General features: G+C 72.7%; 98 protein-coding genes and 3 tRNA genes (1 of these 101 cut by a window edge). 59 read left to right on the forward strand and 42 right to left on the reverse strand.

The window, feature by feature from the left end; genetic code table 11:
- The 4 genes in view from JT723_RS01905 to JT723_RS01920 are tightly spaced (each overlapping or abutting the next) and all read left to right on the forward strand, a layout consistent with a single transcriptional unit that may run on beyond the window.
- A protein-coding gene (locus tag JT723_RS01905) for a DUF6079 family protein (RefSeq protein WP_205042538.1) crosses the window boundary here: on the forward strand, positions 1 to 1855 show its 3' portion. 2066 nt of this gene lie to the left of the window's left edge; only the last 1855 of its 3921 coding nucleotides appear in the window; its start codon lies beyond the left edge, outside the window; it ends in the stop codon at positions 1853 to 1855.
- Positions 1855 to 4587 (forward strand): BREX-2 system phosphatase PglZ, encoded by a 2733-nt coding sequence (pglZ, locus tag JT723_RS01910; protein WP_205042539.1) that lies wholly within the window; start codon positions 1855 to 1857, stop codon positions 4585 to 4587. Before JT723_RS01905 ends, pglZ begins: the two co-directional genes overlap by 1 nt.
- On the forward strand, positions 4584 to 5915 hold the full coding sequence (gene brxD, locus JT723_RS01915; RefSeq protein WP_205042540.1) for a BREX system ATP-binding protein BrxD: 1332 nt from the start codon (positions 4584 to 4586) through the stop codon (positions 5913 to 5915). The genes pglZ and brxD overlap by 4 nt, the downstream gene beginning before the upstream one ends.
- Positions 5912 to 8044 (forward strand): DEAD/DEAH box helicase, encoded by a 2133-nt coding sequence (locus JT723_RS01920; RefSeq protein ID WP_205042541.1) that lies wholly within the window; start codon positions 5912 to 5914, stop codon positions 8042 to 8044. Before brxD ends, JT723_RS01920 begins: the two co-directional genes overlap by 4 nt.
- A 15-nt stretch (positions 8045 to 8059) precedes the next feature.
- On the opposite strand, the gene JT723_RS01925 is transcribed toward JT723_RS01920, so the two are convergent.
- Together JT723_RS01925 and JT723_RS01930 are read right to left on the reverse strand one after the other, a co-directional pair.
- On the reverse strand, positions 8060 to 8335 hold the full coding sequence (locus JT723_RS01925) for a protealysin inhibitor emfourin (RefSeq protein WP_372441191.1): 276 nt from the start codon (positions 8333 to 8335) through the stop codon (positions 8060 to 8062).
- Positions 8332 to 9444, reverse strand: coding sequence for a M4 family metallopeptidase (locus tag JT723_RS01930; protein ID WP_205042542.1), 1113 nt, complete (start codon positions 9442 to 9444; stop codon positions 8332 to 8334). Before JT723_RS01930 ends, JT723_RS01925 begins: the two co-directional genes overlap by 4 nt.
- A 306-nt stretch (positions 9445 to 9750) precedes the next feature.
- Here JT723_RS01930 and leuA point away from each other — a divergent pair, with 306 nt between their 5' ends.
- From leuA to JT723_RS01965, 7 genes are all read left to right on the forward strand, one after another.
- A complete protein-coding gene (gene leuA / locus JT723_RS01935) occupies positions 9751 to 11514 on the forward strand; it encodes a 2-isopropylmalate synthase (protein ID WP_205042543.1) in 1764 nt (587 codons plus the stop codon).
- Positions 11515 to 11703: 189 nt separating this feature from the next.
- Entirely contained in the window at positions 11704 to 12411 is a 708-nt protein-coding gene (locus JT723_RS01940) for a TerB family tellurite resistance protein (RefSeq protein ID WP_205042544.1), read from the forward strand.
- Positions 12412 to 12689: 278 nt separating this feature from the next.
- A complete protein-coding gene (locus JT723_RS01945; protein WP_205042545.1) occupies positions 12690 to 14828 on the forward strand; it encodes an MMPL family transporter in 2139 nt (712 codons plus the stop codon).
- A 335-nt stretch (positions 14829 to 15163) separates the two neighbouring features.
- Entirely contained in the window at positions 15164 to 16480 is a 1317-nt protein-coding gene (locus tag JT723_RS01950) for a sensor histidine kinase (RefSeq protein ID WP_372441192.1), read from the forward strand.
- Positions 16477 to 17172 (forward strand): response regulator, encoded by a 696-nt coding sequence (locus JT723_RS01955; protein WP_205042547.1) that lies wholly within the window; start codon positions 16477 to 16479, stop codon positions 17170 to 17172. Before JT723_RS01950 ends, JT723_RS01955 begins: the two co-directional genes overlap by 4 nt.
- Before the next feature lie 36 nt (positions 17173 to 17208).
- Complete coding sequence (gene recO / locus JT723_RS01960) at positions 17209 to 17955, forward strand: DNA repair protein RecO (protein WP_033175212.1); 747 nt, start codon at positions 17209 to 17211, stop codon at positions 17953 to 17955.
- Between the two features lie 13 nt (positions 17956 to 17968).
- A complete protein-coding gene (locus tag JT723_RS01965) occupies positions 17969 to 18793 on the forward strand; it encodes an isoprenyl transferase (protein ID WP_205042548.1) in 825 nt (274 codons plus the stop codon).
- Here JT723_RS01965 and JT723_RS01970 read toward each other — a convergent pair.
- The 4 genes from JT723_RS01970 to JT723_RS01985 are packed head-to-tail and all read right to left on the reverse strand — an operon-like array spanning position 18790 to position 21818.
- Positions 18790 to 19224, reverse strand: a complete 435-nt coding sequence (locus JT723_RS01970; protein ID WP_372441193.1) for a Fur family transcriptional regulator — start codon at positions 19222 to 19224, stop codon at positions 18790 to 18792. The two genes, JT723_RS01965 and JT723_RS01970, sit on opposite strands and share 4 nt — an antisense overlap.
- A 10-nt stretch (positions 19225 to 19234) precedes the next feature.
- Positions 19235 to 20095, reverse strand: coding sequence for a metal ABC transporter permease (locus JT723_RS01975; RefSeq protein WP_205042550.1), 861 nt, complete (start codon positions 20093 to 20095; stop codon positions 19235 to 19237).
- A complete protein-coding gene (locus JT723_RS01980) occupies positions 20083 to 20838 on the reverse strand; it encodes a metal ABC transporter ATP-binding protein (RefSeq protein WP_205042551.1) in 756 nt (251 codons plus the stop codon). Before JT723_RS01980 ends, JT723_RS01975 begins: the two co-directional genes overlap by 13 nt.
- Positions 20835 to 21818: a metal ABC transporter substrate-binding protein gene (locus tag JT723_RS01985; RefSeq protein WP_205042552.1), complete on the reverse strand. Its 984-nt coding sequence runs from the start codon at positions 21816 to 21818 to the stop codon at positions 20835 to 20837. The genes JT723_RS01980 and JT723_RS01985 overlap by 4 nt, the downstream gene beginning before the upstream one ends.
- A 174-nt stretch (positions 21819 to 21992) precedes the next feature.
- Here JT723_RS01985 and JT723_RS01990 point away from each other — a divergent pair, with 174 nt between their 5' ends.
- The gene (locus tag JT723_RS01990; RefSeq protein ID WP_205042553.1) at positions 21993 to 23375 is read left to right on the forward strand and encodes a glycine--tRNA ligase; all 1383 of its coding nucleotides are present in this window, start codon (positions 21993 to 21995) and stop codon (positions 23373 to 23375) included.
- On the opposite strand, the gene JT723_RS01995 is transcribed toward JT723_RS01990, so the two are convergent.
- Positions 23345 to 23692, reverse strand: coding sequence for a hypothetical protein (locus tag JT723_RS01995; RefSeq protein WP_205042554.1), 348 nt, complete (start codon positions 23690 to 23692; stop codon positions 23345 to 23347). The two genes, JT723_RS01990 and JT723_RS01995, sit on opposite strands and share 31 nt — an antisense overlap.
- A 540-nt stretch (positions 23693 to 24232) precedes the next feature.
- A complete protein-coding gene (locus JT723_RS02000; RefSeq protein ID WP_205042808.1) occupies positions 24233 to 25720 on the reverse strand; it encodes an MFS transporter in 1488 nt (495 codons plus the stop codon).
- Positions 25721 to 25833: 113 nt separating this feature from the next.
- Here JT723_RS02000 and JT723_RS02005 point away from each other — a divergent pair, with 113 nt between their 5' ends.
- Together JT723_RS02005 and JT723_RS02010 are read left to right on the forward strand one after the other, a co-directional pair.
- Positions 25834 to 26760 carry a helix-turn-helix transcriptional regulator gene (locus JT723_RS02005; RefSeq protein ID WP_205042555.1) on the forward strand — a complete coding sequence of 309 codons (927 nt, stop codon included), beginning with the start codon at positions 25834 to 25836 and terminating at the stop codon, positions 26758 to 26760.
- 30 nt (positions 26761 to 26790) lie between these two features.
- The gene (locus tag JT723_RS02010) at positions 26791 to 27393 is read left to right on the forward strand and encodes a TetR/AcrR family transcriptional regulator (RefSeq protein ID WP_205042556.1); all 603 of its coding nucleotides are present in this window, start codon (positions 26791 to 26793) and stop codon (positions 27391 to 27393) included.
- A 33-nt stretch (positions 27394 to 27426) separates the two neighbouring features.
- Here the strand turns inward: JT723_RS02010 and JT723_RS36030 are convergent, their stop codons facing one another.
- Positions 27427 to 27969 carry a MarR family winged helix-turn-helix transcriptional regulator gene (locus JT723_RS36030; protein ID WP_251512811.1) on the reverse strand — a complete coding sequence of 181 codons (543 nt, stop codon included), beginning with the start codon at positions 27967 to 27969 and terminating at the stop codon, positions 27427 to 27429.
- Positions 27966 to 29384, reverse strand: a complete 1419-nt coding sequence (locus JT723_RS02020) for an MFS transporter (RefSeq protein ID WP_205042557.1) — start codon at positions 29382 to 29384, stop codon at positions 27966 to 27968. The genes JT723_RS36030 and JT723_RS02020 overlap by 4 nt, the downstream gene beginning before the upstream one ends.
- 94 nt (positions 29385 to 29478) lie before the next feature.
- Here JT723_RS02020 and dusB point away from each other — a divergent pair, with 94 nt between their 5' ends.
- Both dusB and ppdK read left to right on the forward strand, forming a co-directional pair.
- Positions 29479 to 30642 carry a tRNA dihydrouridine synthase DusB gene (gene dusB / locus JT723_RS02025; RefSeq protein WP_205042558.1) on the forward strand — a complete coding sequence of 388 codons (1164 nt, stop codon included), beginning with the start codon at positions 29479 to 29481 and terminating at the stop codon, positions 30640 to 30642.
- Between the two features lie 427 nt (positions 30643 to 31069).
- Positions 31070 to 33784, forward strand: coding sequence for a pyruvate, phosphate dikinase (gene ppdK, locus JT723_RS02030; protein ID WP_205042559.1), 2715 nt, complete (start codon positions 31070 to 31072; stop codon positions 33782 to 33784).
- 136 nt (positions 33785 to 33920) lie between these two features.
- On the opposite strand, the gene JT723_RS02035 is transcribed toward ppdK, so the two are convergent.
- Positions 33921 to 35114, reverse strand: coding sequence for a hypothetical protein (locus JT723_RS02035; RefSeq protein ID WP_205042560.1), 1194 nt, complete (start codon positions 35112 to 35114; stop codon positions 33921 to 33923).
- Between the two features lie 336 nt (positions 35115 to 35450).
- On the opposite strand from JT723_RS02035, the gene JT723_RS02040 reads away from it, so the two are divergent.
- Positions 35451 to 36557: a LacI family DNA-binding transcriptional regulator gene (locus tag JT723_RS02040; protein WP_205042561.1), complete on the forward strand. Its 1107-nt coding sequence runs from the start codon at positions 35451 to 35453 to the stop codon at positions 36555 to 36557.
- A gap of 91 nt (positions 36558 to 36648) precedes the next feature.
- Positions 36649 to 37746: a glycoside hydrolase family 10 protein gene (locus JT723_RS02045; protein WP_251512813.1), complete on the forward strand. Its 1098-nt coding sequence runs from the start codon at positions 36649 to 36651 to the stop codon at positions 37744 to 37746.
- Here JT723_RS02045 and nirD read toward each other — a convergent pair.
- Positions 37704 to 38084, reverse strand: a complete 381-nt coding sequence (gene nirD, locus JT723_RS02050) for a nitrite reductase small subunit NirD (protein ID WP_205042810.1) — start codon at positions 38082 to 38084, stop codon at positions 37704 to 37706. The genes JT723_RS02045 and nirD overlap by 43 nt on opposite strands.
- Positions 38085 to 38089: 5 nt before the next feature.
- Positions 38090 to 40684, reverse strand: a complete 2595-nt coding sequence (gene nirB / locus JT723_RS02055) for a nitrite reductase large subunit NirB (RefSeq protein WP_205042562.1) — start codon at positions 40682 to 40684, stop codon at positions 38090 to 38092.
- A 208-nt stretch (positions 40685 to 40892) separates the two neighbouring features.
- On the opposite strand from nirB, the gene JT723_RS02060 reads away from it, so the two are divergent.
- Entirely contained in the window at positions 40893 to 41516 is a 624-nt protein-coding gene (locus JT723_RS02060) for a cysteine hydrolase family protein (RefSeq protein WP_205042563.1), read from the forward strand.
- Positions 41513 to 42454 carry a GlxA family transcriptional regulator gene (locus tag JT723_RS02065; RefSeq protein ID WP_205042564.1) on the forward strand — a complete coding sequence of 314 codons (942 nt, stop codon included), beginning with the start codon at positions 41513 to 41515 and terminating at the stop codon, positions 42452 to 42454. Before JT723_RS02060 ends, JT723_RS02065 begins: the two co-directional genes overlap by 4 nt.
- Here JT723_RS02065 and JT723_RS02070 read toward each other — a convergent pair.
- The 3 genes from JT723_RS02070 to JT723_RS02080 form a co-directional block, all read right to left on the reverse strand.
- A complete protein-coding gene (locus tag JT723_RS02070) occupies positions 42402 to 42887 on the reverse strand; it encodes an OsmC family protein (protein ID WP_205042565.1) in 486 nt (161 codons plus the stop codon). The genes JT723_RS02065 and JT723_RS02070 overlap by 53 nt on opposite strands.
- Positions 42888 to 42901: 14 nt before the next feature.
- Positions 42902 to 43525: a GntR family transcriptional regulator gene (locus JT723_RS02075; RefSeq protein WP_205042566.1), complete on the reverse strand. Its 624-nt coding sequence runs from the start codon at positions 43523 to 43525 to the stop codon at positions 42902 to 42904.
- Between the two features lie 113 nt (positions 43526 to 43638).
- On the reverse strand, positions 43639 to 44313 hold the full coding sequence (locus JT723_RS02080) for a SanA/YdcF family protein (protein ID WP_205042567.1): 675 nt from the start codon (positions 44311 to 44313) through the stop codon (positions 43639 to 43641).
- Between the two features lie 175 nt (positions 44314 to 44488).
- On the opposite strand from JT723_RS02080, the gene JT723_RS34780 reads away from it, so the two are divergent.
- The 8 genes from JT723_RS34780 to JT723_RS02120 all read left to right on the forward strand — a co-directional run bounded on the left by JT723_RS34780 (position 44489) and on the right by JT723_RS02120 (position 53316).
- Positions 44489 to 45148: a gamma-glutamylcyclotransferase family protein gene (locus tag JT723_RS34780; RefSeq protein ID WP_307794134.1), complete on the forward strand. Its 660-nt coding sequence runs from the start codon at positions 44489 to 44491 to the stop codon at positions 45146 to 45148.
- A gap of 66 nt (positions 45149 to 45214) precedes the next feature.
- Positions 45215 to 45964, forward strand: a complete 750-nt coding sequence (locus tag JT723_RS02090; protein ID WP_307794135.1) for a sirohydrochlorin chelatase — start codon at positions 45215 to 45217, stop codon at positions 45962 to 45964.
- Between the two features lie 30 nt (positions 45965 to 45994).
- Complete coding sequence (locus JT723_RS02095) at positions 45995 to 47290, forward strand: deoxyguanosinetriphosphate triphosphohydrolase (protein ID WP_205042570.1); 1296 nt, start codon at positions 45995 to 45997, stop codon at positions 47288 to 47290.
- Positions 47291 to 47690: 400 nt separating this feature from the next.
- Positions 47691 to 48953, forward strand: a complete 1263-nt coding sequence (locus JT723_RS02100) for an NAD(P)/FAD-dependent oxidoreductase (RefSeq protein ID WP_205042571.1) — start codon at positions 47691 to 47693, stop codon at positions 48951 to 48953.
- 18 nt (positions 48954 to 48971) lie between these two features.
- Positions 48972 to 49427, forward strand: a complete 456-nt coding sequence (locus JT723_RS02105) for a GNAT family N-acetyltransferase (protein ID WP_205042572.1) — start codon at positions 48972 to 48974, stop codon at positions 49425 to 49427.
- Positions 49428 to 49486: 59 nt separating this feature from the next.
- The gene (dnaG, locus tag JT723_RS02110; protein ID WP_205042573.1) at positions 49487 to 51409 is read left to right on the forward strand and encodes a DNA primase; all 1923 of its coding nucleotides are present in this window, start codon (positions 49487 to 49489) and stop codon (positions 51407 to 51409) included.
- A gap of 18 nt (positions 51410 to 51427) precedes the next feature.
- Positions 51428 to 52024, forward strand: coding sequence for a hypothetical protein (locus tag JT723_RS02115; protein WP_240164890.1), 597 nt, complete (start codon positions 51428 to 51430; stop codon positions 52022 to 52024).
- Between the two features lie 107 nt (positions 52025 to 52131).
- The gene (locus tag JT723_RS02120) at positions 52132 to 53316 is read left to right on the forward strand and encodes an RNA polymerase sigma factor (RefSeq protein ID WP_205042812.1); all 1185 of its coding nucleotides are present in this window, start codon (positions 52132 to 52134) and stop codon (positions 53314 to 53316) included.
- A 42-nt stretch (positions 53317 to 53358) separates the two neighbouring features.
- On the opposite strand, the gene JT723_RS02125 is transcribed toward JT723_RS02120, so the two are convergent.
- Positions 53359 to 54294, reverse strand: a complete 936-nt coding sequence (locus JT723_RS02125; protein ID WP_205042574.1) for a Rossmann-fold NAD(P)-binding domain-containing protein — start codon at positions 54292 to 54294, stop codon at positions 53359 to 53361.
- A gap of 216 nt (positions 54295 to 54510) precedes the next feature.
- Between JT723_RS02125 and JT723_RS02130 the strand changes: the two genes are divergently transcribed.
- The 3 genes from JT723_RS02130 to JT723_RS02140 are packed head-to-tail and all read left to right on the forward strand — an operon-like array spanning position 54511 to position 56280.
- Positions 54511 to 54951: a winged helix-turn-helix transcriptional regulator gene (locus JT723_RS02130; protein ID WP_205042575.1), complete on the forward strand. Its 441-nt coding sequence runs from the start codon at positions 54511 to 54513 to the stop codon at positions 54949 to 54951.
- Positions 54952 to 54998: 47 nt separating this feature from the next.
- Positions 54999 to 55349 carry a hypothetical protein gene (locus tag JT723_RS02135; RefSeq protein WP_205042576.1) on the forward strand — a complete coding sequence of 117 codons (351 nt, stop codon included), beginning with the start codon at positions 54999 to 55001 and terminating at the stop codon, positions 55347 to 55349.
- Between the two features lie 43 nt (positions 55350 to 55392).
- Positions 55393 to 56280: a TIGR03619 family F420-dependent LLM class oxidoreductase gene (locus tag JT723_RS02140; RefSeq protein WP_240164891.1), complete on the forward strand. Its 888-nt coding sequence runs from the start codon at positions 55393 to 55395 to the stop codon at positions 56278 to 56280.
- A gap of 316 nt (positions 56281 to 56596) precedes the next feature.
- On the opposite strand, the gene JT723_RS02145 is transcribed toward JT723_RS02140, so the two are convergent.
- The 7 genes from JT723_RS02145 to JT723_RS02175 form a co-directional block, all read right to left on the reverse strand.
- The gene (locus JT723_RS02145) at positions 56597 to 57994 is read right to left on the reverse strand and encodes an MFS transporter (RefSeq protein ID WP_205042577.1); all 1398 of its coding nucleotides are present in this window, start codon (positions 57992 to 57994) and stop codon (positions 56597 to 56599) included.
- Positions 57991 to 58443, reverse strand: a complete 453-nt coding sequence (locus JT723_RS02150; protein WP_205042578.1) for a MarR family winged helix-turn-helix transcriptional regulator — start codon at positions 58441 to 58443, stop codon at positions 57991 to 57993. Before JT723_RS02150 ends, JT723_RS02145 begins: the two co-directional genes overlap by 4 nt.
- A gap of 72 nt (positions 58444 to 58515) precedes the next feature.
- Positions 58516 to 59439, reverse strand: coding sequence for a DUF3048 domain-containing protein (locus JT723_RS02155; protein WP_240164892.1), 924 nt, complete (start codon positions 59437 to 59439; stop codon positions 58516 to 58518).
- A 94-nt stretch (positions 59440 to 59533) separates the two neighbouring features.
- Positions 59534 to 61450, reverse strand: coding sequence for an ABC transporter ATP-binding protein (locus JT723_RS02160; RefSeq protein WP_205042815.1), 1917 nt, complete (start codon positions 61448 to 61450; stop codon positions 59534 to 59536).
- Between the two features lie 122 nt (positions 61451 to 61572).
- Positions 61573 to 63309, reverse strand: a complete 1737-nt coding sequence (locus JT723_RS02165; protein ID WP_205042579.1) for an ABC transporter ATP-binding protein — start codon at positions 63307 to 63309, stop codon at positions 61573 to 61575.
- A 102-nt stretch (positions 63310 to 63411) separates the two neighbouring features.
- Positions 63412 to 64926, reverse strand: a complete 1515-nt coding sequence (locus tag JT723_RS02170) for an FGGY family carbohydrate kinase (protein WP_205042580.1) — start codon at positions 64924 to 64926, stop codon at positions 63412 to 63414.
- A 57-nt stretch (positions 64927 to 64983) separates the two neighbouring features.
- Positions 64984 to 65280, reverse strand: a complete 297-nt coding sequence (locus JT723_RS02175; protein WP_205042581.1) for a YtxH domain-containing protein — start codon at positions 65278 to 65280, stop codon at positions 64984 to 64986.
- Positions 65281 to 65468: 188 nt separating this feature from the next.
- Between JT723_RS02175 and JT723_RS02180 the strand changes: the two genes are divergently transcribed.
- The 3 genes from JT723_RS02180 (at position 65469) to JT723_RS02190 (ending at position 65851) form a co-directional block, all read left to right on the forward strand.
- Positions 65469 to 65541, forward strand: a tRNA-Asn gene (locus tag JT723_RS02180).
- A 4-nt stretch (positions 65542 to 65545) separates the two neighbouring features.
- Positions 65546 to 65618: transfer RNA gene (locus JT723_RS02185), tRNA-Asn, on the forward strand.
- A 156-nt stretch (positions 65619 to 65774) separates the two neighbouring features.
- Positions 65775 to 65851, forward strand: a tRNA-Ile gene (locus JT723_RS02190).
- Between the two features lie 83 nt (positions 65852 to 65934).
- On the opposite strand, the gene JT723_RS02195 is transcribed toward JT723_RS02190, so the two are convergent.
- Positions 65935 to 67500 carry an outer membrane protein assembly factor BamB family protein gene (locus JT723_RS02195; protein ID WP_205042582.1) on the reverse strand — a complete coding sequence of 522 codons (1566 nt, stop codon included), beginning with the start codon at positions 67498 to 67500 and terminating at the stop codon, positions 65935 to 65937.
- A 198-nt stretch (positions 67501 to 67698) separates the two neighbouring features.
- On the reverse strand, positions 67699 to 68136 hold the full coding sequence (locus tag JT723_RS02200; RefSeq protein WP_205042583.1) for a DUF6069 family protein: 438 nt from the start codon (positions 68134 to 68136) through the stop codon (positions 67699 to 67701).
- A 198-nt stretch (positions 68137 to 68334) separates the two neighbouring features.
- Here JT723_RS02200 and JT723_RS02205 point away from each other — a divergent pair, with 198 nt between their 5' ends.
- Both JT723_RS02205 and JT723_RS02210 read left to right on the forward strand, forming a co-directional pair.
- A complete protein-coding gene (locus tag JT723_RS02205; protein ID WP_205042584.1) occupies positions 68335 to 68619 on the forward strand; it encodes a hypothetical protein in 285 nt (94 codons plus the stop codon).
- Positions 68607 to 68954 (forward strand): hypothetical protein, encoded by a 348-nt coding sequence (locus JT723_RS02210; protein ID WP_205042585.1) that lies wholly within the window; start codon positions 68607 to 68609, stop codon positions 68952 to 68954. Before JT723_RS02205 ends, JT723_RS02210 begins: the two co-directional genes overlap by 13 nt.
- A gap of 28 nt (positions 68955 to 68982) precedes the next feature.
- Here the strand turns inward: JT723_RS02210 and JT723_RS02215 are convergent, their stop codons facing one another.
- Positions 68983 to 69948 carry a hypothetical protein gene (locus JT723_RS02215; protein ID WP_205042586.1) on the reverse strand — a complete coding sequence of 322 codons (966 nt, stop codon included), beginning with the start codon at positions 69946 to 69948 and terminating at the stop codon, positions 68983 to 68985.
- 299 nt (positions 69949 to 70247) lie between these two features.
- Here JT723_RS02215 and JT723_RS02220 point away from each other — a divergent pair, with 299 nt between their 5' ends.
- The 4 genes from JT723_RS02220 to JT723_RS02235 all read left to right on the forward strand — a co-directional run bounded on the left by JT723_RS02220 (position 70248) and on the right by JT723_RS02235 (position 73524).
- On the forward strand, positions 70248 to 70415 hold the full coding sequence (locus JT723_RS02220) for a hypothetical protein (protein WP_205042587.1): 168 nt from the start codon (positions 70248 to 70250) through the stop codon (positions 70413 to 70415).
- Positions 70416 to 70550: 135 nt separating this feature from the next.
- Positions 70551 to 70718: an alpha/beta hydrolase family protein gene (locus tag JT723_RS02225; protein ID WP_205042588.1), complete on the forward strand. Its 168-nt coding sequence runs from the start codon at positions 70551 to 70553 to the stop codon at positions 70716 to 70718.
- A 272-nt stretch (positions 70719 to 70990) separates the two neighbouring features.
- On the forward strand, positions 70991 to 72265 hold the full coding sequence (locus JT723_RS02230) for an ROK family transcriptional regulator (RefSeq protein ID WP_205042589.1): 1275 nt from the start codon (positions 70991 to 70993) through the stop codon (positions 72263 to 72265).
- Entirely contained in the window at positions 72262 to 73524 is a 1263-nt protein-coding gene (locus JT723_RS02235) for a Gfo/Idh/MocA family protein (protein WP_205042590.1), read from the forward strand. Before JT723_RS02230 ends, JT723_RS02235 begins: the two co-directional genes overlap by 4 nt.
- Positions 73525 to 73566: 42 nt before the next feature.
- On the opposite strand, the gene JT723_RS02240 is transcribed toward JT723_RS02235, so the two are convergent.
- Positions 73567 to 73854 carry a trypco2 family protein gene (locus tag JT723_RS02240; protein ID WP_205042591.1) on the reverse strand — a complete coding sequence of 96 codons (288 nt, stop codon included), beginning with the start codon at positions 73852 to 73854 and terminating at the stop codon, positions 73567 to 73569.
- Positions 73855 to 73948: 94 nt separating this feature from the next.
- On the opposite strand from JT723_RS02240, the gene JT723_RS35685 reads away from it, so the two are divergent.
- Genes JT723_RS35685 through JT723_RS02260 form a run of 4 tightly spaced genes read left to right on the forward strand, consistent with a single transcriptional unit; the run spans position 73949 to position 81957 of the window.
- On the forward strand, positions 73949 to 75757 hold the full coding sequence (locus JT723_RS35685; RefSeq protein ID WP_205042592.1) for a S1 family peptidase: 1809 nt from the start codon (positions 73949 to 73951) through the stop codon (positions 75755 to 75757).
- A gap of 26 nt (positions 75758 to 75783) precedes the next feature.
- A complete protein-coding gene (locus JT723_RS02250) occupies positions 75784 to 78198 on the forward strand; it encodes a serine/threonine-protein kinase (RefSeq protein WP_251512815.1) in 2415 nt (804 codons plus the stop codon).
- Between the two features lie 22 nt (positions 78199 to 78220).
- A complete protein-coding gene (locus JT723_RS02255; RefSeq protein ID WP_205042594.1) occupies positions 78221 to 79708 on the forward strand; it encodes a zinc ribbon domain-containing protein in 1488 nt (495 codons plus the stop codon).
- A complete protein-coding gene (locus tag JT723_RS02260; protein WP_240164893.1) occupies positions 79705 to 81957 on the forward strand; it encodes an ABC transporter substrate-binding protein in 2253 nt (750 codons plus the stop codon). The genes JT723_RS02255 and JT723_RS02260 overlap by 4 nt, the downstream gene beginning before the upstream one ends.
- A gap of 27 nt (positions 81958 to 81984) precedes the next feature.
- On the opposite strand, the gene JT723_RS02265 is transcribed toward JT723_RS02260, so the two are convergent.
- From JT723_RS02265 to JT723_RS02275, 3 genes are all read right to left on the reverse strand, one after another.
- Entirely contained in the window at positions 81985 to 82413 is a 429-nt protein-coding gene (locus JT723_RS02265) for an organic hydroperoxide resistance protein (protein ID WP_205042595.1), read from the reverse strand.
- 138 nt (positions 82414 to 82551) lie between these two features.
- Positions 82552 to 83589, reverse strand: coding sequence for an NADP-dependent oxidoreductase (locus tag JT723_RS02270; protein ID WP_205042596.1), 1038 nt, complete (start codon positions 83587 to 83589; stop codon positions 82552 to 82554).
- 75 nt (positions 83590 to 83664) lie between these two features.
- A complete protein-coding gene (locus tag JT723_RS02275; protein WP_205042597.1) occupies positions 83665 to 84294 on the reverse strand; it encodes an SCO2400 family protein in 630 nt (209 codons plus the stop codon).
- 262 nt (positions 84295 to 84556) lie between these two features.
- On the opposite strand from JT723_RS02275, the gene efeU reads away from it, so the two are divergent.
- The 5 genes from efeU to JT723_RS02300 all read left to right on the forward strand — a co-directional run bounded on the left by efeU (position 84557) and on the right by JT723_RS02300 (position 91928).
- The gene (gene efeU / locus JT723_RS02280) at positions 84557 to 85390 is read left to right on the forward strand and encodes an iron uptake transporter permease EfeU (protein WP_205042598.1); all 834 of its coding nucleotides are present in this window, start codon (positions 84557 to 84559) and stop codon (positions 85388 to 85390) included.
- Positions 85391 to 85446: 56 nt separating this feature from the next.
- On the forward strand, positions 85447 to 86628 hold the full coding sequence (efeO, locus tag JT723_RS02285) for an iron uptake system protein EfeO (protein WP_205042599.1): 1182 nt from the start codon (positions 85447 to 85449) through the stop codon (positions 86626 to 86628).
- Between the two features lie 3 nt (positions 86629 to 86631).
- A complete protein-coding gene (gene efeB / locus JT723_RS02290) occupies positions 86632 to 87975 on the forward strand; it encodes an iron uptake transporter deferrochelatase/peroxidase subunit (RefSeq protein WP_307863840.1) in 1344 nt (447 codons plus the stop codon).
- Between the two features lie 129 nt (positions 87976 to 88104).
- Positions 88105 to 89058: a zinc-binding dehydrogenase gene (locus JT723_RS02295; protein ID WP_205042600.1), complete on the forward strand. Its 954-nt coding sequence runs from the start codon at positions 88105 to 88107 to the stop codon at positions 89056 to 89058.
- Between the two features lie 431 nt (positions 89059 to 89489).
- Positions 89490 to 91928 carry a beta-glucosidase gene (locus tag JT723_RS02300; protein WP_251512817.1) on the forward strand — a complete coding sequence of 813 codons (2439 nt, stop codon included), beginning with the start codon at positions 89490 to 89492 and terminating at the stop codon, positions 91926 to 91928.
- A gap of 209 nt (positions 91929 to 92137) precedes the next feature.
- Here JT723_RS02300 and JT723_RS02305 read toward each other — a convergent pair whose 3' ends face one another.
- Both JT723_RS02305 and JT723_RS02310 read right to left on the reverse strand, forming a co-directional pair.
- On the reverse strand, positions 92138 to 93613 hold the full coding sequence (locus tag JT723_RS02305) for an MFS transporter (protein WP_205042601.1): 1476 nt from the start codon (positions 93611 to 93613) through the stop codon (positions 92138 to 92140).
- Between the two features lie 63 nt (positions 93614 to 93676).
- Positions 93677 to 94609 (reverse strand): SGNH/GDSL hydrolase family protein, encoded by a 933-nt coding sequence (locus JT723_RS02310; RefSeq protein WP_205042602.1) that lies wholly within the window; start codon positions 94607 to 94609, stop codon positions 93677 to 93679.
- Between the two features lie 263 nt (positions 94610 to 94872).
- Here JT723_RS02310 and JT723_RS02315 point away from each other — a divergent pair, with 263 nt between their 5' ends.
- Both JT723_RS02315 and JT723_RS02320 read left to right on the forward strand, forming a co-directional pair.
- The gene (locus JT723_RS02315) at positions 94873 to 95367 is read left to right on the forward strand and encodes a DUF3145 domain-containing protein (RefSeq protein WP_205042603.1); all 495 of its coding nucleotides are present in this window, start codon (positions 94873 to 94875) and stop codon (positions 95365 to 95367) included.
- Between the two features lie 53 nt (positions 95368 to 95420).
- Entirely contained in the window at positions 95421 to 96296 is an 876-nt protein-coding gene (locus JT723_RS02320; protein WP_205042604.1) for an NAD(P)-dependent oxidoreductase, read from the forward strand.
- 257 nt (positions 96297 to 96553) lie between these two features.
- On the opposite strand, the gene fabF is transcribed toward JT723_RS02320, so the two are convergent.
- The 5 genes from fabF to JT723_RS02345 form a co-directional block, all read right to left on the reverse strand.
- Positions 96554 to 97822 (reverse strand): beta-ketoacyl-ACP synthase II, encoded by a 1269-nt coding sequence (fabF, locus tag JT723_RS02325; protein ID WP_205042605.1) that lies wholly within the window; start codon positions 97820 to 97822, stop codon positions 96554 to 96556.
- 115 nt (positions 97823 to 97937) lie between these two features.
- The gene (locus JT723_RS02330; protein ID WP_205042606.1) at positions 97938 to 98186 is read right to left on the reverse strand and encodes an acyl carrier protein; all 249 of its coding nucleotides are present in this window, start codon (positions 98184 to 98186) and stop codon (positions 97938 to 97940) included.
- Between the two features lie 71 nt (positions 98187 to 98257).
- A complete protein-coding gene (locus JT723_RS02335) occupies positions 98258 to 99268 on the reverse strand; it encodes a ketoacyl-ACP synthase III (protein ID WP_205042607.1) in 1011 nt (336 codons plus the stop codon).
- Positions 99265 to 100233: an ACP S-malonyltransferase gene (locus JT723_RS02340; protein ID WP_205042608.1), complete on the reverse strand. Its 969-nt coding sequence runs from the start codon at positions 100231 to 100233 to the stop codon at positions 99265 to 99267. Before JT723_RS02340 ends, JT723_RS02335 begins: the two co-directional genes overlap by 4 nt.
- Positions 100234 to 100322: 89 nt before the next feature.
- Positions 100323 to 101528, reverse strand: a complete 1206-nt coding sequence (locus JT723_RS02345) for a PucR family transcriptional regulator (RefSeq protein ID WP_205042609.1) — start codon at positions 101526 to 101528, stop codon at positions 100323 to 100325.
- Positions 101529 to 101583: 55 nt separating this feature from the next.
- Here JT723_RS02345 and JT723_RS02350 point away from each other — a divergent pair, with 55 nt between their 5' ends.
- Complete coding sequence (locus JT723_RS02350; RefSeq protein ID WP_205042610.1) at positions 101584 to 102306, forward strand: pirin family protein; 723 nt, start codon at positions 101584 to 101586, stop codon at positions 102304 to 102306.
- Positions 102307 to 102557: 251 nt separating this feature from the next.
- Here the strand turns inward: JT723_RS02350 and JT723_RS02355 are convergent, their stop codons facing one another.
- Complete coding sequence (locus JT723_RS02355; RefSeq protein ID WP_205042611.1) at positions 102558 to 103373, reverse strand: serine hydrolase domain-containing protein; 816 nt, start codon at positions 103371 to 103373, stop codon at positions 102558 to 102560.
- 76 nt (positions 103374 to 103449) lie between these two features.
- Between JT723_RS02355 and JT723_RS02360 the strand changes: the two genes are divergently transcribed.
- Positions 103450 to 103905, forward strand: coding sequence for a MerR family transcriptional regulator (locus JT723_RS02360; RefSeq protein WP_372441211.1), 456 nt, complete (start codon positions 103450 to 103452; stop codon positions 103903 to 103905).
- The gene (locus JT723_RS02365) at positions 103905 to 104921 is read left to right on the forward strand and encodes an aldo/keto reductase (RefSeq protein ID WP_205042613.1); all 1017 of its coding nucleotides are present in this window, start codon (positions 103905 to 103907) and stop codon (positions 104919 to 104921) included. The genes JT723_RS02360 and JT723_RS02365 overlap by 1 nt, the downstream gene beginning before the upstream one ends.
- Before the next feature lie 195 nt (positions 104922 to 105116).
- Here the strand turns inward: JT723_RS02365 and JT723_RS02370 are convergent, their stop codons facing one another.
- From JT723_RS02370 to aceE, 3 genes are all read right to left on the reverse strand, one after another.
- Positions 105117 to 105833: a DUF4429 domain-containing protein gene (locus JT723_RS02370; RefSeq protein ID WP_205042614.1), complete on the reverse strand. Its 717-nt coding sequence runs from the start codon at positions 105831 to 105833 to the stop codon at positions 105117 to 105119.
- A gap of 123 nt (positions 105834 to 105956) precedes the next feature.
- Positions 105957 to 107159, reverse strand: a complete 1203-nt coding sequence (locus JT723_RS02375) for an alpha/beta hydrolase (protein WP_372441196.1) — start codon at positions 107157 to 107159, stop codon at positions 105957 to 105959.
- A 212-nt stretch (positions 107160 to 107371) separates the two neighbouring features.
- Positions 107372 to 110119, reverse strand: coding sequence for a pyruvate dehydrogenase (acetyl-transferring), homodimeric type (aceE, locus tag JT723_RS02380; RefSeq protein ID WP_205042616.1), 2748 nt, complete (start codon positions 110117 to 110119; stop codon positions 107372 to 107374).
- Between the two features lie 418 nt (positions 110120 to 110537).
- Between aceE and JT723_RS02385 the strand changes: the two genes are divergently transcribed.
- The 5 genes from JT723_RS02385 (at position 110538) to JT723_RS02405 (ending at position 114209) form a co-directional block, all read left to right on the forward strand.
- Positions 110538 to 110978, forward strand: a complete 441-nt coding sequence (locus JT723_RS02385; RefSeq protein WP_033175114.1) for a DUF3052 domain-containing protein — start codon at positions 110538 to 110540, stop codon at positions 110976 to 110978.
- 274 nt (positions 110979 to 111252) lie between these two features.
- A complete protein-coding gene (locus JT723_RS02390; protein ID WP_372441197.1) occupies positions 111253 to 111729 on the forward strand; it encodes a peroxiredoxin in 477 nt (158 codons plus the stop codon).
- 71 nt (positions 111730 to 111800) lie between these two features.
- The gene (locus JT723_RS02395; protein WP_033175112.1) at positions 111801 to 112376 is read left to right on the forward strand and encodes a TerD family protein; all 576 of its coding nucleotides are present in this window, start codon (positions 111801 to 111803) and stop codon (positions 112374 to 112376) included.
- Between the two features lie 30 nt (positions 112377 to 112406).
- Positions 112407 to 112982: a TerD family protein gene (locus JT723_RS02400; RefSeq protein ID WP_205042618.1), complete on the forward strand. Its 576-nt coding sequence runs from the start codon at positions 112407 to 112409 to the stop codon at positions 112980 to 112982.
- Between the two features lie 60 nt (positions 112983 to 113042).
- Positions 113043 to 114209, forward strand: coding sequence for a DUF475 domain-containing protein (locus tag JT723_RS02405; protein WP_205042619.1), 1167 nt, complete (start codon positions 113043 to 113045; stop codon positions 114207 to 114209).
- The last annotated feature ends 59 nt before the right edge of the window (positions 114210 to 114268 follow it).

Genomic DNA, 114268 nt, shown 5'->3' on the forward strand with positions numbered 1-114268 from the left:
CGTCATCGACTACCCCTTCGCCGAGCAGGGCTACCCCAGCGACGACGTCCACCGCGTCGACACCATGAAGCAGGACGGCAGGGTGGCCCCCACCCTCGTCTGGCTGCCGCATTTCTTGTCCGAGCAGAAGCGGCACCAGCTCGTCCGCCTGCTGAAGATCGACTACCTGCTGGAGCGTGACCGGCTCACCGAGCTGACACCGACGAAGTCCGCCGACGAGCGGGTGCAGATCCGGCACCAGCTCAAGGCACAGAGCGAGAACCTCACGTCCTCCCTGACCGCCGTCCTCCAGCAGATGTACGGCCTGGGCAAGCCGGATCCGGGAAGCCTCGGCGCCGAGGTGCCGGACAACGAGCACCTGCTGTCCCTGGAGCCCGCCTTCGCGCGTCCCAAGCCCCAGGCAGGCCTGAGCTTCGAGCAGAACCTGTACGAGCTGGCCGACGGCATGTTCTCCGCGCTGTACCCCAAGCACCCCGACTTCGACCCGGCCCGCAGCCGCAAGGCGGTCACCCGTGCCGAGCTGCGGACGGCCATGCACTGGATCACCGAGGCGATGAAGGACGGCTCCCGCCGGGTCGTCGTCGACCGGCACCACCTGCCCGTGGTGAAGAAGATCGTGCACCCCCTCGGTCTCGGCGAGGTGCACGACGGGCCGCTGAACCTGCTCAACGACTGGCGGCTGCGGATCAACCAGAAGGCGTCCGAGGCCAAAGCGGGTCCGGAGATCGCCGTGGAGGACATCAGGCGCTGGATCGTGGAAATGGGCTGGACCGGCCTGGACCGCACGGTCGCCAACCTGATCATCGCAACGTACGCGCTGCTCGACGACCGCACGTGGATCCACGAGACAGCTCCGGTCCCGGCACCCGAACTGGAACGTATCGGTCCCGGTTATGGGCTGCGGGCCGTGCAACTGCCCTCGGAGGAGGACTTCGGCGCGGCGCGGACCAGGGCCGCGACGATCTTCGGGGTCAGCACGCAGCCGGTGCGTTTCGCCCGCAACGTGGCGGCGATGGAGACCGGCGTACGAGAAGTGGTCGAGCGGTACCAGCAGGCGGTGGAGGGGGTGCGCCGATCGCTGGACAAACACGCCGATGACCTCGGCATCACCGGCCCTGAGGCCGACCGGATGCGGTCCATGCGTGCCGCCGCCGACCTGATGGCCCGGCTGTCCAGGGCGAGGAATGCCGTCGCCCTTGTCGGGGAACTCGCCTCTGCTTCCTACGACGTGACCGACCAGGAACTTGCCGCCGCAGTCAAGCACTCGCCGGAGGTGCTGGACGCGCTCGACGGCGTGAACTGGTCACTGCTGCAGAGCGTGCGCAGCTTCATGGACCGCCAGGACGGTGTGGGTGATCGGGCCGAACGCCTCGTCGCCTCGGTACGTGACGCTGCCAACTCGCACGAGCAGGCCACCTCACTGGTGCCGGCGCTGAGCCGGCTGGCCGACCAGTCCGTATCGCTGGTCACCGACGCCGCCCGACTGGCAGCCGTCGCGCAGCCCGTCGTGTCGCCTCCGGCTCCGCCCGCGGCACCCGCGGCGGATGACGTCAGCCTGACCGTGCACGGCACGCCGGCGGTGTCGTCAGGCGCACCGCACGAGGCCGGCGCCGAGGACGTACCGGCCGCAACGCCGACTGCACGAACCGCCGGGCGGCCCAGCGCGCCCCATGTCCTCGACCCCAGGGGCCCCGGTCTGCTGGAGACGGTCCTCGCTGCGGCCGTCGGCGACGTGCAGGAGGATATCCGCAGCTACGTCGCCGAACACCCGGGCGTCGCGATCGAGATCGTCTGGCGGCCGTTGGACGGTGGCGGCGAGCCGTTCGCGGCAGACGACGGCGCGGACCGCCGCTGATGTCCACCACCGCACCGCCGGTCAACCGGCTCACCATCGAGGCGCTGCTGGAAACCTATGCGGCGAAGTTGCCCGAGCATCGGTTGATGCTGGTGCACGGCCGCTACCACGACAGGGCTGCGTCCTCGTTCACTGTCAGGATCGGTGGCGAGGCGCGACGCGTGCACGTCAGCAACCAGTCGTCCGTCCTCGGCATCGTCGACGCCTGGCAGCAGCACCGGGCCGACGCCTCCCGCAGCGGCGAGCTCCTGGTCGTGACGAGCGACATCGACGACACGCATCTCGGCTGGGACGTCAGAGGGCAGGCGGTCAAGCACCGCGTGCTCACCGTCCAGAAGCCGGAAATCGTCAAACAACGCTTCGGGGCGAGGGAACTGGACCCCCGGATGTACCGGGAGACATGGCTCCTCGAAGCGCTCCTGGACGCGGAGCCCACGGACGGCTGGCCGCGTTCGGGTTCCGTCCTGACCTACGACGCCGCCGTACGCGCGCTGGTCGTGGCGCGGCTCGGTCTGGGCGTCCCGGGTGAGGCCACCGCCGGTGCCGCCATCGATACCGACGCCTTGCTGACCTGGTCCCGTACCCCCGCGGGACCCGCCCGGTTCCTGGAGGTGCAGGCGGAGGAACGGGCCGAACTGACCAGGTGGCTCGTCGAGACGGCAGGTCCGGCCGTATCCGTCCTGATGTCCCTGGTGGAGACCGGGCGGGGTGACGACGCCATGGCCCGCGGGCTCCTGGGCGCGGCCATGGCCGATCCGGCCACCGGCCCGGACACCGTTCTCGCGGTCGGCGGTCTGCTCGGGCAGGTCCGCAGAGCGGACGTGCTGGCTTTCAGCGACGCCGTCGCGGGCACCCTCACCCGCTGGATCGGTGAGGCCTCGCACAACGACGCGGCCCGCCGGCGGGTTCTCCAGACGGTCGAGAGGGCCGACCTCCTGGCGAAGGAGGCCGGGCTCACCGAAGCGCTCGCCACGAACCGGTTCCTGCTGTCCAGCTTCGAGGCGCAACTGCGGGCTGTCGCAAACGGCCTGGACCGATCGCCCGCGCGGGCGGAGACGGCGTTCGGCGAGCTGGAAGGCCACGCGCTCGCGGTGCTGTTCCGTCACCGGATCGACATTGCGGCGATGGCTGTCAGGATCTGCCGTTGGATCGCCGAACCGCAGCCGTCCGTCGCGTCGGTCGCCCAAGCCGTGCACACCCACCTCGCGGACTGGGGCTGGGTGGACCGGGCGCTGCACGCGCTGTGGTCCGGCGACCCCGCCGGTGATCCCGCTGTGGCGGCGGCGTACCGGAGCCTTTACGACACTGCCAGAGCGCGCAGAGATCTCTTGGACGAGCAGTTCGCGACCCGGCTGGCAGGCTGGACTCGTACCGCGGACGATGCCAACCCGGGCAACTGCCTGCTGGCGGAGCGCGTCCTGGCGGAAATCGCCGAGCCGCTGTGCCAGAAGAAGGCGGCTCCGCTTGTTCTGCTGCTCGACGGCATGAGCAGCGCAGTGGCCGTACAACTCGGCGAAGAGGCGGAACGCGAGGGTTGGATCGAAGCCGCACCCGTTCCCCTGTCGGGTACACCTGGCAGGTGCGCGGCAGTCTCCCTGCTGCCGTCGGTCACGCGCATCAGCAGGGCCTCCCTTCTGTCCGGCGGAGCGGTCATGGGGGGCCAGTCCGTGGAGACCGCCGGATTCAACGCATTCTGGAAGAGACGACGCCGCAATGGTCTGCTCTTCCACAAGTCGTCGATACAGGGGCCTTCAGGGCACCGGCTGAGTGAGGAACTGTCTGCGGCCCTCGCCTCGGACGCCGTCGTCGGCGCCGTGCTCAACACGATCGACGACGCCCTTGACCACGGACAGCAGGGGGAGCGCACGGTATGGCGCATCGCCGACATCAGCTTCCTGCGCGAGTTGCTCACCTCGGCCAAGGCCTACGGCCGTCCCGTGCTGCTCGTGGCCGACCACGGGCACATCCTGGAGCACGGGACGGCCATGACACGCCCCGGCGGCGGAGCGGAATCCTCCCGGTGGCGCACCGGGACCGCCGGTGCAGGGGAGATCGAGCTGAGCGGACCGCGGGTGCTCGAAGGCGACGGGACCATCGTCGCCCCGTGGCGCGAGGACATCCGCTACACCCCGCGAAAGGCCGGATACCACGGTGGGGCGTCGCTCGCCGAGGTCACCGTGCCGCTGCTCGTTCTCCTGCCTGAGCAGAGCCGGCTCCCCGAGGACTGGCAGGTGCTCCCGAGAGAAGCCGTGACACCGCCCTGGTGGTCCGCATCGGCGGGCACGGTGGACGAGCGTCGGGAGCCGGTGGAGCGGAGCACGCCGACGCGCCAAGCCCGTAAGCGGACCACACCAGGTGGCACGGCGGAGCTCTTCGCGGAGGAGGACGTCGCTGTCGCCGCAGCGCCTTCTCTCGGCTCGCTCGTCGTGGCCGGCAGCGTCTACCGGGCGCAACAGGAGTACGTGCGCCATCCCCCCGAGGATTCGATGGTCGCTGCCGTCATCGACGCGCTGGCCGAGGCCGGCGAGCACATGTCACCTGCCGCGCTGGCTGCCGCGATCTCCGCCACCAGTCGCGTGACTCGTAACATCGAGGGCTTCATCGCCACGCTGCAGCGACTGCTGAACGTCGAGGGCTACCCCGTGCTCGCGCTCATCGACTCCGGGCACACGGTGAAACTCGACGTGAAACTCCTGCGCACCCAGTTCCAGCCGGAAGGACCCCGGAAGTGACGGCCACTCCGCCCCAGGTGAGCCCCGCCAGGCGGCGCGAAGTCGTGGACGCGCTGCGGCGCGGCACCGTCCCGCAAGCAGGGCTCGACCTCTTCGCGGTCGGCCTGACACGATTCGAGACGGCACTCCACGACGACATCGCCACTGTTGCGGGCGGTGGTGCGGCCTTCCACGCCGTACGCGGCGAATACGGCTCGGGCAAGACGTTCTTCGCGCGATGGCTTGCCGAGCGCGCCAAACGCGCCGGGTTGGCGACCGCAGAGGTGCAGATCTCTGAGACCGAGACCCCGCTGCACAAGCTGGAGACCGTCTACCGGCGGCTGACCGAACGGCTCACCACCGCCACCCACCAGCCGAGCGCCCTACGAGCGGTCGTCGACTCGTGGTTCTACGCGCTGGAGGAGGAGGTTCTCGCTGCCGGGACGGTGAGCGAGGACGACGAGGAAGTCCTCACAAAGGCCGTCGACGAGTTGATGGAACGGCGCCTCGCCGAGGTGTCACGGACGACACCGGCCTTCTCAGCGGCGCTGCGCGGCTACCGGCGTGCCGTCATGTCCCGTGACGGCGCCACCGCGGAGGCCCTGATCGCGTGGCTCGGTGGACAGAAGTCGGTGGCGACCGCGGCCAGGCGCACGGCAGGGGTGCGAGGCGACCTCGACCATTTCGCCGCTCTCGGTTTCCTCCAGGGACTGCTGACCGTGCTGCGGGACTGCGGCCACCCGGGCCTGCTTCTGGTACTGGACGAGATCGAGACCTTGCAGCGCGTCCGCGGGGACGTCAGGGAGAAAGCACTCAACGCCCTGCGTCAACTCCTGGACGAGATCGACGCAGGCCGCTTCCCGGGACTCTTCCTCGTCATCACCGGCACGCCGGCCTTCTACGACGGCCAGCAGGGCGCTCAGCGGCTGCCTCCGCTCGCCCAGCGGCTCGCCACCGACTTCACCACCGACGCCCGCTTCGACTCGCCACGAGCCGTCCAGTTGCGCCTTCCGGGGTTCGACCTGGCTCAGCTCGGGGAACTCGGAAGGAACGTACGGGACCTGTACGCGGGCGCTGCACACCATCCCTCGCGGATCGCCGAGCGGGTGGACGACGACTACCTGTCGGAGCTGGCCACCGCCGTCACCGGCGGCCTCGGGGGCAAGGTCGGTGTGGCCCCCCGCCTGTTCCTCCGCAAACTCGTCGCCGACGTTCTCGACCGCGTCGACGAGCACGAGGAGTTCGAGCCGCGACGGCACTACGCGCTGACCGTGTCCCGTGCGGAACTCAACGATGTGGAGCGCAATGCCGCAGCGGGGGCTGATGACATCGAGTTGGACCTGCCATGAGTGGGGCCGAGGACCTCGATGCTGTCGTCCTCCATCACGTCGTCAACACCCTGGGGTGGCCGGGGCTGCGCCCTTTGCAGGAGGCGGCCGTCCAACCGCTGCTCGCCGGGGACGACGCCCTCCTGCTGGCTCCCACGGCCGGCGGCAAGACGGAAGCGGCGGTCTTCCCGCTCCTGACCCGTATGACGGAGCACGGGTGGACCGGCACCGCGGTGCTCTACGTATGTCCCTTGAAAGCACTGCTCAACAACCTGCTGCCACGGCTTGAGACCTACACCGCGTGGGTTGGCCGCAGCGCGGCGCTGTGGCACGGGGACGTCGGGGCGACCGGCCGGAAGAAGATCCTCACCGGCCGTCCCGACGTCCTGCTGACCACGCCTGAATCGCTGGAGGCGATGCTGGTCAGTGCGAATGTGGATCATCGTGCGTTCTTCGCCGGGCTGCGCACGATCGTCGTGGACGAGGTGCACGCCTTCGCAGGCGATGACAGGGGATGGCACCTGCTGGCCGTCCTGGAGCGTCTGCAGCGCCTTGTGGGCCGTCCACTGCAACGGGTCGGGCTCTCCGCGACGGTCGGCAATCCGGAGGCGCTCCTGGAATGGCTCCAGGGCTCCGGTGTGGGAAGCCGCCCCGGGCGGGTCGTGGCGCCGCACCTGTTCGACGGCCAGGCTCCCACTGCAGCGCACGGACCGCCGCCCGGCGACATCCAGCTTGACTACGTCGGCTCCGTCGGCAATGCGGCAACCGTGATCGCGGCTCTGCACCGAGGCGAGAAGCGCTTGGTGTTCTGCGAATCCCGCAGGCTCGTGGAGGAGCTCGGCGAGAAGCTGCGGACCAAAGGCGTGACCACGTTCTTGTCGCACGCCTCGCTGTCCGTCGACGAAAGGCGCAGGGCCGAGGAAGCTTTTGCCGATGCCCGGGACTGCGTCATCGTCTCCACCAGCACTCTGGAACTCGGCATTGATGTCGGCGACCTCGACCGTGTCATCCAGATCGACGCCCCCGCCACGGTCGCCTCCTTCCTGCAACGCCTGGGTCGCACCGGCCGGCGCGCGGACACGGTGCGCAACTGCCTCTTCCTCGCACTGGACGAGGCCGGCCTGCTGGCTGCCGCGGCGATGCTCCATCAGTGGTCACAGGGCTGGGTGGAGCCCGTTGTGCCGCCCCCCGAGCCACGGCACATCGTGGCCCAGCAGATCCTGGCGCTGTGCTTGCAGGAGCACCAGGTCGGCGACCGGCTGTGGAAGGAGTGGTGGGCAGGCTTCGGCCACTTCGGGCAGTCTGCGGAACCGATCGTGCGACACCTGCTGGACGAGGGGTACCTCGACCGGGACGGGGACATGCTCTTCATCGGTCCTGAGGCCGAACGCCGCTTTGGCCACCGGCACTTCATGAACCTCACCGCGGTCTTCACAGCCGCACCGGAATTCACCGTCCTCAACGGTCTCGCCGAGATCGGAAAGACCGATCCGACGCTGCTGACCGAGGAGGTGTCGGGCCCGCGCCGGCTGCTGCTGGCCGGCCGCAGCTGGCAGGTGACCTACGTCGACTGGAAGCGGCGCCGCTGCTTCGTCGAACCGGTCGACGGCGGTGGCAGGGCGAAGTGGGGCGGTGTGGGACTGTCCTTCACCTCCTACGCCCTTACACGCGCGGCCCGAGAGGTGGTACTCGGCGCTGATCCGCAGGTGCGGTTCACCGGACGGGCGACGAGTTGCCTGGCCGAGGCTCGGGAACGCTTCGCGCAGTACGTACACCCGGACCGCACGCTCATCGTGCGGCATTCGGACGGGGATGTGCGCTGGTGGACGTGGGCGGGGCATCGGGCCAACGCCACCCTGACGGCGACCCTCGCAAGCCTGGCCGACCCGGCGCAGCGCCCCAACGCCTGCTGGGTGCGCCTGAGCCCTGACCTCACGCCGCAGATGTGGAAGCAGGCCACAGCGGACGCCGGGCAGCGGCTGTGCCTTCCCGCTGTCCACGAACAGGCTCTCAAGGGCCTGAAGTTCAGCACAGCCCTGCCGCAGCGCCTCGCGGAGGCAACCCTCGCCGCCCGCCTGGCCGACCTGGACGGCGCTGCTGCCCTGCTGGGCGGCCAGGTCCGATTCGTCGGACAGTCCACCGCCGAATGAGCGCGGGTGCCCCGGCTATGCGCCCTCCGCTAGGACGCGGGCGATCAGGTCGCGTTGCGGCGGGGTCAGGTCGCCGTCGGCGCAGTGGACCGTGGCCGTGCCGGTGGTGATCGTGTACGAGTAGCCGTCGGGGTACGGGGGGCGGTTGGCGCCTGAGGGGGCGAGCGCGGCTTCCGCCAGGGCGTGGAGGTGGCCCGCGTCGGGGTGGTCGGCGGTGTCCAGGACGGCGTGGCGGGTCAGGCCTGCGAGACCGCCTGAGCGGGTCACCTCGATACGCATCGGGCTGCTCACACCTCCTGCGGCTGCTGGCCCGGCTGCTGGCGGGGGAGTCCCGCCGACGCCGGGGTGACGCCGACCTCGGTCCAGGCGGCGCGCACCGCCTGGCTCTGCACACCTTCACCGTAGCGGGCGACGGCCGCGGCGACCGTGGCCGCGGCGAAGTCGGCGAACTGCGCGTGCGCCGACAGGGTGCCCCCGGTGAGGGTGTCGTACCAGACCTGCCCGGCCTGCTCCCAGGCGTGGCCGCCGATGGCCGCGGCGGCCAGGTAGAAGGCCCGGTTGGGGATGCCCGAGTTGAGGTGGACGCCGCCGTTGTCCTGCGAGGTGGTCACGTAGCCGGACATCGAGGCCGGCTGCGGGTCCTTGCCGAGCTGCGGGTCGTCGTAGGCGGTGCCGGGCTCCTTCATCGAGCGCAGCGCCTTGCCGTTGACGCCGGGGGCGAGCAGTCCCGCCCCGATCAGCCAGTCGGCCTGGTCCGCGGTCTGGCCGAGCGCGTACTGCTTGATCAGGCTGCCGAAGACGTCGGAGACGGACTCGTTGATCGCGCCGGACTGGCCCTGGTAGTCGAGGTTGGCGGTGTACTGGGTGACGCCGTGCGTCAACTCGTGGCCGATGACGTCCAGCGGGAGGGTGAAGTCCAGGAAGATCCGGCCGTCGCCGTCCCCGAAGACCATCTGCTCGCCGTTCCAGAAGGCGTTGTTGTAGTCCCTGAGGTAGTGCACCGACGCCTTCAGCGGCAGGCCTTCGCCGTCGATGGAGTGCCGCCCGTAGGCGTTCAGATACGTCTCGAAGGTCGCCCCGAGCGCGTCGTAGGCGCGGTTGGCGCTGTCGTCCGCGGACGGCTGCGCGCCCTCGGCGCGGACCTCGCGGCCGGGCAGCGCGTCCTGGTGCCCGGCGTCGTAGATCGTGCGCGCCGGGTGGTCGGAGGGGGTGCCGGCGGGCGCGCGGCCGACCGGGCCGAGGACGGTGTTCAGCTGCCGCCGGGTGCGCTCGCGCGCGTCGTGCTCCAGGGTGCGGCGGGCGGTGGCCGACAGGGCCGCGTCGTCGGTCCTGGCCAGCCGGTCCAGGACGTGCGGCGGCACGATCGTGCAGAAGACGGGGGTCGTGGCAGAGGAGTCCATGCAACGCAATGTCGCACCGGGAGCACGCTGTGTCACCGTTCCGGCCCCGTAATTGACGAGAAGGAGCGAAGGATCAGGACTTCGGTGGACGTAACCGGCCATCTTGCATGCTGAGAGGAACTACGCACCGGGTACGTGATTCCGCCGGGACTCGGCTATGGTCGTTGCCATCATGCGTTTCGGGCTGCTTCTCCTTAGCTGCCGCGGCGAGGGCCTGTAGTCGTAGGCCGACCCCCTCCCCGCGGAGATCGGCGTTTCCCAGCCGTCGGCCGTTCCCCGAGCGGATCCCGAGGAGCAAGAGCCCCCATGACCAGCCCCAACAGTGTCGGCCGTGCCACGCCCATCACCGCCGCGACCGTCACCCAGCGCGCCACCGCGATGCCGATCCACAAGTACGGCCGGTACGAGCAGGTGGACATCGCCGACCGCACATGGCCCGACGCGCGCATCACCAAGGCGCCGCGCTGGCTGTCCACCGACCTGCGGGACGGCAACCAGGCGCTGATCGACCCCATGTCGCCGGCCCGCAAGCGGGAGATGTTCGACCTGCTGGTGCGGATGGGCTACAAGGAGATCGAGGTCGGCTTCCCGGCCTCGGGCCAGACCGACTTCGACTTCGTACGCTCCATCATCGAGCAGGACGCGATCCCGCAGGACGTGACGATCTCCGTCCTGACGCAGGCCCGCGAGGAGCTGATCGAGCGCACCGTCGAGGCGCTGCGCGGCGCCCCCCGCGCGACCGTGCACCTGTACAACGCCACCGCCCCGGTCTTCCGCCGGGTGGTCTTCCGCGGCACCCGCGACGAAGTCCGGCAGATCGCGGTGGACGGCACCCGGCTGGTGATGGAGTACGCCGACAAGCTGCTGGGCGAGGACACCGTCTTCGGCTACCAGTACAGCCCGGAGATCTTCACCGACACCGAGCTGGACTTCGCGCTGGAGGTCTGCGAGGGCGTGATGGACATGTGGCAGCCGGAGGAGGGCCGGGAGATCATCCTGAACCTGCCGGCGACCGTCGAGCGCTCCACCCCCTCCACGCACGCCGACCGCTTCGAGTGGATGTCGCGCAACCTGTCCCGCCGCGAGTACGTGTGCCTGTCGGTCCACCCGCACAACGACCGCGGTACCGCGGTCGCGGCGGCCGAACTGGCGCTGATGGCCGGCGCCGACCGCATCGAGGGCTGCCTGTTCGGGCAGGGCGAGCGCACCGGCAACGTCGACCTGGTCACGCTGGGCATGAACCTGTTCAGCCAGGGCGTCGACCCGCAGATCGACTTCTCGCACATCGACGAGATCCGCCGCACCGCCGAGTACTGCAACCAGATGGAGATCCACCCGCGCCACCCCTACGCGGGCGACCTGGTCTACACCTCCTTCTCCGGCTCCCACCAGGACGCCATCAAGAAGGGCTTCGAGGCGATGGAGGCCACCGCCGCCGCTGCCGGGAAGACCGTGGACGAGATCGAGTGGGCGGTGCCGTACCTGCCCATCGACCCCAAGGACGTGGGCCGCTCCTACGAGGCCGTGATCCGGGTCAACTCGCAGTCCGGCAAGGGCGGTGTCGCCTACGTGCTCAAGAACGGGCACAAGCTGGACCTGCCGCGCCGGATGCAGATCGAGTTCTCGAAGATCATCCAGACCAAGACCGACGCCGAGGGCGGCGAGGTCACCCCGGCGCAGATCTGGTCGGTCTTCCAGGACGAGTACCTGCCCGTGGCCGACAACCCGTGGGGCCGCATCGCACTGCGGTCCGCGCAGGCGTCGACCTCCAGCGACGGCACGGACGCCCTGACGGTGGAGGCCGTCGTGGACGGTGTGCCGACCGTGCTGAGCGGCAGCGGCAACGGTCCGATCTCCGCCTTCTTCGACGCGCTGGCGAAGATCGGCGTGGACGCCAGGCTGCTGGACTACACCGAGCACACCATGAGCGAGGGCGCGTCCGCGCAGGCCGCCTCGTACATCGAGTGCGCCATCGGCGGCCGGGTCCTGTGGGGCATCGGCATCGACCCCAACACCACCCGGGCCGCCCTGCAGGCGGTCGTCTCCGCGGTCAACCGCGCGGAGCGCTGACGGGACATACCCGTACGAATCACCCCACGTGTACGGGGGCGGCGGTGAATTGCCCCCGTACGCGGTACTGACGGTGCCTCGCTGATGTGGCTAACATCACGGCGTACGGCATCGTTGCCGGGGCGTCTTCGCGCGCGTACCGGCCGGCACGGTACGTACCGGGAGAAGACGGCCGGAGGGTGCAGCGTGATGAAGCTGGGGCTGTGTATCTGGGGTGTGCGGACGTCCTGGCACACCGAGGACGACGGTGAGTTCTTCTGCCCCGACTGCGGCGGCGACCGCAGCTACCACCGCAGAACAGGCACCCGCAGGCTGACCGTGCTCAACGTCCCGCTGCTCAGGCGCGGCACCGCGGGCTCGGTCGTCGAGTGCGCCGCCTGCCACCGCCAGTACGACTCGCAGGTCCTGCTCAGCCCCACCACCACCCGCTTCTCCGCGATGCTGCGGGACGCCGTCCACACCATCGCGCTCGCCGTGCTCACCGCCGGCGGCTCCACGGGCCGCCCCGCCCGCGAGGCGGCCGTCGGCGCGGTGCGCTCGGCCGGCTTCAGCGACTGCACCGAGGACCAGCTGCTCGGCCTGCTCGCCGCGATCGTCGCCGACGAGGGCCGCTACACCGCCTCCCAGGAACTGGGCCACCACTCCTTCGCGGACTGCGTGGACGGCTGCGGCAGCTGGCTGTCGATCGAGCTGCACGAGGCGCTGGAACCGCTCGCCGACCACCTCGCCCAGCAGGGCCGCGAGCGGGTGCTGCTGCAGGGCGCGCACATCGCGCTCGCCGACGGCCCCTACCTGCCCGCGGAGCGCGAGGTGCTCGAAGCGGTGGGGCGCTGCCTGTCGCTGCACACCGACGACATCGACCGGCTGCTGGCCGCCGCGGCGGCCACCGCGAGCTGAGCGGGCGGCCGCCGGCGCCTGCTGTCCGCCGCTCGTCTGCTTGCTGCCTGTGCGGCTCGGGCCGCTCGGGCCGCTCGACCCGGTCCTGTGGTCCTGGCCGCGTGTGCCGTTCGCGCTCGTGCCGCGGGCACTCCTGGGGGCTACTCCGGCGGGAGTAGCGGGGGGTTGCGGCTGTCCTGCGGAGTAGCGGGCCTTTCCGCCGTGAGCCCGACGACCTGGGCTTCCCGCGCAGGGACGCTGGTGGAGTGACATCAGCGAACCCCCGAGGGGAGCACCCGATGAGGGCCACCGGCACCACACCAGGCGCCACCGCAGGTACGACCACCGCGAGCACGGACGCGAGCGCGAGCACGCCCGCGGGCACGGGTACGGGTACGGGCAGCGCACGGCGCAGGCTGCCCTGGGCGGTCATCGGCCTGTGGATAGTGGTGCTCGCCGTGTCCGGGGTCTTCGCCGGCAAGCTGAACGGCGTCAAGCACGACGACGGCATCGACTACCTGCCGGCCAGCGCCCAGTCCACCCAGGTCGCCAGGATCCAGAAGGAGATGTCCGGCGGCAGCGCGACCGACCTGGTCCTGGTCTACGACCGGGTCGGCGGTCTGACCGCGGCCGACCGTGCCGCAGCCGACCGGCAGACCGCGGCGCTGGAGAAGGCCTACCCGACGGTGGGCACGAAGGCCGCCCCGGCCGCCTCCAAGGACGGCAGGACCCTCATCGTGCCGGTCTCCGTCGCGGAGAGCGCAGGAAAGCCCGAGGACGTCGTCAAGGCGGTACGCGACCGGCTCGCCGCCGACCGGCCCGCCGGGCTGACGATCGACGTCGGCGGCCCCGGAGCCGCCCAGGGCGACGCCAAGGAGGTCTTCGCCAGCATTGACGGCACCCTGCTGATCTCCACCGCCGGCATCGTCGCGCTGCTGCTGATCCTGACCTACCGCAGCCCCTTCCTGTGGCTGGTGCCGCTGGCCGTCGTCGGCGTCGCGGCCGGCACCGCGATGGCCCTGGTCTACGGCATGGTGCAGGTCTTCGGGCTGACCGTGTCCGACATGAGTTCGTCGGTGATGACGGTGCTGATCTTCGGTGCTGGCACCGACTACGCGCTGCTGCTGATCGCCCGCTACCGCGACGAACTGCGCCGGATCCCCGAGCCCTACGACGCGATGCGGGCCGCCCTGCGCGGTGTCGGCCCCGCCGTGCTCACCTCGGCCGCCACCGTCGTCGCCGGGCTGCTCTGCCTGCTGGCCGCCGACCTCAACAGCAGCCGGGGCCTCGGACCGGTCGGCGCCGTCGGCATCGTCTGCTCGCTGGCCGCCATGACGACACTGCTGCCCGCGGTGCTCGTGCTGCTCGGCCGCCGGGTCTTCTGGCCGCTGATCCCCGCGTACGGCACCCAGTCGCGGGCCGGGCGCGGCGTCTACCGCAGGATCGGCACCTTCGTGGTGGGCAGGCCCGTCGCGGTGCTCGCCGCTTCCACGGTCGCCGTCGGGGCGCTCGCCCTGGGCATCGGCAACCTCCCCGGCGCCCTGCACCAGGACGACACCTTCACCTCCGCGCCCGAGTCCGTCGCGGCCGACCACATCCTGCACCGGGCCTTCCCCGAGCGCAGCACCCAGGCGATCACCGTCGTCGTGCCCACCGAGCGGGCCGCTGCGGCGAAGGCCGCGGTCAGCGGCACCCCAGGGGTGGCCTCCGCCGCCACCGGGCGGTCGGGCGGCGGCTGGACCGAGATCTCCGCCTACCCGGCCGCGGCGCCCGACACCGCGGGGGAGAAGGACACGATCGCCCGGCTGCGGGCGGCAACCGCCGCCGACCACGGCCTCGTCGGCGGAACCAGCGCCCAGCGCATCGACACGGCGAGCACGTCGTCCCGCGACGCCCGGCTGGTGATCCCGCTGGTCCTGGCCGCGGTCTTCCTGCTGCTCGCCGCGCTGCTGCGCAGCCTGGTCGCGCCGCTGCTGCTGACCGTCGCCATGGTCGGCGTGTGGGCCGCCGCTCTGGGCATAGGGGGCCTCATCTTCGGCCCGGTCCTCGGCTTCCACGGCATGGACCCCGGGCTGCCGCTGCTCAGCTTCGTCTTCCTTGTCGCGCTGGGCGTCGACTACGGCATCTTCCTGATGCACCGCATGCGGGAGGAGGCCCGCGGGGGCGCGGGCCCGCGCCGGTCGACGGTGGTCGCGCTGGAGTCCACCGGCGGTGTCATCGCCTCGGCCGGCATCGTCCTGGCGGCGACCTTCACGGTCCTGGCGTCGCTCCCGCTGGTGATGATGGTCGAGATGGGGCTGGTCATCGCCCTCGGCGTCCTCCTCGACACGTTCGTCGTCCGGACCTTCCTGGTCCCGGCCGCCGCCACCCTCCTGGGCGCCCGCACCTGGTCCCCGGCGAGCTTCACCCCCCGGGTCCCCCCGATACCCGCCCCCTAGCGGCGGGGCTCCCTACGCCGGACGGCGCCCCCTTCCAGCGCGGGGGTGAGGGGGCGCCCTTGCGCAGGGCGGCGCCCCTCCCGAGCCGCGGGGGCTGATGGGGTCGCCCTTGCGCCGGGCGGTGAGCGTTTTTCAGGGGCGCGGGGAACGGCGCGCTCAGCCCCCACCGGGCGCGCGGGTCGCCACCGACCCGAAGGGGCTGTTCCTGTCGGAGCCGGACCACCGGCCGGTGGTGGGCTGGGCGCGCAGTTCCCCGCGCCCCTGGTGGCTCGGCCCCGCCGAAGAGGCACGGTATAAGCCACCGCGGCCAGCGGATGTTCACGGAGGATGGAGTCGTGCGCAGACACCCACCCGGCCGCGCAGCGGCGAAGGTCGAGACCACGAAGGTCACGCCGAAGGACGTGGCGTTCGCGGGAGCGGTCTTCGTGGTGCAGGCCACGCTCGCCCTGACACTGCCGGAAGCGGCGCGCAGCCACCGCCCCGACGCCGTCGGATGGATCTGGTTGGCGGCGAGCGCCGCCGTCCTGACGTGGCGCCGCCGCGCCCCGATGTGGTGCCTGCTGGGCATGGTCGCGGTGGTGGCCCCCTACCACTACCTGGAGAACATCCAGGAAGCCCCGCTGCTGTCCAGCATGGTCGCCCTGTACTCGCTCGCGGTCGCGGGACCGCCGACCAGGACCTTCCTGGTGGTCCCGACAGTCGTGGGCACGATGGCCGCGGTGATGGCGGCGATCGGCAAGCCCACCGGCGCCCCGATGCTGCAGGGCGCCGGCTGGATAGTGGCGGTCGCCGTGGCCGGCGAGGTCGTGCGGATGCACCGCAACTACATCGCCGCGATCATGGAGCGCGCGGACCGGGCCGAGCGGACCCGGGAGGAGGAGGCGGCGCGCCGGGTCGCGGAGGAGCGACTGCGGATCGCCCGCGACCTGCACGACCTGCTGGCGCACAGCATCACGCTCATCGGGGTGCAGACCTCGGTGGCCGCACACATCCTGCTCGCCGACCCGGACCGGTTGGACAGAACCGCGGTGGCCGGCGCGCTGGACAACATCGCGGAGACCTGCCGGGAGGCGCGTTCCGAGCTGCGCACCACCCTGCGGGTGCTGCGGGCCGACAGCGACGGGCCGCTGCCCGACCTGGCGGGCATCCCGTCGCTGGTGAAGGCGGCGGAGGCGGCCGGGGCCAGGGTGCTGCTGTATCTGGACCCGGGCGAGGAGCCGGTGCCGCCCGCGGTGGGCGCGGCGGCGTACCGCATCATCCAGGAGTCGCTGACGAACACGGTGCGCCATGCGGGCGCCCCGGACCCGCGGGTGCGGGTGGCGGTGACGCATCTGGGATCCGCCTTGCAGGTGTGCGTCGAGGACGAGGGACCCGCGCCGGCCGGGCCGCCCGCGGCGGACCGGCCGGAGGGTTTCGGGATCGTGGGGATGCGGGAGCGGGCCAGGAGCGTCGGCGGCACGCTCACCGCGGGGCCGCGCGACGACGGCACCGCGGGCTTCGCGGTCACCGCGGAGCTGCCCTTCGCCGCCGAGCCGGCCCCCCGGACAGAGCCGGCCGAGCGGAAAGAGCCGGGCGCCGAGGCGCCCACCACCGTGCACCTGCCGGCGCCCGCCCCCGTGCGCGGCGCGAAACCCCAGGGAGACCCGACATGACGACGCCCGAGCCGATCCGGGTGCTGCTCGCCGACGACCAGACGCTGGTGCGTGCCGCCTTCGCGATGCTGGTGGAGTCCGCCCGCGACATGGAGGTGGTCGGGCAGGCGGGCAACGGCGTGGAGGCGGTGGAGCGGGCCCGGGGCACCCGGGCCGACGTCATAGTGATGGACATCCGCATGCCGGAGATGGACGGCATCGAGGCGACCCGGCGGATCGCCGCGGACGACGACCTGGCCGGGGTGCGCATCCTGGTGCTGACCACCTATGACGACGACGAGCACGTGGTGGCGGCACTGCGCGCGGGCGCGTCCGGCTTCATGGTCAAGGACACCAGGCCGGCCGAGCTGCTGGACGCGATCCGCACGGTCGCGGCCGGCGACTCGCTGCTGTCGCCGGGGCCGACCGCCCGGCTGATCGCCCGGGTGCTGCGGCTGCCCGACCGCCCGCCGGTCGGCCCGGCACCGGCGGCGGGCCGCCTGGCGGGGCTGTCGGACCGCGAGCGCGAGGTCCTGACGCTGGTCGCGCGCGGCCTGAACAACGCCGAGGCGGGCGAGGCGCTGGGCCTGAGCCCGCTCACGGCCAAGACCCATGTGAGCCGGATCATGGGCAAGCTCGGCGCCCGCGACCGCGCCCAACTGGTCATCGCCGCCTACGAGTCGGGCCTGGTGGCACCCGGTACCGAGCACTGAGTCCACGGCGGCGCCGGCGTAGGCGAGAATGGCCGCATGAGTCTGTTCCGCGACGACGGCATCGTGCTGCGCACCCAGAAGCTGGGTGAGGCGGACCGGATCATCACCCTGCTGACCCGGCGGCACGGCAGGGTGCGGGCGGTGGCCAGGGGGGTGCGGCGGACGAAGTCGAAGTTCGGCGCGCGCCTTGAGCCGTTCAGCCATGTCGACGTGCAGTTCTTCGTCCGCGGCGGCGAACTGGTCGGCCGCGGGCTGCCGCTGTGCACCCAGAGCGAGACGATCGCGCCCTACGGCGGTGCCATCGTCGCCGACTACGAGTGCTACACCGCCGGCACCGCGATGCTGGAGACCGCCGAGCGCTTCACCGACCACGAGGGCGAACCCGCGGTGCAGCAGTATCTGCTGCTGGTCGGCGCGCTGCGCACGCTCGCCGCCGGCGACCACGACCCCCGGCTGGTGCTGGACGCCTTCCTGCTGCGCTCACTGGCCGTCAACGGCTACGCGCCCAGCTTCGACGACTGCGCGAAGTGCGGGATGACCGGGCCGAACCGGTTCTTCTCGGTCGGAGCGGGAGGAGTGGTATGCGGCGAGTGCCGCGTGCCGGGAAGCGTCGTACCCTCACGTGAGGCACTGGAACTGCTCGGGGCGCTGCTCGGCGGCGACTGGGAGACCGCCGACGCCTGCGAGCCGCGGCACTGCCGGGAGGGCAGCGGGCTGGTCGCGGCCTATCTCCAGTGGCACCTGGAGCGCGGCCTGCGCTCCCTGCGGTTCGTCGAGAAGTAGGAGAAGTACGACCATGGCACGTCGCGGGATTCTGGGCCGGAACCGGACCTCGTACCGCACGCCCGACCCGCACCCCTCCGGCGCCAGGCCGCCCAAGCTCCCCGCGGAGCTGGTGCCCAAGCACGTCGCGGTGATCATGGACGGCAACGGCCGCTGGGCCAAGGAGCGCGGGCTGCCGCGGACCGAGGGCCACAAGGTGGGCGAGGGCGTCGTCCTGGACGTCCTCAAGGGCTGCCTGGAGATCGGCGTCAAGAACCTGTCGCTCTACGCCTTCTCGACCGAGAACTGGAAGCGCTCGCCCGAGGAGGTGCGCTTCCTGATGAACTTCAACCGGGACGTCATCCGCCGCCGCCGGGACGAGATGGACGAGCTGGGCATCCGCATCCGGTGGGTCGGGCGGATGCCGAAGATGTGGAAGTCGGTGGTGCAGGAGCTCCAGGTGGCCCAGGAGCAGACCGTCGACAACGACGCCATGACCTTGTACTTCTGCGTGAACTACGGCGGCCGGGCGGAGATCGCGGACGCCGCGCAGGCGCTGGCGCGGGACGTGGCCGAAGGGCGCCTGGACCCGTCGAAGGTCAACGAGAAGACCTTCGCGAAGTACCTCTACTACCCGGACATGCCGGACGTCGACCTCTTCCTGCGGCCGAGCGGCGAGCAGCGCACGTCCAACTACCTGCTGTGGCAGAGCAGTTATGCGGAGCTGGTCTTCCAGGACGTGCTGTGGCCGGACTTCGACCGCCGCGACCTGTGGCGGGCCTGCCACGAGTTCGCCCGCCGCGACCGCCGCTTCGGCGGCGCCCTCCCCAACGAGGACGCGGCCGGCCGGCCGGGCTAGGCCTGCGCGGCGGCGCAGTCGGCGCAGGTGCCGAAGATCTCCATGGTGTGGGCCACGTCCACGAAGCCGTTGTCGGAGGCCACCGCCTCTGCCCAGCGCTCGACGGCGGGGCCCTCGACCTCGACGGCCTTGCCGCAGGCGCGGCAGACCAGGTGGTGGTGGTGGCCGCCGCCGGAGCAGCGGCGGTAGACCGACTCGCCCTCACCGGTGCGCAGCACGTCGATCTCTCCGGCGTCGGCGAGCGACTGGAGGGTGCGGTAGACGGTGGTCAGGCCGACCGAGTCGCCCCGGTGCTTGAGGATGTCGTGCAGGTCCTGGGCGCTGCGGAATTCGTCGACCTCGTCGAGCGCCGCGGCCACCGCGGCCCGCTGGCGGGTGGCCCGGCCCGCGACCGGGGGTCCGGACGGCACGGAGTGCTTGATCGTGGTCACCGGTGCCTCCTCATGACGGCCTGCGCGCCCTGACGCCCCCATTGTGCCAGCCCGGGCGGGGCAGCCGGCGCCGCAGCGGCCCGGCGGCCGCGGTGAAGAGCAGGAAGACGGCCATGGAGGCCAGCACGATGCTGGAGCCGGGCGGCACGTCGACGTAGTAGGAGAAGACGGTGCCGGACAGCGCGACGGTCACGCCGATGGCCACCGCGACCGCCAGCGTCCAGGCGAAGCCGCGGGTGACCTGCTGGGCGGCGGCGACCGGGATCACCATGAGGGCGCTGACCAGCAGCAGCCCGACGGCCCGCATGGCGACCGTCACGGTGACCGCCGCGGTCACCGCGAGCAGCAGGTTGAGCGCCCGCACCGGCAGCCCGCCGACGCGCGCGAACTCCTCGTCCTGGCAGACGGCGAAGAGGTGCCGCCGCAGGCCGAGCACCACCAGCAGCACGAAGGCGGCCAGCGCGATCATCGGCGGGATGTCCTGCGGCGAGACCGTGCTGATCGAGCCGAACAGATACGTCGTGAGGTTGGCGTTGGAGCCGTTCGGCGCCAGGTAGATGATCATCACGCCGCCGGACATGCCGCCGTAGAAGAGCATGGCCAGCGCGATGTCGCCGCGGGCCTTGCCGTAGGAGCGGATGAGTTCCATGCCGACGGCGCCGGCCACCGACACGGCCACCGCGGTCCAGACCGGGCTGACCTGGAGCAGGAAGCCCAGGGCCACGCCGGTGAGCGCGACGTGCCCGATGCCGTCGCCCATGATCGCCTGCCGCCGCTGGACCAGGAAGGTGCCGACCGCGGGCGCGGTGACGCCGACCAGCAGCGCGGCGAGCAGGGCGCGCTGCATGAAGGCGTAGTTCAGGAGGTCCATCGGTCGAGGTGTCCCTTCACCGTGGCGGCAGCCTCGTCGGCGTGCGGGTGGACGTGGTCGGGGGCCAGCGGGGGCGGCGGGCCGTCGTGGGCGACACGGCCGTCGCGCAGCAGGACCGCCCGGTCGATGAGCGGCGCCAGCGGGCCGAGTTCGTGCAGCACCAGCAGCACGGTCGTGCCGGCCGCGACCTGGGCGCGTACGGTGTCGGCGAGGACCTGCTGGGCTGCCAGGTCGACGCCCGCCATCGGCTCGTCCATGATCAGCAGGTCGGGCTCCGTGGCCAGGGCGCGGGCGATCAGCACCCGCTGGTGCTGGCCGCCGGACAGCGCGTCCACCGCGTCCGCGGCCCGGTCCGCCATCCCGACCAGCTCGATCGCCCGGGCCACCGCCGCCTTGTCGGCCCGGCGCGGCGGGCGCAGCCCGGTCCTGGCCAGCCGCCCGGCGGCGACGACCTCGCGTACGGTCGCGGGCACCCCGCCGGCCGCGGTGGTGCGCTGCGGTACGTAGCCGATCCTGGCCCACTGCCGGAAGCGCTCGCCGGGCGTGCCGAACAGCTCCCAGCTGCCGGAGCTGAGCCGCACCCGGCCGACGGCCGCGCGTACGGCCGTGGACTTGCCCGAGCCGTTCGCGCCCAGCAGTGCCACCACCTCGCCACGGGCGACGGCCAGGTCGATGCCGTGCAGCACCTGGCGGGCGCCCAGCGAGGCCGACGCGCCGCGCAGCGCCACCACCGTGTCGGTCATCGGCGCGGCACCCCCAGCGCGGTCTGCAGGGCGGCCAGATTGCTGCGCTGCACCGCGAAGTAGTCGGTGCCCCTCGACTTCGGGGTGATGCCCTCGATCGGGTCGAGCACGTCGGTGCGCAGGTGCAGGTCGCCGGCGACTGTCCTGGCCGTCTTGTCGCTGACCAGCGTCTCGAAGAAGACCGTGCTGACGTGCTCGCGCCCGGCGAGGTCGAGCAGCGCCTTCATACGGGTGGCGCTGGGCTCGCTCTCCGGGTCGAGGCCGTTGATGGCCTCCTCCACCAGGCCGTAGCGCTCGGCGAGGTAGCCGAAGGCCGCGTGGGTGGTGATGAAGGTGTCGGTGGTGCGGTTCTTCAGCCCGTCGCGGAATTCGGTGTCCAGTGCGCCGAGCTGGGCGACCAGCGCGTCGGTGTTCTTGGCGTAGGCGGCCGAGTGCGCGGGGTCGGCCTGGGCGAGCGCAGCGCCGACGCCCTTGGCGACCTGGGCGTAGCGGACCGGGTCGAGCCAGATGTGCGGGTCGGACCCGGCGTCCTCCTCGCTCTCGGCGCCGCTGCCGTTGTCGCCCGTGGTGTGGTGGCGGCCGTCCACCTCGGTGCCGTGGTCCTCAAGGGAGGTCAGGGCGGCGGCGTCGACCTTGTGCGCGACACCGGACTGCCCGATGGCGTCGTCCACGGCCGGCTGCAGGCCGTGCAGCGAGATGACGACGTCGGCCTTGCTCAGCGCGGCGATCTGCTGCGGCGCCAGCTCCAGGTCGTGCGGTTCGACGCCGGGCTTGGTGAGGTCGGTGACCTGGACGTACGGGCCGCCGATCCGGTCGGCGAGGAATTCCAGCGGGTAGAAGGACGCGGTGACCCGCAGCTTCCCGCCGCCCTTGGCGTCGTCCCCGGCGCCGGAGGAGCCAGAGCAGGCGGTGAGGGCCGGGAGGGCCAGGGCGGCGAGCGCGAGTGCGGCGGCCGGTATCACGCGGCGACTGTTGTTCATGACAGTCATTTTCAACAAAGATGGAAACGATTGTCAATTGCGTCGTGGGGAGGGGGTTCGCGGCGGGCTCGGAGCGGGCTCGTCCTTGCAGGCGGCCGAACGGATTTGATATGCGCCCCGTCCGCGCCGGTAATCTGGGGCAACTGACCCCTTCGTCGTACTGAAGAGAGCACCGTGGCCGCCGACAAGATCGACACCATCGTCAGCCTGAGCAAGCGCCGTGGCTTCGTTTTCCCGAGCAGTGAGATCTACGGCGGCTCGAAGGCCGCCTGGGACTACGGGCCGCTGGGCGTCGAGCTGAAGGAGAACATCAAGCGCCAGTGGTGGCGTGCGATGGTCACCTCCCGGGAGGACGTGGTGGGCCTCGACTCGTCGGTGATCCTCGCCCCCGAGGTGTGGGTCGCCTCGGGCCACGTCGCCACGTTCTCCGACCCGCTCACCGAGTGCACCTCCTGCCACAAGCGCTTCCGCGCCGACCACCTGGAGGAGGCGTACGAGGCCAAGCACGGCAAGCTGCCCGCCAACGGGCTCGCCGACATCAACTGCCCGCACTGCGGCACCAAGGGCGCCTTCACCGAGCCCAAGCAGTTCTCCGGCATGCTGCAGACCCACCTCGGCCCGACCCAGGACGCCGGCTCCGTGGCCTACCTGCGGCCCGAGACCGCGCAGGGCATCTTCGTGAACTTCGCCCAGGTGCAGACCACCTCGCGCAAGAAGCCGCCGTTCGGCATCGCCCAGATGGGCAAGTCCTTCCGCAACGAGATCACGCCCGGCAACTTCATCTTCCGCACCCGCGAGTTCGAGCAGATGGAGATGGAGTTCTTCGTCAAGCCCGGCGAGGACGAGAAGTGGCACGAGTACTGGATGCAGGAGCGCTGGAACTGGTACACGGGCCTGGGCATGCGTGAGGAGAACATGCGCTGGTACGAGCACGCCAAGGAGAAGCTGTCGCACTACTCCAAGCGCACCGCCGACATCGAGTACCGCTTCAACTTCGGCGGCCAGGAGTTCAGTGAGCTGGAGGGCGTCGCCAACCGCACGGACTTCGACCTCGGCGCCCACTCCAAGGCCTCCGGCCAGGACCTGTCCTACTTCGACCAGGAGGCGGGCGAGCGCTGGTTCCCGTACGTCATCGAACCCGCGGCAGGCGTCAACCGCGCGATGCTGGCCTTCATGCTCGACGCGTACAACGAGGACGAGGCGCCCAACGCCAAGGGCGTCATGGAGAAGCGGACCGTCATGCGGCTCGACCCGCGGCTCGCCCCCGTCAAGGTCGCCGTGCTGCCGCTGTCCCGCAACCCCGAGCTGTCCCCCAAGGCCAAGGGCCTGGCCACGGCGCTGCGCGCGCACTGGAACATCGAGTTCGACGACGCCGGCGCCATCGGCCGCCGCTACCGCCGCCAGGACGAGATCGGCACGCCGTTCTGCGTCACCGTCGACTTCGACACGCTCACCGACAACGCGGTGACCGTGCGCGAGCGCGACACCATGGTCCAGGAGCGGGTGTCCCTCGACCAGGTCGAGGGCTACCTCGGCAGCCGGCTGCTCGGCTGCTGAACCTCCGCTGTCACGGCCGCCTTCACGGCCGGGGCGGCCGTCAGCGCCAGTACGGCGCAGGCGGCCGCCAGCGGCAGCTCGGCGATCAGGGCCATGACCACGGCGGCCAGCCGGGCGGTGCCCTCCGACGTCGCCAGGTCCAGTGCGGCGTCCAGCAGCAGGGCGGCCGCCGTGGCCGCGGCCACGACGGGCAGCGCCGGGTGGGCGCGCAGCGCCAGCACGGCGGTGGTGATCAGGCCCACCGCCTCGAACGAGTCCAGGGCCAGCCAGCCGGGGGCTGCGGTGCTGGCCAGGATCGTGAGCCACGGTATGAGCAACGCGCCGCACGTGAGGAGCACGTACGGCAGGCGGGGCCTGCCTGTCCCTTGCGCCTCCGGCGCGAACGTCGATGCCTGCACCATGCTTTCCTCAACGCCGTAGGTCCAGCGGCTCTTCCGCTGGACCTGACGTTCTGCCCCCCTGCGGTGGGTTTTCGCCTTTCCCCCCGGCAGGGGCTTGTCGCGCAGTTCCGCCCCCAGAGCTTCGCCTGGGGGTACCCCCAGCGCCTCCTGGGCGGGTGCCACTTGCTGTGAGCTTGCACCTTTCGGCGCGTGGGTGATCGGGCGCGCAGTTCGCCGCGCCCCTCAGGTCCTGCCCCTTGCGGTAGGTGGTCGGCTCTCCCGCCGTCGTGGCTGGTCGCGCAGTTCCCCGCGCCCCTGGGGGGTGCCCCCTTCTCGCAGGGTGGGTGTGGCTTTGCCTGCGAGGGGGAGCTTTTTTTGGGGGGTGCGGGGAACTCGCGCGCAACCACGCACGCACCGGAAGGAAGCAACGCCACGGCAAGTGGCAGTCACCTGGGCGCGCCCCCCGGAGGGGGCGGGTCAGACGACTGCGCGGGGGAGGCGGAAGCTCAAGGCGGTGGTCAGGGCCACCGCGGCGAGTTGGGCGGCCAGTGCCCAGACGAGGGCGTCGCGGACGCCGATGGACGTGCTCAGCGTCAAGAAGAGCGTGCCGAGGGTCGCGACGCCCAGCGCGAGGCTGGACTGCTGGGTGGTCGCCATCGCCCCGCTCCCCACCCCCGCCTGCGCCGCAGGCACCTCGCTGAGGACGATGCGGAAGACCACCGGCAGGACGAAGCCCTGGCCGAAGCCGAGGACGGCCATGCTCGGCGCGAGGGTGAGGATGCCGACGTGGGGCCAGCCCCAGAAGAAGGTGGCGGCCAGGGCGGCCAGGCCGACCGCCTGGACGAGGGAGCCGGCGGTGACGACGCGCCGCCCGTGGCGGGCGACCATGCGCGGGCCGAGCAGCGAGGCCGCGAAGAAGGCGGCGCACAGCGGCGCGAGGGCGGCGCCCGCGGCGAGCGCGCCGAGGTGGAGGCCGTCCTGCATGGCGACGGCGAGGACGAACATGAAGCCGCCGAAGCCCAGGCAGAAGGGCACGATGAGCAGCAGCCCGCTGCGTACGCTGTGGATGCGGACCAGGGACGGCGGCAGCAGCGGGTTGCCGCCGGTGCGTTCACCGTGCCGCTCGACGGCGACGAAGGCGGCCGCGGCGAAGGGTGACAGGGCCAGCAGCACCCACGACCACAGCGGCCAGCCGGCCGCCCGGCCCTCGGTGAGGGGCAGCAGCAAGGTGATGAGGGTGAGCGCCAGCAGCACCGTGCCCGCCCGGTCGATCCTGGCGGGGTTGGCCGAGCGCGTCTCCGGCACCGACTTCAGGGCCAGCGCCAGCGCGACCGCGGCGACCGGCACGTTGACCAGGAAGATGGCCCGCCAGCCGCTGCCGGCGAGGTCGGCGGAGACCAGGACGCCGCCGAGGACCTGGCCGACGACGCTGGCGACGCCGGCCGTGGCGCCGTAGTAGCTGAGCGCCTTGCCGCGGCTGCTGCCGGAGGTCGCGGCCTGGATGGTGGCCAGGGCCTGCGGCAGCAGCAGGGCGGAGGCGGCGCCCTGGGCGACGCGGGCGGCCACCAGGGTCCAGGCGGTGGGGGCGAGGCCGCAGGCGAGCGAGGTGGCCGCGAAGAGCCCGAGGCCCCACAGGAAGAGGTTGCGGCGGCCGAAGAGGTCGCCGAGCCGGCCGCCGAGCACGAGGAGTACGGCGTAGGCGACGCCGTAGCCGGCGACCACCATCTCCAGGACCGCGGGACCCGCGTCGAGGTCGCGGTCGATGGTGGGCAGGGCCACGTTGACGATGAAGAAGTCCACCATCGGCAGGGCCGCGCCGAGCAGGACGGTCAGCAGGCCGAGCGCGCTGAGGGCCGGGGCGGCGGGGGAGGGGGACGGGGACTTCGGGGGAGCGGAGGGCGAGGGTGCCGCGATGCGGGTCACGCGGGGCAGCACCTGAGCCCGGGAAGGGAGCGTCTGGTCCATTCGGTCGTTCACATGGTCCACACTGGACCTGTGCTCAGGGGGGTACCAGAGAGCGTTTATCCAGGTATACCGAGCACCTGGCAACCGGCTGACGGGTTTGGCACCCTGGGAATATGAACGCACCCGGCGACGTCACCCAGCAGGCCCCCGGCAGCGACGGGTCGCGCACCCAGCCGCCCGGTTCCGACTCGGCCGCGAGCCGCCGGCAGGAGCTGGCGTCGTTCCTGCGCAGCCGCCGCGAGCGCATCGCGCCCGAGCAGGTCGGGCTGCCGCCGGGCCGCAGGCGCCGCACCCCCGGGCTGCGCCGCGAGGAGGTCGCGCAGCTCGCCGCGGTGGGTGTGACCTGGTACACCTGGCTCGAACAGGCGCGGGACATCCAGGTGTCCAGCCAGGTCGCCGACGCCATCGCGCGCGCCCTGATGCTGGACCAGAACGAGCGCAGGCACCTGTTCACCCTGGCCGGCACCGCCGACCCGCATCCGCACCTGGACTGCCCGGGCGTCTCGCCCGCGGTCCGGGCGATGATCGACCAGCTGGAGCCGCTGCCTGCCGCGGTCTTCAACAGCCGCTTCGACATCGTCGCCCACAACCGCACCTACGGGCGGCTGGTGTGCGACCTCGACGAGCTGCCGGCCGAGGACCGCAACGTGATGTGGCTGGCCTTCACCGACCCGCGGTGGCGCGAGCGGATGCTGGACCGGGAGGAGAACACCCGGGTGATGGCGGCGAAGTTCCGCGCCTCGATGGCCAACCACCTGGCGGAACCCGCCTGGAAGGAGCTGCTGCGGCGGCTCCAGCAGAATTCGCCGGAGTTCCGCGAGGCCTGGGAGCGGCACGAGGTGCTGCAGCCCGGCAGCCATGTGAAGCGCTACCTGAACCCGGAAGTGGGCCTGCTGGCCTTCGACTTCACGCATCTGTGGCTCGGCCCGCAGGACGGTCCGCGGCTGACGGTGTACTCGCCGGTGGACCAGCTGACCAGGGAGCGGCTGGAGCAGCTGCACCGCGTCGTGATCGCGCAGCGGCGCCCGGTGGCAGTGTGACGCGGGCCGCCACCGCATAAAATCGACGCCATGACTTCGACCCGCGCCCGGGGCTCAGGCCTGCGAGAGATGACCCGCAGAACGGTACGTGCGCAGATCGCGGAGCGGGCGATCCAGATGTTCATCGCCCAGGGCTTCGAGGAGACCACGGTCGAGCAGATCGCCAGCGAGGTCGGCATGTCGGCGCGCAGCGTCTTCCGCTACTTCGACACCAAGGAGGACATGGTCGTCGGCAGCATGCAGGAGGCCGGTGCCCGGCTGGCGGCGGCACTGGACGACCGGCCCGTGGGCGAGGACGCCTGGCAGGCGCTGCGCGGTGCGCTCTCGGTGCTGCTCGCCGGGATCTCGGAGGACCGGGAGGGCATGCTGGCCAGGGCGCGGATGTTCGCGAGCACACCGTCGCTGCGGGCGGCCAGGCAGCAGAAGCACGCCCAGTGGCGGGAGCTGCTGCTGCCGGGGATGCTGGCCAGGATCCACGACGGCCCCGAGGAGACCCGCAGGCTGCGCGCGTCGGCCATCGTCACCGTGCAGCTCGGCTGCCTGGACGTGTCGATCACCCACTGGCTGGACGCGGGCGGCAAGGACAGCCTGGACGACGTGCTGGACGTCGCGATCGCCGCGGTGCGCGGCTGAGCCGGCCGGGTCGACCGGGCCGGCCCACCCGCGTCAGTCCTGCGGGTCAGCCGCCAGCGCCGAGGTGATCCGGTCCAGGTCCGCGAGGTCGGCTGGGGACAGGGCGAGCAGGGCGGGCGGCGGGTTGCCGAGGATCGCGTTGGCCCGAGCGGCTGCCGCGAGGCCCGCCTCGGTGGCCGACACGATCTTGCAGCGCCGGTCGGTGGGGTGCTGCCTGCGCTCCACCAGGCCGCGCTTTTCCAGGTCGTCCACCACGAGGGTGAGATACGGGCGGTCGGAGGCCAGCTGCGCCGCCAGCTCGCTCATCTGGGAGGGCCGGGCGGCGATCCTGCGCAGCGCCTTGGCCCGGAAGAAGCTCATGCCGAGGGCCTCGGCGACCTCCTTGCGGCGCTCGTTGCGCTCCAGCACCAGCGCGCGCAGGTTGCGCCACACGCGCTCGGCGGCTTCCTCGCCGCCGGACTCCTGCTCACCGTGCTCGTCTACGTACGCCTGCTCGTCGACGTACGCCTGCTCGTCGCCGTACGACTGCCGCCGTGCCGTCCGCCGCTGTGCCGTCTCCTGCCGTGCCGTGGTCACACCTTCACCGCCATCCGGTTGTCCTCCGCCTCGGGCGTGATCAACAGTTCCGCGGTACGCGCCGCCGTGGCCTTGGCCCACCGGCCGGTGGTGAGCGTACCCAGCACGAGCACCGCCGCACCACAGCCCGCGATGATCCACCAGGCGCCGTCGTGCAGCCCCGCGGCCAGTGCCGCGCCCAGCACCGCGACGCCCAGCGACTGGCCGACCTGGCGGCTGGTCGAGGCCACCGCCGCCGCGACCCCGGCCTGCGCGCGCGGCATGCCGGACACCGCGGTGTTGGTGATGGGGGCGTTGACCAGGCCGAAGCCGATACCGAAGAGCACGTACGACGTGAAGAGCAGCGCGTCGGACGACTGGGCGTCGAGCGCCGCGAAGAGCACACCGCTCGCGGTCATCGTGACGCCCGCGAGCACCAGCGGCAGCCGCGGTCCCCGCGCTCCGACCAGGCGCCCCGACAGCGGCGCGAAGACCAGCGCCATCGCGGCCATCGGCAGCATGTACAGGCCCGCGTCCAGGGCGGACAGGCCGCGTTCGTTCTGCAGGTAGAGCGTGTTGAGGAAGAGGAAGCCGCCGAGCGCTGCGAAGCCGCACACCGCGATCACGGTGGCGCCGCTGAAGGGCACGCTGCGGAAGAACCGGGTGTCGATCAGCGGGTCGGTGCGCCGCTTCTCGTACGCGGCCAGGCCCGCCGCGGCCAGCGCCGCCACGGTGAAGCAGCCGACGATCTCCGGCGAGGTCCAGCCCGCACCCGAGCCTTCGATGATGCCGTAGGTCAGGGTGCCCAGCAGCGCGATGACCAGCAGCTGGCCGACCGGGTCCACCCGCCGGGCGCGCGGGGCACGCGACTCGGGGACGAAGCGCGCGGTGAGCACCAGCGCGGCGAGGCCGATTGGCAGGTTGATCCAGAAGATCGACCGCCAGCCGACCGACTGCACGAGCGCACCGCCGACGATCGGCCCGGCCGCCATGCTGATGCCGACGACGCCGCCCCACACGCCGATCGCCCGGGCGCGCTCGCGCGGCTCCGAGAAGGTGTTGGTGATGATCGACATCGCCACCGGGTTGAGCATCGAGCCGCCGACCGCCTGCACCATGCGGAAGGCGATCAGCCAGCCGAGCCCCGGGGCGAGGCTGCACAGCAGGGACCCGGCGGTGAAGAGCGCCAGGCCGGTCTGGAAGACCCGCTTGCGGCCGATGCGGTCGGCCGTCGACCCGGACAGCAGCAGGAGGGAGGCGATGACCAGCAGATACGCGTCGATCGTCCACTGCAGCCCGGACACCGAGGCGTGGAAGTCCTTCTGCAGCGAGGGCAGTGCGACGTTCAGGATCGTGTTGTCCAGGCTCACGATCAGCAGGCTCATGCAGCAGATGGCCAGGATGAGGGTGCGGCGCCGTGCGGTCGTCTCGTGCATGGATGGTGCGTCCAATGATTGTGTGAGTAGAACCATTGTTACGGTACAACGATTACTGGCATACGGCACCCGCGGGTACGGGACAATGGACGGCATGACCGCTGACACCACCCTGGCCCCGCCCGTGCCCGGGCTCCTGCGGATCGGCCCGCACACCGTGCAGCCGCCGGTCGTGCTCGCGCCCATGGCCGGGATCACCAACGCGCCCTTCCGTACGCTGTGCCGGGAGTTCAGCGGCGGCAAGGGGCTGTTCGTCAGCGAGATGATCACCACCCGCGCACTGGTCGAGCGCAACGACAAGACCATGCAGCTCATCCACTTCGACGCGAGCGAGACCCCGCGCTCCATCCAGCTCTACGGCGTCGACCCGGTGACCGTCGGCAAGGCCGTGCGGATGATCGTGGACGAGGACCTCGCCGACCACATCGACCTCAACTTCGGCTGCCCCGTCCCGAAGGTGACCCGCAAGGGCGGCGGCTCCGCGCTGCCGTACAAGCGCAACCTGCTGCGGTCGATCCTGCGCGAGGCGGTCGGCAACGCGGGCGACCTGCCGGTCACCATCAAGATGCGCAAGGGCATCGACGACGACCACCTGACGTATCTCGACGCCGGGCGGATCGCCGTCGAGGAGGGCGTCACCGCCGTCGCCCTGCACGGCCGCACCGCCGCCCAGCACTACGGCGGCACCGCCGACTGGGACGCCATCGCCCGGCTCAAGGAGCACGTCCAGGAGATCCCGGTGCTCGGCAACGGCGACATCTGGTGCGCGGACGACGCGCTGCGGATGATGCGGGCCACCGGGTGCGACGGCGTGGTCGTCGGGCGCGGCTGCCTGGGCCGCCCCTGGCTCTTCGGCGACCTGGTCGCCGCCTTCGAGTCCCCGGGACTCGCCCCCGCCGCCCCGGACTTCGGCCGGGTCGCCGCCGTCATGCGCCGGCACGCGGAACTCCTCGGCCGCTGGCTCGGCGACGAGACCCGCGGGGTGGTCGACTTCCGCAAGCACGTGCCCTGGTACACCAAGGGCTTCGCGGTCGGGTCCGACGCCCGCCGCGCCCTGGCCTCGGCCTCGTCGCTCGCGGAACTCGACGACCACCTCGGCGGTCTCGACCAGACGCAGCCCTGGCCCGCGCACGCCGACGGCCCGCGCGGCCGTACGGCCCCCGGCAAGCGCGTCGTCCTGCCCGACGGCTGGCTGAACGATCCCTACGACTGCGCCGCCCCGTCGGCGGACGCCGAGTCCGACACCTCGGGCGGCTGATCCGCCGGACACCTCGCGCGCTGCTCCGTCCGGCTCCGTCCGGTGCGGGCGTAGCCCGGGTACGTCCGGGAGGTGAGACGAGGGACGTGATTCGTACCACGCTTGATGGGGCTTGCGCTCAAATGAGCGCGCATTCGAGCAGCTCACCTCTCGAATGCATGGCACTCAGTGCCATCCGCGTGCGTCCAGGGTCCAACGCCATCCGTCACTCAGCGTGGAGGAGTCGGCCGCGGCGGCTCGCGGAGCGGCACCGTCCGTTCGGTTCGTGAACGCACCATGACGGCACGGCGGCACGCCGAATACATTCGATCCATCGGCAGACGAGCGGTTACGCCCGTGTGTCGTGGTGATGGACGCACTGCGGAGCCTTGGAGATGGGTACGCTCCCCGCCGTCAGGGCAACCCGGTCGCGAGGAGTCGAGGCCCAGTGTCGGCACGGCAGCAGCAGCGCAAATTCGTCTACGACTTCACTGAGGGCAACAAGGACCTCAAGGATCTGCTCGGCGGGAAGGGTGCGAACCTCGCCGAGATGACCAACCTCGGGCTTCCGGTCCCTCCCGGATTCACCATCACCACCGAGGCCTGCAAGGAGTACCTGGAGTCCGGCGCGGAACCCGCCGCGCTGCGCGACGAGGTGAGTGCGCACCTCGACGCGCTGGAGCAGCAGATGGGCAAGCGGCTCGGGCAGGCCGACGACCCGCTGCTGGTGTCGGTGCGGTCGGGCGCGAAGTTCTCGATGCCCGGGATGATGGACACCGTCCTGAACATCGGCCTGTCCGACGCCTCGGTCAACGGGCTCGCGGCCCAGGCCGACAACGAGCGTTTCGCGTGGGACTCCTACCGCCGCCTGGTCCAGATGTTCGGCAAGACCGTGATGGGCGTGGACGGCGACCTCTTCGAGGAGGCGCTGGAGGCGGCCAAGCGGGCCAAGGGCGCCGACAGCGACCTCGGCCTCGACGCGGCCGACCTGCGGCAGCTGGTCGAGGACTTCAAGCAGATCGTCGTCAAGGAGACCGGCAGGGACTTCCCGCAGGAGCCGCGCGAGCAGATGGACCTCGCGGTGCGCGCGGTCTTCGACTCGTGGAACACCGAACGCGCCAAGCTCTACCGCCGCCAGGAGCGCATCCCCGGCGACCTGGGCACCGCCGTCAACGTGTGCTCCATGGTCTTCGGCAACCTCGGCCCCGACTCCGGCACCGGAGTGGCCTTCACCCGCGACCCGGCCAGCGGCGCCCAGGGCACGTACGGCGACTACCTGCAGGACGCGCAGGGCGAGGACGTCGTCGCGGGCATCCGCAACACCGTGCCGCTCGCCGACCTCGAAGGCATCGACAAGACCTCCTATGACCAGCTGATGGCGATCATGCAGACGCTGGAGACGCACTACCGGGACCTGTGCGACATCGAGTTCACCATCGAGCGCGGGCACCTGTGGATGCTGCAGACCCGGGTCGGCAAGCGCACCGCGGCCGCGGCCTTCCGCATCGCCACGCAGCTGGTCGACCAGGGCCTGATCACCGAGGCCGAGGCACTGCAGCGGGTCAACGGGGCGCAGCTGAGCCAGCTGATGTTCCCGCGGTTCGACGACACCGTCGCCGAGGGCGGCGAGGTCCGGCGGATCGGCTGGGGCATCGCCGCCTCGCCCGGGGCCGCGGTCGGCAAGGCGGTCTTCGACTCCTACACCGCGGTGAAGTGGTCCCGTTCGGGCGAGCAGGTGATCCTGATCCGCCGGGAGACCAACCCCGACGACCTCAACGGCATGATCGCCGCCGAGGGCATCCTCACCTCCCGCGGCGGCAAGACCTCGCACGCGGCCGTCGTGGCCCGCGGCATGGGCAAGACCTGCGTGTGCGGGGCCGAGGAGCTGGAGGTCGACACCAAGCGGCGGCGGCTGACCGCACCCGGTGGCGTGGTGATAGAGGAGGGCGACCTCATCTCGATCGACGGCTCCACCGGCAAGGTCTACCTGGGCGAGGTGCCCGTCGTGCCGTCGCCGGTCGTCGAGTACTTCGAGGGCCGCATGCACGCCGGCGCCGACGAGGCCGACGGCCTGGTGCAGGCCGTGCACCGGGTGATGGCGTACGCCGACCGGGTCCGCAGGCTGCGGGTGCGCGCCAACGCCGACAACGCGGAGGACGCCTCCCGCGCCCGCCGCTTCGGCGCGCAGGGCATCGGCCTGTGCCGTACCGAGCACATGTTCCTCGGCGAGCGCCGCGAGATGGTCGAGCGGCTCGTGCTGGCCGACACCGACGCCGAGCGCGAGGAGGCGCTGGGCGCGCTGCTGCCGCTGCAGAAGGCCGACTTCATCGAGCTGTTCGAGGCGATGGACGGCCTGCCGGTGACCGTACGGCTGCTCGACCCGCCGCTGCACGAGTTCCTGCCCGACATCACCGAGCTGTCGGTGCGCGTCGCTCTCGCCGAGTCCCGCAATGACGCCAACGAGAACGACCTGAGGCTGCTCCAGGCGGTCCACAAGCTGCACGAGCAGAACCCGATGCTGGGCCTGCGCGGGGTGCGCCTGGGCCTGGTCATCCCCGGCCTGTTCGCGATGCAGGTGCGGGCCATCGCCGAGGCCGCCGCCCACCGCAAGGCCGCCAAGTGCGACCCCAGGGCCGAGATCATGATCCCGCTGGTCGGCACCGTCCAGGAGCTGGAGATCGTCCGCGAGGAGGCCGACCGGGTCATCGCCGAGGTCGAGGCCGCCACCGGCACCCGGCTGCGGCTGGCCATCGGCACGATGATCGAACTGCCGCGGGCCGCCCTGACCGCGGGCCAGATCGCCGAGGCCGCCGAGTTCTTCTCCTTCGGCACCAACGACCTCACCCAGACCGTCTGGGGCTTCTCCCGCGACGACGTCGAGGCGTCGTTCTTCACCGCCTACCTGGAGAAGGGCATCTTCGGGGTGTCGCCCTTCGAGACCATCGACAAGGACGGCGTCGGCTCCCTGGTACGCAGCGCCGCAGCCGCGGGCCGCGCCACCCGGCCCGACCTCAAGCTCGGCATCTGCGGCGAGCACGGCGGCGACCCGGAGTCCGTGCACTTCTTCCACGACGTGGGCCTGGACTACGTGTCCTGCTCGCCCTTCCGCATCCCCGTCGCCCGCCTGGAGGCCGGCCGCGCCGCGGCCCGCACCTCCCCCTGACCACCCGACCGGGCCGGCCCGGTCCACTGCCGGCGGCCCCTTGCCCTGGGGGCCAACCCTCACCGGCCGGCGGACCGGAACGGCCCTTCCCCGCCGGGGGCGGCGCTTCGTGCGGAAGCGCCGCCCCCGGCCCATGTCAGTGGCTGCGGCGGCGCATCCGGGCGGACAGGAAGGTGGCGGCGCCGCCCAGGACGAGGGCGCCGCCCGCGAGGCCGGCGGTGGACGCGGTGCGCCCCGAGCCGGTCTCGGCGAGCTGGGCGGCCGGCGCGGGGGCCGCACCGGTGGAGGTCGGGGTCGGGTCGGCGGTGGGGGTGGCGGTGGCCGACGGGGACGGGGTGGGGGTCGGGTCGAAGGCGTGGGTGACGTTCAGCCACGTCGAGTTGTCGCACGACACGCTGCCGTCGAAGGCCGGCGTGCCGGGCCGCTCGTTGACGATGACGCAGCCTTCGAGGCGTGCGCGGGCCACGGGGGCGTCGGCGCGCCAGGCGACCCGGACCGGGATGGTCGTCGAGCTGTTCGCGGCGAGGTCCGCGTTCGGGCCGGAGAGGTAGAAGCCCTGGGCGAAGTAGTCCGCGTCCGGGTTGACCACCGCCGGGACGGTGGTCCACTTCCCGTTCTTGAGCACCTGCACCGACGTGTACTTGTCGGTGAAGAGCACGTAGGAGAGGTTGGTGTACTTCGACGGGGTGGAGTTGGTGAGCTTGGCACCGAACTCGATCGGGGCGCCGCCCGGGGAGGCGGCCATCGGCACCTTGACGAAGGAGTGCGCGAGCGGCGTGACCTTGATCGTGTCGACGTGGTCGGCGTCGGCCATCAGTTCCCCGACCGGGACCAGGGACGAGGTCAGTGTGACGTGGTCGGTGCCCCCGTTGGTGTCGCCGTGGTGCGGGGTGCCCATCGGCAGGCCGATCCGCAGGTGGACGGTCTGCGTGGTGCCGGGCGCCACCGAGAAGGTCTCGGTCGTCTTCCCCCCGAAGACGCCGGTCTTGTTGCTGTAGGTCAGGTCGATCGGCTTCCACCGGCCGTCGGCGGCCTGGTAGTCCATGGTCAGGCTGTCGTCGAACAGAGCCGTGCCGGCGTTCGCCGACAGCCACAGATTCTCCGGCACGAAGCTCGTGCCGGTGTTGCCGAACGTCTCGGTGAACTCGACGGGACCCCCGGAGGCGCCGATCTCGGTCGGTGCGTCCACCGAGACGGTCATCCCCCGCGTCGGGTCGACGGCGGCGGCCGACGGCGCGAGGGCCAGAGCCGCGCCCGACAGGGCGAGGGCGGCGGCCACCGTGGCGACGGCGGATGCGCGCAGGGCGCGGCGGTTCATGGTGCGGTTCAACGGATCCCCCCAAAGGATGCGTGATGCGGCCGGGCCGATCGGACCGGCCGGCGAAACGACAGCGGGCCTGGTCTGCGGCAGTCGCGGTCCGTGTCGCAGAAGGAGACAGGGGAGGCCGTGGACTGGTTGTCCTGGAATTTGTCCTGGATACGTAACAGCGTTCGGGGGGCCACCCGTTGGGGTGCAGGCGACCCGCGGGCGACCCACGGGGGAGTGGCGGACGACCCGGCTTTCCGAATTTTTCGATGCCGTATCCGAATCTTTTTGCGCTCCGTGCGGAGAATCGTCATCACCGGGCGCGGACGGACGTTACCCTGCCGGGCTACGATCGCTGCCATGAGTGCCACGATTCCCCAGCCTTCGCACGATGACCAGTCGGGAACCACCGGCGAGGGCACGGCGACGCTCGCCGAGATCGCCCGGGCCGCCGGGGTCTCGGCTCCGACTGTTTCGAAAGTGCTCAACGGCCGCGGCGACGTGGCCCCCGCCACCCGCAGCCGGGTCGAGGACCTGCTGCGCAGGCACGGCTACCAGCGCCGCCGCGGCAGCATGCAGCCCGCCCCGCTGCTCGACCTGGTCTTCCACGAGCTGGAGAGCTCCTGGGCGATGGAGGTGATCAGGGGCGTCGAGCGGGTGGCCGGGCAGGAGGGCCTGAGCGTGGTGCTGTCGGAGTCCGCGGGCCGGCTCAGCCCGGGCCAGACCTGGGTGGACGGGGTGCTCGCCCGCCGCCCGACCGGCGTGATCCTGGTGCTGTCCGGGCTCGACCCGGCGCAGCGCGCGCAGCTGATCAGCCGCGACATACCGTTCGTGGTGCTCGACCCCGCGGGCGACCCCGGCGAGGACGTGCCCGCGATCGGCGCCACCAACTGGCAGGGCGGCCTTGCCGCCACCCGCCACCTGCTGGACCTCGGGCACACCAGGATCGGCGTGCTCGGCGGCCCCGCGAGGATGATGTGCAGCCGGGCCAGGATCGACGGCTACCGTGCCGCCCTGGAGACCGCGGGGGTGCGCTTCGACCCCGACCTGGTGGTCTCGGGCAACTTCCACCACGAGGCCGGCTACACGGCAGGACTGGAACTGCTGCGCAGGCCCGACCGCCCCACCGCCGTCTTCACCGGCAACGACCTGCAGGCGCTCGGACTGTACGAGGCGGCCCGCGAGCTGGGCATGTCGATCCCGCGCGACCTGAGCGTGGTCGGCTTCGACGACCTGCCGCTCGCCACCTGGATCAGCCCGCCGCTGACCACCGTGCGGCAGCCGCTGACGGAGATGGCCGAGGCGGCCGCCCGGCTGGTGCTCGACCTCAGCCGCGGCCGTGAGCCCAGCACCCTGCGGGTGGACCTGGCGACCAGGCTGGTGGAACGCAGCAGCACCGCGGCGCCCGCGGGCGTACAAGGCGCACAGGACGTGGCGGAAGAGACGGCGGACGCCGCCGACGTATGACCGTGTGACGCGCGTCGCGGCTGATCGGGCCGGGGGAAGGGCGCACAGCCGCAGCGGAAGCCGCAGCCGTAGCTGAGAAGGGGGCGGGACCGTGCTGTCGAGGCGGGCACTGGCAGTCGTCGCGGGAGGGTCGGCCGCGGCACTCCTCGCGGTGGCCGCGGTCCTGGTGGCGGGCAGGTCGTCGGGCGGCGGCCCGCAGGGCGCCGGGCAGGACGGCGCCGGGCAGCCGTCCGCCACCGCCCCGCTGCGGGACCTGGCGGCCGCCCGCGGTATCCGGATCGGCACCGCCCTGGCGGCGGACCACCTCACCGGCACACCGGCGGCGGTCGCGGCCCGCGAGTTCGACGCGGTCACCCCGGAGAACGAGATGAAGTGGGAGCGCGTCGAGCCCGAGCGCGGCCACTACGACTGGGCGGCGGCCGACGCCGTCGTCGCCTTCGCGCAGGCGCACGGCATGCAGGTGCGCGGCCACAACCTGGTGTGGCACAGCCAGCTCCCGCAGTGGCTGACCACCGGCGACTTCACCGCGGGCGAGCTGCGCGCGCTCATGCTCCGGCACGTCACCGACGAGGTCACCCACTTCAGGGGCCGGGTCGCCGCCTGGGACGTCGTCAACGAGCCCTTCGCCGACGACGGCACCCACCGCGCCGGGCTCTGGTACCGCCAGCTCGGCGTGTCCTACATCGCCGACGCCTTCACCGCCGCGCACGCCGCCGACCCGGCGGCCAAGCTCTGGCTCAACGACTACACCATCGAAGGCCCGGGGCCGAAGAGCGAGGCGATGTACGCGCTCGCCAAGGCGCTCAAGCAGCAGGGCGTGCCGATCGACGGGGTCGGCTTCCAGGCGCACTTCGCGCTCGGCCGCGTTCCCGCCGGCTTCCGGGCGACCATGCAGCGCTTCGCCGACCTCGGCCTGGACGTGGCCGTCACCGAACTCGACGTGCGGATGCCGACACCGCCGGACGGCGACTCGCTGCGGCAGCAGGCCGCCGACTACGACGCGGTGCTGCGGGCGTGCCTGGGCGTCACCCGCTGCCGCGGCCTCACCGTCTGGGGGTTCAGCGACGCGACGTCCTGGGTGCCGGGCGCCTTCCCGGGCCAGGGCGCCGCCACCCCCTACGACGCGCACTACCGGCCCAAGCCCGCCTACCGGGCGATGGCGGCGGCGCTGGCGACCCGTACCGGGTAGCTGTCCACGGCCACCGTGTCGTCGTCCAGGCAGCGCCCGTCCGCCAGGTCGAAGCGCTGCTTGAGCAGCGGCGAGGCGACGTAGGTGCGGTCCTGGTGGGTGCCGACCAGGCCGTGGCTGAGCACACCCGCGCCGGTGAAGGGGTCCACGTTGCCGATGGCGTAGAGCCGCCCCGAGCGGTCGCGGAAGAGCGCGGCCTGCCGCCCGTCGGGCAGCAGCGCGGCGACCCCGCGGCCGGGCAGCAGCTCGTCGGCCGCGCACACCGCGAGCCAGCCGTCGGCGGTGCGCAGTTCGACCGTGCCGCTCAGGGCGGCGGCCGGGGGCGTGAGGTCGGTCATGGCGGTCATGCGGTCACCGTTTCTGTCAGGGCCAGCAGGATCGGCTCGGGCTTGATCTGGCCGCGTTCCGGAACGAAGCGGACGGTCGGGTCGGGGGTGTCGGGGGCGTTGACGAAGGACACGAAGCGGCTCAGCCGCTCCGGGTCGTTGATGGTGTCCGCCCACTCGTCGCGGTAGCCGGCGACGTGCGCGGCCATCAGGGCCTCCAGCTCGTCGCAGATGCCCAGCGAGTCGTGGACGACGACGTCGCGCACGTGGTCCAGGCCGCCCGCGATGCGCTGCAGCCACACGCTGGTGCGCTCCAGCGGCTCCGCGGTGCGGATGTAGAACATCAGGAAGCGGTCGATGAGCCGCACCAGTTCGGCGTCCGAGAGGTCCTGCGCGAGCAGGTCGGCGTGCCGCGGGGTGGCGCCGCCGTTGCCGCCGACGTACAGGTTCCAGCCGTTGGCGGTGGCGATGACGCCGAAGTCCTTGCTCTGCGCCTCCGCGCACTCGCGGGCGCAGCCGGAGACCGCCGACTTGAGCTTGTGCGGGGAGCGCAGGCCCCGGTAGCGCAGCTCCAGGTCGATCGCCATCCTGACGCTGTCCTGGACGCCGTAGCGGCACCAGGTCTGCCCCACACAGGACTTCACCGTCCGCAGCGCCTTGCCGTAGGCGTGGCCGGACTCGAAGCCGGCGTCCACCAGGCGGGTCCAGATCAGCGGCAGCTGCTCCACCCGGGCGCCGAACAGGTCGATACGCTGGCCGCCGGTGATCTTCGTGTAGAGGCCGAAGTCGCGGGCCACCTCGCCGATCACGATGAGCCGTTCCGGGGTGATCTCACCGCCGGGGATGCGCGGCACGATCGAGTAGGAGCCGTTCTTCTGCATGTTGGCGAGGAAGTGGTCGTTGGTGTCCTGCAACGCGGCCTGCTCGCCGTCCAGGACGTGCACGCTCGCGCCGACGGTGGGGGCGAGCGAGGCCAGGATCGAGGCGACGGCCGGCTTGCAGATCTCGCAGCCGTCGGTGCCGCGCGCCTCCTCCCGGCCGTGGCCGTCGAGCAGTTCGCGGTAGGAGGACAGCCGCAGTGCGAGCACGATCTCGTACAGCTCGGCCCTGGTCTGCGCGAAGTGCGGGCACATGCCCTTGTCGACCTCGACCCCGCTGGCCTCCAGCTCCGCCGTCACCAGCTGCCCCAGCACCTTCACGCAACTGCCGCAGCTGGAACCGGCCTTGGTGCACTTCTTCACGTCCTGCACGCTGGTGCAGGCGTGGTCGGTGACGGCCCCGCGGATCGCGCCCTTGGTGACGTTGTTGCAGCTGCAGATCACCGCCTCGTCGGGCAGCGCGGTCGGGCCGAGGGTGACCGGGGCGCCCGCGCCGGCCGGCAGCACCAGGTGCTCGGGCGCGACCGGCGGCACCGACCCGGTCAACGGCCGCAGCACACCGTACGATTCGACGTCGCCGACCAGGATGCCGCCCAGCAGCGTCCCGTCGGAGCCGACGACCAGCTTGCGGTAGATGCCCGAACGCGCATCGGAGTAGCGGACGTCGAGGCAGCCGTCGGTGGTGCCGTGCGCGTCGCCGAAGCTCGCCACGTCCACGCCCAGCAGCTTGAGCTTGGTCGACAGGTCGGCGCCGGTGAAGGATCCGGCGTCGCCTGCGATCGTCCTCGCCGCCGTCTCGGCCATCTCGTTGCCGGGCGCCACCAGGCCGTAGACCCGGCCGTCGGCGGCCAGCGCGCACTCGCCGATCGCGAAGACCGCCGGGTCCTGCGTACGGCACTGCTCGTCCACCACGATGCCGCCGCGCTCGCCGACCGGCAGCCCGCAGGCCCGCGCCAGGTCGTCCCGGGGGCGCACACCGGCGGAGAAGACCACCATGCCGGTGGGCAGTTCAGAACCGTCGGACAGGGCCATCCCGCTGACCCGGCCGTCGGCGCCGACGGTGATCTCCTGCGTGCCGACACCGGTGTGGACGCTCACCCCGAGCCCCTCGACGCTGCGCCGCAGCGCCTGGCCGCCGTCCTCGTCGACCTGCACCGGCATCAGCCGCGGTGCGAACTCCACCACGTGGGTGTCGAGTCCGAGGCCGCGCAGGGCGCCCGCCGCCTCGAGTCCCAGCAGCCCGCCGCCGACCACCGCACCGCTGCCGACGCCCTGCGCGTACGCCTCGATCGCCAGCAGGTCCTCGATGGTGCGGTAGACGAAGCAGCCCTCGGCGTCCCTGCCGGGCACCGGCGGGACGAACGGGTACGAGCCGGTGGCCAGCACCAGCGTGTCGTAGCCGACGGTCAGACCGGAACGGGCCGTCACCGTACGGGAGTCGCGGTCCACCGCGACCGCCGGGTCGCCCACGTGCAGCTCGATGCCGTGCCGGGCCATGAAGCCGTCCTCGACCATCGACAGGTCCTCGGGACTGGCGCCCTCCGAGAAGTACGACGTCAGGTGCACCCGGTCGTACGCCGGTCGGGGCTCCTCGCACAGCACGACGACCCGCGACCGCTCGGTCACCCCGCGGTCGGCGAGGGCTTCGAGGAAGCGCTGTCCGACCATCCCGTGGCCGACAAGCACGATCGTGTTGTCCCTGGTGTTGCGGCTCGCAGCCGTGGTGACAGCCATGCTCAGAAACCTCCGTCGTCGGCCATGCCCCGAGCCTGGGCCGCAGCTGTTTCCCACCCGCATCCCTGCCATTAACCGAAAGGAACGGTGCGCTCATCCGAGGGCACGCCACACTGTGAGCCGGCCCCCGCCGCGCTGACCGGATCGGTCCGCACCCGGTCGCGATCGTGTCTGGCGGCGCAGGTCTGCACCGCGCAGGATGGCGCCCATGACAGCCACCCCGTCCGCCGCGTCCACCGCGTCCACCGCGTCCACCGCGCTCATCGTCATCGACGTCCAGGAGTCCTTCCGGCAGCGGGAGAGCTGGCAGGCCGCCTCCGACCCCGACGTGGCCGCCAAGGTCGCCCAGCTGGTCGAACACGCCCGCCGGTGCGGGTGGTCGGTGGTGTGGGTGCTGCACGCCGAACCCGGCACCGGCACCGTCTTCGACCCGGCGCTCGGCCATGTGCGGCTCATCGAGGGGCTCGACCCCGCGGCCGGCGAACCCGTGCTCGCCAAGACCGCGCACAACGCCTTCACCACCACCAACCTGCAGCAGATCCTCACCGAACGCGGCATCCGCGCCCTGGTCACCTGCGGCATCCGCACCGAGCAGTGCGTCGAGACCACCACCCGGCTCGGCTCCGACCTCGGCTACGACGTCACCTTCGTCACCGACGCCACCGCCACCGAGCCCATCGCGCACCGCGACGCGCCGACCGGCCGCCCGCTCGCCGAGGTGCTCGCCGACCCGCGTACGCTGCTGCCCGCCGAGATCGTCGCCAGGACCGAGTACGCGCTGGCGGGCCGTTTCGCCACCGTCACCACCGTCGAGGAGCTGACCGGATCGTGACCCGGGTGGTCTTCCTGCTCGTGCCGCAGCTGCACCTGCTCGACCTCGCAGGTCCCGCGCAGGTGTTCTCCACCGCGGCCGACCAGGGCCTCGGCCACACCCTGCACTACGCGGCCGAGCAGCCGGACGTCCCCACCGCGCAGGGCATCGCGTTGCGCGCCGACCCGGTGCTGCCCTCGCTCGGCGCGGACGACCTCGTCCTCGTCCCCGGCTGGCGCTCGCACAGCCTGCGCGACAACGGGCAGCTGGCCCCCGCGACGCTGGACTGGCTGCGCGCCCACCACACGGCGGGCGGCACCGTCGCCAGCGTCTGCGCGGGGGCCGACGCGCTGGGCCGCGCCGGGCTGCTCGACGGCCGCCGCTGCACCACCCACCACGACGTCCAGGACGAACTGGCCCGCCGCTACCCGCGGGCCACCGTCGTCCCCGACGTCCTCTACGTCGTCGACGGCCGCGTCGTCACCTCGGCCGGCATCGCCAGCGGCATCGACCTGGCCCTGCACCTGGTCGCCGTACGGCACGGCCCCGGCGCCGCCGCGCGCGTCGCCCGCGAGATGGTCGTCTACGCCCGGCGCAACGGCGACGAGCAGCAGGCCAGCGCCATGCTCAGGCACCGCTCCCACGTCAGCGACGCCGTCCACCGCGCCCAGGACCTCATCGACGCCCGCTACGACGCCCGCCTCGCCCTCACCGACCTGGCCGCCGCCACGGGCCTGAGCGAACGCACCCTCACCCGCCGCTTCACCGCGGCCACCGGGCTCACCCCGCTGCGCTACCAGCACGAACTGCGCATCGAACGCGCCGAGCACCTCATCGCCCACGGCACCACCGTCGAGTCGGCGGCGCGGGCCGTGGGCTTCCAGGACGCGAGGATGCTGCGCAGGCTCAGAGCGCGTACGGGTGCGTCACCGTCGGATCGTGCCGCACAGGGAAGTTGACCGAGCCGGCGATGAAGCACAGGCGGTGTGCGTCCGCGTGCAGGGCGACCGCCTTCTCCGCCATCGCCGCGTCGGCGACCTCCACCACCGGGTGCAGCACCGCCTCCGTGAAGTGACCGCCGCCGTCCGGCGTCTGCACCATCGTGCCGGTCGCCTGGTCCGTGTAGCCGGTCACCGTCACACCGCCGACCGCGCACACGTGCAGATACGACAGCATGTGGCACTGCGACAGCGAGGCCAGCAGCAGCAGTTCCGGATTCCACCGGGACGCGTCCCCGCGGAAGGCCGGGTCGGACGACCCGAGCAGCACCGGTACGCCCGGCGCGGACACCTCGTGCGCGCGCTCGTAGGCGCGGTAACCGCTCGTGCCCGAGCCCAGGTTGCCGGTCCACACCAGGTCGGTGCGGTAGGTGTGGGTGTTCGCTGACGCCATCGGGGCGGGTCCTTTCAGCCGCAGGTGTCGAGTACGTGCTGCCGCGCGACCGCGGCGGCGTCCGCCGCCCGGCCCCCGGTGATCGCGGCCAGCAGCTCACGGTGCTGGCCGTTCACCTGGGCGGGGCGGTGGGGCGGGTCGAGCGAGGCGCGCGTGGACACCACGATCTGGTCCCACAGCCGGTCCAGGACCGCCTGCGCCGGTGCGTTCGCGGCCAGGGCCGCGATGCGGGTGTGGAAGCGGCGGTTGAACACCACCGCCTCGGTCAGACGGCCCTCGGCGGTGGCCTCCTCCGCCAGGGCCGCGTCCTCCGCCAGCGAGGTCAGCTCGGCCGGTGCGATCAGGCCCGCGGCCTGGCGTTCCGCGGCGAGCTCCGCGGTGAGCGCCTCGAGCGCCGCCCGGACCCGGTAGGTGTCCCGCAGCGCCGCCGCGTCCAGCGCGGTCACCACGACCCCGCGTCCCCCCGCACTCCTGACCAGCCCGTCGGCCACGAGCCCGCGCAGCGCCTCCCTGACCGGCGTCCGGCTCATCGCCAGCACCCCGGCGACCTCCACCTCCGTCAACCGCTCCCCGGGCGCGTAAGCACCCCCCACGATCATCTCCCGCAACCTCGCCTGCGCGACTTCCATCTGCTGCATGACCCCAGCGTATGCATTGCATGCAACGCATGCAATCCTCTCGCCCCGGGCGGGGAACCCGCGCCCGGCCCGCCGCCGGAGGAAGAGGCAGCGCCACCGCACGTGGCACCTGCCTACGGCTGGGGCGAGGCCAGGGCGTGGGAGATGCCGGGCTCGGGGGGGCCGAGGAAGCGGGGGGAGGGGTGGACGGCTGCGTCCACGAAGGCCTTGCCCGCGGCGAGCACCTCGCGGGCGCCGCCCGCGAACCACGTCACGTCGTGCGGCTCGTCGACGCCGACGCCGTAGACGTCCAGGCCCGCCGCCTCGCAGAGGGCCACCGCCCGCCGGATGTGGAAGCCCTGGCTGACCAGGACGGCCTTGCGCACCCCGAACACGCGCTTCGCGCGACTGCAGGAGTCCCACGTGTCGAACCCGGCGTCGTCCACCACGACCTGCCCGGAGGGCACCCCGTGGGCGACGAGGTACGTCCGCATCGCCCCGGGCTCGTCGTACGACGTACGGCTGTTGTCGCCGGTGACCAGCAGCACCCGCACCTTCCCCGCCCGGTACAGCTCCGCCGCCGCGTCGAGCCGGTGCGCGAGGTAGGGCGTCGGGCGGCCGTCGGTGAGGCCGGCGCCGAAGACGACGGCGACCGGCTCGGCCGGGACGTCCGCCAGGTCGCGCACCCGCCCTCCGCCGGCGAGCTGCACCCACACCGCCGGCAGCAGCCCGATCGTGCAGAGCGCCGCCACGGTCTGCACGGTGCGCCGCCACCCGGTGCGCGTCCGCGGCAGCCGGAGTCCCCGCATGCCGTACCCCCCTTGTCACCGTGTCCGACGCGCGGCAGGCGCCCCCGGTTGCAGCACCGCCCCCGCCCATCAGGGGGAAGCGGCGCCCGGCCGCCGCCCAACGGCGGGCTCCCACAGGATCGTCGCCGCCTACAACGGTGACGACGACTGCGGCGCCTCCAACGACCGGACCACCGTGACGGTCTCCGAGGCGCCGCCGCCCCCGACGCAGCCGAGCGGCCTGTGCCTGCTCGCGTGCAGCGGACTGTTCGGCTTCCAGACCGGCGACATCCACAACGAGGTGAACATCCGCCAGGGCCACTGCCCGCGCGGCCCCGGTGCCGCGGTGCCGGGGCGTACGCCATCCTCTGGGGGACGCGGCAGGCGCCGCAGAACCCGGAGGCCACCCGTGACCGACCGCCGACTGCCCTTCTTCGTCTACGGCACGCTGCTGCCCGGCGAGCGCAACCACCCGCTGCTCGCCGGGCGCACGCGTGCGTGGACCCCCGCGGTGCTGACAGGCGCGCTGCTCTACCGCGGCCCCGGGTACCCCTTCGCCGTGGCGGACCCGGCGGGGACCGGACAGGTGCACGGCGAGGTCGTGGAGATATGGGCTGCGCAATACGACGCCGTACGCGCCGACCTCGACCGCCTGGAGACCTATACGCCGGGTGACCCCGCCAACCGCTACGAAAGGGTGGCCATGGCGGTGCGCACCGAGCGCGGACAGGCCGAGGCGTGGGTCTACCTCGCAGGCCCCGTCACCACCCGGGAGCTGCTGCCCGCCGCCGAGCGCATCCCCGGCGGGGACTGGCGCCGCCGCGACGGCCTCACCGGCGGCGGAACCGGTGTGTGATGCCGGGGTAAAGATCCGTGACCCTTATGCAACGGCGTCGCAATGCCGCGCCCGCACCATCGACGTATGACCTCCTTCCGCCCCGCCCTGGTGGCCGTCGCCCACGGCAGCCGCGACCCCCGTGCGCTGCCCGCCGTACGGGCGCTGCTCGAACGGGTGAGGGCGGCGCGGCCCGAAGTCGACGTACGGCTCGGCCATGTCGAGCTGAACGCGCCGCTGCTCCCCGACGCCCTTGCCGAGCTGCGCGGCGAAGCCGTCCTCGTACCGCTGCTCCTGAGCCGCGGCCACCACGTCAAACACGACCTGCCCGCCGCGCTGTCCGCGGCGCCCTGGCTGCACGGCACGGTCGCCGCACCCCTCGGCCCGCACCCGCTGCTCGCCGAGGTCCTGCACGACCGGCTGCTCGCCGCTGGATGGCCGCGGATTGCGCGGGGGCACGCCGTCGTCCTGGCCGCCGCCGGGTCGCGCGACCCGGACTCCGCCGCCGACACCCGGCACATGGCAGAGCTGCTCGCAGCCCGCCTCGGGGTGCCCGTCGTAGGAGCCTACGCCTCCGCCGCCGCGCCCACGGTCGGTGCCGCCGTCACCGCCCTCGCCGCCCGCGGCATCGACCGGCGGCGTATCGCGGTGGCGTCGTACTTCACCGCGCCCGGCCGCTTCGCCACCCAGACGTCCGCCGCCGCACCCGGTGCCGCGGCGGCGCCGCTCGGGGCGCACGAGGCCATGGCCCGGCTCGTCCTGCACCGCTACGACGAGGCCGTACGCCGGCTGCGTACGCCCGGGCGGCCGCACCAGGAACTGGCCCGGGCGAGCTGAAAGCGCGCACCGCCCGCTACCGTCAGGCCCATGGACAGCGATGACCTGCGCCTGGGTCCGTACGAGCGCTACGGCCCCTACGGGAGCGCCGACACGGACCGCTACGTTCCGGAGCCGGACAAGCGCCCGGGGCGCACCGCCTTCCAGCGCGACCGGGCCAGGGTGCTGCACTCCGCCGCCCTGCGCCGCCTCGCGGGCAAGACGCAGGTCGTCGACCCGGGCGTCAGCGACGCCGCCGTGCCCGACACCAGCCCCCGCACCCGGCTCACCCACTCCCTGGAGTGCGCGCAGGTCGGCAGGGAACTCGGCGCCGCACTCGGCTGCGACCCCGACCTCGTCGAGACCGCGTGCCTGGCCCACGACCTCGGGCACCCGCCCTTCGGGCACAACGGCGAAATGGTGCTCGCCGAGATCGCCGCGGACTGCGGCGGCTTCGAAGGCAACGCGCAGAGCCTGCGGCTGCTCACCAGGATCGAACCCAAGCGCTTCGCGTCCCCCGACGTGAGCGTCGGGCTCAACCTCACCCGGGCGGCGCTCGACGCCGCCACCAAATACCCCTGGCCGCGGGGCGGCAACCCCGACGCGCCCGGCAGCCCCAAATTCGGCGTCTACGAGGACGACCTGCCCGTCTTCCACTGGGTCAGGGAAGGCGCCCCCGACGGCAGGCAGTGCTTCGAGGCGCAGGTCATGGACTGGTCCGACGACGTCGCCTACTCCGTCCACGACGTCGAGGACGGCCTCCAAGCCGGGTACATCGACCCGCGTGCACTGACCTCGGGCCCCGAGCGGGCCGAGATCTTCGGCTGCGCCGCCGCCCGCTACGCCCCGCCCGACACCCCGCCCGAGGAACTGGCCGCCGCCCTCGACCGGCTCCTCGCCCAGCCCTGGTGGCCCGACCGCTACGACGGCACCGCACTCGACCAGGCCAGGCTCAAGGACGCCGCGTCCCAGCTCATCGGGCGCTTCTGCCTCGCCGCCGAGGGCGCCACGCGCGAGCGCTACGGCACGGCCCGGCTCACGCGGTACGGGGCTGCTCTCGTCGTGCCGCGCGAGCAGCGGCTCGAATGCGCCGTGCTCAAGGCTGTCGCCGACTGCTACGTCATGCAGCGCGCCGCCCAGGCGCGGCGGCGCGCGGAACAGCGCGTCGTCATCGCCGAACTGGCGTCCGCGCTGCTGGCGCGGGCGCCGGTCGGGCTCGACCCGCAGTTCGCGGCGATCCTCGCTGCCGCGACGGACGAATCTGCGCGGCGGCGCGCCGTCGTTGACCAGATCGCGTCCCTCACGGACGCCACCGCGACGGCGTTGCACGCACGCCTTACGCGGTGACCCGCGGTGGGGTGGGTGCCACTTGCTGTGGCGTTGCTCCTTTCCCCCGGCGGGGGCTGGCCGCGCAGTTCCCCGCGCCCCTGGGTGATTGCCACCTGCGGTGGGCTGCTTGTCCGCGGCGCCGTCGTGGCTTGTCGCGCAGTTCCCCGCGCCCCTTTGGGGTTGCCCTCTTCGCGCAGGGCGGGCGGTTTTCACGGGGGCGACCTCTGCGGAGGAGGGTGGGCGTTTTTCAGGGGGCGCGGGGAACTGTGCGACAAGCCACCCGGCGGGGGAAGGTCCCGGGGGGACGGAGGGGGGCAGGACGGGGGGTACCCCCGAAGACATGGCGTGGCGCTCTTCCCGAGGGGCGCGCCGTGAGGGACGCTCACGGGTAAGGAAAGACCGGCAGGGGAGGCGCACAGTGGTGGACGCACACCAGACCTTCGTGATCGTCGGAGCGGGACTCGCCGGGGCGAAGGCCGCCGAGACCCTACGCTCCGAGGGATTCACCGGCCGGGTGATACTGATCGGGGACGAGCGCGACCACCCGTATGAGAGGCCACCCCTGTCCAAGGGGTATCTGACGGGCAGCGCGGAGCGCGACTCCGCCTTCGTGCAGCAGCCCGGCTGGTATGCGGAGCACGACGTCGAGCTGCACCTGGGCCAGCCCGTGGTGCACCTGGACAAGGCGACCCGCACGATCACCCTCGGCGACGGCTCGACGCTGATCTACGACAAGCTGCTGCTGGCGACGGGTTCCGAGCCGCGGCGGCTGGACATCCCGGGTACGGACCTCGCCGGGGTGCACCACCTGCGGCGGCTGGCGCACTCGGACCGGCTCAAGCACGTGCTGACGAGCCTGGGCCGGGAGAACGGCCACCTGGTGATCGCGGGCGCGGGCTGGATCGGTCTTGAGGTGGCGGCGGCGGCCCGCGGCTACGGCGCCGAGGTGACGGTCGTGGAGTCCGACCCGACGGCGCTGTACCGGGTTCTCGGCCCGGAGCTGGGCGCGGTGTTCACCGACCTGCACGTCGAGCACGGGGTGCGTTTCCACTTCGGCGCGCGGCTCACCGAGATCACCGGGCAGGACGGGATGGTCCTGGCCGCGGTCACCGACGACGGCCAGGAGCATCCGGCGCACGACGTGCTCGCGGCGATCGGCGCGGCGCCCCGCACCGCGCTCGCGGAGGTCGCGGGCCTGGCGCTGGCGTCCCGTGAGGAGGGCGGCGGCATCGCGGTGGACGCGTCCTTGCGCACCTCGGACCCCGACATCTTCGCGGCGGGCGACGTCGCCAACGCCGAGCACCCGCTGTTCGGGGGCCGGCTGCGGGTCGAGCACTGGGCGAACGCGCTGAACGGCGGCCCGGCCGCCGCGAAGGCGATGCTGGGCCGCGAGGTGACCTACGACCGCGTGCCGTACTTCTTCACCGACCAGTACGACCTGGGCATGGAGTACTCGGGGCACGTGGCCCCCGGCGGCTACGACCAGGTGGTGTGCCGCGGGGACGTGGGCAAGCGGGAGTTCATCGCCTTCTGGCTGCGCGAGGGCCGGGTGCTGGCGGGGATGAACGTCAACGTCTGGGACGTGACCGAGCAGATCCAGCAGCTGGTCCGCTCGGGCCGGGCGGTGGACCCCGAGGCGCTGTCGGACCCGGCGGTCCCGCTAACCTCGTTCCTGGACTGACCAGGAGGGACACCCGCCATGCCCGTTTCGCGCACCGCCGTCGTAGCCGTCGAGGAGATCTTCGCCCTGCGGTGGGCGGTGCTGCGGACCGGGCTGCCGCGGGAGACCGCGGTGTATCCGGAGGACGCGCGGCCCGACACCTTCCACATAGCCGCCTACGACGAGGCGGGCGCCGTGCAGGGCTGCGCCACCTTCTTCCCCGACGCCCTTGCGGGGGAGGCGGCGACCGCGTACCGCTTCCGCGGCATGGGCAGCGCGCCCGAGGCGCGCGGCAAGGGCTTCGGGGCCGCCGCGCTGACCGCGGGCCTGCGCGAGTGCGCGGCCCGCGGCGCCTCCGTCGTGTGGTGCAACGGCCGCGTCTCGGCCACCGGCTTCTACGAGCACCTGGGCTTCACCGCCGTCGGTGAGGAGTTCGTGGTGGAGCCGAGCGGCCTGCACTACGTCTTCGTGACGAAGGACCTGGACCGCCCCTGAGCGGACCGCCCCCGGGCGGACCGGCGAAAGCTGTCCGAGCCGAGCCGTAGACTTCACGCGTGGCGGGCAGGATCAGGGACGACGACGTGAAGGCGGTCAGGGACGCCGTCCCGATCGACGCCGTCGTCTCGGAGTACCTCCAGCTGAAGAACGCCGGCGGCGGCAATCTCAAGGGCCTGTGCCCCTTCCACGACGAGAAGTCGCCCTCCTTCCAGGTCAGCCCGTCCAAGGGCCTCTTCCACTGCTTCGGCTGCGGCGAGGGCGGCGACACCCTGGCCTTCGTGATGAAGGTCGACCACCTGTCCTTCACCGAGGCCGTCGAGCGGCTGGCCGGGCAGGCCGGCATCACCCTGCGGTACGAGGAGGGCGGGCATGTGCCCGGCCGCCAGCAGGGCGAGCGCATCCGGCTGGTGGAGGCGCACAAGGCGGCCGCGGCCTTCTACGTCGAGCAACTGGGCGGTGCCGAGGCGGAGATCGGCCGGAAGTTCCTGGCCGCCCGCGGCTTCGACCAGGCGGCGGCCGAGCACTTCGGGGTGGGGTACGCGCCCGCCGGGTGGGACCACCTGGTGCGGTTCCTGCGCGGCAAGGGCTTCTCCGACAAGGAGCTGATCACCGCGGGCCTGGCCCTGGAGAGCCGCCGCGGCGGGGCGATCGACCGCTTCCGCGGCCGGCTGATCTGGCCGATCAGGGACATCACGGGCGAGGTCATCGGCTTCGGCGCGCGCAAGCTGCGCGAGGACGACCAGGGGCCGAAGTACCTGAACACCTCGGAGACCCCGCTCTACCGCAAGTCCCAGGTGCTCTACGGCATCGACCTGGCCAAGAAGGAGATCGCCAGGACCGGGCGTGCGGTCGTCGTCGAGGGCTACACCGACGTGATGGCCTGCCATCTGGCCGGTGTCACCACCGCGATCGCCACCTGCGGCACGTCCTTCGGCGGCGACCACATCAAGATCCTGCGCCGGCTGCTGATGGACAACGCCACCTCGGAGGTCGTCTTCACCTTCGACGGTGACGAGGCGGGGCAGAAGGCGGCGCTGCGGGCGTTCGAGGACGACCAGAAGTTCGCCGCGGAGACCTCGATCGCGGTCACTCCCGGCGGCATGGACCCCTGCGAACTGCGGCTCGCCGAGGGCGACGCGGCGGTGCAGCGGCTGATCGACGGGCGGACCCCGCTGTTCGCCTTCGCGCTGCGCTCGATCGTCTCGCGCTACAACCTGGACACCGACGAGGGCCGGGTCGCGGCGGTGGACGCGGCCGTCCCGGTGGTCGCGGCGATCAAGAACCAGGCGCTGCGCGACCGTTACGCGATCCGGCTGGTCGGCATGGCGGGCATCGGCACGCAGGCCGAGGAGGTCTCGATGATCCGCCGGGTGCGCGCGATGGCCCGCGCCCGTGCGGCGGGCGGCGGCACGTCCGCGGCCCGCCCCGAGTACGCCCGCCGCCCCGAGCGGGGACCGGCCGGCCCGCAGGTGCCGCAGAACGTGCCGCGCGGGCCGCGGCTGGACCTGCGCAGCCCCGCCCACCGGGTGGAGCGCGAGCTGCTGAAACTGGCCCTGCAGTATCCGGCGCTGGTCTCCCCGGCCTTCGACGCCTACGGCGAGGACGAGTTCACCGGGCCGCCCTACGCCCAGGTCCGCCGGGTGATCGCCGAGGTCGGCGGGGTGGAGCAGGCCGACGCGGAGTTCCTGGTCCGGGTGCGCGAGGCCGCGCCCGACGACACCGTGCGGATGATGGTGACGGAGCTGGCGGTCGAGCCGGTGATGCACAAGTCGCCGGAGTTCTACGCGGGCGAGGTCCTGGTCAGGGTCCGCCTGCTTGCCGTCGACCGCAGGGTCGCCCAGGTGCACGCCACGCAGGCCCGGCTGACCGCCCAGGGCGTCCCGCCCGACGCCCCCGAGGTCACCGCGGCGCTGGGCGAGCTGTGGGCGCTCCAGCAGTACGGCCAGCGGCTGCGCGAGCAGGGTGCCGCGGCGCTGTAGCGCCCCGGCCGGTTGTCAGTGGGTCGCCGCATACTGACGTCCATACGGATCTCGGAGCACACCCTCAAGGACGCGTGGCAGCAGCTGGCCGAGGCCTGCGGCCTGCCCGACGCCACCGTGCTGCCGCCCACGGGGAGTTCGCCCGAGCAGTACGGCCGGCACGTCGGCGACCCCGGGGGCCTCTTCCTCGTCGTGGACGACGGCACCGTACGCGGCCACCGCAGCCCCTACCAGGAGGTCTTCGCCACCCGGGATCTCGACCTGGCGCTGTACTTCGCCGCCCAGGAGGCGGTCGGCGGCCTCGCGGGGGACGCAGCACCGCGGCAGGGACGAGCCTGGCGGACCTGCGCGAGACCGGCTGCGACTCCTGGGAGAGCTGCTGTTTCGGGCAGTCAGGCGACTGGGTACGCCCGCGGCCGCGCCCCCTACTACCGGGGCGGGCGGCTGGACTTCCTCAACCGGGCGATACGCAGGGCGGAACTGGACCATCCGGAAGTCGCCGACGAGTTCGAGCTGTACTTCCACGCGCTGGAGACCGGGCTCGGCCTCCGGCTGCCCCAGCAGGCCTTTCTGGACGGAACGGTCCGGGCCGCGCCCTGGCAGGCTCAGGTGTGAGCGTGTCGGAGCGAACGCGAAGCGTGACGGAAAACGAAAAAGCGGGCGCACGACCCTCGTGGCATCGGCCTTGCGTGGGCCACACTGGGTGACGGCCCAGAGCCCGCATCGGCTCCCTCCCGAGCCTTCTCCGAGCCCTCTCAGAGCCCAATGTCGCGCTCACCGCGGAGGTCGCTTCCGTGCAGACGCAAACGAAAACAGCTCACGTCCGGGTGCCGGAGCAGCGCGCGGAGCCCGAACCACCGCTCGACGAGGCGCCGCCCTTCGACCCGGCCGACGACGCCGTACCCGATCCGGTACCCGATGTCGTACCCGATCCCGTCACCGATCCTGCCGGCGCGGAAACGGCGGTCCCGCAGCGCCGGCGCGCCGACCCGGCAGGCCCGTCCGCCGACCTCTTCCGGCAGTATCTGCGCGAGATCGGCCGTATCCCGCTGCTCACCGCGGAGCAGGAGGTGGAGCTGGCCCGCAAGGTCGAGGCGGGGCTCTTCGCCGAGGAGAAGCTGACCGCCTTCCCCGACCTGGCCTCGCAGCTCGCGGTGGACCTCGACTGCATCGTGGTGCAGGGCCGGATGGCCAAGCGCCGGCTCATCGAGGCGAACCTGCGGCTGGTCGTGTCCGTGGCGAAACGTTACGTCGGACGCGGTCTGACCATGCTCGACCTGGTCCAGGAGGGCAACCTCGGACTGATCCGGGCGGTCGAGAAGTTCGACTACGCCCGCGGCTACAAGTTCTCGACGTATGCCACCTGGTGGATCCGCCAGGCCATGTCGCGCGCGCTCGCGGACCAGGCCCGTACGATCCGGGTCCCCGTGCACGTCGTGGAGCTGATCAACCGGGTCATCCGCGTCCAGCGCCGGCTGCTGCAGGAGCGCGGCTACGAGCCCGGCGCCGAGGAGGTCGCCGCCCAGCTCGACATCACCCCGGAGCGGGTCTGCGAGGTCCTGCGCCTGGCCCAGGAGCCGGTGTCGCTGCACGCGCCGGTCGGCGAGGAGGACGACGTCGCACTCGGCGACCTCATCGAGGACGGCGACGCCGCCTCCCCGGTCGAGTCGGCGGCCTTCATGCTGCTGCGCGAGCACCTCGAAGCGGTCCTGTCGACCCTCGGCGAACGCGAACGCAAGGTCGTCCAGCTGCGCTACGGCCTCGCCGACGGCCGCCCCCGCACCCTGGAGGAGATCGGCAGCCTCTTCGGCGTGACCCGCGAGCGCATCCGCCAGATCGAGTCCAAGACCCTCAACAAGCTCCGCGACCACGCCTTCGCCGACCAGCTCCGCGGCTACCTCGAATAGCCCGCCCCGCCCCGCCCCGCGCCCCGCCCCGAGCCCGGCCCCCTACTCCCGCGCGGCCCCGCCCTGCCCGCGGCCGGCCGAGACGGACTGCCCCTGGTAACCGCCCGCCGCCACGGCCTCGCTGACGGCCTCCAGGACCGGGCGCGGCGATACGCCGAGGAGCCCGGCCAGGTCCGACGTCCGCGCTTCTGCGCGCCCGGCGATGATGGCGGAGAACGTCGAGAGGGTGTGCATGACCTGGTACGGCTCAAGGCCGCTGCCCTCAAGTCCGGCCCGGGTCTCGGCCAGCGACGCCGGCCGGTAGGCGACCGGCCGCCCGAGCGCCCCGGTCAGCGCGGCGGCGATGTCCGCGCCGCCGAGCGCGCGGTCGCCCTCCAGCTCGTAGACCCGGCCCGCGTGCCGGCTCTCCCGCCCGGCCGCCAGGTCGAGCTGGGACTCGGCGGCGACCCTGACGGCCGCGTCGGCCAGGTCCTCCTTGGCCACCACCGAGACCCGGCCCTGGCCGAGGGGCGCCGCGAACACCCCGGTGGCCGCCGCCTGCCCGGCGGCGGCGACCGCCAGCCCGACGGGGACCTCGGTGTACAGGCCGTTGCGCAGGATCGTGGTGGTGAACGGCCCGGCGGCCAGCCGCTCCTCGGTCCAGCGGTGCGGCAGGGCGATGGTCATCGACTCCCCGGAGGACGCCAGGCTCGTGTAGACGACGTGGCGCACGCCCGCGGTCGCGGCGGCGTCGGCGACCGCGCCGTGCCGGGCGTAGACCACGTCGTCCTCCGCGTACCCGGCGGAGACGACGACGAGCACGTCCACGCCCGCGAACCCCGTGCGCAGCGACGCCGGGTCGTCGAAGTCGACGCGGCGGCCGGCCCGCCCTCCGTCGCCGCCGCGGGTGCCGCCCACGACGGGGACGCCGTCCCTGCCGGCCAGCCCGCTGAGGATCAGGCCGCCGAGGCTGCCGGAGACACCGGTCACCAGAATCATCGGAAAACTCCCTGTGCACGTCGTTGCGTGGTGCCGCGTGGGGCGGCGGTCGGTCGCAACCGAGCATCCGTCGGCGTCCGCCGCCGCGGAAGGAGGCACTTTCCCGTCAGCCGCTCACACCGGGGTAAGCGCGCAGGCCGGAGCGCGGGGCGGAAGCACCGCGGGCCGCGCGGTGTTGGTGACGGGCGAGGACCCGCGGCGCACGAGAGGCTTCCGATGACCACGACCGAATTCCGTACGCTTCCGCACGGCACGGCGCAGGGCCCGCACGCCCCGTGCGACGACGACTGCGGCATCCGCGACGTGCTGGACCGGCTCGGCGACCGGTGGTCGGTCCTGCTGGTGGTCGAACTGACCAAGGGGACCCGGCGCTTCCGCGAACTGCAGCGCGCCGTGCCCGGCATCTCCCAGCGGATGCTGAGCGTGACGGCGAAGCGGCTGGTCCGCGACGGCCTCGTCGAGCGGACCGTCCACCCGACGACCCCGCCGCAGACCGACTACCGCCTGACGGAGACCGGCCGCAGCTTCTCCGCGGCCGTCACGGCCCTCGCGGACTGGTCCCGCACCCACAAGGAGGCCGTCGCCGCCGCCCGCGACCGCTGGGACGCCGAGCACCGCCCGCCCGCGGCAACCCCGCCCGCGCCGCCCGCGTCCTGAAAGGCAGGCGCCCTCACACCCGGGGGCCGACGGAAGGGACCGCCGCCATGCGCAGCGTCCGCGTCCGAAGCTTCGACGGCACCACCCTCGTCCCGGCCGAGCAGATCACCGCACTCGACGTCGTGGGCGCCACCCTGGTGGCCCAGGCCCCCTCCCTGGGCGGCCCGTTCGTCCTGGCCGAGGGCAGCCCCCACGAACTGGCCGCCGCGGCCCACTCCTTGATGCCGGGCGTCGACGCCCTCGGCCCCGGCACCCACACCGTCCGCGCCACCCGCACCTCCACCGGCATCGGCTGGGAAGCGACCACCACCGACGACGAATCCGGCACCGAGACCGGCGGCGCCGGCTGGGCGGCCTCCTCCGCGGCCCCGGTGGACAAGAAGTCCTGGCACGCCTGACCGTCCTGCCGCCGCCGCAGGACCGCCACCGAAAGGTCACCCCATGCCCCTGCTGCGCCTCGGCGTCTCCCTCCAGCCGCGCTGGCCGCTCGACGACGGAGGCAGCGTGCTCCGTGCCGCGCGCCGAGCCGAGGACCTGGGCTTCGACCATGTCGCGGTCGGCAACCGGGTCCTGGACAGCGGGTTCGGCCTCGACACCGACCCGCTCGTGCTGCTGTCGGCCGTCGCGGGCGCCACGACGCGCCTGCGGTTGCTGACGTCCGTGCTCGTCGCGCCGTTCTACCCGGCGGTGGTGCTCGCCAACCAGGCGGCCACCCTGGACGTCGTGTCCGGTGGCCGGCTGATCCTGGGCGTCGGCACCGGCTGGAACCCGGACGAGTTCGATGCTGTCGGTGTACCCGCCCGCGAGCGGGGCGCACGCACCGACGACCACCTCGCGGCGGCCAGGGCGCTGTGGACCCGGCGCCCCGCGGACTTCGACGGCCCGTTCACGTCACTGCGGGCCGCGCAGCTGGGAGTTCCTCCGGTCACCCCCGGCGGCCCGCCGGTGTGGGTCGGCGGGCACAGCGATGCCGCTCTGCGCCGCGTGCTGCGGTTCGGCGACGGCTGGTACGGCAGCGGCGCCGATCCCGCGGAGGTCGGCGACGTGCGACGCCGGCTGCACGAACTCGCAACCGACGCGGAGCAGGCCGACCGCCTCGTCCTCGCCTCTGCTGCGTTCCTCACCCCGCCCGGCGTCCCCGCGGCCGTACCGCCACCGGGACGGCCGCTCGGCGGCGCCACGCCCACCGCGGCGAGCGTCACCGACGACCTCGGGCAGCTCGCCGATGCGGGCCTCACGGCCTGCACCCTGTGGCTGCCCGTCGCGGCCGAGCATGTCGCGGACGCGATGGAATGGATCGCAGCCGAGGTCGCGCCACAGCTCGCCTGAAGGGTGTACTCCGTTCGCGGAACAGCTGCCGCAGTGACGTCAGTGGGCTGCCCGAGCCGCGGTCCGCGGACTCGCGCGGTCCCTGCGTACGGACCCGGACACCACGTCCGTACGCAGGGACCGCTGACCGCGGCACGGCCTAGGCCGTGTTGTGGAAGTCCCGCCTGCCCCGCGACGCCTGGCACGCACGCTCGCTGCGTTGTCGGAGTCGTCCGAGTAGGCCCACTACGAGGACGACCCTCCGCCTTGCGATCGCACGCACCAGACGCCGCGGGGCCCGCCCTGTGGGCGGACGGCGCTACTTCCAAACCACGGCCTAGCGGTCGGTGCGGGTGGGGATGGCCGGGTCGAGGAGGGTCAGGAGGAGGACCACCGCGCCGATCGCGGTGATCACGTAGGACACCGCGTGGAAGCCGGCGTCGGTGGCCGCGGTGCCGAAGGCGATGGCGATCAGACTGGAGGAGAAGATCGCGCCGAAGTAGGCGAAGGTGCGGTAGAGGCCGGAGGCGACGGCGATCTCGGCGGCGGGGGAGTGGACGTAGAGGGTGGCCTGGTTGGCGTAGCCGCTGAAGCCGTTGGCGAAGCCGAAGAGCACCGACATGCCGAGCAGCACGGCCACCGGCGAGGTGTGGGTGATCAGCAGCATCACCGCGCCGGTGAGGACCAGTGAGGCCCCGGTCAGGATCAGCGGCCAGCGCACCCACCCGCGGCCGGACACCAGGCGGGCGACCACGATGCTCACGCCGGACAGCGGCAGCAGGATCAGGCCGACCTGGGAGGCGGAGTAGTGCGCGCTCTCCTCCATCCACTGGCTGGTGCCGTACAGCGCGGTGTACGTGCCGAGCGAGACCAGCGCCTGGCGGACGTACGTGCGCAGCAGCCGCTGGTTGCGGCCGAGCATCCGCACGTCGACCAGCGGACTCGGTGCCCGCCGCTCCCACACCACCAGGGCCGCGCCCAGCGCGACCGTCAGCGGTACGAGCCACCATGTGGGCGAGGTCAGGTCGGACAGGAAGAGCAGCAGGCTGACGATCGTGCCGGCGAACAGCGCGATGCCGGGCACGTCCAGGGTCGGCAGGAGCGAGCGGGCGCCCTGCGCGGCCGGCCGGTCCGGCGCCACGCCGACGAGGGTGAAGACCAGGGTGACCAGCGCGAGCGGCACGTTGACCAGGAAGATCGCGCGCCAGCCCCACGCCCCGGCGAGCAGCCCGCCGAGCGGCAGGCCGACGACGATCGTGACCTGCGAGGCGATGGAGAAGTTGCCCAGCACCCTGCTGGGCACCCCCGTGCCGATCTCGTCCGCCCGCTTCCTGACCAGCGCCATCGCCGTCGGGTAGGCGGCCGAGGTGCCGATCCCGATCAGCGCCCGCGACACCAGCAGGAAGCCGAACGCCGGTGCCGCGGCCCCGATCACGCCCGCGGCCAGCAGGATGACCACACCGGTGACGAAGATCCGCCGGGCGCCGAGGACCGTCGCGAGCTTGCCCATCGTGGGCTGCGCCACCGCACTGCACAGGTACAGCACGGAGATCAGCGAGGCGGTGGTCCCCGGCCCCTTGTGGAAGTCCAGGCCGATCCCGACCAGCCCGGTCGCGATCATCGAGCTGTTGATGGGGTTGAGCGTCGAGCCGAGCAGCAGCGGGCTCACGAACCGCGGCCCGAAGGGCCTGCCCGGCGCGGTGCGGGGCGACTGCTCCGTGGTGGACGCGGTCACGGCGACTGGGCCAGGCGGCGCAGCAGGCCCGGGGTCGAGGCCAGCTGCGCGACCTCCGCGGGTGAGAGCGTCGTGTCCAGTGCCCGCGTCAGCCAGTCCTCCTTGGCCAGCCGCCCGGTCCTGAACTCCTCGCGCGCCGCCTCGGTGATGCTCAGCAGCGTCTTGCGCCCGTCCCGGGGGTCGGGCGCCCCGCTGACCAGCCCGGCAGCCTCCAGCGCCTGGACGATCTTCGCCATCGACTGCGGCCGTACGCCCTCGGCGCGGGCCAGCGCGGTGGCCGTCGCGGCACCGTCGCGCTCCAGCCGCAGCAGCACCGATGACTGGGACCGTGTGAGGTCCATCCCGTCCGCCTGCTCCCGCAGCCGCCGCACGAGCTGGGCGAGCGCCACCCGCAGCTCACCGGCGAGTGCCGCCGTGTCGGGCTGCGGGGGTGCCTGCTGTTCGCTCATGCGTCCACGGTAACGCTTAGCCAGCCAACTGTACAGCTGGCTGTCTATTACTCGACGTGCTGCGCACGCCGCTCAGGGCTCCAGCACGATCCAGGTGCGCCCCGGGTGCAGCGGCAGCGTATGACCGCCGACGGTGTACGCCGTCCCGTCGGACGCGGCCGGCCGGTCCCATGCGGCCGCGTACGAGCGGCCGTTGCGCAGGACCTGCGCGGAGCCGTGGCCGACGGTCTGGGAGAAGGGCACGAAGCCGGTACGGCTGTGGTAGTCGGACTCCTTGACCGCCACGTGCTGCACGATGACGTTGTCCGCCGTCCACGGCGACTGCTTGCCGTCCATGGACACCCGGTAGCGCGAGCCGTTCCAGGTGAAGGAGAAGCGCGCCGCGGGCATCTTCGCCGACGCGGTCGTGGCCGGGGTGCCGCCCGCGGGGACGGCGGCGTCGAAGCGCAGGCCGATGTCCTTGGCGGCGCCGCCCTTGGCCGCGGCGGCGGCCGGCCGCAGGTACTCGTTGTGCGGGGCCGGCCGGTCGTGGCTGCGGTAGAAGTCCTTCGTGCCGGTCACCGCGGTGAGGTCCGTACTGCTCCTGAGCACCGGCAGCAGCTCGCTCTGCGCGCCGGAGAAGGCCAGCGCCGGCCTGTCGTACTCGGCGAGCAGCTGCAGGTCCGTCTCGCGGGCGCTGCGCACCGGCCCGACCACCGGCGGCAGGTGCTCGCCGTCGAAGACCGCCATCAGCCGCGACAGCCCGCCCTCGACCTCGATGGCGTAGACGATCGCCGCGTCGTCCAGGCCGGTCTGCGGGCGTGCGGCGGGCACGTTGTCGATCTTCACGGCCAGAATCCGCCCGTCGCCCCCCGCCTGCCCGGTCAGGTACGAGACCGCGGCGCCCCTGGTCGGCTGCGGCGCCGCGTCCTTGCCCGTGCACCCGGCCGCCACCAGCGCGAGCGCCATCGCGCCCGCTGCCGCGGCCCAGGCCCCCCGGGCTCGCACTCTGCGCATCGCCGCTCCCGCCGTCCGGCCGACCGACCTCCCCCCATGGTGCGCCCGCCCGGGGCGTACGTCATGCGGGAGGACGCGGCCGGCCGCACCGCGGTCAGTCGACCTCCGCCACCGCCTGCGCGAACTGGGCCGCGTACAGCCGGGCGTAGGCGCCCTCCGCGGCGAGCAGTTCGTCGTGCGTGCCCTGTTCGACGATGGAGCCGGACTCCATCACCAGGATCACGTCGGCGTCGCGGATCGTGGACAGCCGGTGGGCGATCACGAAACTCGTCCTGCCGTGGCTGAGCTTGGCCATCGCCCGCTGGATGAGGACCTCGGTGCGGGTGTCGACCGAGCTGGTCGCCTCGTCCAGGACCAGGATCACCGGGTCGGACAGGAAGGCGCGGGCGATCGTGATGAGCTGCTTCTCGCCCGCGCTGACGCCCGTGCCCTCGTCGTCGATGACCGTGTCGTAACCGTCGGGGAGGGTGCGGATGAAGCGGTCGGCGTGCGCCGCCCTGGCCGCCGCCTCGATGTCCGCGCGGGTGGCGTCCTCGGTGCCGTAGCCGATGTTCTCCGCGATCGTGCCGCCGAAGAGCCAGGTGTCCTGGAGCACCATGCCGATCGAGGAGCGCAGCTCCTCGCGCGACATCGCCGACACGTCCGTGCCGTCCAGGGTGATCCGGCCGCCGGAGACCTCGTAGAAGCGCATCAGCAGGTTGACCAGGGTGGTCTTGCCCGCACCCGTCGGGCCGACGATCGCGACCGTGTGCCCGGGCTGCACCGCCAGCGACAGGCTCTCGATGAGCGGCTTGTCCGGCTCGTAGCGGAAGGACACGTCCTCCAGTGCGACCCGCCCGGTCAGCTCGGCGGGGCGTGCCGGGACCTCCGGGTCCTGCGACTGCTCCTCGGCGTCGAGGAGTTCGAAGACCCGCTCGGCGGAGGCCACACCGGACTGGATCAGGTTCGCCATGCTGGCGACCTGCGTCAGCGGCTGGCTGAACTGCCGCGAGTACTGCACGAAGGCCTGCACGTCACCGATGGACAGCGCACCCGAGGCGACCCGCAGCCCGCCGACGACGGCGACCAGCACGTAGTTCAGGTTGCCGATGAACATCATCATCGGCTGGATCGTGCCGGAGATGAACTGCGCCTTGAAACCTGTGTCGTAGAGCGCCTCGTTCTCCTGCCGGAAGGTCTCCGCGGACTCCTCGGCGCGGCCGAAGACCTTCACCAGGGAGTGCCCGGTGTACATCTCCTCGATGTGCGCGTTGAGCGTGCCGGTCGTCTTCCACTGCTGCACGAACTGCGGCTGCGCCCGCTTGCCGACCCGGGTCGCCACCAGCAGCGTCACCGGCACCGTCACCAGCGCCACCAGGGCCAGCAGCCAGGAGATCCAGAACATCATCGCCAGCACACCGACGATCGTCAGCAGCGAGTTGACCAGCTGGCCCATCGTCTGCTGCATCGTCTGGCCGATGTTGTCGATGTCGTTGGTGGCGCGGCTGAGCACCTCGCCGCGCGGCTGCTGGTCGAAGTACGACAGCGGCAGCCGGGACAGCTTCGCCTCGATGTCGCGACGCAGCCGGTACACCGTCCGGTTGATCACGGTGGTCGCGACCCGCATCTGCACGACGCTGAAGAGCGACGCCGCAAGGTAGACGGCCAGCGCGATCAGCAGCACCCCGCCGATCGCACCGAAGTCCATGCCCTTGCCCGGGGTGAAGTCGATGCCCGAGAGCATGTCGGCGACCCCGCCCTTGCCGTGCTCGCGCAGCGAGTCCAGCGCCTGGTCCTTGGTGGTGCCCGACAGCTGGCGGCCGATGACGCCCGCGAAGATCAGGTCGGTCGCGTGGCCGAGGATGCGCGGCCCGGTGACGGTGAGCGCGACGCTGACGGTGCCGAAGGCGAAGACCACGTAGAGCAGCGCCCGGTCCGGGCGCATCAGGCCGAGCAGGCGCTTGAGGGAGCCCTTGAAGTCCATCGAGCGCTCGATCGGGCCGCCGCTCATGAAGCGGCCGGGGCCTGCCATCGGGGCCGGGCCGCGGCGGGCGGCGGCCATCGGCTTGCCGCCGGGGCCGGCGCCTGCTCCTGCGCCCGCCCCTGCCGGGCCGCCCTTGCCCAAGGGGTCGGCACCCTTGTCGTCCTGGCCGCTCATGCCGCCGCCTCCTGCTCGGTCAGCTGGGACAACACGATCTCCCGGTAGGTCTCGTTCTCCGCCATCAGCTCGGCGTGCGTGCCGGTCCCGACGACGCGGCCCTCGTCCAGCACGACGATCCGGTCGGCGTCGCGGATCGTGGACACCCGCTGGGCCACGATCACCACCGTCGCCAGCGCGGTCTCCGCCGCCAGCGCCCGCCGCAGCGCGGCGTCGGTGGCGTAGTCCAGCGCGGAGAAGGAGTCGTCGAAGAGGTAGATCTCCGGGCGCCGCACCAGCGCCCGCGCGATCGCCAGCCGCTGCCGCTGCCCGCCGGAGACGTTGCTGCCGCCCTGCGCGATCGGCGCGTCGAGGCCGCCGTCCAGCTTCGCGACGAAGTCCTTGGCCTGCGCCACCTCCAGCGCGTGCCACAGCTCCTCGTCGGTCGCGTCGGGCTTGCCGTAGCGGAGGTTCGAGGCGACCGTCCCGGAGAAGAGGTACGGCTTCTGCGGCACGAGACCCACGGTCCTGGCCAGCAGCGCCGGGTCCAGCTCCGCCACGTCCTCGCCGTCCACCAGCACCCGGCCGCCGGTCGCGTCGTACAGCCGCGGGATCAGGCCCAGCAGCGTGGACTTGCCGCTGCCGGTCGAGCCGATCACCGCGGTGGTCTCGCCGGGCCTGGCGATCAGGTCCACGCCCCGCAGCACCGCGGCCTCGGCGCCGGGGTAGGCGAAGTCGACGTTGAAGAGCTCCAGTTCGCCGTGCCGGCGCAGCACCGTGATCGGGGCCTTCGGCGGTACGACGCTGGAGTCGGTGCCGAGCACCTCCTCGATGCGCTCGGCGCACACCTCGGCGCGCGGCACCATCATGAACATGAAGGTGGCCATCATGACCGACATCAGGATCTGCATCAGATAGCTGAGGAAGGCCGTCAGGGCGCCGATCTGCATGCCGCCGCTGTCGATGCGGTGCGCGCCGAACCACAGCACCGCCACGCTGGAGACGTTCACGATCGCCATCACGGTCGGGAACATCAGCGCCAGCAGCCGGCCGCTGGCCAGCGACACCTCGGTGACCTCGTCGTTGGCCCTGCCGAAGCGCTGCTTCTCGTAGTCGTCCTTGACGAAGGCCCTGATCACCCGGATGCCGGTGATCTGCTCGCGCAGCACCCGGTTCACGGTGTCGACGCGCTTCTGCATGGTGCGGAAGATCGGCCGCAGCTTGCGGATGATCAGGCTGACCGCGACCGCGAGCACCGGCACCACGCCCAGCAGCAGTGACGACAGCGGCACGTCCTGGCCGAGCGCCATGACGATGCCGCCGACGCACATGATCGGCGCCGAGACCATCATCGTGAAGGTCATCAGCACCAGCATCTGCACCTGCTGGACGTCGTTGGTGGTGCGGGTGATCAGCGACGGGGCGCCGAACTGCCCGACCTCGCGGGCCGAGAAGCTCTGCACCCGGTCGAAGACGGACTTCCTGATGTCCCGGCCGACCGCCATCGCGGTCCTGGCGCCGTAGTAGACCGCGCCGACCGCGCACACCACCTGCACCACGGTGACGCCGATCATGGTGGCGCCCATGCCCAGGATGTAACCGGAGTCACCCTTGACCACGCCGTTGTCGATGATGTCCGCGTTCAGTGTGGGCAGGAACAGTGCGGCGATCGTCTGGACGAGCTGCAGCGCGACGAGCACGCCGATGGGGCGTTTGTAGGGTCCCAGGTGGGAACGCAGGAGTCGGATCAGCACGCTAGATACCTCGGGATCGGTCGGCTCGGCTGCGCGGCCTGGTCCGGCTCGGCCCCGACCGGCGCGCCACACTATCCTCAGGCATCCCCGGGCCGCACATGATTAAAGCGAGGCAAAAGCTCCCGGGTGGGTGTGTTCGCGCACAGCGATGTACTGCTGGCGCACGGCCGAGCCGACCGCCGCGCCACCGCCCCCGCTGCTCCTGCCCTCGGGGCTGCCGTGCCCCCCGTGGCCGGCGCCCTCCGCGGGCTCGCCGTCCGCCGGGTCGAGCAGCACCGCACCCGGCATCGGCCAGTGCGGCGGCTCGCTCTGCGACTGCGAGCCCAGCACCGCGCCCAGCGACCAGGCCGCCTGCCGGGCCGCGCCGATCGCCGCGTACTCCGCCGCGGGCGGCACCACCACCAGGGTGCCGAACAGCGCAGGCGCCAGCGCCTGCACCGCGGGCAGCTCGGCCGCCGCGCCCAGCAGGAAGACCCGGCGCACCTCCACGCCCTTGTTGCGCAGCACGTCCAGCGCGTCCGCGAGCCCGCACAGCATGCCCTCGAAGGCCGCCCGCGCCAGGTGCTCGCGCTTCATCGACTCGCGCCGCAGCCCAGCCAGGGTGCCCGCGGTGTGCGGCAGGTCGGGGGTCCGCTCGCCCTCCAGGTACGGCAGCAGCACCAGGCCGTACGCCCCCGGCGTCGACTGCAGCGCCAGCTCCGAGAGCCCCGCCAGGTCCGTGCCCAGCAACTCGGCGGTGCCGCGCAGGGTGCGTACCGCGTTGCGCACCTGGACCACCGGGAGGTGGCGCCCCGTCGCGTCGGCAAACGCGGTGACCGTGCCCGTCGGGTCCTTCAGCGCCTCGTGGTGCACCGCGAAGACCGTGCCGGCCGCGCCCAGCGACACCACCGCGTCGCCCGGCCCGAGCCCCAGGCCCAGGGCCGCGGCCATGTTGTCGCCGGTGCCGGCCGAGATCAGCAGGCCCTCGGGCGTCTGGCCCGCGGGCTCGGCGGGCGCCAGCACCTCCGGCAGCCCCACCTGGTGGCCCAGCGCCAGCTCGACCAGGTCCCTGCGGTACTCGCCGGACGCCGCCGACCAGTAGCCGGTGCCCGACGCGTCGCCGCGGTCGGTGGTGCGGCGGGCGGGCTGGCCCAGCAGCTGCCACACCAGCCAGTCGTGCGGCAGCATCACCTCGGCGATGCGCTTGGCCGCGGCCGGCTCGTGCTGGGCCAGCCAGCGCAGCTTCGCCACCGGGTACGCCGCCTGCGGTTGGGCGCCCACCGCGTCCGCCCAGCCCGCGGTCCCGCCCAGCTCCTGCGCCAGGTCCGCGGCCTGCACCTGCGCCCGCTTGTCGCCGCGCAGCAGCGCGGGGCGTACGGTCACGCCGCCCGCGTCCAGCGCGAGCAGGCCGTGCTGCTGCCCGGAGATCCCGATCGCCTGCACACCTTCGAGCACCCCGCCCTTGGCGGCCTCGCCCAGCGACAGCAGCCACGCCTGGGGGTCGATCTCGGTCGGCTTCTCGCCGTCCGGCACCTCGTGGGGTGCATACCCCTGCCGCAGGACCTCACCGGTGTCGGTGTCGCACACGACGACGGTGGTACCTGCGGTGGAGCTGTCTATACCGGCCACTTTGCCCATAGGGCCGATGATGCCGTACCCGGCGCCCGCCGTCAGGTATTGCTCAGGTGTTCGAGGTCAGGTGTTCGACGTGCCCCAGTCGTCGTCCGGGCCGCTGCCGTTGCGCAGCGAGCGCACCTTGTGGGCCAGCGCGTCCGGCAGCCGCGGCCCGACCTTCGCCGAGACGGTGTCGGCGGCCTTCACCGCGGCGGTCCTGCTCTGCTGCGCCGCGCTCTCGGCGGCATTGCGCACCGCCGGGTTCTTCGCGAAGCGCTGTGCGGCCGCCGCCAGCTGGTCGTACCGCTCCCGGCCCGCCCGCGCCCCGATCACGAAGCCGAACGCGGCTCCCATGATGAACGTCAGCTTGTAGCGCATGGCTCCACCCTTCCTCACCGGTCTCGTCGCACCGCGCGTGTGCTCCGCGCCTACCCTGCGCATCCGGACGACAACCCCGGCGCTATCGGTTGGCGGAGCACCCCCCCACTTGCGCTAATGTATGTGTCGCACCGAGAGCGCGCCTTCCGGGAACACCCCGGCGGGTGCATTCGGTGCACGCAGTGCGATCCCCTGTAGCTCAATTGGCAGAGCAGCCGGCTGTTAACCGGCAGGTTACTGGTTCGAGTCCAGTCGGGGGAGCTGGTCCCCTGTAGCTCAATTGGCAGAGCAGCCGGCTGTTAACCGGCAGGTTACTGGTTCGAGTCCAGTCGGGGGAGCGCCGGATCAGGACCCCTTCGGGGTCCTTTTTCATGCCCGGGGGAACCATCCCCCCGCCCCCGCGAGTCCACCTGATGACGCGTCTGTGACCCACGAGGGCGACAGATCGTATGAGCAGCTATGCTGCGGCAGACGGCGCGCACGCCACGCCGTACGGGGCGGTAGCTCAGCCGGTTAGAGCAGCGGACTCATAATCCGCCGGTCCTGGGTTCGAGTCCCAGCCGCCCCACCACGCCCCGCCGGGCACGCCCGCTGACCTGCGTGCGGTGCGTGGGGGCGGCGAGCGGGCGGCAGGGCGACCGGAGCTGACGACGCTCAGCCGAGTGCGACCAGGTACGCCTGGTGGCCCGTTGTCGCGTAGACCGACCTCGCCACTATGTAGAGGGAGCCGTTGTGCCATAGCGGGTAGCTGCGCATCACCAGCTGCCCGAGGCGGCTGTAGCTGTCGACCGGGAGAGTGGCGTACCGCCGGATGGCGCCGGTGGCGGGGTCGACGGCGACGAGCCAGCCGCGGGCGAGCGGGTCGGGGGGTTCGTAGGCGAGCAGCTTTCCGTCCTGGAAGCCGATCGCGGTGATGCTGTGCAGGGCGTCGGACTTGGCGACCCAGCGCTGCCTGCCGTCGGCCAGGCCGAAGGCGACGATGCCGCCGATCGACCGGTCCTGGCCGGCGGTGTCCCTGCCCAGCGACAGGTACACGGCGTCGCCGCTGACCAGCACGTTGTGCACAGCCTGCAGCTCGTTGCCGTCGCTGTCGATGTGGTATTTGCCGCTGCCCAGCGATATGCGCCACCGCTGGTGCCCGGCGTCGTCGAGGGCGATCACGTCCCGGTAGGGCACGCCCTGGGTGCCGATCATGACGATGACGGGGTCGGTGGAGACGACCGCGCTCATCACGGTGCCCCCGGGCGCCGACCATTTCCAGGTTGCGGCGCCGTGACGGGCGGGGTCGAGGAGCTCCACCTCGTACGCTCGGGCGTTGCAGTTGACCACCGACACGAGTCGGGCGCCGCCGGCGTACCCGTCGGTGTTGCACGAGGCGTCGTATCCGGAGTGCCACAGAGGCCGGTGGTCGCTGAGCCGGTAGCCCGCAGACCCGGTGAGCCAGTCCACTGCCAGGGTGTCGCCGCTGATCGCCATCTCGCTGAAGGCGAAGTCGAGCTGCCCTCCGGTGCCGCCGGGCAGGGCCACGGTCCAGCGCACCTTCCCGGCGGCGAGGTCTATGGCCATCACCTTCTCGCAGCTCGTGCCGTACTGGACTGCCGTCAGGCCGGCGTACGAGTCCCTCGCCGCGCTGCAGTCGCGGCGGCCTGGGGCCGGGATCGACCAGGCGCGAGCCCCGGTGTCGATGTCGTACGCCACGACCTTGCCGATCTCGTTCTTGACGGCGTACCGGCCGACGAACCACAGCCCCAGCGTGTCGTACTGCCCGTCCTCGGCCGCCACCGGGTCGGCGGTCTTGTTCCACAGATACGCGAGATCCGGACGGTACGGGCGCCCCGCCGTCAGCAGCCCCGCGCCCGTCCCCCCGGCGGCCGCGGGACCGGACCGGTGACCGGGCGCTCCCTTCGCCAGGGCGTACACGCCGACGCCTACCAGGAGCAGGGCCACGGCCGCCGCCACCGCGAGCACGGCCCGTCCGCCTGTCCGCCGTCCTGCGGCGGCCTGCCGGCCCCGGCGCTTGCCCGGCCGTCCCACGGGCGACGACGGCTCGGCAGTCGCCGGCGTGAACGAGCCCTGCGCGTACGGACCGGCCGGCGGCGGCACCGGCTGGGCGTAGGGATTCTGCTCGCGAGGCACCGGCCGGGCGTGGAAGGGCGGCACGGTTCCGTCCGCTTCCCGGGGGTCCTGGTACGGCCCCGGCGGCGGGAAGGACTGCGGCATTGGCAAAGTTTCCTTGTCGTGCGTCGGTTTCATGGACAGGCGAGTGCCGGTGTCCGTCCTTGCCGACGCACGGGTCCCCCGGGCGCCGCACTGCGCGGGCCTCACGTGTCTCCCCGGATCATGGCGGTCCCGTACGCCGGTGGGAGTGAGCAGTGACTACTCCTTCGGGGAGGCGGCAGGGTACGCCCCGCCCCCGGGTCAGCCGGCCGTTGTGCGGCGCAGCAGGGGGATCAGGGTTGCCGCGACGGTGAGGTGGATCAGGGTCAGTGCGGCCTTCGTGCCGGCCGTGGCGTCCTCGGCGAAGACCGGGACCAGGGAGAGCGCGGCGACCGTGGCCGCCAGGGTCGTCCACCAGGTCGGGGCGCGGCGGGTGAGGCGTTCCAGGAGGGCGAGGGAGGCCCAGCCCAGCAGGGCGAAGAGCAGCGAGAAGGCGAGGACGACGGGCAGGTTGACGGTCGCGGTGCCCTGTGAGTCGGTCAGGACGAATCGGACGCCCAGCGCGTAGGCCGGCAGCCAGACCGCCGCCGGCAGCAGGGTGGCCGCCCCGACCGCGACGGCCCGCGCCCGCCGCCTCGTCCGTACGGTCGCCTCGTCCGTCGCACCGGCCCGCGTGGCCGGAGGTGTCTGCGTCGTCATGGTCGGATCTCCTCGTCAGGGATTTGGGCGCCACCAGCCGGGGGGGTGGGCCGTGCGGCGCTCTCACCCCGTAGGTCGAACGGGGCGGCGCCGGATCGACACGGCCGCTCACCGCGGTGGAACCGTTCCGATCGCGGTGGCGTGACAGTCCGCGGGGGCCGGAACCGGCGTCCCGCGAGCGAAGGGACGGGCTGCGGTATGACGGCAGGGGGACGGCGCGCGCGGATCGCGGTGGGGGTGGCGGCGCTGGGGGCGGTACTCGCGCTCGCCGGCTGCGGAGCCAACGACGCCAAGGGGTACGGCGACGCGCCGGTCAAGGGCAAGCAGGGCGAGGACAGCCCGGCGACGGTCTACAACATGCCCGACGGCTTCGGGAACCTGGCGACCAAGTGCGTCGGCAGCGGCAACCGGGCGTACGTCACGACCAACAGCGGCGGCCCGTCGAACATCCAGATCGTCAAGGACCCGCAGTGCCCCGGCTGAGGAGGCGCGGCGGGCGTGGCGCCGGCGTCGTCCTGGTGGTCCTGCTGTGCCTGATCCTGGCGGCGGGAGCCGGCTACGGCGGCTGGTACTGGTGGCAGCGGGTCAGGGAGGACGACGCCTCCGGGCGGGGCGACGCACCGGTGGCGGAGAGGCAGGGCGAGGACAGCGCCGTCACCGTCTACAACATGCCGGACGGGTTCGGGAACGTGGCCACCAAATGCGTCGGGGCCGGGCAGCGCGGCTACAGCACGACGCACTTCGACACGTCGGACGGCGACGACAGCAAGGCCACCAACGCCAGCATCGTGGTGGTCCCGGACCCCGCCTGCCGCTGACCCGCCGCCCCCGAATGCCCGGCGGGGCTCAGCCGCCGAGGAGGGGCGCCAGGTCGCCCGTCAGCAGCGCCTGCATCAGCACGTCGCCGCGGCCGCCGGCGGGGCGGCCCGTCAGCCGTACGAGGTGTTCCGGGCCGCCCTCGACCGTGACCTCCGTGCCCGTCAGCAGCTGCGACCAGGGCTCGTCGGCGGCACGCGAGCGGCCCGAGGCGAGCCGGGTACGCAGCTGCGCGGCGAGCGCGTCCGCGGCGGACGCGGACGGGTTCGTACGGCACAGCTCGTTCGTCAGGCTGGTGGCCGAGGTGCCGCGGGTCCCCACGCCGAGCACCGTGCCGCCTGCCGCCGCTTTGACGTCGCCGGTGCCGTTGTCCGTCAGTTCGGCGGCGAGCGGGTGGTCGAGGCACTCGGCGACAGCGCTGAAGGCGGCGTCGTCGCCGAGGGTGTGGCCGCCGACCGCGTCAACGCCGTCGAGCGCGGCCAGGGAGGACGCGTGGACGAGGGAGGAGCCGCCGCTCCGCACGAGGTTGAACCGGCCGACCGACGCGCCGGTGAAGGTGTCGGCGAGCGGGCCTGTCATCGAGATCTCGTGGTCGTGCTGGAGGCGCCAGGTCTTCCCCGAAGGACCGTCCTTCTCCGGCGTGCCGCCGAGCGCCTCGACCTTCGGCGCCACCGCGGACGGTTCGACACCGCCGTCGAGCCGGCCGCCGGTGTCGGGCGGGTTGCCGGCCTCGACGGCGACGTCCGCCTTGCGGCCGTCGAAGCCGAAGCTCTGCTGCGTGAGCGGGGCGGAGGGCGCGATCTCGCCCCACCCGTGCTGACCCAACTGCGAGGCCGCAGGCCCCGTGCCCGTCAGGCCGGCCTTGCGCTGGGCGCCGAGGTCGCCGAAGTCCACCCAGGCGCGGTGCCCGGCCGTATCGGTGATCCTGCCCAACTCGGCCCGCAGGGTGTCGTCCCCACCACCAGAACCGCCCCCGCCGCACCCGGCGACAGCCACGACGGCAAGCACCAAACCCCCCGCGGCCAACCGCACCTGCATCCCCATCACGTGCCCCCGTCCCTCCGCATCCCCCTAGCGCGCCGGCCACCCTACCGCCCTTCCCGGCGGGAGAAGCCACCCGCTCCGGGCGACGGGAGGTGCGGAGGTTGCGGGGGTTGCGGGGATTGCGGAGGTAATCCTCCGGGGATGGGAAGTTTATCCTCCGCTGCGAGTCTTTCCCGGTCCGCACTGATCGCCGACTTCGGGGGGGAAATCGCTCATGAAGAAGTACATCGCACTGGCCGCCGTGGCTGTACATGGAAGCCGGTGTCCAGCTGTACGGCAGTGACACCTACAAGAACGACTTCGGTCTGTACACCACGTACGCCGGTCCCGTGTACGTCCACGCGCCGGGCCAGTGCATCAACTGGTGGGGGCACATCGACACGGAGTTCAAGGAGAAGGACAAGGACCACTGCGGCTGAGCCGCTGACCGCGGCACCCGGGGCCTCGGCTTGCGGCTCCGGGTGCCGCGGTGAGGAGAGAGGTGCGGTCGGCGGGGTGGGAGCCGGGGCGGCCCGGGTACACGGCGGCGGAACTGGCGGGGGACGCCGTCGGAGGTGGTCCACGGCACCGCTGACCCGCTCTTCCCCTTCCCCCACGGGCAGGCCCTGGCCGAGGCGATTCCCGGCGCTGCCCTGCTGCCGCTGGAGGGTGCGGGCCACGGGCTCGTCCGGGCGGACCGGCCCGCGCTCGTCCGCGCGATCCTCGCGCACACCGCCGCCTAGGCCGTGTTGTGGAAGTCCCGCCTGCCCCGCGACGCCTGGCACGCACGCTCGCTGCGTTGTCGGAGTCGTCCGAGCAGGCCCACTACGAGGACGACCCTCCGCCTTGCGATCGCACGCACCGGACGCCGCGGGGCCCGCCCTGTGGGCGGACGGCCCTACTTCCAAAACACGGCCTAGCCGAAGGCCAGAACGCCGACGACCTTGTGCAGAAGGCTTGTCGGCCCATTACGTTCAGACTTATCGTAAGTCTGCGCGTAATGAGGAGGTGTCCGATGGTCTCCACGGCGGACCTGGGCCGGTGGAACGCCGAGCTGGTGCTCGGGCGGCTCTACGACCGGCGGGCGCGCAGCAACGCGGAACTGGCCCGGCGCACGGGCCTGTCGCGCTCGACCGTCGAGCGCGCCCTCGATCTGCTGGCGGAACGCGGCCTCGTGGCCAAGTCCGCGCCCGTGGCCCTGCCCAGCGGGCGGCCCGCCGCGCTCTACCGGCTGCGGCCGGAAGCCGGCTGCCTGGTCGCCGTGGACGTGGGCGCGCACACCGTCAGGGTGCGGGTCGACGACCTCGCGGGGCCGGGCGGTGCCGAGCACGAGCCGGAGCCGGTCCGCGTGGACCCCGCGGACCCGGCGGACAAGCGGCTGGCCGCGGTGGACGCCCTGGTGGACCGGGCGCTGGCGGACGCGGGTGCCGGGGCCGAGCGGGTGCGGGCGGTCACCGTCGGCACCCCGGGCATCGTGGACGCAGGCGGGACCGTCGTCGCCTGCCGGGTGATCAGGTCGGGGGACTGGGTGGGCAGCCGGCTGCGCAGCCGCGTCGCCGAACGCTTCCCCGGCGCCGCCGTCACCGTCGACAACGACGCCAACCTCGCCGTGCTCGGCGAGCAGCGCTTCGGTGTCGCGGGCGGCGCCCGCGAGATCGTCGCGGTCTTCGCCGGGCGCCGCGTCGGCTTCGGCATCGTGCACGGCGGCCGGCTGCACCGCGGGGCGCACCACCAGGCGGGCGAGGCCGCCAACATCCGCGACTCGTGGTGGGGCCGGGCCAACGACTGGCTGCGCGGCCACCAGGACGTGGCGCCGCAGCTGTTCGCCGCGGCGGCGGACGGGCAGCCCGCGGCGCTGGAGCAGACCGCGGAGCTGGGGCGGCTGCTCGGCATGGCCTTCGCCGAGGTCGTGCACACCGTCGACCCGGAGCTGATCGTGCTGGGCGGCGCGGTCTCGCTGGCCGGGGCCGCCGTACTCGACCCGGTGGCCGAGCACTTCAAACGCGCCTGCCGCGACACCACGGCCCCGCCGCTCGTGCTGTCCACGCTGGGCAGGCGCCCAGTGCTGCTGGGCGCCGCCGAAAGCGCCCGCCGCACCGCCTTCACCCACCTGCTCGACGGGCACCCGGCCGGGGCGCACCCGTACGAGCCGGCGGGCGCGTACCCGTACGGCGACGGCGGCAGGCGACCGCACCCCCTCGACCCAGACGGCGCCAAAGAACCGGACGGCGACAAAGAAAGAGAAGCCCCGTACCTGTCCGACAACACCCCACCAGGGAGCCTGCGATGACCACAGGAACAACGAACGCGACGGTACGCGTCGCCGTACTGGGCGCCGGAATCCGCGGCATGGAGCACGGCGAGCGGATACGGTCCAGCGGCGGAGTCGTCACCGCGGTCGCGGAACCGGACGAGGGGCGCAGGCGGCGGCTCGCCGCCGAGCACTCGCTGCCGCAGGAGGCCTGCTTCGCGGACTGGCGGGACCTCGCGCGGCACCCCGACCTGTGCGACGCGGTGCTCATCACCACGCAGGACGCCGACCACGCCGACCCGTGCGTGACCTTCGCCGGGCTCGGCAAGCACATCCTCTGCGAGAAGCCGATGGCGCCGGACGAGGCGGACGCGGTGCGCATGGTGGAGGCGGTCGAGCGCTCAGGCGTGGTCTTCGCGGTGGTGCACCCGCTGCGGTACATGCCGTACACCGACGTCGTCAGGGGCTGGGTGCGGGACGGCAGGATCGGCCGCATCGTGAACGTCCAGCACCTGGAGCCGGTCGGCGCCTGGCACTTCGCGCACTCCTTCGTCCGGGGCAACTGGCGGCGCGAGGACGAGTCCAGCTCGATGCTGATGGCCAAGTGCTGCCACGACCTGGACTGGCTGTCCTACGTGGTCGGTTCGCAGCCCGCGCAGGTCGCCTCCTTCGGGCGGCTCACCCACTTCCGCCCGGAGAACCGGCCGGAGGGCGCCGCCGACCGCTGCCTGGACTGCGCGGTCGAGGCCGACTGCCCCTTCTCCGCGCCCCGCCTGTACCTGTCCTGCCTCGGCAGCCCCAGCCGTGAGCACTGGCCGCTCGGCGCGGTGACGGCCACGCCCACCGAGCCCGCCGTCCGCGAGGCGCTGGCCACCGGCCCGTACGGCCGCTGCGTCTACGCCTGCGACAACGACGTGGCCGACCACCAGGTCGTCGCCCTGGACTACGCCGACGGCGTCACCGCCACCCACACCGTCACGGCCTTCACCGAGATGAGCCACCGCCAGACGCGGATCTTCGGCACCCACGGCAGCATCGAGACCGACGGCCGGCACGTGACCCTGCACGACTTCCGCGCCCACCCGGCGACCACCGTCGAACGCGTCGACACCTCCGACACCACCGCCGCGGGCCACGCCGACGGCGACAGCGCCGCCGTCACGGCCTTCCTGTCCGCCGCCTCGACCGGCGACACGACCCCGATCCGCTCAGGCCCGCGCGAGTCCCTGCTCAGCCACCAGGCCGTATGGGCAGCGGAATCCGCCCGCCGCACGGGCACGACCGTCCGCCTCGCATAGCGGAGACCGGCGCAGCTCGCACAGCGGGGCGCTGCACAGCGGTCAGCGGCCCACGCCCAGGCGGCCGGATTCGGTGTAGGGCTCCAGGTCGACCTGGACGCGGTGGGTGGTGCCGCGGTCGACGGAGCCGCCGGCCTCCGCGGTGACCACGCCGATGCGCAGGCCGCCGCCCGCGGTGCCGGCGCGGTGGACCTGGACGGTGAATTCGAGGCTCACCTTGTCGACGGTGAAGCCGATCTGCTCGTCCTCCGCTGCGGCCCGCGCCTGCTCCAGTTCGCCGCGGATCTGCTGGATGACCTCGGCGAGGCCCACGAACGACGGCGCTTCCACGGCGGTTGCCCCCACAGGTCATCCGGCGAGACGGGAGCACAAGTGTAGTGCTTTTGAGGCGACATGACGGGACGTCAGGCGTATGGTGCACGGCATGGAGGCCGACGGGGGAATCGGTATCGGGTCCTCCCTGGCGACGCCGCCGTGGGCGGTGCGCATCCGGCGGGCCAACGGGACGATCGCGGGCAGCGGGATTCTGCTGAGCGCCGACCGGGTGCTGACCTGCGCCCATGTGGTGGGCCGGGAGGAGGAGGTCACCGCCGAGTTCGTGGGGGCGGCGGCCGGGGGTTCTGCGGGCTTCGCGGTGCCCGAGGTGGCCGCGAGGGTCACCGGTGACGCCTACCGGCCCGAGCAGCGGGACCGCAACGGCGACCCGGTCGGCGACGTCGCGCTGCTCGAACTCGACAGCCCGCGGCCCGCGTCGGAGGCGACCGCGCTGCACCGGGTGTCGGCGCCCGGCCGCCAGGTGCGGATGTTCGGCTTCCCCGCGCACTACAACGGCGGCCTGTGGCTGCCCGCCACGATCCTCGGCGGCTGCGGCCGGGACGGCCAGGTGCAGTTGCAGGCCGCCGACCCGGGCGTGGTGGCGCGGCCCGGCTTCAGCGGCGGCGGGGTGGTGGACCTGGCCACCGACCGGGTCATCGGCATGGTGCTGGCCAGGTCGCGCGAGAAGGGCGGCGGATTCTCCTTCATGAGCCCGGCAGAGACCGTCGTGCAGCACCTGCCCGAGGTCGTCGCCTGGACGGTCGGCAGGACCGCGGTCGACGAGGAGCTGCGCTCGGCGGGGTCCGGTGACGACGAGGCGCTGCTGGACCAGCCGTTCGCCGAGCGGCTGGCGCGCTGGCTGCGCGGCGGCCCGGACGCCCGGCAGGTCAAGATCAGCCTGGTGCCGGAGGACGACCGGGTGCGCGCGGCCACCCTGCGCCGTGCGATCACCCTGGCCGACCGGGAGTTGCGCAGCCGCTTCTCCACCGGGCGCCCCTCGCTCGACGCGCCCGGAACGGTGCCGGAGGCCGGCGGCCTGGACCTCGCGGTCATCGCAACCGGCCGCAGCACCGACGAGATCGCCGAGCGGATCGCCGGCCGCATGGGCCTGCTGCAGCACCTGGAGGTGCCCGCCGCCGAGCGCATCGCGGCGGCCACGGTGACGATCACGCTGGTCGTGGACGGGGTGGACGCCGCCGCCGACCCGCCGTCGCTGATCGGCCTGCTGGGGCTGCTGGTGGCGAGGGGCAGCCGGGTGCTGCTGGTCTTCCGCAGCGCGGGCGACCATTCCGCGCGCGCCCGGGAGGAGTTGCTGCTGCGGCCGGCCCTGGAGCGGCGGGCGCGGCTGGGCGAGCGGCTGCTGCGTATCGCCGGCGGTCCCGGCCGCGAGCTGGACCACCTGATGGCCCGGGTGAGCGGCGAGGGGGAGCCGGTGGAGAAGGCGGTCGACGCGCTCATCCACGTGATCACCGCCCGGGCCGAACTGACCGCGGGCCAGGGCGCCTTCGCGGCACCGCCGGAGGACGGCCAGGACCTGGCGCGCTACGAGCGCATGGCGGCCCGCGCCGAGCACCTGCTGCCGCAGGCGATCGCCTCCTTACGGGAACTGCTGGTCCGCCGCGACCAGTTGCGGGGCGAGCTGGGGCCGTACCGCCGGCTGTACGAGGAGAGCGCCTCGCGCGGCGAGAACCTGGCAGCCGACGAGCTGTACCTGACCGCCTACCGGCTGCTGCGTGAACGCCCCTGCCAGGTGCCCGCCGCCGAGGCCGCGGTCCGCGCCTTCCGCGACCTGGTCGACCGCCCGGAAGAAGGGCCGCCCGCGACGGAGGCCCCGGCCCCGGCAGACCCGGCCCCCGCGGACCCGCCGGACCCGGCTCCCGGCGCCGCGCCCCCGCCCGAAGGAGGTACGCCGACATGACCGCGCCCGGCTCACCGTGCCCTCACGTGCCCTGCAAGGGCACCATCCGCGCCTCCGGTTACTGCGGGACCTGCCACCGCCACCCCTCGACCGCACCCGGCACGGCCACCGCACCCGCGCGCGGGACCACCGGCGCCGGGACCGTACCGGCGCCGCGCCGGGAGGCACGGGTCCGCGACGCCGACGTACCCGGGGGCACCCCCGACGCACCCGCACCGCGGCAGGAGGCCGCCGGGAGTCTGGACCGCGACGGCCTGGTGCGGCTGCCCCGCGTGCCGCGCCCCGCAGACGAGGACGTCGTACGGTCCACCGCCCGCCGCCCCGAGGGCGGCCGCCGCTGCGGTGTGCCGGACTGCACCGGCACCATCGGGGTGTCCTACGACGGCGGCCCCGCCCCCGACGAGGGCTTCTGCCCGCTGTGCGGCACGCGGTACTCCTTCCGCCCGCAGCTCGGCCCCGGCGACGTGGTCGCCGGGCAGTACCGCGTGATCGGGTACCTGTCACCCGGCGGCACCGGCTGGGTCTACCTCGCAGAGGACCTGGACCTGCCGGGCCAGCGGGTGGTGCTCAAGACGCAGATCAACACGCAGGACGCGGCGGCCCGCCGCAAGGCCGTCGAGGAGCGCCGCTCCCTGACGTCGCTGCACCACCGCGACATCGTCGGGATCATCGCGTCCAAGCAGCACCGCCGCGACGGCGAGGCCGAGCCCACCGACTACATCGTCATGGAGTACGTGGCAGGCCGCCCGCTGGACCAGCTGCTGCTGGCCTCGGACGAGGAGCTGGCCCGGATGTTCGGCGAGCCGTTCGCGATCGACCACGTCGTCACGTACGGCTGCAAGATCCTCGGCGCCCTGGAGTACCTGCACGACCAGGGCCTGCTCTACTGCGACATGAAGCCGGAGAACGTCATCCACTACGACCGGCAGATCAAGGTCATCGACCTCGGTGCGGTCCGCAGGATCGACGACCGCAGCAGCGCCCTGGTCTTCACCCCGCGGTTCGCGCCGCCCAAGCGCGAGCGCGACGGTCGCGGCTTCCTGGTCGACACCGACCTGTTCACCGTCGGCCGTACGCTGGCGGCGCTCGCGACCCGCGCCCAGCGGCCCGCGGGGCTGGCAGCCCGCTCCTTCGACCGGCTGATCGGCCGCGCCACCCACGACGACCCCGCCGCCCGCTTCACCTCGGCCGCGCAGATGTCCCGCCAGCTGTGGGAGGTGCTGCGCGAGCACCGCGCCCTGGCCAGGGGCGAGCGCTACCCGGAGCGCTCCACGCGCTTCGAGCCGACCGCCGTCGTCTTCGGCGCCGCCCTCGGCACGGTCCCCGCGCTCACCCACTGGACGCAGCGGGCCGAGGGCGCCGCACCGCCCGACCTGGCCACGGGGGTGCCGGACCCGCGCGAGGCGGCCCGCGCGCTGCCCGGGCCGATCGCCGACCCCGGCGACTCGGCGGCGGTGCTGCTGGGCGGCCTGGCGGGTGACGCGCCCGAGCGGACCGCGGAACGCGTGGGCGACGACCCGGCCCTGCAGACCGTCGAGGTCGCGCTGTGGCTGTGCCGGTCCTACCTGCTGTCGAGCGAGCCCGGTGCGGCAGGGGCCGGGAGCCGGGCGGCGGCGGAACGCTGGCTGGACGAGGCGGTACGGCTGATGGGCCGCGACGTCGCGGGCTACGACTGGCGCCCGCCGTGGCACCGCGGGCTGCTGCACCTGATGAGCGGGCAGGTCAAGGAGGCGCAGGGCGAGTTCGCTGCCGTCTACGCGACGGTCCCCGGGGAGTGGGCGCCGAAACTGGCGCTGGGCTACTGCGCCGAGTATCTGCGCGGCGCCACCGAGCCGGGGCAGGCGGAGGAAGCACAGGCGCGAGCGGAGGCGGAAGCCGAGGCGGAGGCGTACTACCGGGCGGTGTGGGAGCGCGACCGGGCGCACACCAGCGCCGCCTTCGGGCTGGCCCGGCTGCGGCTGCTGCACGCCGACCGGGCCGGCGCGGTCCGGGTGCTGGACCAGGTGCCGACCACGTCCCGCACCTACGACCTCGCCCGGGTCGCCGCCCTGCGCGTCCTGACCGGGCGGGTGGGCGGCACCGCACCCTCGCCGGACGACCTGGCCGCGGCCGAGGTGCGGCTCGCGGAACTCCCGCGCGACGACGCGCGGGACCGCCTGGTCGCCGAGGCCCGGGAGAACGTGCTGGCCGGCCACCCGGCACCGCCCGGACCCGCCTCCCTGCGGGCCAGGCTGGCACTCGCGCTGACGCTGGCGCCACCCCGCACGCCCGGCTTCCCCGCCCTGCCGCAGGGGCAGCTCTTCGAGGGCTCGGACAGCCGCCGCGCACTGGCCCAGCTCCTCTACGGGTCGCTGCGCACCCTGGTCGGCCAGGCACCGCAGGCCGACCGCCCGGAACTGCTCGACCGCGCCTACGCCGTACGCCCCAGGAGCCGGTTCTGACCGGCGGCGCCCGCACCACGCCATGAACGACCCGAACGACGACGGCGGCACCGTCCCGTCGGTGAGGAGCAGGACCACAGTGGACACCACGATCGGCCTCGCGGTCAGCCAGCAGAAGTACCTGCCCGCGGGCGCGGGCGAGCAGGAGCTGCACGCCATCGTGACCGTCGGGGTCAGCGGCGCCGACGCCGCCGCGCCCGGCCCGGCGCTGGCCGAGGTGCTGGTCGTGGACTGCTCCACGTCGATGGACAGCCCCGAGGAGAAATTCCGCGCCGCCAAGAACGCCGCGGTCGCCGCGATCGGACTGCTCCCTGCCGGTACGCCCTTCGCGGTGGTCGCCGGCACCCAGTTCGGCATCGCGGTCTACCCGCCGCAGGCCGAGGGCGCTCCGCCGCGGATGGCGGTGGCCTCGGCCGCGACGAAGGCCGAGGCGGAGACCGCGGTACGCAAGCAGGTCGCGGCGGGCGGCACCTGTGTCGGCAACTGGCTGCACCGGGCGGGTGAGTTGCTGGCCGGGCAGTCCGCGCCGATCAAGCACGTGCTGATGCTCACCGACGGCCGCAACGAGCACGACCACATCCGGCCGCTCGCCGGCGTCCTGGCCCGCACCGCGGGTGCCTTCGTCTGCGACGCGTGGGGCATCGGCAAGGGCTGGGACGCCGCCGTGCTGCTCCAGGTGACCGGCGCCCTGCACGGCAGCGCGGACGCCGTCCGGAAGGAGGACGAACTCGTGGGCGCCTACGAGGCGCTGGTACGCCGGCTGCTCGACAAGGCGGTGCCGGAAGTGACGCTGGCCGTGGAGGTCTTCCCCGGCAGCCGGCTGCGGTACGTACGGCAGACCTTCCCCCACGAGGCGCTGATGACCGCAGAGCCCGACGAGCCGGGCACGTACGTCACGCGGGCCTGGGGCAACGAGACCCGGCGCTTCCACGTGTGCGTCGCCGTGGACCCCCAAGGGCAGCTGCACGGCGAGGAGCTGCAGGCGGCGGAGGTCGCGGTGCGGCTCCCCGCGGGGACCGGGGTGCGCACGCCGGTACCGCTGGCGCTGGTCGTGAACTGGACCGACGACCCGGCCCTGTCCGGGATGACCGACGAGCAGGTGCTGCACTTCCGGCACTACGAGCAGCTCGGCAAGGCCGTGGCGGACGCCGCCGACGCCTACCACCGCGAGGAGTTCGAGCGGGCCGAGCAGCTGCTGGGCACCGCCGTCGCCCTCGCAGAGCGGGCCGGAGCGCGCCGCCAACTGGCCGAACTGCGGCGGCTGGTGGACATCGAGAACGCGGCGGCCGGCATCGTGTCGCTGCGCCCGGACATCGACCCGGTGGACTTCCAGCACCTGATCACCGCGAGCAGCCACAGCACCTACGGCCCCGAGCCCGGCGGCCCCGCACCCGACCCGGGGGTGCAACCGGGCGCGGCCCTGCGGGACTGCCCGTCCTGCAACCGCCGCATCCCGGCAACGGCCCGCTTCTGCCCGCTGTGCGGATTCGTCCTGGCGGGGGAGTCATGAGCGGACCGGCGGTACGGATACCCGAGAAGCAGGCCGGGGCGGGCGGCACCAGCCGCACCCTGGGCGAACTGACCCGCAGGACCGTCCTGCTGGTCCTGCTCGCGGTCCTGACGACCGCGGCGCTCTTCCAGGCCTACCGCGGTGTGCACGGCGACGCGGTGCCGCTGAAGTCGGCAAGTGCCCCCGGGGTGCTGGCCGTCGACACCGCCATGGACGCGCTCGCCACCGTGCAGGCCGGCGTCCAGTCCGAGGACGGCAGCACGAGCGACTTCCACACCCGTATCTCGGTGGCCAACCAGAGCCTGGCCAGGGCCGCGTCCGCCGACGTCACCGGGCTCGGCGGGCGGCAGACGATCCAGACGGTGACCGGCCTGATCGCCACCTACTCCGGCTGGATCGAGGACGCCGAGGCCCAGCTGCCGGGCGCCCCGCTGCAGAAGGCCTACCTCAGCTACGCCGCCGGCATGCTCGGTGTCGGCGCGAAGGGTCCCGACGCGGAGGCCACCGTGATGGGCAGGCTGGCCGCGCTGCAGGCCGAGCAGCAGCACGTGGTGGGCCGGCAGACGGACTTCGGGCCGCTGCTGTGGCTGGAGTGGAGCCTCGCCCTCGCCCTGGCACTGGCCTTCCTGCTGCTGCTCGCCGAGGCGCACCGCTACTACGGGGCGCGCTTCAGCCGGCAGCTCAACCCGCCGCTGCTGGCCGCCTGCGCCCTGCTGGTCGCCGGTGTCGCCGTGCTGGTCGCCTTCACCGCGCTGACGCACTCGGCGATGGCCGACACCCGCAGTGCGCTCGCGCACCCGCTGACCGGCAACGCCATACCGCGCACCGGGTCGCAGGTGTCCGGGCGGCTGGCCGGTACGGGTCTGCGGGCCGCGGCGGCCGACTGGATCCTCGTCGGCGGCGTGCTGCTCGTGCTGCTGGTCCTGCTGGGGCTCCAGCCGCGTATCAACGAATACCGGGTGCGGGTCGTCACCGTGAAGTGGCCGCGGCTGCGTACCGTCGGCGCCGTCGGGACGTGCCTGGTGGTGCTGGCGGGCGGCGGCGCCCTGGCCGTCCGGGCCGCGGGCTGGAACGGCTCGGTCACCCTGCTCGCCAACTGGACCGGCACCGAGCAGGAGCAGTTCCAGCGCCTGGTCATCGACAAGTTCGAGGACAAATACCACATCCACGTCGTCTACCAGGGCAGTTCGGCCGAGAGTCAGGTGCTGGCCGCCGACGTCGAGTCCGGTACGCCACCGGACGTGGCGATCCTGCCCGGACCCGGCGAACTCGCCGGCTACGCGGCCGAGGGCATGCTCACCCCGCTCGACGACCTGGTCGCCCGGGGCCGCTTCGGCGCCACCTGGGTCACCCCGGTCAAGGGCACCGACGGCAAGGAGCACGCGTACTGGCTGCCGATCAAGACCGACCTGAAAAGCATGGTGTGGCACCCGAAGTCCATGGACGCGAGCGCCGTCGCACAGGCCGCGCGCACCCCCGCGTCCTGGTGCCTGGGGATGGGCAGCGACGCCACGTCCGGCTGGCCCGGCTCCGACTGGATCGAGGACATCCTGCTGCAGCAGACCGACGCCGCCACGTACGACGCCTGGGTGGGCGGGACCCTGCCGTGGAACAGCCCGAAGGTCAGGCGCGCGTGGACCACCTGGGGGCAGATGGTCGGCGCGGGCGACCCGGCGCTGGCCGCACCCGCCCTGAAGGCGTCGTTCGCGGACGTCGCCGACGGGGTGGCCGCGAAGCCGCCGACCTGCCGCCTGGAGCACCAGTCGTCCTTCGCCCAGGGCACCGCCGGCTGGAAGGCGGTCGGGCCGGCCTACGTGCACTCCGCCGACGTCATCCCGGGCGCCGCGGCAGGCGGCGACCGCTGGGTGGTCTCCGGCGACCTCGCCGCCGTCCTGCACAGCACCCCGCAGTCCGCCAAGCTCATCGCCTACCTGGCCTCGGACGAGGCCCAGCGCGCCTGGGCGGGCACCCAGTCCGGCTTCTCCGTCAAGGGCGCGGTGCTGGCCGGCTACCCGGCCGCCGGCACCGACGGCGCGATCGCCCGCACCCTGCGGGACCCGGCCGCGGTCCGCTGCTACGACGCCTCGGACGCGATGCCGGCCCCGGTGCGGGACGCCTTCGCGCTCGCCGTCCTGCGCTTCCTCGCCGACCCCGGGACCCTGGACGCGCAGCTGGAGACACTCGACAAGGTCAGCGCCGGCCTGCCCGAAGGCAGCAGAGTGCTCAACCAGGTGTGCCCCGCGCGCTGAGCCGCACGCCTGCTGCCGCCCGGCCGGTCAGACGACCGAGAGGGTCACTTCCACATTGCCGCGGGTCGCGTTGGAGTAGGGGCACACCTCGTGGGCCTGCTCGACCAGCGCGGCCGCCGCGTCCCGCTCCAGGTTCGGGATCGAGACGTCCAGCGCGACGGTCAGCCCGAAGCCGCCGGACTCGGTCTTGCCCAGGCCGACCTTGGCGGTCACCCGCGAGCCGCTGACGTCGGTCTTCGCACGCCGGGCGACCACGCCCAGCGCGCTCTGGAAGCAGGCGCTGTAGCCGGCCGCGAAGAGCTGCTCGGGGTTGGTCCCCGCACCCGTGCCGCCCAGCTCGATGGGCGGGTTGACGATGACGTCGAGCTTGCCGTCGTCGGTGGCGACCCGCCCGTCGCGGCCGTTCTCCGCGGTGGCGACGGCGGTGTACAGCACGTCCACGTACTGGATGGTCATGGGGGCTCCTCATCGGAAGGCTGAGCGAAGGGTCAGCGCAGGGGCAGGTGAAGGTCGTCGGTCTCGGTCGCCGGCGTCCGGCAAAGGGTGCCGCAGGTGTGCCGGGGCCGGCCGGCCCCGGCACACCCACGGGGCAGGTCACTCCGGGAGGGCGACGACCGCCTTGCCGGTGTTCTCGCCGCGCAGCATCCCCAGGAACGCCGCCACGGCCTGGTCGATTCCCGTGGTCACGGTCTCGCGGTAGTGCAGCTTGCCGTCCCGCAGCCAGCCGCCGACCTCGCGGACGAAGTCGCCCTGCATGTCGTGGTGGTCGCCGACCATGAAGCCGCGCAGCATCAGCCGCCTGCCGACCAGCAGCCCGAGGTTGCGCGGCCCCGGCGGCGGCTCGACGTCGTTGTAGGCGGCGATGGACCCGCACAGCGCGGCCCTGCCGTTCAGCCGCATGGCGGAGATCGCCGCCTCCAGGTGGTCGCCGCCGACGTTGTCGAAGTAGACGTCGATGCCGTCGGGGGCGGCGTCCGCGAGCTGGTCGGCGACCGGCGCCTTCTTGTAGTTGAAGGCGGCGTCGAAGCCGTAGTCCTCCACCAGCAGCGCGCACTTCTCGTCGGAGCCCGCACTGCCGATCACCCGGGCGGCGCCCTTGAGCTTGGCGATCTGGCCGGCCTGGCTGCCGACCGCGCCCGCCGCGCCGGAGACGAACACCGTCTCGCCGGGCGCCAGTTCCGCGATCCGCAGCAGCCCCGCGTAGGCGGTCATGCCGGTCATGCCGAGCACCCCGAGGTAGGCGGACAGCGGTGCCTGCTCCGGGTCGACGACCGCGGCCTTGGCCGCGTCCAGGACGGCGTACTCGCGCCAGCCGAGCCCGTGCAGCACATGCGTGCCGACGGCCACGTCCGCGGACTGCGAGGCCACCACCCGGCCGACCGCACCGCCGTCCATGGGCTTGCCGATGGCGAAGGGCGGCATGTACGACTTCACGTCGTTCATCCGGCCGCGCATATAGGGGTCGACGGACAGGTAGAGGTTGCGCACCACGATCTGGCCGGGACCCGGCTCGGGGACGGGGGTCTCGACCAGGGCGAAGTCCGCCGGCGTCGGCCAGCCGTGCGGGCGGCCCGCCAGGTGCCATTCGCGCCCGGAGGACGTACTCGTCGGCGTGCTCGTCGAATTAACCATGGACCCGAATATTTCATGCCGCCCAGGGCCGCGCCGAGCGGCGCCCCGGCCCGGGCCGCCGCGGGACGACCGGTCCTACTGGCACCACCACAGCACCTGCTTGCAGGTGGGGCTGGGCGACGGGTGCGAGGAGTGCGTCGGCCGCGGGGTGCCGGTGGGCGGCGCGCTGGTCTTGGTGGGCGGGGCGCCGGGCGTGCTGGGCGGCGGGCCGGTCGTGGTGGCCGGGGCGGTCGGCGTGGCGCTGGTGCCGGCCGGGGTGGCCGTCGGGGACTGCGAGTGGTGCGGGCCGCCGGGGGTGCCGCCCTTGTGCGGTGCGGTCGAGGCGGGGGTGCCGGGCGCGGCGGTGCCGGTCCTGGAGTGGGTGGCGCCGGTGACGACGGGCGCGGAAGGTGTCGTACCGCCGGCGTCGCCGCCGGACAGCGCGGCCATCGACAGCATCGCCAGCGCGCCGACCACCGCGACCAGGCCGACCCCGTAGACGGCGACCCGCTGCTGCTTGCCACGGGCCTGCCGGCGCTGCCGCCCGCGGGCCGCGGCCCGCCCGCCGCCCGGGACCGGCAGCCCCGGCGCGTCCTCGTCGGTGATCGGCGGCATCTGCGCCGTCTCCCCGACCTGCGGGAGTTTCAGCTGGTCCGCGGGCGTGCCGCACCCCGGGCAGGAGTAGGCGCCGTTGAGGTGCCGACGGCACGCGTAGCAGTAATCCATGGCGCATGGACCCTATGGGACGCGTGTGGCGCAACGAAACCCCCGCTTCCCGCTTGTCACGGCTTTGCCGGGAAATTCCTGCGCACCCCAAATCGGTGCAGGTGGGGGCTCTTGACGGCACCCCGATGCAGACCCTCTAATAAGGTTGCCCTAACCTAATTAAGGGATGCCTTACCTGACCTCCGTGGGGCACCCCGTCGCCCGACCGTCGCCCGACCGTCCCCGTCCGATACCCGTCCGCCCCCGCTCACGAAGGACCCCCATGCTCCCCACGTTCGTCATCGGACTCCGCGAAGGCCTGGAGGCGGCGCTCATCGTGGGCATCATCGCCTCCTTCCTCGCCCAGCAGGGCCGCAGGGACGCACTCAAGAAGGTGTGGCTGGGCGTCGCCATCGCGGTGGCGATCTGCGTCGCGGTCGCGGTCGGGCTGCAGATCTACTCCAGCGACCTGCCGCAGAAGCAGCAGGAGCAGCTGGAGACGGTGATCGGCGCCATTGCCGTGGTGATGGTCAGCTACATGGTGCTGTGGATGAAGCGGCACTCCCGCGACCTGCGCAAGGACCTCGAAGGCGCCGCCGGCCGCGCCCTCACCGAGGGCTCGGCCTCCGCCCTGGTGCTGATGGCCTTCCTCGCGGTGCTCCGCGAGGGCTTCGAGACCTCGGTCTTCCTGCTGGCCACCTTCAACGAGAGCGACAACCCCGCCTACGGCGGCACCGGCGCCGCCCTCGGCATCGTGCTCGCCGCCGCCATCGGCTACGGCATCTACCGCGGCGGCGTCCGCATCAACCTCTCCCGCTTCTTCCGCATCACCGGCCTGGTGCTCATCCTCGTCGCCGCGGGCCTGGTCGCCACCGCCCTGATGACCGCGGCCGAGGGCGGCTGGCTGGAGCAGGGCACCCGCGCCTTCGACCTGTCCTGGCTGGTGCGCCCCGGCACCCCCGCCTCCTCTGTCGCCACCGGCGTCCTGGGCATCCAGCCCTACCCCGACTGGACGATGGTCACCGGCTGGCTCCTCTACGCCGTCCCGATGGCCGCCGTCGTGCTGTGGCCGGCCCGCCCGCGCAAGGCCCCCGCCGCCCGGCCGGCCACCCCGTGACCCCGCAACCCCCCTTCCGCGTCCCCGCCTTCCGCCACCCCCTCCAGGAGCTGACCGTGAACCCCCGAGCCACCCACCGCCGCGCCCTGGCCTGCGCGGCCACCGTGATCACCGCAGGCCTGCTGCTGACCGCCTGCGGCGGCGGCAAGGACGACTCGAAGGGCTCCGCGCCCGCCGGCGCGAAGAACGCCGGCGACAAGTCCTCGACCGTCAGCATCGGCATCAGCGACAAGGACTGCGCGCCCACCCCGGCGACCGTCCCGGCCGGCACCATCACGTTCGACGTCAGCAACAAGGGCTCCGCGAAGGTCACGGAGGCCGAACTGCTCGACGGCGGCAAGATCCTGGGCGAGAAGGAGAACCTCACCCCGGGCCTGTCCGGCGACTTCACCCTCAACCTCGACGCGGGCAAGTACCAGATCTACTGCCCCGGCGCGAAGACCGAGAAGACCGACTTCACCGTCACCGGCGCCGCCGAGAAGACCTGGAAGGACGACCCCGCCCTGGTCACCGCCACCCAGCAGTACGCGACCTGGGTCACCGGCGAGGTCAAGGAACTGGTCGCCGGCACCGACGCCTTCACCGCCGCGGTCAAGGCCGGCAGGACCGACGAGGCCAAGACCCTCTACGGCAAGGCCCGCATCCACTACGAGCGCATCGAGCCGACCGCGGAGATCTGGGGCGACATCGACGGCCGCATCGACGGGCGGATCGACGACGCCGCCACCGCCGCCGACTTCACCGGCTTCCACCGCATCGAGCAGAGCCTGTGGGAGAAGAACTCCACCGCCGGACTCGGCGTGCTGGCCGACCAGCTCAGCGCCGACGTGCACGACCTCTACACCAAGGTGCAGACCGTCGAGTACCAGCCCGCCGCCATCGCCAACGGCGCCACCGACCTGGTCAACGAGATCCAGTCCTCCAAGATCACCGGCGAGGAGGAGCGCTACTCGCACATCGACCTGCTCGACTTCGACGGCAACCTGGCCGGCGCGAACGAGGCCGTCACCGTGCTGCTGCCGGTCCTCAAGGTCAAGGACCCGACACTCGCCGCCACCGTCGCCCAGCGCTACCAGGCCACCGCCGACGCCCTCAAGGCGTACGCGGCCACGCCCGGCTACGAGAACAGCGGCTACGTCGACTACCGCAAGGTCACCGACGCCCAGCGCCGCGTCCTGGCCCAGGCCGTCGACGCCTACGCCGAGTCCGTGTCCAAGATCGCCGGAAAGATCGCCTGACCCGTGACCGCCACCCCCTCCCCCTCCCACGGCCCGGCCGACGGCTCCGACGGCGCCCCCGACATCACCCCCGAGCCCGCCACCGCAGCCCCCTCCCCGGTCAGCCGGCGGCGGCTGCTCGGCGCGGTCGGGGCGGGGGCGGCGGTCGCCGGCGCCGCACTCGGCGCGGGCGGCACCGCACTGGCCACCCGCGACAGCGGCCCCGGCACGGCGGCCCCCGGCGGTGAACCCCGGGCCGCCACCGTGGACTTCCGCGGCGCCCACCAGGCGGGAATCGCCACGCCCTCCCAGGACCGGCTGTGCTTCGCGACCTTCGACGTCGCGCCTGGCGCCACCCGCGCCGACCTCGCCGCGCTGCTCACCACCTGGACCGCCGCCGCCGAGGCCATGACGCTCGGCCGCCAGGTGCCCGGCGGCGAGGGCGACCTCAACACACCGCCCGACGACACCGGTGAGGCCGTCGGCCTCACCCCCGGCCGACTCACCGTCACCATCGGCTACGGCCCCGGCCTCTTCGACGACCGCTTCGGCCTCGCCGCCCGCCGCCCCAGCGCCCTCAAGCCGCTGCCCGCGCTCCCCGGCGAGAACCTCGACCCCGCCGTCACCGGCGGCGACCTGTGCGTCCAGGCCTGCGCCGACGACCCGCAGGTCGCCTTCCACGCGGTACGCAACCTGCGCAGGCTCGGCTTCGGCACCGTCCTGCCGCGCTGGATGGAACTCGGCTTCGGCCGTACGTCGTCCACCTCGCCCCAGCAGGCCACCCCGCGCAACCTCATGGGTTTCAAGGACGGCACCCGCAACATCGACGCCCGCGACGAGAAGGTCATGGGCGAGCACGTGTGGATCGGCGAGGAGGAGCCGCAGCGCTGGGTGCGCGGCGGCTCGTACCTGGTCAGCCGCAAGATCAAGATGCGGATGGAGCAGTGGGACCGCGACCGGCTCGGGGACCAGCAGGACGTCTTCGGCCGCTACAAGTCCAGCGGCGCCCCGCTCACCGGCCACGGCGAGTTCGACCCCCCCGACTTCGCCGCCAAGTCCGGCGGGCGGTACGTCATCCCCGAGGACTCGCACATCAGGCTCGCGGCGCCCGAGAACAACAAGGGCCTGCGCATCCTGCGCCGCGGCTACTCCTACACCGACGGCATCGACAAGGAGACCGGCGACCTGCTCGGTGGGCTGTTCTTCATCGCGTTCATGAACACCCCCGACCGGTTCGTCACCCTCCAGCGGGTGCTGGGCGCGCACGACGCGCTCAACGAGTACATCCAGCACATCGGCAGCGGCGTCTTCGCCGTCCCGCCGGGCCTCGCCGCCGGGCAGGACTGGGGGCGCCAGCTCTTCGGCTGAGCCCTCCGGGTGAGACACTCCCCGCCGTCTGTCCCGTTCGCGACAGAACCCCGCAAGTGATCCTTGCCGGGCGCTCCGGCGCCCGGCGAGGATCGCTTGCGTTCGGGTCCACGGCGGAAGGAGCAGGTCATGCGGGTCATCAGGGTCAGGGAGTTCGGGCCGCCCGACGTGCTCAAGGTCGACGACGCGCCCGAGCCGCAGCCCGGCGCAGGCGAGGTCGTCGTCGCCGTCGAGGCCGCCGGCGTCATCTACGGCGACGTCATCATCCGTTCCGGCGGCTACCCCTTCCCGCTGCCGTACGTGCCGGGGCTCGAAGTCGGCGGGCGCGTCGTGGACGTCGGCCCCGACGCCGACCGGGGGCTGCTCGGCCAGCGGGTCGTCGCCACCACCCCCGGCTCCAGCGGCGGTTACGCGGAACTCGCCCGCGCCGCCACCGCCGACCTGCACACCGTGCCCGACGGCCTCTCCGTCCAGCAGGCCGTCGCCGTCTTCCAGGCCGGCGGACTCGCCGTCGGGCTGCTCGCCGCCATGCGGGTCGCCCCCGGCGAGACCGTCCTGATCACCGCGGCCGCCGGGCGCATCGGCTCCCTGCTGGTCCAACTCGCCAAGTCCGCGGGGGCCACCGTGGTCGCCGCCGCCGGCGGCCCCGTCAAGACCGCGGCCGCCCGCGCGCTCGGGGCGGACCTCGCCCTCGACTACACCCGGCCCGGCTGGGCCGAGCGCGTCGGCGGCGCCGACGTCGTCCTCGACGCGGTCGGCGGCGACATCGGCGGGCAGGCGCTCACCGCTGCGCGGGGCGGAAGCGGGCGGTTCGGCTTCTACGGCTTCACGTCCGGGGCGTGGACCCACGTCGATCCGGTCGCCGTCGCCTCCCGCGGCCTCACCGTCGTCGGCGCCGCGGGCATCGCCTTCGCCCAACCCCCCGCGGCCCAGCGGGCCGCGACCGCCACCGCCCTCGCCGCGGCGGCGGCCGGCGAACTCGCCGTGACCATCCACGCCACGCGGCCGCTGCCTGAGGCCGCGGCCGCCCACACCGCGCTGGCCGCCCGCGCGACCCTCGGAGCCACCCTCCTCACCCCGTAGGGATGTCCGCGCAGTTCCGCCTCCAGAGCTTCGCCTGGGGGGTACCCCAGCGCCTCCTGAGGTGATTGCCACTTGCTGTGGTGTTGCTTTCTTTCTGCCCGTTGGGGCTGGTCGCGCAGTTCCCCGCGCCCCTGGGGGTGCCCTCTGCCCGCAGAGCTGGCGCTTTCAGGCGGTGCCGTATGAGGAGGAGGGCGAGCGTTTTTCAGGGGCGCGGGGAACTGCGCGACCAGCCACGACGGCGGGAAAGGCGACCGCCCACCGCAAGGGGCAGGACCTCAGGAGGCGCTGGGGGTACCCCCAGGCGAAGCTCTGGGGGCGGAACTGCGCGACCACTTACCCACTCGCCGGAAGGTGTGAGACCACGGCAAGTGGCAATCACGCGTGGGCGCGGGGGCGTTGTGGTGGGGCGGGGGGCGGGAGAGCATGGGGGTGTGGATGGGGATGAGGAGCGGGAGGTCGTGGTCGAGGCCGCGCTGGGGCGGCTGGACCTGGAGCAGAAGGCCGGCCTGCTCAGCGGGCAGGACATGTGGTCACTGCCCGCGCTGCCCGCCATAGGGCTCGGCGCGGTCGTGATGTCCGACGGCCCGATCGGCGTGCGCGGCCGCCGCTGGTCCGCCGACGACCCGTCGCTGGCACTGCCGAGCCCCACCGCACTGGCGGCGACCTGGGACCCGCAGCTGGCCCGCCGAGCGGGACAGCTGCTGGCGCAGGAGGCCCGCCGCAAGGGCGTCCACGTCCTGCTGGCACCCACGGTGAACCTGCACCGCAGCCCGCTGGGCGGCCGGCACTTCGAGGCGTACAGCGAGGACCCGCTGCTCACGGGTGCGATCGGCACGGGGTACGTCCGCGGTGTGCAGGACGGCGGCGTGGGCGTGACCGTCAAGCACTTCGTCGGCAACGAAGCGGAGACCGACCGTTTCACGGTCGACAACCGCATCGGCGAGCGGGCGCTGCGCGAGCTGTACCTGGCGCCTTTCGAGGCGATCGTGAGGGGCGCCCGCCCGTGGGGCGTGATGGCCGCGTACAACGCCGTGAACGGCGTGACGATGACCGAGCACACTGAGCTGGTGAACGGCGTGCTGCGCGGCGAATGGGGCTTCGACGGCGTCGTCGTCTCGGACTGGCTGGCCGCCCGCTCCACCGCGGGCGCGATCCGCGGCGGGCTCGACGTGGCCATGCCGGGGCCGCACTCGGTGTACGGGGCCGCGCTGGCCGCCGCGGTCAGGGCGGGCGAGGTGCCGGAGGATCTGGTCGCGGACGCGGCCCGCCGGGTGCTGCGGCTTGCCGCCCGCGTAGGCCTGCTCGCGGGCGCTCCCGCGGCCGTCGCCCCCGCGGACCGGCCTGCCCAGGTCGACGGCCGCGCGCTCGCCCGGGAGATCGCCGCACGCGGCTGCGTGCTGCTGCGCAACGCCGTCCGCGAGGACGCCCCGGTCCTGCCACTGGAGCCCGCCGCCGTCCGCGGCGGCATCGCCCTCATCGGCGCGGCGGCGCGCGAACCGCGCATCCTGGGCGGCGGTTCCGCGCAGGTCTTCCCCGACCGGGTGGTCTCGCTGCTCGACGCGCTGGGCGAGGCGCTGCCCGCGGGCGTACCGCTGGGGTATGCGCTGGGCGCCGACCCCAGCGAGGAACTGGCGCCCGCCGCGGGCGGGTTCACCCTGCGGGCGGTGGCCCGCGCCGCCGACGGCCGCGAACTCGGCTCCGAGGCCCTGCCGTCGGGCCAGGTGCAGTGGTTCGGCGAGATGCCCGACGGCATCGACCACGACGAGGTGCACACGGTCGAGGTGTGCGGCACCTTCACGCCCGCGGTCGGCGGTGCGCACCGCTTCGGGACCCGCGGCACCGGCGCCTTCACCCTCGCGGTCGCGGGTGAAGTGCTCTACGACGGGCTGCAGTTCGACCCGCACTCCGACCCCTTCGAGGCCTTCTTCGGTACGCCCACGGAGCGCGGCACGGTGCGCCTCGCGGCAGGTGTGCCGGTGCCGGTGAGCCTGCGCTTCGCGCCGCCCAAGGACGTGGACCTGCCGATCCAGGCCATCGGGTGCAGCCTGGTGCACGGCGAACCCGAGCGGGACGGGGAGGAGTTGATCGCCGAGGCCGTCGCGGCGGCCCGGGCCGCGCACACGGCGGTGGTCGTCGTCGGCACGACGGAACGCGTCGAGTCCGAGGGCTTCGACCGGGCCGACCTGCATCTGCCCGGGCGGCAGGACGAACTCGTCGCGCGGGTCGCCGCGGCCAACCCGCGTACCGTCGTGATCGTCAACTCCGGTGCGCCGGTGGAGCTTCCGTGGCGGGAGGACGTCGCGGCAATCCTGCTGTGCTGGTTCCCCGGGCAGGAGGGCGGCCACGCGCTCGCCGACGTGCTGCTCGGCGACGTCGAGCCCGGCGGGCGGCTCCCCACGACCTGGCCCGCGCTGCTCTCCGACGCGCCCGTCACCGAGGTCACCCCGCGGGACGGCGTGCTCGCCTACGAGGAGGGCGTCCGCATCGGCTATCGCGCCTGGCAGCGGGCCGGGGCGCCCGCCCCCGCTTACGCCTTCGGGCACGGGCTGGGCTATACGTCGTGGGCGTACGAGTCGCTGACCGCCCGGCCGGCGGACTCGGCGGAGGAACTGGCCTCCGTGGCCGTCCGGGTCCGCAACGTCGGCCGCCGGGCCGGGCGGGAGGTCGTCCAGCTCTACCTCGACCGGGCGGACGGCCGCGTGCTCGTCGGCTTCGGGTCGGTTTCCGCCGCCCCCGGGGAGGCCGCGGAGGTCGTCATCGGCGTCCCCCGCCAGGCCGTTGCCATGTGGCACCCCCCGACCTCCACGTGGCGCCTCCCCCCGACCCCCGCCCCTTTGACCTGCGGTCAGCTGACCCTTTCCCTCCCGTAGCCGGGGGCTTCCCGGGTGATTGCCACTTGCGCCGGCGTTGCTTTCCCTTCCCCGGTGGGAACTGCGCGCCCAGCCCGAACGGGCGGAAAGAAAGCAACGCCACAGCAAGTGGCAACCACCCATGGGCTCGGGGAACTGTGAGACCGGCCGCCGCGGCGGGGAAGGCGACTCCCGGCGCAAGGGGCACCCTCTTGCGCCGGGTGGCCGGGTCAGGCTGGGGGGGAGGAGGGCGCGGGGGTCGGGAGGGCGAAGGCCAGGGCGAACGCCAGAGCGGTGAGCCCGGTGGTGCACAGGGCCGTGACGGACGCGGCGGCCACCGCGGAACGGGCGCCCAGGACGTCGAAGAACACCGTGCCCAGCGCCGCGATCCCGAGCGTCATCCCGAGCTGCTGCACGGCTTGCAGCGTCCCCGAGGCGGAGCCGATCTCGTGGGGCTCGACGCCGCCGAGGATGATGTCGAAGAGGGGCACGAAGATCGCGCCCATGCCGGCGCCCCCGACGACCAGCGGAGCGAGCAGCTGCCAGGCCGTCAGCCCGGCGCCCGCGGTCTGGAAGACGGCGTAGAGGCCGAGGACACCGGACCCCATGAGGACCAGGCCGATGTGCAGGATGCGCCGGCCGAGCCGGCCCATGAGCATGGCGCCGGCCGCGGAACCGAAGAGCGCGCCGACCGCCCAGGGCGCGGTGGCCAGGGCCGAGTGGAGGGCGGTGTAGCCGAGGCCGACCTGGAGGAAGACGCCGAGGGTGAGGATCATGCCGCCCATGGACGCGGTGAAGGCGATGGCGAAGGCGACGCCTGCGACGTAGGAGCGCTTGCGGAAGATGCCGGGTTCGACCAGGGGGCTGCGTCCGGCGCGGCTGCGCAGGACCTGGTGGCGGGCGAAGCCGGCCAGGACGGGCAGGGACGCGCCGAGCATGACCAGCGTCCAGGCGGGCCAGCCGAGTTCGCGGCCCTGGACGAGCGGAAAGACCAGCAGGAAGGCGCCGGCTCCGGCGAGGAGCACACCGGCGGCGTCGAGCCGTACACCGCGGGCGGCGGGGGTGACGTCCGGCAGGAACTTCGCGCCGACGGCCAGCGCGGCGATCCCGATGGGCAGGTTGATCCCGAAGATCATCCGCCAGCCGGTCCCGAGGAGGTCGGCGTGGATGAGGACTCCGGCGACGACCGGGCCGAGCACCGCGGACAGGCCCATGAGCGGGCCGAAGACGCCCCACGCCTTCTTGGACTCCTGCGGTGAGAAGATCTCCCGCGGGATGGCGAAGCACTGCGGGATCATGACCGCGCCGAAGGCGCCCTGGACGAGGCGGGCGGTGATGAGCATGGACGTGCTCTGCGCCGCCGCGCAGACCGCCGAGCCGGCCACGAAGCCGGCCATCCCGGTGAGCAGCACCCGCTTGCGGCCGAACATGTCACCGAGCCGGCCGCCGACGAGCAGTGCGACGGCCATGGCGAGGGTGTAGCTGGCGGCGATCCACTGGAGATCGGCGTAGGAGCCGCCGAGCGAGGTGCGGATGGAGGGTGCCGCGACGTTCGCGATGGTCGAGTCGAGCAGGTCCATGACGGCGGCGGCGAGCACCGCGGTGTAGCCGAGCCAGCGGCCGGGCAGCCCCGCGGGCGCGTCCTGCGCCTCCTGCGCCTTCTGCGCGTCCGGTGTGCCGGGAGCGAGTTCCTTCGTGGTGTCCATGGGGAAGACGCTATGCAGCCATGCGGTCAGCTTCAGTCCGCATGGGAGGGCCGGATCGCGGGGCTACTGCTGCGGCCGGAAGGCCACCGCTGCCAGCAGGTCGGCCAGTTGCTCCTGGCCCTTCTCGTTGGGGTGGAACCAGTCCCAGGTGCTCAGCTCGTCGCTCCCGAAGCGGTAGCCGAAGACGGCGCCGCCGTCGTACCGGCAGCGCGCGTACTGTCCGCAGACCTGTGCCAGGGCGGTGTTGTAGGCGACCACCCGGTCGCGCACCGCGGTGCGCCGGCCGGCGGCTGCCGCGCTCTGCGAGTCGGGGTCGTCGAGCATCGTCGGGCACAGGCCCAGCTTCCACACCTGCTTGCCCAGCACGTTGGACTTGCCCACCGACCACAGCCGCTGCAGGTCGGGGATGCTGGCCACCAGGATCTGGGTGGTCGGCAGGGTCTTGTGCAGATACGCCATCGTGGCGGCGAAGTCGCTGCGGAAGTCGGCGACCGGTGTCATCGCGCCGAGGCTGGACCGGCAGGCGTCGTTCGCGCCGATCAGCACCGTCACCATGGCCGGCCGGTGGGCCGCCGCCTCCTCCGCCTGGCCCTGCAGGTCGGCGACCCTGGCGCCGGTGCCCGCCAGGTTCCAGCTGCGGGTGGCGGGCGCGGTCGCGGCCAGCCGGTGCGCGATGCTGCCGACCCCGGTACGCGTTCCGGTCGCCCAGGACACCTCGGGGCAGTCCAGCAGCGGCTTGCACGCGTCGAAGCCGCGGGTGATGGAGTCGCCGAGCGCGGCCACCGACGCCGGGTGGACGTTCCAGGGCCGCGCGGGGGCGGCCGGGGCCGCCGGTGCGGCCTGCCGCGCGGAATGCGAGGTGTGTGCGGTGGGGGACCCGGCCGTGGGTGCCCGCTCGCCGTCCGGCGAACCGCCCGAGGAGCACCCGGAGAGGCATCCGCCCAGCAGAACGGCACCGACGGCCAGTGCAAGGCCGGGTCGCAGCAGCGGTCGCATTCGGCTCTTCCCTCCGACGAGTGGGTGACATCCGGTAACAGCCCGACCGTACGTCACGCCCGAAGAGACGTCGCAGGGTAGCTTTTTCCCTGACACCCGGATCGATGTGACGGGAGGTCGGCCGCGACCGGGCGTCAAACCGTCAGTTGTTGTCCTGTTTGCCGCGAATAGTGCAGAATGTCTCTCATGTTGCCCCGGAAGCAGCCAGTTCGGGTGTTGAGGCCGCTGGGGAAGGCGAACCTCGTCCCACACTGGAGGTACCGGTGACGACACGTGGTGTTCTGTACGTGCACGCCGCGCCGCGCGCGCTCTGCCCGCATGTGGAATGGGCGGTCGCGGGCGTACTCGGCGTGCGCGTCAGCCTGGACTGGATCCGGCAGCCGGCCGCGCCCGGCACCTGGCGGGCCGAGTTCTCCTGGCAGGGCGAACCCGGTACCGCGTCCAAGCTGGCGTCCGCGCTGCGCGGCTGGCACCTGCTGCGCTTCGAGGTCACCGCCGAGCCGTCGGCCGGCGCCGAGGGCGAGCGCTACAGCGCCACACCGGAGTTGGGCATCTTCCACGCGGTCATCGGCATGCACGGCGACATCCTGGTCCCCGAGGACCGGCTCCGCGCCGCCATGCAGCGGGCGGGCAGCGGCGAGGCCGACCTGCAGACCGAGCTGTCCCGGCTGCTCGGCAAGCCGTGGGACGACGAGCTGGAACCCTTCCGCTACGCGGGTGAAGGCGCGCCGGTCCGCTGGCTGCACCAGGTCGTCTGACACGCGCTCAGCCCGACGCCGTGCCGGGCGCCTTCCGCGCGTAACCTGCCGTCATGTCCGACACTCTCACCGTCGCGGTCCTCGGCACCGGCATCATGGGCGCCGGGATGGCCCGCAACCTGTCCGCCGCCGGCCACGACGTCCGCGCCTGGAACCGCACCGCCGCCAGGGCCGAGCCGCTCGCCGCGGACGGGGTCCGCGTCGTCGCCGACCCCGCGCAGGCCGTACGCGGCGCCGACGCCGTCGTCACCATGCTGCTCGACGGCCCTGCCACACGGGCCGTCGTGGAGTCCGCCGCGGACGCGCTGCCGCGCGGGGCCGTGTGGCTCCAGACCGGCACCGTCGGTCCCGACGCGCAGGCCGCGCTCGCCGCGTACGCCGCCGAGCGCGGCCTGCTCTTCGTGGACGCACCCGTCCTCGGCACCCGGCCCGTCGCCGACGCCGGTCAGCTCACCGTGCTGGCCGCGGGGCCGCAGGCCGCCAGGGCCGTGGCCGACAAGGTCTTCGACGCGGTCGGCGGCAACACGATCTGGCTGCCGGGGGACGCGGCGGACGGCCCCGCCAGCCGGCTGAAACTCGTCATCAACAACTGGGTGCTCGCCCTCACCGCCGCGACCGGGGAGACGCTCGCCCTCGCCAAGGCGCTCGGGGTCGACCCCGAGCGCTTCTTCGAAGCCATCGACGGGGGTGCGCTGGACAACCAGTACCTGCGGATGAAGGCCGCGGCCATTCTCGGGGGTGACTTCGCCCCCAACTTCACGGTGGAGGGCGCCGCCAAGGATCTGCGGCTCATCGTCGCCGCCGGGGAGGCGGCCGGCGCCCGCCTCGACCTCGCCGCTGCCGGTGCGGCCCGCTTCCAGCGGGCCGCCGACCAGGGGCACGCGGCCCAGGACATGTCCGCCGCATATTTCGCGAGCTTCGCTCCCTAGGACCTCGCCTCCGCGCCGCGCCCGCGCCTGCCCCGCGCCCCGGGTGACTGCCACTTGCTGTGGCGTCGCGACTTACCCCCGGTGGGGGCTGGTCGCGCAGTTCCGCCCCCAGAGCTTCGCCTGGGGGTACCCCCAGCGCCTCCTGAGGTCCTGCCCCTTGCGGTGGGCGGTCGCCTTTCCCGCCGTCGTGGCGGCGGGGGGAAGGCAACGCCACAGGAAGTGGCACCCACCCCGGGGTCGGGGGAGCCGGCCGCAGGTCAGTTGTCCCAGCTGCGGAGGGCCAGGACGACGTTGTGGCCGCCGAAGCCGAAGGAGTCGTTCAGGGCGGCGATCGTGCCGGCGGGCAGGGGACGGGGGTCGGCGCCGACGATGTCGGCGTCGGCCTCGGGGTCCTGCTGGGCGAGGTTGATCGTCGGGGGAGCGATCCGGTGGTGGAGGGCCAGGACCGAGGCGACCGTCTCGATTCCGCCCGCACCGCCGAGGAGGTGCCCCGTCATGGACTTGGTCGCGGAGATCGCCATGTGGTCGACGTCGTCGCCGAAGACCCGCCGCAGCGCCTTGATCTCGGCGACGTCACCCTGCGGGGTGGACGTCGCATGCGCGTTGACGTGCACGATCTCGGCCGGCTTGAGGTCGGAGCCGTCCAGCAGGTGCTGGAGCGCCGCGGCGATGCCGCGGCCGGTGGGCTCGGGCTGCGTGATGTGGTGCGCGTCGGCCGAGATGCCCTGGCCGACGACCTCCGCGTACACCCGGGCGCCGCGCGCCCGCGCGTGCTCGACGGACTCCAGGACGACCACACCGGCACCCTCGCCGAGGACGAAGCCGTCCCGCCCGGCGTCGTAGGGGCGCGAGGCGCCCTGCGGGTCGTCGTTGTTCTTGGACATCGCCATCATGTTGCCGAAGGCGACGATGGGCAGCGGGTGGATCGCCGCCTCGGTGCCGCCGGCGACCACCACGTCGGCGCGGCCGGTGCGGATCATCTCGACGGCGTAGCCGATCGCTTCCGCGCCGGAGGCGCACGCGCTGACCGGGGTGTGCACACCGGCCCTGGCGTTGATGTCGATGCCGACGTTCGCCGACGGGCTGTTGGGCATGAGCATCGGCACGGTGTGCGGCGACACCTTGCGTACGCCCTGCTCCTTGAGCACGTCGTACTGCCCCAGCAGCGTGGTGACACCGCCGATGCCGGAGGCGACGACCGCGCCGAGCCGGTCGGGGTCGACGGCCGGGTCGTCGCCCGCCTTCGCGGTGAAACCGGCGTCGGCCCACGCCTCGCGGGCCGCGATCAGCGCGAACTGGGCGCTGCGGTCCAGCTTGCGGGCCAGCGGCCTGGGCAGGACCTCCCCGGGCTCCACGGCGATCTGCGCGGCGATGCGTACGGGCAGCTCGGCCGCCCAGTCCTGTTCCAGCAGGCGCACGCCTGACCGGCCGGCCAGCAGCGCCTCCCAGGTCGACGCGCTGTCGCCACCCAGCGGTGTGGTTGCTCCGATACCGGTGACGACCACGGTGCGATTGGTCGGGCTCACAGGAATTGTTCTCTCCACGTCTAGAAGGGCGGGCGACAGACGCGTCGACCCGGTGGTGCCGACCCCGCGGGCGCCTGCGTGTGCGGCGCCGAGGGATCGTTTCGGCCCAGCGGCGTCAGACCTGCTGCGCCTTGAGGATGTAGTCGGCGGCGTCGCCGACGGTCTTGAGGTTCTTCACGTCGTCGTCCGGGATCTTCACACCGAACTGCTCCTCGGCCGCCACGACGACCTCGACCATCGACAGCGAGTCGACATCCAGGTCGTCGGTGAAGGACTTGTCGAGCTTGACGTCCTCGGTGGGGATGCCGGCGATCTCGTTGACGATGTCGGCGAGACCTTTGACGATCTCTTCCTGGGTGGCCATTGTGTACGGCGCTCCTTGATGTGTTACCGGTGGCGCGGCGGGCGGGACTGCTGCGCCGCGAGGGTGTGTGACTAGGGGAGAGTAACCACAGTCGCCGCGTAGACCAGACCCGCCCCGAAGCCGATGACCAGGGCGGTGTCGCCGCTCTTGGCCTGGCCGGTGGCGAGCAGCCGCTCCATGGCGAGCGGGATCGACGCGGCGGAGGTGTTGCCCGTGGTCTCGATGTCGCGGGCCACGGCGACATGGTCGGGGAGCTTCAGCGCCTTGATCATCGAGTCGATGATCCGCATGTTCGCCTGGTGCGGGATGAAGGCGTCGAGCTGGTCCGCGGTGATGCCCGCTGCGTCCAGCGCCTCCTGGGCGACCTTGGCCATCTCGTAGACGGCCCAGCGGAAGACCGCCTGGCCCTCCTGGGTGATCGCCGGGAAGCGCACCTGCTCTGCGGCGGTGTCCCGGTAGACCTCCCACGAGACGGTCTGCTTGATCGTCTCCGCCTTGTCGCCCTCGGAACCCCACACCGTCGGGCCTATGGCGGGTTCCTTCGACGGTCCGACGATGACCGCGCCGGCCCCGTCGCCGAACAGGAAGGCCGTCGCGCGGTCCTCCCGGTCGGTCAGGTCGCTGAGCCGCTCCACGCCGATGACCAGCACGTGTTCGGCGGTGCCGTCGGTGACCATGCCCTTGGCGAGGGTCAGGCCGTAGGTGAAGCCCGCGCAGCCCGCCGAGATGTCGAACGCGGCCGGCTTGCCCGCGCCGATCCGGTGCGCGATGTCGGTGGCGACCGCAGGAGTCTGCTTGAAGTGCGAGACGGTCGCGACGACGACGGCGTCGATGTCGGATGCGCTGATCCCGGCGTCCGCGATGGCCTTGCCGCCCGCGGCGATCGACATCTCCGCGACGGTCTCGTCGGGTCCCGCCCAGTGCCGGCTGGCGATGCCGGACCTGGACCTGATCCACTCGTCGCTGGAGTCGATGTGCTCCAGGATCACCTCGTTGGGCACCACACGGGTGGGGCGGTAGCCGCCGACACCGAGGATACGGGCGTACGGGGAGCCCTTGCTGGGGCTGATCTTCGCTGTCATCGCTGCGACGGCTCCTGTTCTGCTGAGGCTTCTGGTACCGCGTCCGGAGCCGCGGCCTGCGCCGCCACCTCGGCGGCCAGCGCGCGGGCCGCGTCGAGGTCCTCGGGCGTCTTGAGCGCCAGCGTCCGCACCCCGGGCAGCGCCCGCTTGGCCAGACCCACCAGGGTGCCGCCGGGCGACACCTCGATGATCGCGGTGACGCCGCGCTCCTTGAACGTCTCCATGCACAGGTCCCAGCGCACCGGGTTGGACACCTGCGCGACCAGCCGGCGGACGACGTCACCGCCCTTGTCCACCGCCTGCCCGTCCGCGTTCGAAACATACGGAACCGCGGGGTCGGAGACCGCGAGCGAAGGCGCGAGCGCCTCCAGCGCGGCGACCGCGGGGGCCATGTGGGCGGTGTGGAAGGCGCCCGCGACCTTCAGCGCGATGACCCGGGCCTTCTCCGGCTTGTCGGCCGCGAGCGCGTCGAGCTGCTCCAGCGTGCCTGCGGCGACGATCTGGCCGGCGCCGTTGATGTTCGCCGGGGTCAGCCCGAGGCCGGTCAGATGGGCCACGACCGCGTCCGGGTCGCCGCCGAGCACCGCGGACATGCCGGTCGCGGTCACCGCGGCCGCGTCGGCCATCGCACGGCCGCGGGCCGCAACGAAGGTCATCGCGTCCTGCGCGGACAGCACACCGGCCAGTACGGCAGCGGTGATCTCGCCGACGCTGTGCCCCGCGACCGCGCCCGGGGTCAGCCCCAGCTCGCCCGCCGACAGCAGTCCCGCGGCGACCAGCAGCGGCTGCGCGACCTTGGTGTCGCGGATCTCGTCCGCGTCGGCCTTGGTGCCGTAGTGGGCGAGATCCAGCTCCGCCGCGGCGGACCAGCCTGCGAGGCGGTCGGCGGCGCCGGGGAGGTCGAGCCAGGGGGCGAGGAAGCCGGGCGTCTGTGCGCCCTGGCCGGGAGCGACGAGTACGAGCACCTTCACACTCTCTCTCGCGGGCGGGGCGGACCGCCCGTGGGGACAGGGACCAAGAACTGTCAGGTGATTTGTGGGTGTCCCACAAACGCTCAGCTCGGCCGCTCCGCATCGGACAGCCTGCCGAGGATGAGGGCGATGCGCAGGGTGAACGCCGAACGTACATCGGAGGGTGACCAACCGGTGACGTCGGTCACACGTCGCAGCCGGTAGCGAACGGTATTGGGGTGGACGAACAGCATACGCGCGGCACCTTCGAGGGACGACGCCTGCTCCAGATAGACACTCAGCGTCTCCAGCAGCGCCGACCCCGCTTCCTCCAGAGGCCTGTAGATCTCCTCCACCAATTGGTCACGCGCATGGCGGTCGCCCGCCATCGCACGTTCCGGCAGCAGATCGTCGGACGACACCGGCCTCGGCGCGTCGGGCCACGCGTGGCAGGCCCGCAGACCGGCTGCCGCGGCCTGCGCGGAACGCGTCGCCGACAGCAGGTCGCCCACCACGGGGCCGGCCACCACGGGGCCGGCCGCGAACGGGCCGATCAGCGCCTTCGCGACCCGCACCGGGTCGTCGTCGCCGCCCGCGACCACCACCAGGCGCTCACCGAGCACCCCCGTCAGGACCTGCAGCTTCGCGTGCCGCGAGGCCCGCCTGATCGCCTCCACGGTCAGCTCGCTGTCCCCGTTCGGGGCGGTGCCCAGCACCACGACGATCTTGTCCGGCGAATTCCAGCCGAGCGCCGCGGCCCTGGACAGCACGCCCTCGTCCGCCTCGCCCGACAGCACCGCGTTGACCACCAGCGACTCAAGACGCGCGTCCCACGCGCCGCGCGCCTCCGCGGCCTGCGCGTACACCTGGGCGGTGGCGAAGGCGATCTCCCGCGCGTACACCAGCAGCGCCTCGCGCAGCACCGCCTCGTCGCCGGGCGCCGCGACCTCGTCGATCGCGGCCTCCATCACCTCGATCGTGGTCCGCACCATCTCCACGGTCTGCCGCAGCGAGATCGCCCGGGTCAGCTCCCGCGGTGCGGTGCCGAACACGTCCGTGCTGATCGCCTGCGGCGCCTCCGGGTGCCGGAACCACTCGGTGAAGGCCGCGATGCCGGCCTGCGCCACCAGGCCGATCCAGGAGCGGTTCTCCGGCGGCATCGCCCGGTACCAGGGCAGCTGCGCGTCCATCCGGGCGATCGCGTTGGCGGCCAGCCGCCCCGCGGACTTCTCCAGCCTGCGCAGCGTCGCGGAGTGATCCCCGCGACCGGGTTCGGCGGGGGTTTGCGGTGACTGCGAGGCGTTCGGCACGAAGCCAAGCCTATGGGGTCGGTATTTCCGGCTTGCCGCCGTCTACTGTGGACGCATGATCGACGTGCGCCGGGGCGCGGACCGCTACGCCGGCGGGGAGCCGGACGCCGGGGTCGACACCCGGCACGCCTTCTCCTTCGCGGGCTTCTACGACCCCGGCAACGTACGCTTCGGGCTGCTCGTCGCCTGCAACGAGGAGCGGCTCGCGCCGGGCGCCGGGTTCGAGGAGCACACGCACCGCGACACCGAGATCGTCACCTGGGTCATCGAGGGCGAACTCGAGCACCGCGACGGCCAAGGGCGCGTGGCGCGGCTGCGGGCCGGCGACGCGCAGTGGCTCAGCGCCGGCAGCGGGGTGCGGCACGTCGAGCGCAACGCGCACGCCTCGGGCGGCGAGCTGCGCTTCCTGCAGATGTGGCTCACGCCGGGGGAGTACGGTGTGCGGCCCGACTACGCCGCGGTGACCTCGCCGGTCCCTGCCGGCCCCGGGCTCACCCTGCTCGCCTCGGGGGCGCCAGACGCCACCCCTGCGCTGCGCTTGCGGCAGCCTGCCGCCGCGCTCCGTGTGGGCCGGCCCACAGCCCCCGACCAGGTGGCGCTGCCCCCGGCCCCCTTCTCGTACGTCCACGTACTCCGCGGAACGGTCCGCCTCGCCGGCGAGGCTCTCCACCCGGGCGACGCGGCCCGCCTCACCGACGAGGAGGGCCTCACCCTCTCCGCCTCGGGCGGGGCGGAATATCTCATCTGGTCGATGCAATCCCCTCAGCCGGGTGCCTAAGGGGTTGCCCCTTTCGGTGGCGTCGCGTCTTTCCCGCCGTCGTGGCTTGTCGCGCAGTTCCCCGCGCCCCTGGGTGATTGCCACTTGCTGTGAGCTTCCACCTTTCGGTGCATCGTGGCTTGTCGCGCAGTTCCCCGCGCCCCTGATGGCTTGCCCTCTGCGCAGAGGGTGAGCGTTTTCAGGGGCGCAGGGAACTGCGCGCGCAACCACGATGGCGGGAAAGACGCGCCGCCACAGCAAGTGGCAACCCCTTAGGCGCTCAGGTCGGCGAGGACCGCGTCCGAGAGGGTGGGCCAGAGGGGGGTGGTCCAGGGGCCGAAGGGGCGGGGGGTGAGGACGGCGCAGGCGGCGGACGCGGCCGGGTCGAACCACAGGAACGTGCCGGACTGGCCGAAGTGGCCGAAGGTCGCGGGGGAGGACCGGGACCCGGTCCAGTGCGGGGACTTGTGCCCGCGGATCTCGAAGCCGAGCCCCCAGTCGTTGGGGTCCTGCATGCCGTACCCGGGCAGCACCCCGCGCAGCCCGGGGAAGGCGACCGACGTGGCCAGGGCCACGGAGGACTCGTGGAGCAGCCGCGGCGCCAGCACTTCCGCCGCGAAGCGGCCGAGGTCGGCGGCCGTGGAGACCGCACCGGCGGCCGGGGAGCCGTCGAGCCGGGTCGAGGCCATCCCGAGCGGCCGGAGCACCGCTTCGTCCAGGTAGGACGCGAAGGGCATGCCCGCGGCCTTGGCGAGGGTGTCCGCCAGGACTTCGAACCCGGTGTTGGAGTAGATCCGCCGGGTGCCGGGTGCGGCCTGCACCTGGTGGCCGTCGAAGGCCAGCCCCGAGGTGTGGGCGAGCAGGTGCCTGACCGTGGAGCCCTCGGGCCCGGCCGGGTCGTCGAGTTCGAAGACGCCCTCCTCATAGGCCACGAGCGCCGCGTACGCGGTGAGCGGCTTGGTCACCGAGGCGAGGGCGAAGGCCTGGTCGAGCGGCCCGTAGGAGCCCGCCGTGGTGCCGTCGCTGCGGACGACGACGGCCGCCGCCTCCGGCACCGGCCACTGATCGATCAACCGTAGGCTGTCCATATCGTGAGCCTAATGGCCCGCACTTGCCTGGAGTGCACTCCAAGGTCTTAGCGTGGTGACCATGACGGTCGTGCAGATGGTGAACCAGGAAACCGTTCCGGCGGCGCTGTGCGTGGCGGAGGACGAGACGCATCCGCGGCCCGACGGCAGGGACCAGTACACGATCAGCGAGGTGGCCGCGTTCACCGGGATGAGCGCGCACACCCTGCGCTGGTACGAGCGGATCGGGCTGATGCCCCACGTGGACCGCTCCAACACCGGGCAGCGCCGTTTCAGCAACCGCGACCTGGACTGGCTGGCCTTCGTCGGCAAGCTGCGGCTGACCGGGATGCCGGTCGCCGACATGGTGACGTACGCGGAGCTGGTCAGGGAGGGCGACCGCACGCAGCGGGAGCGCAAGGCGCTGCTGGAGGCGACCCGGGTGGACGTGGTGAAGCGGATCGCGGAGCTGCAGGACACCCTGACGGTGCTGGACTACAAGATCGGAACGTATGCGGGCGCCGAGCAGGCGCCGGAGAGGACGGGCGCGTGATGTCGGCTGCACGGATCGGGACGGTGGGACTGGGCGCGGACGGGCCGCAGGTCGGGGTCCAGGGCCTGGGCTGCATGGGCATGAGCGAGTTCTACGGCGACACCGACGAGGCCGCGGCCCGCGAGACGCTGGAGACGGCGCTCGGCGCCGGGGTGACGCTGTACGACACCGCCGACATGTACGGCCAGGGCGCCAACGAGGAGTTCCTGGCGTCGTTCGTCAAGGCGCACCGCGACGAGATCACCCTCGCCACGAAGTTCGCCAACGAGCGCAGGCCCGACGACCCGGCCTACCGGGCGATCCGCAACGACCCGCCCTACATCCGGCAGGCGGTGGACGCCAGCCTGCGCAGGCTCGGCGTCGAGGTCATCGACCTGTACTACATGCACCGGCGCGACCCGCGGGTGCCGCTGGCGGAGTCGGTGGGCGCGATGGGCGAGCTGGTGGCCGCGGGCAAGGTCCGATGGCTCGGCCTGTCGGAGGTGACCGGCGCCGAGCTGCGCGAGGCGCACGCGGTGCACCCGATCACCGCGATCCAGTCGGAGTGGTCGCTTTTCAGCCGGGACGTGGAGCGCTCCGCGGTGGGCGCGGCGGCCGACCTCGGGGTGGCCTTCGTGCCGTACTCGCCGCTCGGCCGCGGCTTCCTGACCGGCGCCTTCCAGGACGCGGCCAGCGAGCTGTCGGACGGCGACATGCGGCGCCGCCAGCCGCGTTTCACCGGCGAGAACGCGCGGCACAACGCGGACCTGCTGGAGCCGGTGCGCCGGATCGCGAAGGCGCACGACGCCACGCCCGGGCAGATCGCGCTGGCCTGGGTGCACGCCCAGGCGCGTGTGCACGGCCTGCCCGTGGTGCCGATCCCCGGCACCCGCAAGGCCTCCCGCGTGCTGGAGAACGTCGCGGCGGCCGCGATCACGCTGGACGCGGCGGAGCTGGCCGAGCTGGAGCCGATCGCCGGGCAGGTCGTCGGCGACCGCTACCCGGACATGAGCACCACGTCCGCGGCCCGCGAGTAGGACCCGGCAGGACACGCCCTCGGCCGTGTTTTGGAAGTCCCGCCTGCCCCGCGGCGCCTGGCACGCACGCTCGCTGCGTTGTCGGAGTCGTCCGAGTAGGCCCACTACGAGGACGACCCTCCGCCTTGCGATCGCACGCACCAGACGCCGCGGGGCCCGCCCTGTGGGCGGACGGCGCCACTTCCAAAACACGGCCTAGGGCCGCACCCGCACCGACCTGATCGCGGCCAGCACGGACGCCGCGAACGGCAGCGACTCGTGCACGGGGCCGTAGCCGAGGCCGAAGACGACGGCGGCGGGGTCCTGGTCGGGTTCGCCCGGCTGCGGACCGCCGCCGTTCCTGCGCAGCAGCCGCAGGTAGCCGTGCAGCATCTCGGGGGAGCGCCAGTCGACGCCGGCCAGCTCCTCGACCGGGAAGCTCTGGTCGCCGGCCTTCCACTTCGCCGAGGACGCGCCGGTCCAGAACCAGCGGAAGCTGACGGTGCGTCCGTCGAAGAGCGCCTTGGCGTCATAGGCCTTGAAGGAGCGCGGCGGTGACGGGGCGTCGACCAGGAAGCGGCCGGCGGCCTCGCCCGGGTCGCCGATCTTCGCGCGTAGCTCGTCGCGGTAGTACTCCGCGAGGGTGCTGAACTGCTCGGGGACGACCAGCCGGTAGGGGTCGGCGCTGTCCTTGAGCTGGCCGCCGGCCGCCTCGACCAGCGGGTCCGCGCCCGCGCGGGGTGCCGCCCGCAGCACGACGTGGCCGCGCCTGCCGTCCTCCAGGTCGACCGACGCCAGCGCGGCGTGCGGCACCCGCCGCTCCCCGAGCATCTGGAGCAGCCGCGACCCCCGAGCGCCCCGGCCGTACCGGATCACGACGGCGTCGGGCTCGAACTCCCATACGGCATTGCTTCCGGCCAGCACATCGCCCATACCGCTCAGCCTATTGCGCGAAGCGCATTCCGGACATGGGTGCGCGCTCCGAGCGCCACCTGCGGTGGCGGCTCGGCCCGCGGAGGGCGCGCGTCCTCAGCGGCCCGCGCCCGGCGGGGCGGTTCAGACCAGGCCGGCCGTGCAGGCCGAGACGGATGAGCCGCCGCAGGCGACGGCGGGGTAGTTGCCCAGGGCGATGGCGGTGAAGTTCCCCAGACTCGCGGTCCCGGGCGCGAAGTACCCGGGGTGGCCCGCGGCGCCCCTGGCGCTGACGACCCGCGCTCCGAACTTCTCGGAGACGGGGTCCGTGCCGTGGCCGAGCCCGGCGAACTCCAGGTGCGGCACGTCCTCGATCCAGTCGTCGCTGTCCCTGGCCGCCCACACGTTCGCGTCGGTGTGCAGCTGCGAGGCCCGCTTGACGTGCATCCCCGGGCTGCCGAAGACGGTGATGTCGGTGACCTGGCCCTTGGCCAGGCCGGGTGCGGCCACCCCGCACAGCACGGAGCCGTAGGAGTGGCAGAACAGGGCGACCCGCTGCCACCGGGGGAGCGTGCCGAGCAGCGCGAGCAGCCGGGTCGCGCCGTGCTCTGCGAGGTTAGCGGTGGACGCGTCGAGCCCGACGCCGCTGGGCGTCACGTAGTCGGCCCAGGCGATCACCGCGGTCCTCGCGTCCGGCTCCGCGGCCTTCTCCCGCCGGTAGAGGGCGCGGGCCATGCCGACGGGGGCCGCGTACGCCTTGGTGGCGCGCTCGAAGCTGAGGATGTTGGTGTCGACGCCCGGCACCACGACCGCCACCCGGGTCGCGGTGCCGAGGTCGCCGAGGACCTCGGCGGCGCGGCCGGCGCCGCTGGGGTCGAACGCGAGGATCTGCCGGTGCCCCGAGAGCAGCGAGGTGTAGCGCTCGGCGCGCCGCCCCGCGTCCTTGCGGCCCGCCGGGGTCAGCGCGTTGCTGACCGCGCGCAGCCGCTCGTCGGCGCGGGCCTTGAGCAGGGCGTAGCGGTTGGCCTGGTAGCGCAGCGCGAGCGGCACACCGTTGAGGTTGCCGACGACCAGCGGGTAGCGGCGGGTCAGCCGCAGTGCCTGCGGGCGGCTGAGCGAGGAGAACAGCCGGGCCACGGCCCCTGCCGGTGCGGTGTCGGGGTCGGGCAGCCGGTGGCCGCCGACGGTGGCGCGCAGCCAGGCGCGTACCGCGACCGAGCGTGCGTCGGCGGGGCCGTGCGGGCGGACCGCCGTCCACCCCGTGGTGGCCAGCATGACGAAGACGACGGCGAGTGCCATGGTCGCCCGGAAGGTGGTGAAGCTCATGCGCGCGTAGAGAAGTGTCACTCGCGGATGCCTCGCGGAGGTGAGGGGAGCGGGGTCGCCGGCCGCCGGTGCGGAGCGGACGGTCGGCCAAGCGTAGGCGACCCGCGGCCTCCTGACGGCGATTCAGGTACGCGAAGAGGTTTGGCGCGGCGGAATCTGGAGATAGAAACGGCGCGAAAACGCCGGAGCCCCGGGCCGGCGTACTGCCGGTCCGGGGCTCGGTGCGGAGTGCGTCAGGCGTCGCCGCCGGCCGCGCCGGGGTCGGCCGCGCCCACGTCGAGCAGCTGGTAGCGGTCCACGGCCTGCTTGAGCACCGAACGGTCGATCTTGCCGTCGCGGGCCAGCTCGGTCAGCACCGCCAGCACGATCGACTGCGCGTCGATGTGGAAGAAACGGCGTGCGGCCCCGCGCGTGTCGGCGAAGCCGAAACCGTCGGCGCCCAGCGAGGTGTAGCGCCCCGGCACCCAGCGGGCGATCTGGTCGGGCACCGAGCGCATCCAGTCGGACACCGCCACGAACGGGCCCTCGGCCCCGGACAGCTTGCGGGTCACGTACGGGACCTGCTGCTCCTCCTCGGGGTGCAGCAGGTTGTGCTCCTCGACGGCGACGGCCTCGCGCCGCAGCTCGTTCCAGGACGTCGCCGACCACACGTCGGCCCGTACGTTCCAGTCCGCGGCGAGCAGCTGCTGCGCCTCGACCGCCCACGGCACCGCCACGCCGGACGCCATGATCTGCGCCGGGATGGCACCGGCCTCGCCGGCCTTGAAGCGGTAGACGCCCTTGAGGATGCCCTCGACGTCCACGTCGGCGGGCTCGGCCGGGTGCTGGATCGGCTCGTTGTAGACGGTCAGGTAGTAGAAGACGTCCTCGCCGGGCTTGCCGTCGGCGGTCGCCCCGTACATCCGGCGCAGGCCGTCCTGCACGATGTGCGCGATCTCGTACCCGTACGCCGGGTCGTAGGCCACACACGCCGGGTTGGTGGACGCCAGCAGCTGGGAGTGGCCGTCGGCGTGCTGCAGGCCCTCACCCGTGAGGGTGGTGCGGCCCGCGGTGGCGCCCAGCACGAAGCCGCGCGCCAGCTGGTCGGCCATCTGCCAGAACTGGTCGCCGGTGCGCTGGAAGCCGAACATCGAGTAGAAGACGTACACCGGGATCAGCGGCTCGCCGTGCGTGGCGTACGCGGAACCCGCGGCGATCAGCGACGCCGTGCAGCCCGCCTCGGAGATGCCGTCGTGCAGCATCTGCCCGGTCGGCGACTCCTTGTACGCCAGCAGCAGCTCGCGGTCGACCGACTCGTACTGCTGCCCCAGCGGGTTGTAGATCTTCGCGCTCGGGAAGAACGCGTCCATGCCGAAGGTGCGGTACTCGTCGGGGGCGATCAGCACGAAGCGCTTGCCGATCTCCTTGTCCCGCATCAGGTCCTTCAGGACCCGCACGAAGGCCATCGTGGTGGCGATGGACTGCTGGCCCGAGCCCTTCTTCGCCGTCGCGTACGCCTTGTCGTCGGGCAGCGGCAGCGGCTTGGCGCGGACGATCCGGGTCGGCACGTAACCACCGCAGGCCTTGCGGTGGTCGTGCATGTACTGGATCTCCTCGGAGTCCCGGCCCGGGTGGTAGTACGGCGGGTAGCCCTCGTCCAGCTGCTTGTCGGTGATCGGCAGGTGCAGCCGGTCACGGAAGCGCTTGAGGTCGTCGACGGTGAGCTTCTTCATCTGGTGGGTCGCGTTGCGGCCCTCGAAGTTCGGCCCCAGCGTCCAGCCCTTGATGGTCTGGGCGAGGATCACCGTCGGCTGGCCCTTGTGCTGCATCGCGGCGGTGTAGGCGGCGAAGATCTTGCGGTGGTCGTGGCCGCCGCGCCCCAGGTGCAGGATCTGCTCGTCGGTGAGGTTCTCGACCATCTTGCGCATGCGCTGGTCGTCGCCGAAGAAGTGCTCGCGGATGTACGCGCCGGACTCGGTGGCGTACGTCTGGAACTGGCCGTCGGGCGTCGTGTTCATCTTGTTGACCAGCAGGCCGTCGCGGTCCTGGGCCAGCAGCGGGTCCCAGGAGCGGTCCCACACCAGCTTGATCACGTTCCAGCCGGCGCCGCGGAACTGCGACTCCAGCTCCTGGATGATCTTGCCGTTGCCGCGCACCGGGCCGTCGAGCCGCTGCAGGTTGCAGTTGACCACGAAGGTCAGGTTGTCCAGGCCCTCGCGGGCGGCGATGGACAGCTGGCCCAGTGACTCGGGCTCGTCCATCTCGCCGTCGCCGAGGAAGGCCCACACGTGCGACGCGGAGGTGTCGGCGATGCCGCGCGCCTCCATGTAGCGGTTCATCCTGGCCTGGTAGATCGCACCCAGCGGGCCCAGGCCCATGGACACGGTCGGGAACTCCCAGAAGTCCGGCATCAGCCGCGGGTGCGGGTAGCTGGACAGCCCGTCGGGCGCCTTGGACTTCTCCTGCCGGAAGGCGTCCAGCTGCGGCTCGCTGAGCCGGTCAAGCAGGAAGGCGCGGGCGTAGATGCCGGGCGAGGCGTGGCCCTGGAAGAAGATCTGGTCGCCGCCCCTGCCGTCGTCCTTGCCGCGGAAGAAGTGGTTGAAGCCCACGTCGTAGAGCGACGCCGACGACGCGAAGGTCGCGATGTGGCCGCCGACACCGATACCGGGGCGCTGTGCGCGGGAGACCATCACCGCGGCGTTCCACCGGGTCGCGTTCAGGATGCGCCGCTCGATCTCCTCGTTGCCGGGGAAGAACGGCTCGTCCTTGGTCGCGATGGTGTTCACGTAGTCGGTGCTGCGCATCTCGGGCACCGCGACGCGCTTCTCGCGGGCGCGCTCGATGAGCCGCAGCATCAGGTAGCGGGCACGTTCACGGCCGCGCTCGTCGATGGCCGCGTCCAGCGAGTCGAGCCATTCCGCCGTCTCCTCGGGATCGAAATCCGGGACCTGGCTGGGAAGGCCGCCAATGATGATCGGGTTGCGATCGGATCCGGAAGCCACGCTTTTCCTTTGCTGCTCGTCGGTGCTCGGTGCTCTACTGGGTCGCGCCGCATCCATCGTGTACCGCGCCGCGCGATACGTCATCTCTACCCAGTGGTAACCGCAGGGCCTGCGGGACGGCGGCTGCGGGACCGGTGGTCCGCCCCTGCGGCCAAACCTGAACTCTACGCCCAGTCGGACGTACGGCCGACTGGCGGTGCCAATCGTGCGCAAGACCGGCAAACCGTCGTGAGCTGCGTCACCATTGGGTGTGCGGGTTGCGGCGACACGGTCGAATCGTCACTGTTTCGGCGGTCTCGTACGCCGGGTACTTGCGCGATCCGCCGCGCCCGTGTGGACTACCGCCAATAAGTCCGCGTGCGCGCGGGCACACACTGGACTGAGACGAACCGACAGTCCCCATGACAGGAGGCAAAGCGTGAGCGCGACCGCGGACCACGCGGAGGAGCGGACCAACCCGGCGAGCCGGCTTGGTTTCGAGCCCGGACAGGTGGTCCAGGAGCTCGGGTACGACGAGGATTGCGACCAGGAGCTTCGCGAGGGCATCGAGGAGCTGACGGGCGAAGAACTCGCCGATGAGGAGTACGACGACGTGCCCGACGCCGTCCTGCTGTGGTTCCGCGAGGACGACGGCGACCTCACCGACGCGCTGGTCGACGCCACGTCGACCGTCGATCCGGGCGCCCCGATCTGGCTGATGACCCCCAAGACGGGACGCGACGGCCACGTCGAGCCCAGCGAGATCGGTGAGGCCGCGCAGACGGCTGGTCTCGCGCAGACCAGCAGCGTCAACGCGGCCAAGGACTGGACTGGCAGCCGCCTCGTCACCCCCAAAGCCGCGCGCGCCGGCAAGCGCTAGCCCTTCCGGCGGTCCTCCACGCCTTGCGGCTCGCCGCCGCGGGGCTGCGGCGGACCGCCGCGGGGCTTGATCTTCTTGCCCGGGTGCCGGCCGTCCCCGCCTGGGCGCGCAGTTCCCCGCGCCCCTCAAAAACGGTCACCCTCTCCGCAGAGGGCAAGCCCTCAGGGGTGCGGGGAACTGCGCGCGCAACCGGCCGCTCGGGGACGATCCGGGGACAGCCCTGCCCGGCAGGGCGGGCGGAACCCCGAGGAGGGATGCTCGCGCAATGAGCGCAATGAGCGCAATCGGCACCGCGGCAGCGGACTTCGCGCTGCCCGACCAGCACGGTCGGACGGTGCGCCTCACCGACTTCCGCGAGCGCAAGAACGTCGTGCTGGTCTTCTACCCCTTCGCCTTCACCAGCGTGTGCGCCGGTGAGCTTCAGGCGCTGCAGGCGCGTTCGGCCGACTTCGAGCGCGAGAACGCGCAACTGCTCGCCGTCTCCTGCGACTCCATGCACACCCAGCGGGTCTTCTCCGAGCAGGAAGGCCTCGACTTCCCGCTGCTGGCCGACTTCTGGCCGCACGGGGAGGTGGCCAGGGCCTACGGGGTCTTCGCCGAGGACAAGGGCTGCGCGCTGCGCGGGACCTTCGTGATCGACCCGGCGGGCACCGTGCGCTGGTCGGTGGTCAACGCGCTTCCCGACGCCCGGGACCTTCATGAGTACGTAAAGGCGCTGGAAGCGGTGCGGTCCGGGGGAACCGGTCACTAAGCTCGGCACGTTGACCGGGCACGTCGGCCGGTCGGCCTTACGTACACATCGAAAATGACAGGGGAGGACTCGTGGGAGTCAGCCTGAGCAAGGGTGGCAACGTCTCGCTGACCAAGGAGGCCCCCAATCTCACGGCGGTCGTCGTCGGTCTGGGCTGGGACGCGCGGACGACCACCGGATCCGACTTCGACCTCGACGCGAGCGCGCTGCTGACCAACGAGGCCGGCAAGGTGCTGTCGGACCAGCACTTCGTGTTCTTCAACAACCTGCGCAGCCCGGACGGCTCGGTCGAGCACACCGGCGACAACCTCACCGGTGAGGGCGAGGGCGACGACGAGGTCATCAACGTCAACCTCGCCGGCGTCCCGGCCGACGTCGTGAAGATCGTCTTCCCGGTGTCGATCTACGAGGCCGAGTCCCGCCAGCAGAGCTTCGGGCAGGTCCGCAACGCCTACATCCGGGTGCTCAACGCGGCCGACCAGCGCGAGCTGGCCCGCTACGACCTGACCGAGGACGCCTCGACGGAGACCGCGATGGTGTTCGGCGAGCTGTACCGGCACGGCGGCGAGTGGAAGTTCCGGGCCATCGGCCAGGGCTACGCCTCGGGCCTGCGGGGCATCGCGCAGGACTTCGGCGTCAACGTCTGAGCAGCACCCGCCAAGGGGGAAAGGACCACCATGGGCGTCACGCTCGCCAAGGGAGGCAACGTCTCCCTCTCCAAGGCCGCGCCGAATCTCACCAGGGTGCAGATCGGCCTGGGCTGGAGGGCACGCTCGACCACCGGGGCCGACTTCGACCTGGACGCCAGCGCCCTGCTGTGCGCGAACGGCCGGGTGCTGGGGGACGAGTACTTCGTCTTCTACAACAACCTCAAGTCGCCGGAGGGCTCCGTCGAGCACACCGGCGACGACCTGACCGGCGGCAGCGGCGGTGACGACGAGACGATCCTGGTGGACCTGACCCTGGTCCCGCCGCAGGTCGACAAGGTCGTCTTCCCGGTGTCGATCTATGACGCCGACTCCCGGGTGCAGACGTTCGGGCAGGTCAGCGACGCGTACATCCGGGTGCTGAACCAGGCGGACGGCGCCGAGCTGGCCCGCTACGACCTGACGGAGGACGCCTCGACGGAGACCGCGATGATCTTCGGCGAGCTGTACCGGTACGGCGGCGAGTGGAAGTTCCGGGCGGTAGGCCAGGGGTACGCGTCCGGGCTGCGCGGGATCGCCCTAGACTTCGGGGTCAACGTTTCGTAAAGCCGCGTACCGCGCGGGGGACCTCGTGGTCACAGGTCACAAGGATTGGGTGGGAAGCTCGTGCTCCTCAGAACATTCGGCTGGTCGTTCGGCATCACCGCCGCCGGCCTGGCCCTGGCCGGCGTCCTCTGGGGAGGGAAAGGGCTCGCGATCGTCGCGATCCTGTCCGTCCTGGAGATCTCGCTCTCCTTCGACAACGCCGTCATCAACGCGGGCATCCTGCGGAAGCTGAACACCTTCTGGCAGAAGATGTTCCTCACCGTCGGCGTGCTCATCGCGGTGTTCGGCATGCGCCTGGTCTTCCCGATCATCATCGTGGCGATCACCGCGAAGCTCAGCCCGTGGGAGGCGGTCAGGGTCGCGATCGACGACCACGACCGCTACGAGGCGCTGGTCACCGGAGCCCACCCGGCCATCGCGGCCTTCGGCGGGATGTTCCTGCTGATGATCTTCCTCGACTTCATCTTCGAGGAGCGGGAGATCACCTGGCTCGGCTGGCTGGAGAAGCCGCTGGCGCGGCTGGGCAAGCTGGACATGCTGTCGGTGGTGATCGCGCTGGTGGCTCTGGTCATCGCGGCCACCACCGTTGCCACCGGGGTCCCGGTGCACGGCGGCCACGGCACGATCGACAAGGCCGAGACGGTGCTGCTGTCCGGTGTCGGCGGTCTGATCACCTACCTCGTGGTCGGCGGCATCTCCGGCTTCTTCGAGGAGCGCCTGGAGGAGGACGAGGACGACGACGAGGACGAGGACGGCGAGGACGGACAGGCCGCCGAGCCGGCCGCGAACGGTCCCACCAAGGCACAGGTCGCGGGTCTGGCCGGCAAGGCCGCCTTCTTCATGTTCCTGTACCTGGAGGTCATCGACGCCTCCTTCTCCTTCGACGGTGTCGTCGGCGCCTTCGCCATCAGCAACGACATCTTCGAGATCGCGCTCGGCCTCGGCATCGGCGCGATGTACATCAGGTCGCTGACCGTCTTCCTGGTCCGCAAGGGCACCCTGGACGACTACGTGTACCTGGAGCACGGTGCGCACTACGCGATCGGCGCCCTGGCGGTCATCCTGCTCGTCACGATCAAGTACGACGTCAGCGAGGTGATCACCGGTCTCGTCGGTGTGGTGCTGATCGCCGCTTCGTACTGGTCGTCGGTGGTACGCAACCGCCGTCTCGGGGAAGGCTCCCAGGAGTCGGACGACGACAAGACGGAAGTCACGACCGGCGTGTAGCCCGGTCGCGCACGGCACAGCGCTGCCCCCGTCGTCCGGCGGGGGCAGCCGCGTGTCCG

The sequence above is a fragment of the Actinacidiphila bryophytorum genome, assembly GCF_016916835.1.
GTDB classification, from domain to species: Bacteria; Actinomycetota; Actinomycetes; order Streptomycetales; family Streptomycetaceae; genus Actinacidiphila; species Actinacidiphila bryophytorum.

What these genes read in the sequence shown, in the direction of transcription:
- pglZ (WP_205042539.1), top strand. Translation starts at nt 1,855, where the DNA reads ATGTCCACCACCGCACCGCCGGTCAACCGGCTCACCATCGAGGCGCTG.
- JT723_RS01920 (WP_205042541.1), top strand. Translation starts at nt 5,912, where the DNA reads ATGAGTGGGGCCGAGGACCTCGATGCTGTCGTCCTCCATCACGTCGTC.
- JT723_RS01930 (WP_205042542.1), bottom strand. Translation starts at nt 9,444, where the DNA reads ATGGACTCCTCTGCCACGACCCCCGTCTTCTGCACGATCGTGCCGCCG.
- leuA (WP_205042543.1), top strand. Translation starts at nt 9,751, where the DNA reads ATGACCAGCCCCAACAGTGTCGGCCGTGCCACGCCCATCACCGCCGCG.
- JT723_RS01940 (WP_205042544.1), top strand. Translation starts at nt 11,704, where the DNA reads ATGAAGCTGGGGCTGTGTATCTGGGGTGTGCGGACGTCCTGGCACACC.
- JT723_RS01945 (WP_205042545.1), top strand. Translation starts at nt 12,690, where the DNA reads ATGAGGGCCACCGGCACCACACCAGGCGCCACCGCAGGTACGACCACC.
- JT723_RS01955 (WP_205042547.1), top strand. Translation starts at nt 16,477, where the DNA reads ATGACGACGCCCGAGCCGATCCGGGTGCTGCTCGCCGACGACCAGACG.
- recO (WP_033175212.1), top strand. Translation starts at nt 17,209, where the DNA reads ATGAGTCTGTTCCGCGACGACGGCATCGTGCTGCGCACCCAGAAGCTG.
- JT723_RS01965 (WP_205042548.1), top strand. Translation starts at nt 17,969, where the DNA reads ATGGCACGTCGCGGGATTCTGGGCCGGAACCGGACCTCGTACCGCACG.
- JT723_RS01975 (WP_205042550.1), bottom strand. Translation starts at nt 20,095, where the DNA reads ATGGACCTCCTGAACTACGCCTTCATGCAGCGCGCCCTGCTCGCCGCG.
- JT723_RS01980 (WP_205042551.1), bottom strand. Translation starts at nt 20,838, where the DNA reads ATGACCGACACGGTGGTGGCGCTGCGCGGCGCGTCGGCCTCGCTGGGC.
- JT723_RS01985 (WP_205042552.1), bottom strand. Translation starts at nt 21,818, where the DNA reads ATGAACAACAGTCGCCGCGTGATACCGGCCGCCGCACTCGCGCTCGCC.
- JT723_RS02000 (WP_205042808.1), bottom strand. Translation starts at nt 25,720, where the DNA reads ATGGACCAGACGCTCCCTTCCCGGGCTCAGGTGCTGCCCCGCGTGACC.
- JT723_RS02005 (WP_205042555.1), top strand. Translation starts at nt 25,834, where the DNA reads ATGAACGCACCCGGCGACGTCACCCAGCAGGCCCCCGGCAGCGACGGG.
- JT723_RS02010 (WP_205042556.1), top strand. Translation starts at nt 26,791, where the DNA reads ATGACTTCGACCCGCGCCCGGGGCTCAGGCCTGCGAGAGATGACCCGC.
- JT723_RS02020 (WP_205042557.1), bottom strand. Translation starts at nt 29,384, where the DNA reads ATGCACGAGACGACCGCACGGCGCCGCACCCTCATCCTGGCCATCTGC.
- dusB (WP_205042558.1), top strand. Translation starts at nt 29,479, where the DNA reads ATGACCGCTGACACCACCCTGGCCCCGCCCGTGCCCGGGCTCCTGCGG.
- JT723_RS02040 (WP_205042561.1), top strand. Translation starts at nt 35,451, where the DNA reads ATGAGTGCCACGATTCCCCAGCCTTCGCACGATGACCAGTCGGGAACC.
- nirD (WP_205042810.1), bottom strand. Translation starts at nt 38,084, where the DNA reads ATGACCGACCTCACGCCCCCGGCCGCCGCCCTGAGCGGCACGGTCGAA.
- nirB (WP_205042562.1), bottom strand. Translation starts at nt 40,684, where the DNA reads ATGGCTGTCACCACGGCTGCGAGCCGCAACACCAGGGACAACACGATC.
- JT723_RS02060 (WP_205042563.1), top strand. Translation starts at nt 40,893, where the DNA reads ATGACAGCCACCCCGTCCGCCGCGTCCACCGCGTCCACCGCGTCCACC.
- JT723_RS02070 (WP_205042565.1), bottom strand. Translation starts at nt 42,887, where the DNA reads ATGGCGTCAGCGAACACCCACACCTACCGCACCGACCTGGTGTGGACC.
- JT723_RS02075 (WP_205042566.1), bottom strand. Translation starts at nt 43,525, where the DNA reads ATGCAGCAGATGGAAGTCGCGCAGGCGAGGTTGCGGGAGATGATCGTG.
- JT723_RS02080 (WP_205042567.1), bottom strand. Translation starts at nt 44,313, where the DNA reads ATGCGGGGACTCCGGCTGCCGCGGACGCGCACCGGGTGGCGGCGCACC.
- JT723_RS02090 (WP_307794135.1), top strand. Translation starts at nt 45,215, where the DNA reads ATGACCTCCTTCCGCCCCGCCCTGGTGGCCGTCGCCCACGGCAGCCGC.
- JT723_RS02095 (WP_205042570.1), top strand. Translation starts at nt 45,995, where the DNA reads ATGGACAGCGATGACCTGCGCCTGGGTCCGTACGAGCGCTACGGCCCC.
- JT723_RS02105 (WP_205042572.1), top strand. Translation starts at nt 48,972, where the DNA reads ATGCCCGTTTCGCGCACCGCCGTCGTAGCCGTCGAGGAGATCTTCGCC.
- JT723_RS02125 (WP_205042574.1), bottom strand. Translation starts at nt 54,294, where the DNA reads ATGATTCTGGTGACCGGTGTCTCCGGCAGCCTCGGCGGCCTGATCCTC.
- JT723_RS02130 (WP_205042575.1), top strand. Translation starts at nt 54,511, where the DNA reads ATGACCACGACCGAATTCCGTACGCTTCCGCACGGCACGGCGCAGGGC.
- JT723_RS02135 (WP_205042576.1), top strand. Translation starts at nt 54,999, where the DNA reads ATGCGCAGCGTCCGCGTCCGAAGCTTCGACGGCACCACCCTCGTCCCG.
- JT723_RS02140 (WP_240164891.1), top strand. Translation starts at nt 55,393, where the DNA reads ATGCCCCTGCTGCGCCTCGGCGTCTCCCTCCAGCCGCGCTGGCCGCTC.
- JT723_RS02150 (WP_205042578.1), bottom strand. Translation starts at nt 58,443, where the DNA reads ATGAGCGAACAGCAGGCACCCCCGCAGCCCGACACGGCGGCACTCGCC.
- JT723_RS02155 (WP_240164892.1), bottom strand. Translation starts at nt 59,439, where the DNA reads ATGCGCAGAGTGCGAGCCCGGGGGGCCTGGGCCGCGGCAGCGGGCGCG.
- JT723_RS02160 (WP_205042815.1), bottom strand. Translation starts at nt 61,450, where the DNA reads ATGGCAGGCCCCGGCCGCTTCATGAGCGGCGGCCCGATCGAGCGCTCG.
- JT723_RS02170 (WP_205042580.1), bottom strand. Translation starts at nt 64,926, where the DNA reads ATGGGCAAAGTGGCCGGTATAGACAGCTCCACCGCAGGTACCACCGTC.
- JT723_RS02175 (WP_205042581.1), bottom strand. Translation starts at nt 65,280, where the DNA reads ATGCGCTACAAGCTGACGTTCATCATGGGAGCCGCGTTCGGCTTCGTG.
- JT723_RS02195 (WP_205042582.1), bottom strand. Translation starts at nt 67,500, where the DNA reads ATGCCGCAGTCCTTCCCGCCGCCGGGGCCGTACCAGGACCCCCGGGAA.
- JT723_RS02200 (WP_205042583.1), bottom strand. Translation starts at nt 68,136, where the DNA reads ATGACGACGCAGACACCTCCGGCCACGCGGGCCGGTGCGACGGACGAG.
- JT723_RS02205 (WP_205042584.1), top strand. Translation starts at nt 68,335, where the DNA reads ATGACGGCAGGGGGACGGCGCGCGCGGATCGCGGTGGGGGTGGCGGCG.
- JT723_RS02220 (WP_205042587.1), top strand. Translation starts at nt 70,248, where the DNA reads ATGGAAGCCGGTGTCCAGCTGTACGGCAGTGACACCTACAAGAACGAC.
- JT723_RS02230 (WP_205042589.1), top strand. Translation starts at nt 70,991, where the DNA reads ATGGTCTCCACGGCGGACCTGGGCCGGTGGAACGCCGAGCTGGTGCTC.
- JT723_RS02235 (WP_205042590.1), top strand. Translation starts at nt 72,262, where the DNA reads ATGACCACAGGAACAACGAACGCGACGGTACGCGTCGCCGTACTGGGC.
- JT723_RS35685 (WP_205042592.1), top strand. Translation starts at nt 73,949, where the DNA reads ATGGAGGCCGACGGGGGAATCGGTATCGGGTCCTCCCTGGCGACGCCG.
- JT723_RS02255 (WP_205042594.1), top strand. Translation starts at nt 78,221, where the DNA reads ATGAACGACCCGAACGACGACGGCGGCACCGTCCCGTCGGTGAGGAGC.
- JT723_RS02260 (WP_240164893.1), top strand. Translation starts at nt 79,705, where the DNA reads ATGAGCGGACCGGCGGTACGGATACCCGAGAAGCAGGCCGGGGCGGGC.
- JT723_RS02265 (WP_205042595.1), bottom strand. Translation starts at nt 82,413, where the DNA reads ATGACCATCCAGTACGTGGACGTGCTGTACACCGCCGTCGCCACCGCG.
- JT723_RS02270 (WP_205042596.1), bottom strand. Translation starts at nt 83,589, where the DNA reads ATGGTTAATTCGACGAGCACGCCGACGAGTACGTCCTCCGGGCGCGAA.
- JT723_RS02275 (WP_205042597.1), bottom strand. Translation starts at nt 84,294, where the DNA reads ATGGATTACTGCTACGCGTGCCGTCGGCACCTCAACGGCGCCTACTCC.
- efeU (WP_205042598.1), top strand. Translation starts at nt 84,557, where the DNA reads ATGCTCCCCACGTTCGTCATCGGACTCCGCGAAGGCCTGGAGGCGGCG.
- JT723_RS02295 (WP_205042600.1), top strand. Translation starts at nt 88,105, where the DNA reads ATGCGGGTCATCAGGGTCAGGGAGTTCGGGCCGCCCGACGTGCTCAAG.
- JT723_RS02305 (WP_205042601.1), bottom strand. Translation starts at nt 93,613, where the DNA reads ATGGACACCACGAAGGAACTCGCTCCCGGCACACCGGACGCGCAGAAG.
- JT723_RS02310 (WP_205042602.1), bottom strand. Translation starts at nt 94,609, where the DNA reads ATGCGACCGCTGCTGCGACCCGGCCTTGCACTGGCCGTCGGTGCCGTT.
- JT723_RS02320 (WP_205042604.1), top strand. Translation starts at nt 95,421, where the DNA reads ATGTCCGACACTCTCACCGTCGCGGTCCTCGGCACCGGCATCATGGGC.
- JT723_RS02330 (WP_205042606.1), bottom strand. Translation starts at nt 98,186, where the DNA reads ATGGCCACCCAGGAAGAGATCGTCAAAGGTCTCGCCGACATCGTCAAC.
- JT723_RS02335 (WP_205042607.1), bottom strand. Translation starts at nt 99,268, where the DNA reads ATGACAGCGAAGATCAGCCCCAGCAAGGGCTCCCCGTACGCCCGTATC.
- JT723_RS02350 (WP_205042610.1), top strand. Translation starts at nt 101,584, where the DNA reads ATGATCGACGTGCGCCGGGGCGCGGACCGCTACGCCGGCGGGGAGCCG.
- JT723_RS02355 (WP_205042611.1), bottom strand. Translation starts at nt 103,373, where the DNA reads ATGGACAGCCTACGGTTGATCGATCAGTGGCCGGTGCCGGAGGCGGCG.
- JT723_RS02360 (WP_372441211.1), top strand. Translation starts at nt 103,450, where the DNA reads ATGGTGAACCAGGAAACCGTTCCGGCGGCGCTGTGCGTGGCGGAGGAC.
- JT723_RS02365 (WP_205042613.1), top strand. Translation starts at nt 103,905, where the DNA reads ATGTCGGCTGCACGGATCGGGACGGTGGGACTGGGCGCGGACGGGCCG.
- JT723_RS02370 (WP_205042614.1), bottom strand. Translation starts at nt 105,833, where the DNA reads ATGGGCGATGTGCTGGCCGGAAGCAATGCCGTATGGGAGTTCGAGCCC.
- JT723_RS02390 (WP_372441197.1), top strand. Translation starts at nt 111,253, where the DNA reads ATGAGCGCAATCGGCACCGCGGCAGCGGACTTCGCGCTGCCCGACCAG.
- JT723_RS02400 (WP_205042618.1), top strand. Translation starts at nt 112,407, where the DNA reads ATGGGCGTCACGCTCGCCAAGGGAGGCAACGTCTCCCTCTCCAAGGCC.